108 protein-coding genes, 2 tRNA genes and 1 riboswitch (2 of these 111 only partly in view) are annotated in these 115,343 nt (G+C 53.2%); of the genes, 41 read left to right on the top strand and 69 right to left on the bottom strand.

Translation table 11 applies throughout. From position 1 onward, the window contains the following. The 8 genes from CKV68_RS10485 to CKV68_RS10450 all read right to left on the bottom strand — a co-directional run. A protein-coding gene (locus CKV68_RS10485) for a hypothetical protein (protein WP_052099791.1) crosses the window boundary here: on the bottom strand, positions 1-26 show its 5' end (the start). It extends 187 nt beyond the left edge of the window; only the first 26 of its 213 coding nucleotides appear in the window; its start codon is at positions 24-26; the stop codon falls past the left edge of the window. A gap of 249 nt (positions 27-275) precedes the next feature. Beyond that, positions 276-349, bottom strand: a tRNA-Leu gene (locus CKV68_RS10480). 53 nt (positions 350-402) lie between these two features. Next, positions 403-1,374, bottom strand: a complete 972-nt coding sequence (locus CKV68_RS10475; protein WP_013911144.1) for a Ppx/GppA phosphatase family protein — start codon at positions 1,372-1,374, stop codon at positions 403-405. Continuing rightward, positions 1,371-1,937: a DUF501 domain-containing protein gene (locus CKV68_RS10470; RefSeq protein ID WP_013911143.1), complete on the bottom strand. Its 567-nt coding sequence runs from the start codon at positions 1,935-1,937 to the stop codon at positions 1,371-1,373. The genes CKV68_RS10475 and CKV68_RS10470 overlap by 4 nt, the downstream gene beginning before the upstream one ends. Positions 1,938-1,999: 62 nt before the next feature. After that, positions 2,000-2,542 carry a septum formation initiator family protein gene (locus tag CKV68_RS10465; RefSeq protein ID WP_013911142.1) on the bottom strand — a complete coding sequence of 181 codons (543 nt, stop codon included), beginning with the start codon at positions 2,540-2,542 and terminating at the stop codon, positions 2,000-2,002. 170 nt (positions 2,543-2,712) lie between these two features. Further along, positions 2,713-3,990 carry a phosphopyruvate hydratase gene (gene eno, locus CKV68_RS10460; protein ID WP_023635418.1) on the bottom strand — a complete coding sequence of 426 codons (1,278 nt, stop codon included), beginning with the start codon at positions 3,988-3,990 and terminating at the stop codon, positions 2,713-2,715. A gap of 232 nt (positions 3,991-4,222) precedes the next feature. Next, on the bottom strand, positions 4,223-5,008 hold the full coding sequence (locus tag CKV68_RS10455) for a lytic transglycosylase domain-containing protein (RefSeq protein ID WP_023635417.1): 786 nt from the start codon (positions 5,006-5,008) through the stop codon (positions 4,223-4,225). Positions 5,009-5,104: 96 nt separating this feature from the next. Further along, positions 5,105-5,710 (bottom strand): MazG nucleotide pyrophosphohydrolase domain-containing protein, encoded by a 606-nt coding sequence (locus CKV68_RS10450; protein WP_095076160.1) that lies wholly within the window; start codon positions 5,708-5,710, stop codon positions 5,105-5,107. Positions 5,711-5,972: 262 nt separating this feature from the next. Between CKV68_RS10450 and CKV68_RS10445 the strand changes: the two genes are divergently transcribed. Then, positions 5,973-7,463, top strand: a complete 1,491-nt coding sequence (locus CKV68_RS10445; protein WP_095076159.1) for an amino acid permease — start codon at positions 5,973-5,975, stop codon at positions 7,461-7,463. 162 nt (positions 7,464-7,625) lie between these two features. Here the strand turns inward: CKV68_RS10445 and mfd are convergent, their stop codons facing one another. From mfd to CKV68_RS10420, 4 genes are all read right to left on the bottom strand, one after another. Beyond that, a complete protein-coding gene (mfd, locus tag CKV68_RS10440) occupies positions 7,626-11,375 on the bottom strand; it encodes a transcription-repair coupling factor (RefSeq protein ID WP_197697117.1) in 3,750 nt (1,249 codons plus the stop codon). A gap of 125 nt (positions 11,376-11,500) precedes the next feature. After that, positions 11,501-12,148, bottom strand: coding sequence for a TetR/AcrR family transcriptional regulator (locus CKV68_RS10435; protein ID WP_014525535.1), 648 nt, complete (start codon positions 12,146-12,148; stop codon positions 11,501-11,503). 287 nt (positions 12,149-12,435) lie between these two features. Beyond that, positions 12,436-13,590 (bottom strand): TDT family transporter, encoded by a 1,155-nt coding sequence (locus tag CKV68_RS10425; RefSeq protein ID WP_095076157.1) that lies wholly within the window; start codon positions 13,588-13,590, stop codon positions 12,436-12,438. Between the two features lie 94 nt (positions 13,591-13,684). After that, positions 13,685-15,253 carry a multicopper oxidase family protein gene (locus tag CKV68_RS10420; protein ID WP_095076156.1) on the bottom strand — a complete coding sequence of 523 codons (1,569 nt, stop codon included), beginning with the start codon at positions 15,251-15,253 and terminating at the stop codon, positions 13,685-13,687. A 339-nt stretch (positions 15,254-15,592) separates the two neighbouring features. Between CKV68_RS10420 and glmU the strand changes: the two genes are divergently transcribed. The 5 genes from glmU to pth (CKV68_RS10395) all read left to right on the top strand — a co-directional run bounded on the left by glmU (position 15,593) and on the right by pth (CKV68_RS10395) (position 21,484). Beyond that, on the top strand, positions 15,593-16,990 hold the full coding sequence (gene glmU / locus CKV68_RS10415; RefSeq protein ID WP_231910477.1) for a bifunctional UDP-N-acetylglucosamine diphosphorylase/glucosamine-1-phosphate N-acetyltransferase GlmU: 1,398 nt from the start codon (positions 15,593-15,595) through the stop codon (positions 16,988-16,990). Between the two features lie 11 nt (positions 16,991-17,001). Then, positions 17,002-17,982 (top strand): ribose-phosphate diphosphokinase, encoded by a 981-nt coding sequence (locus CKV68_RS10410; RefSeq protein ID WP_013911132.1) that lies wholly within the window; start codon positions 17,002-17,004, stop codon positions 17,980-17,982. Positions 17,983-18,079: 97 nt separating this feature from the next. Further along, complete coding sequence (gene pulA / locus CKV68_RS10405) at positions 18,080-19,954, top strand: type I pullulanase (protein WP_095076154.1); 1,875 nt, start codon at positions 18,080-18,082, stop codon at positions 19,952-19,954. A 269-nt stretch (positions 19,955-20,223) separates the two neighbouring features. Further along, complete coding sequence (locus tag CKV68_RS10400; protein WP_013911130.1) at positions 20,224-20,847, top strand: 50S ribosomal protein L25/general stress protein Ctc; 624 nt, start codon at positions 20,224-20,226, stop codon at positions 20,845-20,847. 76 nt (positions 20,848-20,923) lie between these two features. Further along, positions 20,924-21,484 carry an aminoacyl-tRNA hydrolase gene (gene pth, locus CKV68_RS10395; RefSeq protein ID WP_029975008.1) on the top strand — a complete coding sequence of 187 codons (561 nt, stop codon included), beginning with the start codon at positions 20,924-20,926 and terminating at the stop codon, positions 21,482-21,484. Here pth (CKV68_RS10395) and CKV68_RS11460 read toward each other — a convergent pair. Beyond that, a complete protein-coding gene (locus CKV68_RS11460) occupies positions 21,462-21,641 on the bottom strand; it encodes a hypothetical protein (protein WP_013911127.1) in 180 nt (59 codons plus the stop codon). The genes pth (CKV68_RS10395) and CKV68_RS11460 overlap by 23 nt on opposite strands. Before the next feature lie 58 nt (positions 21,642-21,699). Beyond that, entirely contained in the window at positions 21,700-22,722 is a 1,023-nt protein-coding gene (locus CKV68_RS10385) for an NAD(P)H-dependent flavin oxidoreductase (protein WP_095076153.1), read from the bottom strand. 29 nt (positions 22,723-22,751) lie between these two features. Between CKV68_RS10385 and pth (CKV68_RS10380) the strand changes: the two genes are divergently transcribed. The 3 genes from pth (CKV68_RS10380) (at position 22,752) to CKV68_RS10370 (ending at position 26,002) form a co-directional block, all read left to right on the top strand. After that, a complete protein-coding gene (pth, locus tag CKV68_RS10380) occupies positions 22,752-23,399 on the top strand; it encodes an aminoacyl-tRNA hydrolase (RefSeq protein WP_013911125.1) in 648 nt (215 codons plus the stop codon). 13 nt (positions 23,400-23,412) lie between these two features. Further along, positions 23,413-24,267, top strand: a complete 855-nt coding sequence (locus tag CKV68_RS10375) for an SDR family NAD(P)-dependent oxidoreductase (protein WP_095076152.1) — start codon at positions 23,413-23,415, stop codon at positions 24,265-24,267. A 100-nt stretch (positions 24,268-24,367) separates the two neighbouring features. Next, complete coding sequence (locus tag CKV68_RS10370; protein ID WP_013911123.1) at positions 24,368-26,002, top strand: peptide chain release factor 3; 1,635 nt, start codon at positions 24,368-24,370, stop codon at positions 26,000-26,002. Between the two features lie 71 nt (positions 26,003-26,073). Here CKV68_RS10370 and pip read toward each other — a convergent pair whose 3' ends face one another. The 3 genes from pip to CKV68_RS10355 all read right to left on the bottom strand — a co-directional run bounded on the left by pip (position 26,074) and on the right by CKV68_RS10355 (position 28,037). Further along, complete coding sequence (gene pip, locus CKV68_RS10365; RefSeq protein ID WP_029975013.1) at positions 26,074-27,093, bottom strand: prolyl aminopeptidase; 1,020 nt, start codon at positions 27,091-27,093, stop codon at positions 26,074-26,076. 79 nt (positions 27,094-27,172) lie between these two features. Beyond that, entirely contained in the window at positions 27,173-27,826 is a 654-nt protein-coding gene (locus CKV68_RS10360) for a membrane protein (protein WP_013911121.1), read from the bottom strand. A gap of 55 nt (positions 27,827-27,881) precedes the next feature. Continuing rightward, positions 27,882-28,037 carry a hypothetical protein gene (locus CKV68_RS10355; RefSeq protein WP_230588403.1) on the bottom strand — a complete coding sequence of 52 codons (156 nt, stop codon included), beginning with the start codon at positions 28,035-28,037 and terminating at the stop codon, positions 27,882-27,884. Between the two features lie 357 nt (positions 28,038-28,394). On the opposite strand from CKV68_RS10355, the gene CKV68_RS10350 reads away from it, so the two are divergent. From CKV68_RS10350 to CKV68_RS10340, 3 genes are all read left to right on the top strand, one after another. After that, a complete protein-coding gene (locus CKV68_RS10350) occupies positions 28,395-29,825 on the top strand; it encodes a glyceraldehyde-3-phosphate dehydrogenase (RefSeq protein WP_029975014.1) in 1,431 nt (476 codons plus the stop codon). 335 nt (positions 29,826-30,160) lie between these two features. Then, positions 30,161-30,382, top strand: coding sequence for a hypothetical protein (locus CKV68_RS10345; protein ID WP_029975015.1), 222 nt, complete (start codon positions 30,161-30,163; stop codon positions 30,380-30,382). Beyond that, positions 30,380-30,546, bottom strand: a riboswitch (cobalamin riboswitch). Its footprint overlaps the gene before it by 3 nt. 350 nt (positions 30,547-30,896) lie before the next feature. Further along, complete coding sequence (locus tag CKV68_RS10340; RefSeq protein WP_013911117.1) at positions 30,897-32,147, top strand: DUF6882 domain-containing protein; 1,251 nt, start codon at positions 30,897-30,899, stop codon at positions 32,145-32,147. Here the strand turns inward: CKV68_RS10340 and CKV68_RS10335 are convergent. Then, positions 32,144-33,214 (bottom strand): enoyl-CoA hydratase/isomerase family protein, encoded by a 1,071-nt coding sequence (locus CKV68_RS10335; protein ID WP_095076151.1) that lies wholly within the window; start codon positions 33,212-33,214, stop codon positions 32,144-32,146. The two genes, CKV68_RS10340 and CKV68_RS10335, sit on opposite strands and share 4 nt — an antisense overlap. 184 nt (positions 33,215-33,398) lie before the next feature. Here CKV68_RS10335 and CKV68_RS10330 point away from each other — a divergent pair, with 184 nt between their 5' ends. Both CKV68_RS10330 and CKV68_RS10325 read left to right on the top strand, forming a co-directional pair. Then, on the top strand, positions 33,399-34,217 hold the full coding sequence (locus CKV68_RS10330; RefSeq protein ID WP_014525523.1) for a Cof-type HAD-IIB family hydrolase: 819 nt from the start codon (positions 33,399-33,401) through the stop codon (positions 34,215-34,217). A gap of 27 nt (positions 34,218-34,244) precedes the next feature. Further along, the gene (locus CKV68_RS10325) at positions 34,245-34,955 is read left to right on the top strand and encodes a nicotinamide mononucleotide transporter family protein (RefSeq protein WP_014836169.1); all 711 of its coding nucleotides are present in this window, start codon (positions 34,245-34,247) and stop codon (positions 34,953-34,955) included. Between the two features lie 84 nt (positions 34,956-35,039). Here CKV68_RS10325 and ppk2 read toward each other — a convergent pair whose 3' ends face one another. The 14 genes from ppk2 to CKV68_RS10255 form a co-directional block, all read right to left on the bottom strand. After that, positions 35,040-35,903, bottom strand: a complete 864-nt coding sequence (gene ppk2, locus CKV68_RS10320; RefSeq protein ID WP_013911113.1) for a polyphosphate kinase 2 — start codon at positions 35,901-35,903, stop codon at positions 35,040-35,042. Positions 35,904-35,948: 45 nt separating this feature from the next. Next, positions 35,949-37,175 carry a hypothetical protein gene (locus CKV68_RS10315; protein ID WP_014836167.1) on the bottom strand — a complete coding sequence of 409 codons (1,227 nt, stop codon included), beginning with the start codon at positions 37,173-37,175 and terminating at the stop codon, positions 35,949-35,951. After that, a complete protein-coding gene (locus CKV68_RS10310) occupies positions 37,172-37,687 on the bottom strand; it encodes an RNA polymerase sigma factor (RefSeq protein ID WP_013911111.1) in 516 nt (171 codons plus the stop codon). The genes CKV68_RS10315 and CKV68_RS10310 overlap by 4 nt, the downstream gene beginning before the upstream one ends. A gap of 144 nt (positions 37,688-37,831) precedes the next feature. Then, positions 37,832-38,269: a hypothetical protein gene (locus CKV68_RS10305; RefSeq protein ID WP_013911110.1), complete on the bottom strand. Its 438-nt coding sequence runs from the start codon at positions 38,267-38,269 to the stop codon at positions 37,832-37,834. Positions 38,270-38,427: 158 nt separating this feature from the next. Beyond that, the gene (locus CKV68_RS10300; RefSeq protein WP_013911109.1) at positions 38,428-38,751 is read right to left on the bottom strand and encodes a putative quinol monooxygenase; all 324 of its coding nucleotides are present in this window, start codon (positions 38,749-38,751) and stop codon (positions 38,428-38,430) included. Between the two features lie 48 nt (positions 38,752-38,799). Next, positions 38,800-40,614, bottom strand: a complete 1,815-nt coding sequence (locus CKV68_RS10295) for an ABC-F family ATP-binding cassette domain-containing protein (protein WP_013911108.1) — start codon at positions 40,612-40,614, stop codon at positions 38,800-38,802. A gap of 13 nt (positions 40,615-40,627) precedes the next feature. Beyond that, positions 40,628-41,587: a 4-(cytidine 5'-diphospho)-2-C-methyl-D-erythritol kinase gene (locus tag CKV68_RS10290; RefSeq protein WP_095076150.1), complete on the bottom strand. Its 960-nt coding sequence runs from the start codon at positions 41,585-41,587 to the stop codon at positions 40,628-40,630. Between the two features lie 8 nt (positions 41,588-41,595). Next, the gene (gene rsmA, locus CKV68_RS10285; protein WP_014836164.1) at positions 41,596-42,468 is read right to left on the bottom strand and encodes a 16S rRNA (adenine(1518)-N(6)/adenine(1519)-N(6))-dimethyltransferase RsmA; all 873 of its coding nucleotides are present in this window, start codon (positions 42,466-42,468) and stop codon (positions 41,596-41,598) included. Between the two features lie 192 nt (positions 42,469-42,660). Continuing rightward, positions 42,661-43,812, bottom strand: a complete 1,152-nt coding sequence (locus tag CKV68_RS10280; protein ID WP_014525518.1) for a resuscitation-promoting factor — start codon at positions 43,810-43,812, stop codon at positions 42,661-42,663. A gap of 337 nt (positions 43,813-44,149) precedes the next feature. Further along, positions 44,150-44,992 carry a TatD family hydrolase gene (locus CKV68_RS10275; protein ID WP_013911104.1) on the bottom strand — a complete coding sequence of 281 codons (843 nt, stop codon included), beginning with the start codon at positions 44,990-44,992 and terminating at the stop codon, positions 44,150-44,152. Positions 44,993-45,059: 67 nt separating this feature from the next. Continuing rightward, positions 45,060-46,892, bottom strand: a complete 1,833-nt coding sequence (gene metG, locus CKV68_RS10270; RefSeq protein ID WP_038617979.1) for a methionine--tRNA ligase — start codon at positions 46,890-46,892, stop codon at positions 45,060-45,062. A 20-nt stretch (positions 46,893-46,912) separates the two neighbouring features. Further along, complete coding sequence (gene rsmI, locus CKV68_RS10265; protein ID WP_095076149.1) at positions 46,913-47,818, bottom strand: 16S rRNA (cytidine(1402)-2'-O)-methyltransferase; 906 nt, start codon at positions 47,816-47,818, stop codon at positions 46,913-46,915. A 136-nt stretch (positions 47,819-47,954) separates the two neighbouring features. Beyond that, complete coding sequence (locus CKV68_RS10260) at positions 47,955-49,484, bottom strand: YkvI family membrane protein (protein WP_095076148.1); 1,530 nt, start codon at positions 49,482-49,484, stop codon at positions 47,955-47,957. A gap of 153 nt (positions 49,485-49,637) precedes the next feature. Then, positions 49,638-51,629, bottom strand: coding sequence for a BCCT family transporter (locus tag CKV68_RS10255; protein ID WP_095076147.1), 1,992 nt, complete (start codon positions 51,627-51,629; stop codon positions 49,638-49,640). A gap of 395 nt (positions 51,630-52,024) precedes the next feature. Between CKV68_RS10255 and CKV68_RS10250 the strand changes: the two genes are divergently transcribed. Further along, entirely contained in the window at positions 52,025-53,752 is a 1,728-nt protein-coding gene (locus CKV68_RS10250; RefSeq protein ID WP_095076146.1) for a dolichyl-phosphate-mannose--protein mannosyltransferase, read from the top strand. 60 nt (positions 53,753-53,812) lie between these two features. Here CKV68_RS10250 and CKV68_RS10245 read toward each other — a convergent pair whose 3' ends face one another. From CKV68_RS10245 to CKV68_RS10220, 6 genes are all read right to left on the bottom strand, one after another. Beyond that, on the bottom strand, positions 53,813-54,496 hold the full coding sequence (locus tag CKV68_RS10245) for a zf-HC2 domain-containing protein (RefSeq protein ID WP_013911098.1): 684 nt from the start codon (positions 54,494-54,496) through the stop codon (positions 53,813-53,815). Further along, positions 54,483-54,896 carry a DoxX family protein gene (locus tag CKV68_RS10240; RefSeq protein ID WP_013911097.1) on the bottom strand — a complete coding sequence of 138 codons (414 nt, stop codon included), beginning with the start codon at positions 54,894-54,896 and terminating at the stop codon, positions 54,483-54,485. Before CKV68_RS10240 ends, CKV68_RS10245 begins: the two co-directional genes overlap by 14 nt. Before the next feature lie 24 nt (positions 54,897-54,920). Beyond that, positions 54,921-56,099 (bottom strand): divisome protein SepX/GlpR, encoded by a 1,179-nt coding sequence (gene sepX / locus CKV68_RS10235; protein ID WP_029975198.1) that lies wholly within the window; start codon positions 56,097-56,099, stop codon positions 54,921-54,923. Positions 56,100-56,260: 161 nt separating this feature from the next. Next, the gene (locus tag CKV68_RS10230) at positions 56,261-56,977 is read right to left on the bottom strand and encodes a GNAT family N-acetyltransferase (protein WP_095076145.1); all 717 of its coding nucleotides are present in this window, start codon (positions 56,975-56,977) and stop codon (positions 56,261-56,263) included. A 19-nt stretch (positions 56,978-56,996) separates the two neighbouring features. Then, the gene (gene glp, locus CKV68_RS10225; RefSeq protein WP_013911094.1) at positions 56,997-58,262 is read right to left on the bottom strand and encodes a molybdotransferase-like divisome protein Glp; all 1,266 of its coding nucleotides are present in this window, start codon (positions 58,260-58,262) and stop codon (positions 56,997-56,999) included. Positions 58,263-58,516: 254 nt separating this feature from the next. Beyond that, on the bottom strand, positions 58,517-59,446 hold the full coding sequence (locus tag CKV68_RS10220) for a UTP--glucose-1-phosphate uridylyltransferase (RefSeq protein WP_014836158.1): 930 nt from the start codon (positions 59,444-59,446) through the stop codon (positions 58,517-58,519). Positions 59,447-59,576: 130 nt separating this feature from the next. Between CKV68_RS10220 and CKV68_RS10215 the strand changes: the two genes are divergently transcribed. The 3 genes from CKV68_RS10215 (at position 59,577) to mscL (ending at position 61,451) form a co-directional block, all read left to right on the top strand. Beyond that, positions 59,577-60,185, top strand: a complete 609-nt coding sequence (locus CKV68_RS10215) for a 5-formyltetrahydrofolate cyclo-ligase (RefSeq protein ID WP_095076283.1) — start codon at positions 59,577-59,579, stop codon at positions 60,183-60,185. Positions 60,186-60,200: 15 nt separating this feature from the next. Continuing rightward, positions 60,201-60,953, top strand: a complete 753-nt coding sequence (locus CKV68_RS10210; protein WP_095076144.1) for a hypothetical protein — start codon at positions 60,201-60,203, stop codon at positions 60,951-60,953. An 84-nt stretch (positions 60,954-61,037) separates the two neighbouring features. Continuing rightward, positions 61,038-61,451: a large conductance mechanosensitive channel protein MscL gene (gene mscL, locus CKV68_RS10205; protein ID WP_013911090.1), complete on the top strand. Its 414-nt coding sequence runs from the start codon at positions 61,038-61,040 to the stop codon at positions 61,449-61,451. A gap of 71 nt (positions 61,452-61,522) precedes the next feature. Here mscL and CKV68_RS10200 read toward each other — a convergent pair whose 3' ends face one another. The 7 genes from CKV68_RS10200 to CKV68_RS10170 all read right to left on the bottom strand — a co-directional run bounded on the left by CKV68_RS10200 (position 61,523) and on the right by CKV68_RS10170 (position 66,945). After that, on the bottom strand, positions 61,523-61,729 hold the full coding sequence (locus CKV68_RS10200) for a hypothetical protein (RefSeq protein WP_095076143.1): 207 nt from the start codon (positions 61,727-61,729) through the stop codon (positions 61,523-61,525). A gap of 15 nt (positions 61,730-61,744) precedes the next feature. Further along, complete coding sequence (locus tag CKV68_RS10195) at positions 61,745-62,344, bottom strand: MogA/MoaB family molybdenum cofactor biosynthesis protein (RefSeq protein WP_014836156.1); 600 nt, start codon at positions 62,342-62,344, stop codon at positions 61,745-61,747. 97 nt (positions 62,345-62,441) lie between these two features. Next, positions 62,442-63,911 carry a S1C family serine protease gene (locus tag CKV68_RS10190; RefSeq protein ID WP_095076142.1) on the bottom strand — a complete coding sequence of 490 codons (1,470 nt, stop codon included), beginning with the start codon at positions 63,909-63,911 and terminating at the stop codon, positions 62,442-62,444. A gap of 198 nt (positions 63,912-64,109) precedes the next feature. Further along, positions 64,110-65,654 carry a HAMP domain-containing sensor histidine kinase gene (locus CKV68_RS10185; RefSeq protein WP_013911086.1) on the bottom strand — a complete coding sequence of 515 codons (1,545 nt, stop codon included), beginning with the start codon at positions 65,652-65,654 and terminating at the stop codon, positions 64,110-64,112. Continuing rightward, positions 65,651-66,343, bottom strand: a complete 693-nt coding sequence (locus CKV68_RS10180; protein ID WP_013241516.1) for a response regulator transcription factor — start codon at positions 66,341-66,343, stop codon at positions 65,651-65,653. Before CKV68_RS10180 ends, CKV68_RS10185 begins: the two co-directional genes overlap by 4 nt. 143 nt (positions 66,344-66,486) lie before the next feature. After that, positions 66,487-66,660 (bottom strand): 50S ribosomal protein L32, encoded by a 174-nt coding sequence (gene rpmF, locus CKV68_RS10175; RefSeq protein ID WP_013911085.1) that lies wholly within the window; start codon positions 66,658-66,660, stop codon positions 66,487-66,489. A gap of 18 nt (positions 66,661-66,678) precedes the next feature. Next, positions 66,679-66,945, bottom strand: coding sequence for a type B 50S ribosomal protein L31 (locus CKV68_RS10170; protein WP_013241514.1), 267 nt, complete (start codon positions 66,943-66,945; stop codon positions 66,679-66,681). A 580-nt stretch (positions 66,946-67,525) separates the two neighbouring features. Between CKV68_RS10170 and rpmB the strand changes: the two genes are divergently transcribed. The 6 genes from rpmB to CKV68_RS10140 all read left to right on the top strand — a co-directional run bounded on the left by rpmB (position 67,526) and on the right by CKV68_RS10140 (position 70,483). Continuing rightward, positions 67,526-67,762 carry a 50S ribosomal protein L28 gene (gene rpmB, locus CKV68_RS10165; RefSeq protein WP_013241513.1) on the top strand — a complete coding sequence of 79 codons (237 nt, stop codon included), beginning with the start codon at positions 67,526-67,528 and terminating at the stop codon, positions 67,760-67,762. 3 nt (positions 67,763-67,765) lie between these two features. After that, the gene (gene rpmG, locus CKV68_RS10160; protein WP_003858439.1) at positions 67,766-67,930 is read left to right on the top strand and encodes a 50S ribosomal protein L33; all 165 of its coding nucleotides are present in this window, start codon (positions 67,766-67,768) and stop codon (positions 67,928-67,930) included. A 3-nt stretch (positions 67,931-67,933) separates the two neighbouring features. Continuing rightward, positions 67,934-68,239, top strand: a complete 306-nt coding sequence (rpsN, locus tag CKV68_RS10155) for a 30S ribosomal protein S14 (RefSeq protein ID WP_013911084.1) — start codon at positions 67,934-67,936, stop codon at positions 68,237-68,239. Positions 68,240-68,253: 14 nt separating this feature from the next. Beyond that, on the top strand, positions 68,254-68,502 hold the full coding sequence (gene rpsR / locus CKV68_RS10150; protein ID WP_013911083.1) for a 30S ribosomal protein S18: 249 nt from the start codon (positions 68,254-68,256) through the stop codon (positions 68,500-68,502). Between the two features lie 226 nt (positions 68,503-68,728). Further along, positions 68,729-69,625, top strand: a complete 897-nt coding sequence (locus CKV68_RS10145; RefSeq protein ID WP_095076282.1) for a putative nucleotidyltransferase substrate binding domain-containing protein — start codon at positions 68,729-68,731, stop codon at positions 69,623-69,625. A gap of 174 nt (positions 69,626-69,799) precedes the next feature. Next, positions 69,800-70,483 carry a TetR/AcrR family transcriptional regulator gene (locus CKV68_RS10140; protein WP_013911081.1) on the top strand — a complete coding sequence of 228 codons (684 nt, stop codon included), beginning with the start codon at positions 69,800-69,802 and terminating at the stop codon, positions 70,481-70,483. Between the two features lie 57 nt (positions 70,484-70,540). Here CKV68_RS10140 and CKV68_RS10135 read toward each other — a convergent pair whose 3' ends face one another. The 8 genes from CKV68_RS10135 to CKV68_RS10100 form a co-directional block, all read right to left on the bottom strand. Further along, on the bottom strand, positions 70,541-71,380 hold the full coding sequence (locus CKV68_RS10135) for an HpcH/HpaI aldolase/citrate lyase family protein (protein ID WP_013911080.1): 840 nt from the start codon (positions 71,378-71,380) through the stop codon (positions 70,541-70,543). A gap of 87 nt (positions 71,381-71,467) precedes the next feature. After that, entirely contained in the window at positions 71,468-72,406 is a 939-nt protein-coding gene (locus tag CKV68_RS10130) for an amino acid ABC transporter permease (RefSeq protein WP_013911079.1), read from the bottom strand. Beyond that, complete coding sequence (locus CKV68_RS10125; protein ID WP_095076141.1) at positions 72,403-73,089, bottom strand: amino acid ABC transporter permease; 687 nt, start codon at positions 73,087-73,089, stop codon at positions 72,403-72,405. Before CKV68_RS10125 ends, CKV68_RS10130 begins: the two co-directional genes overlap by 4 nt. A gap of 35 nt (positions 73,090-73,124) precedes the next feature. Then, complete coding sequence (locus CKV68_RS10120; protein ID WP_014525503.1) at positions 73,125-74,009, bottom strand: glutamate ABC transporter substrate-binding protein; 885 nt, start codon at positions 74,007-74,009, stop codon at positions 73,125-73,127. Between the two features lie 46 nt (positions 74,010-74,055). Continuing rightward, positions 74,056-74,784, bottom strand: a complete 729-nt coding sequence (gene gluA, locus CKV68_RS10115) for a glutamate ABC transporter ATP-binding protein GluA (protein ID WP_095076281.1) — start codon at positions 74,782-74,784, stop codon at positions 74,056-74,058. A gap of 295 nt (positions 74,785-75,079) precedes the next feature. Continuing rightward, positions 75,080-76,657 carry a bifunctional phosphoribosylaminoimidazolecarboxamide formyltransferase/IMP cyclohydrolase gene (gene purH, locus CKV68_RS10110; RefSeq protein ID WP_014836149.1) on the bottom strand — a complete coding sequence of 526 codons (1,578 nt, stop codon included), beginning with the start codon at positions 76,655-76,657 and terminating at the stop codon, positions 75,080-75,082. Beyond that, entirely contained in the window at positions 76,650-77,276 is a 627-nt protein-coding gene (purN, locus tag CKV68_RS10105) for a phosphoribosylglycinamide formyltransferase (protein ID WP_013911074.1), read from the bottom strand. Before purN ends, purH begins: the two co-directional genes overlap by 8 nt. A 49-nt stretch (positions 77,277-77,325) precedes the next feature. After that, entirely contained in the window at positions 77,326-79,056 is a 1,731-nt protein-coding gene (locus CKV68_RS10100; protein ID WP_095076140.1) for a cell division protein PerM, read from the bottom strand. Positions 79,057-79,313: 257 nt separating this feature from the next. On the opposite strand from CKV68_RS10100, the gene CKV68_RS10095 reads away from it, so the two are divergent. Next, positions 79,314-80,027 (top strand): M23 family metallopeptidase, encoded by a 714-nt coding sequence (locus CKV68_RS10095; RefSeq protein ID WP_013911072.1) that lies wholly within the window; start codon positions 79,314-79,316, stop codon positions 80,025-80,027. A gap of 114 nt (positions 80,028-80,141) precedes the next feature. Here CKV68_RS10095 and pcrA read toward each other — a convergent pair whose 3' ends face one another. Beyond that, the gene (gene pcrA, locus CKV68_RS10090) at positions 80,142-82,709 is read right to left on the bottom strand and encodes a DNA helicase PcrA (protein WP_013911071.1); all 2,568 of its coding nucleotides are present in this window, start codon (positions 82,707-82,709) and stop codon (positions 80,142-80,144) included. A gap of 141 nt (positions 82,710-82,850) precedes the next feature. On the opposite strand from pcrA, the gene CKV68_RS10085 reads away from it, so the two are divergent. After that, on the top strand, positions 82,851-83,153 hold the full coding sequence (locus CKV68_RS10085) for a chorismate mutase (protein WP_013911070.1): 303 nt from the start codon (positions 82,851-82,853) through the stop codon (positions 83,151-83,153). Positions 83,154-83,191: 38 nt separating this feature from the next. On the opposite strand, the gene CKV68_RS10080 is transcribed toward CKV68_RS10085, so the two are convergent. Continuing rightward, a complete protein-coding gene (locus CKV68_RS10080) occupies positions 83,192-84,679 on the bottom strand; it encodes an NAD-dependent succinate-semialdehyde dehydrogenase (protein ID WP_095076139.1) in 1,488 nt (495 codons plus the stop codon). Between the two features lie 179 nt (positions 84,680-84,858). Here CKV68_RS10080 and pgi point away from each other — a divergent pair, with 179 nt between their 5' ends. Further along, positions 84,859-86,502 carry a glucose-6-phosphate isomerase gene (gene pgi, locus CKV68_RS10075; protein WP_095076138.1) on the top strand — a complete coding sequence of 548 codons (1,644 nt, stop codon included), beginning with the start codon at positions 84,859-84,861 and terminating at the stop codon, positions 86,500-86,502. Positions 86,503-86,565: 63 nt separating this feature from the next. On the opposite strand, the gene CKV68_RS10070 is transcribed toward pgi, so the two are convergent. Together CKV68_RS10070 and CKV68_RS10065 are read right to left on the bottom strand one after the other, a co-directional pair. Next, positions 86,566-86,979 carry a YccF domain-containing protein gene (locus tag CKV68_RS10070; protein WP_014525496.1) on the bottom strand — a complete coding sequence of 138 codons (414 nt, stop codon included), beginning with the start codon at positions 86,977-86,979 and terminating at the stop codon, positions 86,566-86,568. 42 nt (positions 86,980-87,021) lie between these two features. Beyond that, on the bottom strand, positions 87,022-87,843 hold the full coding sequence (locus CKV68_RS10065; RefSeq protein WP_095076137.1) for a DNA-formamidopyrimidine glycosylase family protein: 822 nt from the start codon (positions 87,841-87,843) through the stop codon (positions 87,022-87,024). A 73-nt stretch (positions 87,844-87,916) separates the two neighbouring features. On the opposite strand from CKV68_RS10065, the gene CKV68_RS10060 reads away from it, so the two are divergent. After that, complete coding sequence (locus CKV68_RS10060; protein ID WP_029975220.1) at positions 87,917-88,543, top strand: mismatch-specific DNA-glycosylase; 627 nt, start codon at positions 87,917-87,919, stop codon at positions 88,541-88,543. 4 nt (positions 88,544-88,547) lie between these two features. Here the strand turns inward: CKV68_RS10060 and CKV68_RS10055 are convergent, their stop codons facing one another. After that, positions 88,548-93,557 carry an ATP-dependent helicase gene (locus CKV68_RS10055; RefSeq protein WP_231910476.1) on the bottom strand — a complete coding sequence of 1,670 codons (5,010 nt, stop codon included), beginning with the start codon at positions 93,555-93,557 and terminating at the stop codon, positions 88,548-88,550. Between the two features lie 195 nt (positions 93,558-93,752). Here CKV68_RS10055 and CKV68_RS10050 point away from each other — a divergent pair, with 195 nt between their 5' ends. From CKV68_RS10050 to CKV68_RS10035, 4 genes are all read left to right on the top strand, one after another. Further along, positions 93,753-94,511 carry a 3'(2'),5'-bisphosphate nucleotidase CysQ gene (locus CKV68_RS10050; RefSeq protein ID WP_014836141.1) on the top strand — a complete coding sequence of 253 codons (759 nt, stop codon included), beginning with the start codon at positions 93,753-93,755 and terminating at the stop codon, positions 94,509-94,511. A 111-nt stretch (positions 94,512-94,622) separates the two neighbouring features. Then, the gene (locus tag CKV68_RS10045) at positions 94,623-95,423 is read left to right on the top strand and encodes a thymidylate synthase (protein ID WP_095076136.1); all 801 of its coding nucleotides are present in this window, start codon (positions 94,623-94,625) and stop codon (positions 95,421-95,423) included. After that, positions 95,423-95,950, top strand: coding sequence for a dihydrofolate reductase (locus CKV68_RS10040; protein ID WP_095076135.1), 528 nt, complete (start codon positions 95,423-95,425; stop codon positions 95,948-95,950). Before CKV68_RS10045 ends, CKV68_RS10040 begins: the two co-directional genes overlap by 1 nt. A gap of 18 nt (positions 95,951-95,968) precedes the next feature. Further along, on the top strand, positions 95,969-96,220 hold the full coding sequence (locus CKV68_RS10035; RefSeq protein WP_095076134.1) for a mycoredoxin: 252 nt from the start codon (positions 95,969-95,971) through the stop codon (positions 96,218-96,220). Here the strand turns inward: CKV68_RS10035 and cobF are convergent. After that, the gene (gene cobF, locus CKV68_RS10030; protein ID WP_095076133.1) at positions 96,217-96,972 is read right to left on the bottom strand and encodes a precorrin-6A synthase (deacetylating); all 756 of its coding nucleotides are present in this window, start codon (positions 96,970-96,972) and stop codon (positions 96,217-96,219) included. The two genes, CKV68_RS10035 and cobF, sit on opposite strands and share 4 nt — an antisense overlap. A gap of 6 nt (positions 96,973-96,978) precedes the next feature. Beyond that, positions 96,979-97,257, bottom strand: coding sequence for a cg0963 family protein (locus CKV68_RS10025; RefSeq protein ID WP_013911058.1), 279 nt, complete (start codon positions 97,255-97,257; stop codon positions 96,979-96,981). Positions 97,258-97,439: 182 nt separating this feature from the next. Here CKV68_RS10025 and CKV68_RS10020 point away from each other — a divergent pair. Next, positions 97,440-97,512, top strand: a tRNA-Arg gene (locus CKV68_RS10020). Between the two features lie 185 nt (positions 97,513-97,697). Here CKV68_RS10020 and CKV68_RS10015 read toward each other — a convergent pair. From CKV68_RS10015 to CKV68_RS10000, 4 genes are all read right to left on the bottom strand, one after another. After that, positions 97,698-98,495 carry a hypothetical protein gene (locus CKV68_RS10015; RefSeq protein WP_095076132.1) on the bottom strand — a complete coding sequence of 266 codons (798 nt, stop codon included), beginning with the start codon at positions 98,493-98,495 and terminating at the stop codon, positions 97,698-97,700. Between the two features lie 198 nt (positions 98,496-98,693). Further along, positions 98,694-98,888 (bottom strand): hypothetical protein, encoded by a 195-nt coding sequence (locus CKV68_RS10010; protein WP_013911056.1) that lies wholly within the window; start codon positions 98,886-98,888, stop codon positions 98,694-98,696. Positions 98,889-98,951: 63 nt separating this feature from the next. Then, positions 98,952-99,413 carry a hypothetical protein gene (locus tag CKV68_RS10005; protein ID WP_095076131.1) on the bottom strand — a complete coding sequence of 154 codons (462 nt, stop codon included), beginning with the start codon at positions 99,411-99,413 and terminating at the stop codon, positions 98,952-98,954. A 47-nt stretch (positions 99,414-99,460) separates the two neighbouring features. After that, complete coding sequence (locus tag CKV68_RS10000) at positions 99,461-99,952, bottom strand: hypothetical protein (RefSeq protein ID WP_095076130.1); 492 nt, start codon at positions 99,950-99,952, stop codon at positions 99,461-99,463. 1,016 nt (positions 99,953-100,968) lie between these two features. On the opposite strand from CKV68_RS10000, the gene CKV68_RS09990 reads away from it, so the two are divergent. Next, on the top strand, positions 100,969-101,169 hold the full coding sequence (locus CKV68_RS09990) for a hypothetical protein (RefSeq protein ID WP_014836138.1): 201 nt from the start codon (positions 100,969-100,971) through the stop codon (positions 101,167-101,169). Positions 101,170-101,397: 228 nt separating this feature from the next. On the opposite strand, the gene CKV68_RS09985 is transcribed toward CKV68_RS09990, so the two are convergent. From CKV68_RS09985 to CKV68_RS09965, 5 genes are all read right to left on the bottom strand, one after another. Further along, positions 101,398-102,057 (bottom strand): hypothetical protein, encoded by a 660-nt coding sequence (locus CKV68_RS09985; protein WP_095076128.1) that lies wholly within the window; start codon positions 102,055-102,057, stop codon positions 101,398-101,400. Positions 102,058-102,490: 433 nt separating this feature from the next. Continuing rightward, the gene (locus CKV68_RS09980; protein ID WP_095076127.1) at positions 102,491-103,942 is read right to left on the bottom strand and encodes an ABC transporter ATP-binding protein; all 1,452 of its coding nucleotides are present in this window, start codon (positions 103,940-103,942) and stop codon (positions 102,491-102,493) included. Further along, positions 103,939-104,715 carry an ABC transporter permease subunit gene (locus tag CKV68_RS09975; protein ID WP_095076126.1) on the bottom strand — a complete coding sequence of 259 codons (777 nt, stop codon included), beginning with the start codon at positions 104,713-104,715 and terminating at the stop codon, positions 103,939-103,941. The genes CKV68_RS09980 and CKV68_RS09975 overlap by 4 nt, the downstream gene beginning before the upstream one ends. Continuing rightward, positions 104,712-105,668, bottom strand: coding sequence for an ABC transporter permease (locus CKV68_RS09970; RefSeq protein WP_038617915.1), 957 nt, complete (start codon positions 105,666-105,668; stop codon positions 104,712-104,714). Before CKV68_RS09970 ends, CKV68_RS09975 begins: the two co-directional genes overlap by 4 nt. Before the next feature lie 3 nt (positions 105,669-105,671). Beyond that, entirely contained in the window at positions 105,672-107,204 is a 1,533-nt protein-coding gene (locus CKV68_RS09965) for an ABC transporter substrate-binding protein (RefSeq protein WP_014525485.1), read from the bottom strand. Positions 107,205-107,393: 189 nt separating this feature from the next. On the opposite strand from CKV68_RS09965, the gene CKV68_RS09960 reads away from it, so the two are divergent. From CKV68_RS09960 to CKV68_RS09930, 7 genes are all read left to right on the top strand, one after another. Continuing rightward, positions 107,394-108,362 (top strand): TauD/TfdA family dioxygenase, encoded by a 969-nt coding sequence (locus tag CKV68_RS09960; protein WP_095076125.1) that lies wholly within the window; start codon positions 107,394-107,396, stop codon positions 108,360-108,362. Continuing rightward, complete coding sequence (locus CKV68_RS09955) at positions 108,359-109,345, top strand: ornithine cyclodeaminase (RefSeq protein ID WP_038621765.1); 987 nt, start codon at positions 108,359-108,361, stop codon at positions 109,343-109,345. The genes CKV68_RS09960 and CKV68_RS09955 overlap by 4 nt, the downstream gene beginning before the upstream one ends. Further along, positions 109,339-110,697: an alanine racemase gene (locus CKV68_RS09950; protein WP_038621763.1), complete on the top strand. Its 1,359-nt coding sequence runs from the start codon at positions 109,339-109,341 to the stop codon at positions 110,695-110,697. Before CKV68_RS09955 ends, CKV68_RS09950 begins: the two co-directional genes overlap by 7 nt. Continuing rightward, the gene (locus CKV68_RS09945) at positions 110,694-111,764 is read left to right on the top strand and encodes a cysteine synthase family protein (RefSeq protein ID WP_095076124.1); all 1,071 of its coding nucleotides are present in this window, start codon (positions 110,694-110,696) and stop codon (positions 111,762-111,764) included. Before CKV68_RS09950 ends, CKV68_RS09945 begins: the two co-directional genes overlap by 4 nt. Then, complete coding sequence (locus tag CKV68_RS09940) at positions 111,755-113,161, top strand: MATE family efflux transporter (RefSeq protein WP_095076123.1); 1,407 nt, start codon at positions 111,755-111,757, stop codon at positions 113,159-113,161. Before CKV68_RS09945 ends, CKV68_RS09940 begins: the two co-directional genes overlap by 10 nt. 377 nt (positions 113,162-113,538) lie before the next feature. After that, positions 113,539-114,120: an Ltp family lipoprotein gene (locus CKV68_RS09935; RefSeq protein WP_095076122.1), complete on the top strand. Its 582-nt coding sequence runs from the start codon at positions 113,539-113,541 to the stop codon at positions 114,118-114,120. An 87-nt stretch (positions 114,121-114,207) separates the two neighbouring features. Then, positions 114,208-115,343: the 5' portion of a cation:proton antiporter gene (locus tag CKV68_RS09930; RefSeq protein ID WP_013911040.1), read on the top strand. Its footprint extends 139 nt past the window's final position; the window shows 1,136 of its 1,275 coding nt (coding positions 1-1,136); it begins with the start codon at positions 114,208-114,210; its stop codon lies off the right edge, out of view.

Here is a 115,343-nt window from a genome sequence, read left to right as displayed (position 1 = left end):
TGGAATCGAACGTTATCGTAAGTCATAGCTCTGCCTTTCAAGGATGGTAAAGGACCGATTTTTTTACGTAGAGCCACACTTGATGGCGCTACTCCTTTTTTCAATGACCTCATGCTAAAACCGGTCCCTTGCAAACCCCTCGGGCGTAGCTGCCAATCCGCTGTGTATTTCCTTCCAATCGGTTTCCCGCTGTATTGCATCAGCAATCCCCGCCCCATAAATGCAAAAAAAAGAGCATCCCAGCAAATTAGGTCGCAACTGGGATGCTCCTGCTGTGCCCCCACTGGGACTCGAACCCAGACTGAATCGATTTTAAGTCGACTGCCTCTGCCGATTGGGCTATGGGGGCAACGCGCCTGCTTAGTTTAGACCGAATGTGGCACGTACTCAAAACCTAGGTTCTCACACCGGGGGCGCCTGTTCATGCGCTTCTGCTAATCCAGCAATAATTCCGTCCAGAATATCTTTTTCAGAAATAACAATCCGGTCAACTACAGCCTTGCGACGAAGCATATCCAAAACGCCGTCCACTACCACGGAACCACCCGCAATAACATCTGCACGCCCAGGATGCATCACGGGATGGGCTGCTCGTTGCGCAGCTGTTTCCGCAATCAACTGCGCGGTTATCACCTGAAGCGCGTCCAAACGCAGTCGAGCATCATGTATGGCGCCAGGATCATAAGATTCTAGCCCCAACGCCATGGCAGCAAGCGTAGTGAACGTACCTGCACAGCCCACAAACGTAGAAGCTTTCTCAATAGGAACAATTTTCTCTACTTGCTCAATACGCTCGGTTACGTAATCACGAGCTATCTCAATCTCGGTGTCCGTGGGAGGGTCTGCCCGCATAATGCGCTCTGTGAGCCGCACACAGCCCATTTGAGCAGAATGCGAACCATAAATCTCGCCCCCAGACTCCCCTACGATAAATTCGGTAGAGCCTCCTCCCAGGTCAATGACACAAAACGGTCCAGATTCGCCCTCTAGATCCGAAACTGCACCACGGAAAGACAAGGAAGCTTCTTCCTCACCGCTAATTACTTCCGCCCGCGCTCCAGGAGTGATCTGGCCCAGGAGGCTACCAGTCATGGCAAAGAAATCATCTTTGTTCCGTGCATCCCGAGTTGCGGAAGTAGCTACCATACGCACGGCTTGTACACCGTGTTCTTTCATAAGTTCTACATAACGAGCAAGAGCTAAACGAGCACGCTCTATAGATTCTGGGGCTAATTCACCAGTACCATCCACACCCTTCCCTAGGCGTACTATTTCCATCAACCGGCATACATCGGTAGCAACACCATTATGTACTTCGCTGATCAGCAGCCTGATTGAGTTTGTACCGCAATCAACAGCGGCAAACTTGGTCACTGGGCCCCTCCAGGAACGTCTGCGTGACTGAAGTCAAAATCTGAAAGGTTGATTCCCAGATCCGAGCACGTGGGCCAATCTTCTGGGATAGCACTTCCACGCAAGCCAGCGTGCTCGGCAGCCATAGCTACGGCCTCCGTACCCAGTCTGAAGTGTTCCGGTCCCTCCGCTAATGCATAGGCGATAAGAACATGCAGGCATTTCACCCGATCGGGCATGCCCCCACCAGAGAAATCTGTCCCTAAATCCTCAATTGCATTTCTTTTAGCCAAGAAATGTTCATGAGCCTTGAGGTAATCAGCACGCAATTCTTCGTCATTTTCTAGACGATCGGTCATCCACTTCATTACATGAGCGACTTCTAAGCGAGATGCTTCTGCGGTAAGACGGGGCTCAGTGAGGTAGTAGAGAGTAGGAAAGGGGGTACCGTCGTCAAGCTTAGGAGTAGTCATCACGACTCCAGGAACCCCATCGGGCGTGCGATAAGAAATTTCTATCACTCCGCGCGGCATACGGCCCAGTTGTTCGGCAACTACAGAAAGATCGGCTTGGGAAACACTCATAAGGTGTATTGTCTCACGCCAAACGTGAAACTTCGATTTTGGATCACCTAATGCGCATAGGGTTAAGGTGTGACAGGCGGAGCCGGAGCTTCTGTGGGGATGAGGGGAAGGTGCATTTCTGGACCATCCGCTCCTCCGGTTTCTTCCTCAGATGCTTCCGGGATACTCACGGAATCCCACAGCTTTTCAAACCACGGGCGTGAGTCATCATGGTTGATGTTCTCCCCTCCCCCCATGGGCTCTTTAGCTTCGAGTTCTGGGGTCAGCACTCGGTACGCACGTTCCCCACGTGCAATGACGCCAAGTCGTGTACGCGCTTGTTCCCTGATGTAAGCATCGGACTTGTATTTGTCTAACTCCGAGAGCAGATCGTCCTTCTTTTGCTGCTTCTGTTCGATCGAAGAGGTGAGACGAGCAATGTCGGCCCGCTGCATCATGTATGTGTGAAGGGGCCGAAAAATCATCACAACAAGGATCACTAGGACTATCCCCACAATGATCAGACCTCTGGCGTGCAGGTGAATACGCTTCCGCGGTAGTTTGAACCCACGCGTTCGCTCAGGGCGGTTGACTACCGGAACCGCACGCTTTTTCTTAATCACCATAGGAGCAACAGTCTAGCGTTATCTGCGCCCCCGCCGCTTAACGCCACACAAAACATCTTTAACAATAGAATCAGCGCCGTAGGTTTTCCTATATTCTAAGAAAACCCACGGCGCCTATCTTGGGTATCAAAGTATTTGATACCCACGTGACCTTCTGACCTAACCTATGTTTAGTCGCGGAAACGCGGGAATGCAGAACGACCTGCATACACAGCAGCGTCTCCTAGCTCCTGCTCAATACGCAGCAGCTGATTATATTTTGCCACACGTTCGGAGCGAGCGGGTGCTCCGGTCTTAATTTGACCACATCCGAGGGCAACCGAAAGGTCTGCAATCGTAGTATCTTCCGTCTCTCCGGAACGGTGAGACATCATTGTGCGGTAACCATTGCGGTGAGCAAGATCAACAGCGTCGAAGGTTTCAGTCAGGGTGCCAATCTGGTTAACCTTCACCAAAAGCGCGTTAGCAGCCTTTTTATCAATACCTTCCTGCAGACGAGCAGGGTTAGTTACAAAGAAGTCGTCACCAACGATTTGTACCTTATCGCCGATAGCCGCGGTGAGGTTGGTGTAGCCCTCCCAATCGTCTTCTTGTAGGGGGTCCTCGATAGACACAATTGGGTACTGCTCAATGAGATCTGCATAAACTTTTGCCATCTCCTCGGCGGTATGCTCGCCGCCCTCAAAGTGGTACTTACCGTCTTTGAAGAATTCCGAGGAAGCAACATCCAGAGCCAGAGCGATATCGGTACCTGGCTTCATGCCAGCCTTTTCGATTGCTTCAACAATAAGGTCAAGAGCAGCCTTGGTGGACTCTACGGAAGGTGCGAAGCCGCCCTCGTCGCCAAGCCCCGTGGATAGACCTTTAGATTTGATCACAGATTTAAGTGAGTGATAGACCTCTGCACCCATCCGCAAGGCCTCGGAGAAGCTCTCAGCACCGATAGGCGCAATCATGAACTCCTGGACGTCCACGCCAGAGTCAGCATGTGCGCCACCATTGACAATGTTCATCATCGGAACAGGCAGAAGATGTGCGTTTGGGCCGCCGACGTAACGGTACAGCGGAAGACCTGCAGACTCTGCGGCAGCCTTGGCCACAGCCATGGAAACACCCAAGATGGCATTAGCACCCAGACGCGACTTGTTCTCAGTTCCGTCGAGAGCGATCATGGCTTGGTCGATAAGGCGCTGATCATCAGCCTCTGCACCTGCAATAGCGTCAGCGATTTCCTCGTTGATGTTATTGACGGCATTGAGAACGCCTTTACCCAAGTAACGATCGCCGCCATCGCGAAGCTCATGTGCCTCATGGATGCCTGTCGATGCACCCGAAGGGACACCAGCGATGCCATGAGCCCCATCATCAAGGAAAACCTCTGCCTCGACGGTGGGATTACCGCGGGAATCGAGGATCTCGCGTGCGAAAACGTGCATAATGTCAGCCACTGTTTAGCTCCTAATGCGTTGTGGATGCAAGTTGTTCTTGCTTTGCAAGTTAATCACGTGATGTTGGTCCCAGCACATCATAAGAATGATCTTTTCCTTCAAAGAAGTTCCATCATGGAAAAACGTTCTTTGCAAAAATGTTGACCAATCAAACATCAACTGTCCGAATCACGCGTACATATCCAATTATGCCAACAATTCGGAAATTTTGGCGGGCAGTAGACGTGAGTTATTACACAGCCGGCTGACGCAACGCGTAGGAAGCTGCAGCGTTCCGCACCTTAATTAAATAGTCATTAGACATATTGTATGCATGCAACGCCGACGTCCATCCTTCTTTAGTGGCTAAATCCCGACCGTCGCATAGCATATTCGCAGCACTCAGAGCCGCGTCGTCGATCTGATTGGGATCCGCTACACCATCACCATTAGCGTCGCGTCCGTACTTTTTCCATGTTTCAGGGATGAATTGCATAGGACCAACCGCTCGGTCATATACGGTGTCTCCATCAAGACGTCCGTTATCCGTATCAGGGACCTTTGCAAAACCGGGTGATCCATCAAGCGGAACTCCGATAATCGGAGGCAGAACAAAACCGTTGGAGTCTATTTCTCGACTTTCAAACAGATGACCTGAGTATGTCCCATGCCGAGTTTCCACATACCCCAGTCCTGCAAGCGTCCCCCAGCTTAAATGACATTCCGGCCAAGACTCTGCAGCGATAAGCTCCGCGTTAGCATACGCGCGTATAGCTGCAGAGCTTATCGACGTATCAGCCGCAATAGGATCGGCCCAAAAAGCAAGCTTGTCAGATGTTCGCCCCGGAGCATGTATATCTATCCGAGGAACCTCCGCCGCTCTAGCTGGTGGCACCGACGTTGGAACGTCTTGTAGCTGCCGTACAGGAGACTCTCCCTCTAAGAAAGAAAGAGCCCATCCCACAAGAGAAATAACGAGGATCACCGACAACACAACACCCATCCCGCATCCTGCTGCGCGGCGAAATCCTGAACCCATGGCGAGTTATTCTACAGAAAAAGGCCTTCGGAGGACTAAGGCAGTACTCTACCGGTTACTTCACACCCCACCTACGGTTGCGTCGATAAGTTAACGTTACTTCCCAGTTTTTCGCTTCCCAGCGGACCATAACCGCTCCTGCTCAGAGACAGGAACCACGCCCGTGGAACCGTCAAAAAGATAGGGCTGACGCTTTTTCATCTTTTGAACAAAACTGGCTGCCACATCCTCAAAATCAAAGGATCCCCTCCTAGCCGCTATCTCCGCGTGGAATAGCACCTGCAACAGCACATCGCCGAGCTCCTCCATCAGTTCTTCATCCAAAGCCCCCTCACGGATAGCGTGGATTACTTCCGCACTTTCTTCCTCAAGATAAGGGATGAGTGAATGATGGGTTTGCATCTGTTCCCATTCTCCGCGGCGTAGTGCGTGAGCCATCACAACGCGCGCCTGCCTCACGACTTCCTTCCGGGAAGCAACCTCGAGTATTTGCGCACCACGGTCGATTGTCTTAACAACAACAGGATCCGCTTCGTTGGTACTCGCAACGATCTCTTCTGTCCCCGCTTGCACACATTTCGCAAGAATTCTTTGAGCCTGTACCGGCACGTCATCTGTAAATGTGATTTTTCCTGAGAGTTTCTTTAATATTTCTACAGGAACCATTGTGGGCCAGCGCGGGTCTAGGAGGAGAACCATCATGTTCAATAATCCTAAGCCCTCACCCCTGCCTACAACTCGTTACTGAATAAGGACCAACAATCGATGAGCAACCAAAGCCTGGTTCAGTTGCTTCAATATTGAGTAGTTCACGCAGAGTGTAAGATTCGTAGGACTGAAAAGCCTTACTTTTCTACTGAGTGAATACATGTATTTTGTTTTCAGCCTTAGTCCTCTCGTTAATTGAGTGCAGTGTGTTCCCCCAAGTCCCTAGTTATTTTGTTTCATACGTAATGAGGTATCCATGAGCCTTGCAGCCTCCAGCGCTGACAAGAAATCACAGCACACGGTTCGCATCTGGACTCTCATCGGCCTAATCATCGGTTCGACTGTCGGCTCAGGAATCTTTTCTTTGCCGCAAAATATTGCATCAGTGGCGGCGCCGGGAGCGATGTTCATCGGCTGGGTCATCGCAGGCGTAGGCATGCTGGCAGTGGCCTTTGTGTTCCAGATACTCGCGCATCGCAAACCACACCTTGACTCCGGTGTCTACTCCTATGTGCGCGCAGGATTAGGCGACTTCATCGGGTTTACCTCGGGTTGGGGCTACTGGCTAGGCAGTGTCATCGCACAAGTTGGATATGCCACGTTGTTCTTCTCCACGCTAGGACACTACATTCCGCTTTTTAATACGGACCATCGCCTGGCCTCTGCCATTGCAGTGTCTCTGATGACATGGCTTATCTTTGCTGTTCTGTCTCTCGGAATTAAGCAGGCCGCTTTTATGAATGCGGTCACCACGGTAGCCAAGTTGCTTCCTATCCTGGCATTTATCATATTGGTCATGTTCTTGGGCTTCAGCTGGGATAAATTCACCTTTGATTTCTGGGGCAATTCCACCGGAGCCTCCGTTTTTGACCAGGTCCAAGGCATCATGCTTTTCACTGTATGGGTATTCATCGGTGTTGAAGGCGCCTCAGTGTATTCCAAGCAAGCCCGCACGCGTGCCGACGTCGGACGCGCTACCGTATTCGGTTTCTTTACAGTGCTACTTTTGCTCGTCACCGTAGCAACCCTGTCCTATGGTGTGCTCACACGTGAAGAGCTCGCAGCCCTTCCTAACAACTCGATGGCTTATGTGTTGGAGGCTGTCGTCGGCCCCTGGGGCGCAGGACTGGTCTCCATTGGCCTGTGTCTGAGTGTTCTCGGCGCGTATGTCTCCTGGCAGATGCTTTGCGCGGAACCAGTAGCCATGATGGCCTTCGACGGACTACTCCCCCGACAGCTTGGAAAAATCAATGCCTCCGGTGCACCTTGGGTAGCCCAGTTGATTTCTACAACAGTAATTCAACTCTGGGTGATCGTCTTCTTTATCAACCAGACCACATACGTGTCTATGGTTCAGCTCGCCACTGTTTTATACCTCGTCCCCTATGTTTTCTCAGCGTTCTATCTCATCTTGTTAGCGACTCGAGGCAAAGGGATTTCGCACCCTGCAGCAGGCACTCGCTTTGATGATTCTGGCCCAGAGGTCAGCCATAAAGAGAATCGTCGCCATCTCGCTGTGGCGCTCCTTGCCTTTGTGTACTCGCTGTGGCTGTTCTACGCCGCGGATCTGAAGTACGTGCTCTTCGGCGCCTTGGCGGTTCTTCCCGGCCTTATCCCCTATGTAGGGACCCGCCTCTATAAAAAGGAACCTGTTTTCAACGCATTCGAGTGGGTAGTGGTTTCGCTCATCGCAGTTGCAGGGTGCTACGGAATCTACGGCATTATCACTGGGACTATGTCTCTCTAAAAAGCCAATTCCAAAGGCCACACTGTTTTCTCAGTCCAACTAACGGGGGCTAGTTCATTCAACAGTGTGGCCTTTTCTTTTTAGCTCGTACAACTTAATGGGATAAGAACTACTCCCGTGTATATTCCGGAGCCTTACTGCGCTGGTGCTTTCACAGCGTTATCAACGCATCCGATACTTCCTCCTACGCGCTTCACGTTTGTCCTCATAGTCCTCGTCGTCATTACGCTCGCTCCGTCTAGTGACGGTACGTTGAGCAGTGCGCGCCCGCCCAGGGCTGGGTGATTCCCCCACGGAGATGATTTTTTCAGGCACGGCTTCCCCAGTAACTGAGATGCGTGGTATTTCAAACATTTCCGATAGGAAGTCTGCTACCCATTGGAGGAGGGCGACGTCGCGAAGCGGCTTATCGGTAACGTTGCGGCCCTCCTTAGGAAAGGACAGCTGGATAGCCTTAGCCGCAGCGCGGTATGTCGCGGAAGGCAGTAGCCGTTTAAGCCGGACTTGTTTGGAATCTGGGAGTTCCACCGGATGAATCTTGATCCGCGTTCCCTGCACACCAATGTCGCTGATGCCCGCGGATCTGGCGAGGTGCCGTAGCCGAGCCACAGCCAGGAGGCGTTTGACCTCTTCAGGCAATGGTCCGTAGCGATCCTCCATCTCTTCTACTGCGAGTATCAGATCGGCATTGCTTTGCGACGCCGCCAGCTTCCTATACACCTCAAGCCGGAGTCGTTCTGCGTTGATATACGACTCTGGGATGTGCGCATCCACCGGCAAATCGATGCGGATTTCTTTTGGCCCGTCATCGGTGGCATCGATGATTTTTCCGTCTGCAAGGGCTCGGTAGGCCTCCACGGCTTCACCGACAAGTCTCACATAAAGATCAAAGCCTACGCCTGCGATATGGCCAGATTGCTGCGCACCAAGTACGTTACCGGCGCCTCGCATTTCCAGGTCTTTCATGGCCACTGCCATACCAGCACCCAAATCGTTGTTCTGAGCGATGGTGGCCAGGCGGTCGTAGGAGTTTTCCGTCAGTGTTTGTCCCTTGGGATACAGGAAGTACGCGTAACCACGTTCCCGGGAACGCCCTACGCGTCCGCGCAGCTGATGAAGCTGCGAAAGTCCCATATGATGTGCGTTCTCCACGATGAGGGTGTTGGCATTGGCAATATCCAAACCAGTCTCCACGATGGTGGTGCACACCAGCACATCAAATTCACGATCCCAGAACCCCTGGACAGTTTGTTCCAGCAGTTCCTCACTCATCTGACCATGCGCAACAACAATACGAGCTTCCGGCACTAGGTCTCGCAGGTCTCTAGCTTTCTTTTCAATATCGGAGACCTTGTTATGCACAAAGAACACCTGGCCGTCACGCAATAACTCGCGCCGGATAGCTGCAGCGATTTGTTTATCTTCTTGTGCGCCAACATACGTCAAGATGGGGTGGCGATCCTCGGGAGGAGTCAAAATGGTCGACATCTCGCGTATCCCAGCCATAGACATTTCCAAAGTTCGTGGGATCGGTGTGGCAGACATTGTCAGCACATCGACATGAGTACGCAGTGCTTTGATGTGTTCTTTATGCTCCACACCAAAACGTTGTTCCTCATCGACGATGACCAGTCCGAGGTTCTTCCACTGAATTCCTGTTTGAAGCAGGCGATGCGTACCGATCACGATATCCACGGTTCCGTCGGCAAGCCCTTTTATGGTTTCTTTTGCTTCAATCGTGGAGGTAAAACGGCTTAAGCCACGCAGATTCACCGGGAATCCGGCCATACGTTCATCAAACGTGGACAGATGCTGCTGCGCTAGCAACGTGGTAGGAACGAGGACTACCACTTGTTTGCCATCCTGAACAGCCTTAAAAGCGGCTCTCACAGCAACTTCTGTCTTGCCGTACCCCACGTCTCCTACGATGACGCGATCCATAGGGACGGGTTTTTCCATATCCGCTTTGACCGCCTCGATGGCCATCATCTGGTCTTCAGTTTCAACGTATGGAAAGTTGTCTTCCATCTCATGTTGCCAGGGGGAATCAGGTGCAAAGGGGTGTCCCGGCGCGGATTGTCGCTTGGCATAAAGCTCAACGAGTTCACCGGCGATTTCCCGAACTGCAGCGCGGGCCTTTTTCTTAGTGTTCTTCCAATCGGAGCCCCCCATCTTGGATAACGAGGGTTTCTCGCCTCCCACGTATTTGCTCAGGAGATCAAGGGAGTCCATGGGAACAAAAAGCTGATCTGCGGGCTGCCCGCGTTTTGCCGGTGCGTATTCCAGAACGATGTATTCCCGTCGCGAGGTCTCGTCCCCTGACGTAATCGTGCGCTCGGTCATTTTGAGGAATCGACCGATGCCGTGGGTTTCATGCACCACAAAGTCGCCGGTCTTCAGCGCGAGCGGATCTACGCGGTTGCGTCGTTTAGCTGGACGACGCTTTGCTCCTGCGATATCGCCCACGCGGTTACCGGTGAGATCGGTCTCTGTGACGACGACAAGAGGCAATGCCTCGGTTCCAGCTTTTTTACGGACTTTGGGAAAGACGAGGCCCGCGTGGCTAAGCGCCTGGTAGAGAGTCACTTCTCCCGGCGTGGGCTCCCAGCCCGGTGTGGCTACCTTTGTGGGGATGCCTTTTTCCTTGAACCTATCCACCATGCGTTTGATCGCACCCTTAGCTGGGGCGATAAAGGCAGCCCTACCGCCTGCGGTGGTATGGGCTAGCAGCAGGGACATCATCTCTTCAATCTGAGAGAGATCACCGCGCGGGGTGGGACCTGCTTCAAAGTCGAGGGGAAGAGTTTCCGCATCGTCTGCTTCAAACATGCCGGAAGGCGCAAAGGTCCACCATGAGCACCCCGCCTGGCGCGCGGATATTTCTAAAGACTCATACGAGCGATAAGAGCTAGCTTCTAGGTCTAGTCCTTGGGCAGCAACCGGCCCAGCGGCACCCATTGCTGCGGCCTCCCATCCCGCTGCAAGGAACTCTGCGTCGGTGGCCTGCAAATCCGCCACCCTGGTGCGAATTTTTTCTGGGCCGACTGCTATCACGTGTGTGCCCTGTGGCATGAGCTCAGGAAGAGTAACCAAAGGGGTATCTACGAGCGCTGGGATAAGCGCTTCCATGCCGTCTGCCGGAGTGCCCTCCGCCAGCTTGGATAAGAGTTCTTGCAGCGTGGGGTTTCCCTGATACTTCAACGCTAAATCGCCGGCGCGCTCTGCCACGGCGGGTGTGACGAGGAGTTCGCGAGCAGGGAAAATTTCCACAGCTCCGTGGGAAGAATCCGGGATTGCCCGCTGGTCAGCCACTGAGAATTCCCGGATCTCCGTGATCTCGTCTCCCCAGAATTCTAAGCGAACAGGTCGATCCATCGTCGTGGGGAATATATCGAGGATTCCGCCTCGAGTAGCAAACTCCCCGCGCTTAGCCACAAGATCAACGTGCTGATAAGCCCTAAAAACGAGCTGTCGAGTGAGCTCTTCTAAGTCATAATCTTTTTCAGCCTCAAGAAGGAGGGCATTACGCCCCTCTGCGTTCTGAAGAATCGGTTGGCTAATGCCGCGTGCGGCTGTCACCACCACGCGCAGATCATTCAGATGTGACAAGATCCTAGCCCTCTGACCCGCAACATCGGCAGCTGGGCTAAGACGCTCGTGAGGAAGAGTCTCCCATGCGGGGAACCAGGCTACAGAGTCCCCCAGCATTGCCCGAAGTTCCGCAGTGAGATCCTCGGCTTCACGCCCGGTCGCCGTGATAACGAGTACTGGGGCTCGGTGAGATAACGCTCCGATAGCCCAGGGACGAGATTGATCTATGCCAGTAATATGCAGCGCTGGGTCACCAACGTGTTCCAGCAGTCCCTTGATTTTGGGGTCTGTCGCCGCAACTTTGAGTAGCCCCGCAAGCATAGCGGGATGGTGGCTGTTAGCGGCTGCGTTATCAGTTGACAACAAGAAACTCCTCAAAACTACGACAAAGACTTGGGTGATCTATCCCCGATTGCTCACAAGAGAGCCGGTGAAAATAAAGCTTTTTAGTGGGAACCTAAGGTCTCTGGCTTGTTTCCGATTTCAGACAAGGACGGTTCAGGCTCCATACCGGCCAGACCATTCCAACAAAGATTCACTATATGAGCCGCAACCTCTTCTTTTGTGGGCCCACCGAGCTCTTCTTTTTGATCCAACCACCATTGAGCGGTCATGGAGACCATTCCCACAAGCGCCTGGGCATACAGAACAGCGTTCTTGGGATCCAGCTCTGATCGTTCAAAAGCCTGTTCCAGAAGATACGAGACCTGCACGACGGCGTCGTTAAGCAATGTGGAATAGCTACGAGCCTGGCCCGCCTTCATATCTCGTACCAGAATCTGGAAGCCATCAGTATCTTCTTCCACATACGTAAGCAACCCCAGCACGGCTTGTTCGATGCGAGCCCGCGAACGACCAGTCTGCAAAGAGTCGGTAATCGCTTTTTCTAGCCGAAGCATCTCACGGTCAACGACTACAGCATAGAGCCCTTCTTTGCCCCCAAAGTGCTCGTACACCACTGGCTTGGACACACCCGCACGAGCAGCAATTTCTTCTACGCTCGTCCCCTCAAAACCGCGCTCAGAAAACACGCTGCGCCCGACCACAATGAGTTGTTCTCGACGTTCTTTTCCAGTCATTCGCTTTCGGACCATATCCACTACCTTATCGTGTCCTACGCAAACGCTGTTTATGCTGCTTGACAACCCACTAGAAACCGCCAAACAGTTCTTCCATATACAAAACCCCGGCTCCACGTGAGTGAAGACGGGGCAAAGATTGCTTCCCCACCAGGACTCGAACCTAGAATGACGGTACCAAAAACCGTAGTGTTGCCGATTACACCATGGGGAAAGATGAGGCCACCGATAATGCTTAAAGCATTAGGCGGAACCACCGAAGGAGATCATACAATATTTTCTCTCCTTTGGAAATTTTAGGATTACACCCCCGAGGATTTTGTTACAGGTCCTCCTCGCGACTGCATAATCACCGCGCGTGTCGACGTCACCAAGCACAGCGTCACCGTCCCCATCAAACAAACGGTGCCAAAAGCACCCAGCCACGTAAAAAAGCTTAACCCGGTACCTCGGGCAAACAGCGTGGCTCCCAGCGCCAAAGTGCCAAGGGGGAATGTCATCGCCCACCATCCCGGAGTAAAAGGCATTCGCAGGTAGAAACCTCGTATAGTCATCGCCACGGCAAATATCACGAGAGGAATCCCCACGATGAGCATGATCCAGCCGTAAAGATTGGCCAAATTATGCATGGCTGCTTGAGTCTCCGGGAGTACAAGGTGGTCAGTCTGAAAGGCCATCGCTTGTGCTGCGGCCGTCGATTGTCCTACCACGCCCAGGGGTATCCATGCCGATACGGACGCAACAACAGGGATCGGTTCTACCCGCCATTGATGGTTGTAGGAACAAGCGAAAATAATAGAGCCGACAAACAGCGAGAGGAAAAAGCAAGCGATGGAGACAACCTGCACGTAAGGATCAAGAGTCTCCGACACATGCGGCACCAAGTTGGCTCCCGTCGTGGAAGAAACCATGGGCCCCACTACGGCCAAGCCCCAAATGGTTGTAGGTGCGCCACGGTCTACGCCTATCAAACGGGCCGCAAACCCAAACGCTGAGCACACGCCCACAACAGTGCCAAACACCCACATCCCAGTATTAAGTCCCCACACAAAACCTAATAATCCTGGGGCGAAAGAAGGAACGACTACGGTACTTGCAGATCCCTCTGAGAGATACCCCATAGAGACCGTCGCCCAAAACGGCATTTGTGAGAAATCTGTTATCGAACGACTAAAAACACTGGGTTTACGCACAACGCGAAAGGCAAAGCCAAAGGTCAAACCAATCAACAGCACCCATGCAATCCCCAGCACAACAGCAGAAAGGATATGAGCGCCGAGCAGATGGGGCGCATGAGTATGAAGCAAGTTTGCCAAAAGCCCGGTTCCCATCACAGAGGGAAACCATGCAGGGCCCGCTGGCGGAAGAGGAATACTCGAACCATGACCAGACTTGTTGCCGTGCATAGGAGAATTCCGAGCATCGGTAGAAACAGAACGACGAGATTCCAAAGACACTACTGTTGTCCTTATTGCTGATAAAATATATTACTGCGTATAGCTTTCACTACTTAGCTATTTTTGGGTAACCAGATCGTCGCCATACCACGTATTAGTGGCTATGTCTGTGTTCTCCTGCTGAATGTGTCAGCGTGTAATCCGTACGTAGGTCGGGCTTTTCCCCTTTATTAAGCATCATGTACTGCCCCATCATCCCTTGATCCTCATGGAACAACATATGGCAGTGATACATATAGGGGTAATGATTATCCCTATACTGTCCAAAGACCACGGCAAGAGTCGCCGTAGCTCCTGGAGGCAGGGTGATGGTATCTTTCCAGCCTTGCGTTGTTACGACGGCATCTGTGCCGTTTAAACTCAGAACTTTGAACGCACAGTTGTGTATATGAAAGTTGTGTATCCAATCGGAATTTCCGTTGGTCACAACCCATTTTTCCGGATCTGAATGCGCAATAGCAATGTCCACTCGATGCATGTCCATCGACTGCTCATTTATCTGAAACGTGTTAAGAACAAAAGTGCGCTCGATCGAATGCTCTGTGTTAGGCAACTCACCGGCCGAGGTATCTAGTACCTGAGGCAATTGTTGCGGTTCAGGAGCGCTGCTTTCAGGCCCCTTGATCAACAAGACTTCATGTGCATCGTGGAGTCGAAATTTAGCCGTGTACTCGTCTTGCGGAACCCCAAGATGATCCGCAAAGCCGATGGACTGCAACGATACTTCTTCCCCCGGGGCAATATCTACAACTATTTCCACTCTTTCACCAGGGCCAAGCATGACACTCGTTGCTTCTTGGGGAGACTCTAAAAGCCCTGAGTCAGAGGCAATGATATGGAACGAGCGTGAATCGGAAAGCGCAAGGTTATGAAACCGCATCGTCGAACCACATAAAATTCGAAAGCGAACCCGGCGCGTTGTTGCCTGGAAGTGTGGATTAGTTATGCCGTTGACATAGGGAACGTCGCCTAAAAGCCCTACCGTGTCATCGATCGTCTCGTCGAGAACGCCGGCTTCCGTAAAATTCGCGTCCATGAGAATCAAGGGCACATCGTCTACCCCATACTCCTGAGGCAGATCAAGAGACTTTGAAACGTCGTCTTCAAGGATGATCATTCCAGCCAAGCCTCGATATGCCTGCAGCCCAGTTTCCCCATGAGGATGAGGGTGGTACCACAGTGTGGCGGCAGGCTGTTCTACTGTGTAGCTCGCAGTCCACTTCTTCCCTGGCGCAATGGGAGAATGCGGACCTCCATCAGCACGAGCGGGTAAAAGCATGCCGTGCCAGTGCACAGCGGTTTCTTCGGTGAGTTCATTGAGCACCGTAAGCGATACAGCGTCGCCTCGCGATGCGCGGATTGTTGGACCAAGGTGCGATCCATTAAACCCCCATGTCGGAGTCTTAATCCCCGGAAGAATCTCTGATTCTCCTCGTTGCGTGGTCAAAGTAAAGGTTCGTTGCATTCCAGATTCTTGGTCCGGTGCCAGCGGCGGAATAGGCAATGCACGAGTTTGCCCGTCCCAACCCCGTGGACTCGGTAACTTCTTCCTAGTCTTCTCACGCCCTCGTTCTTCTTTCCCGCACCCAGAAAGGCTCATGCCAGCAGCTGTTGCACTTGCCAGGCCGCCGAGCGCTAGGAAGGACCGTCGATTCAGCTGCATAAGCGCCTTTCTCCAATACCGTCAATAAAGTTGAGGAAGCTCAGCACCTCATCGTAGCTGCTAATACCGCTGCGTCGCAGAGCTGTCGTCTGTTCATGGCACAGAAACAGTGATAGGGACCCTTGTAGAACACAACCCATCTTTTCGTTTTCGTCCTCTGTCGCTTCTGCACCGTATATCCGCTAGCGGCAAAAAACGTTGTGCTGACAAGATGAGCAAGTAGACTCTTTACACGTAATACTCAATGTGATCGATCAAGGAGAACGTGCACCTGTGAGCACACCTACACCTGCCGAGGCGGTGGCGGTAGTCGTCTTAGCGGCTGGGGCCGGCACCCGAATGAAATCTGAGCTGCAGAAAACTCTGCATTCGATCGGCGGACGATCGTTGCTTTCCCACTCCTTGCATGCAGCAGCGGGGGTCTCCCCTGAACGCATAGTCGCTGTTGTTGGTCACGGGAGAGACCAAGTCGCCCCTGCGGTAGAACATGTTGCATCGGAACTAGGCCGAGAGATCAGCATCGCGGTTCAGGAAGAGCAAAAAGGCACTGGACACGCCGTGCAGTGTGCTATGGATCAGCTCAAAGATTTCTCGGGCACCATTCTGGTTACTAATGCCGATGTTCCCCTGCTGCGCCCGGAGACACTTTCTGAGCTAGCGGAGTTCCACCGCGAGGCACCTACCGCGGTCACGGTGCTCACGATGCGTTTGGATGATCCTACCGGTTATGGTCGTATTGTCCGCGACGAGTCGCACTCTGTTGCAGCTATCGTCGAGCAAAAAGATGCCGATAGCAAGACCCTCAGCATCCAGGAAGTCAACTCGGGTGTTTTTGCGTTCGACGCTCGCATCCTCGCGCATAGTTTGACACAGCTGGACACGGACAATGCGCAAGGCGAGCTGTATTTGACCGACGTCCTCGGCATCGCAAGAAGCGAGGGACACACTGTCCGGGCCTACCCGGTGGCAGACCCTCACGAACTCGGCGGAGTCAACGACCGCGTACAGCTTGCTGAGGCCGCTAAAAGGCTCAACACCCGCACCGTAGAGGCAGCCATGCGCGGTGGCGCTACCGTTATTGATCCTGCCACCACCTGGATCGACGTAGACGTGACCGTGGGCAAAGACGTCACCATTTACCCGGGCACCCAGCTACGCGGCAGCACCACAATCGCTGACAACGTGGAGGTCGGCCCGGATAGCACCCTCATCAACATGGTGGTGGGAGAAGGGGCTCACGTCATACGAACCCACGCTATGGATTCAGAGATTAAGGCGCGTGCTTCTGTTGGCCCATTCACCTATATCCGCCCAGGAACCATCGTCGGCGAAGAAGGTAAATTGGGTGGTTTCGTGGAAGCCAAGAATGCTCAGATTGGCCGCGGCTCCAGAGTGCCTCATTTGTCCTATATCGGTGACGCCACAGTAGGTGAATATTCCAATATTGGGGCCTCAAGTGTCTTTGTAAACTACGACGGCGTAGAAAAGCACCACACAACCATAGGCTCCCACGTCAGAACAGGTTCTGACACGATGTTTATCGCTCCAGTGACGGTCGGTGATGGTGCGTACTCTGGAGCAGGTACAGTAATCAGAGAAGACGTTCCTCCGGGAGCTCTTGCCGTCTCCGGAGGCAAGCAGCGCAATATTGAGGGATGGGTGGAGAAGAGACGCCCAGGAACTCCTGCAGCTGAAGCCGCCCGTAGGGCATCTGACCACCAATCCAAGGAAGGTTAAGCGAAAACCCCATGACTTCGCACAACTGGACCGCAAACCAGAAGAATTTGATGCTGTTCACTGGTCGCGCCCACCCTGCTCTTGCCGACGCCGTCGCTAATGAACTAGGTATCAGCACCACCCCGACAACCGCCCGCGACTTTGCTAACGGCGAGATCTTCGTCCGTTTTGAGGAATCCGTCCGCGGCTGCGACGCTTTTGTTTTGCAGTCCCACGCACAGCCGCTTAACAAGTGGCTCATGGAACAGCTCATCATGATTGATGCGCTCAAGCGCGGCTCCGCAAAGCGCATCACCGCGATTCTCCCCTTCTATCCTTATGCACGTCAGGATAAGAAGCACCGCGGCCGCGAGCCGATTTCCGCCCGCTTGGTCGCAGACTTGCTGCGCACTGCTGGCGCTGACCGCATCGTTGCAGTCGATCTCCACACCGATCAGATCCAGGGCTTCTTCGACGGCCCCGTCGATCACATGCACGCTATGCCGATCCTGACCGATTACATCAAGGGCAAGTACGACCTAGAAAACGTCGTGGTTGTTTCCCCTGATGCCGGCCGTGTGAAGGTCGCAGAAAAATGGGCTAATACGCTTGGCGACGCCCCCCTCGCCTTCGTTCACAAGACTCGTTCCGTGGACGTAGCCAACCAGGTTGTGGCTAACCGCGTGGTCGGCGATGTGAAGGGTAAGACTGCAATCTTGCTCGATGACATGATCGATACCGGTGGAACCATCGCCGGCGCCGTGGGAGTCCTCCGCGATGCCGGCGCTGAAGACGTCATCATCGCGTGTACCCATGGTGTGTTCTCCGGCCCTGCCCGCGAGCGTCTCTCCCAGTGCGGTGCAAAAGAAGTGATCACCACTGACACGCTGCCGCAGTCCGATGAGGGCTGGGACAACCTCACGGTATTGTCCATTGCTCCGCTCTTGGCAAAGACGATCCATGAGATCTTTGAAAACGGCTCCGTAACCACCCTGTTTGAGGGCGAAGCCTAAAACCACGTCAAGGCCTGGTACGCGGCCTCGTGTACCAGGCCTTAGCCATGCCCGTCGCCCTTTTGACTTTCTCCCCTGATTTTTCGTTGGATTTCTGATGCACGATTCCCTCCCCTCACCAGCCTCTGATACATACGACGGGCAGCTTGGTGCCCTCTACACCCCAACTGCCACGACTTTCCGAGTATGGGCTCCCTCAGCTCACAAGGTAGATCTGATTCTTAACCGGGAATCGGATAGTCAGCGCATCGCGATGGCGTCGATAAGCAAAGGCACATGGGAAACCGTCGTCTCGGGAGACTGCGAGAACGCGGTTTATATGTATCGCCTTGAGTTTGACCAGGGTAAGGTCGTCGAATCTGTTGATCCCTATGCGCGGGCAGTCACCGCAAACGGCGATCAAGGTGTTGTTCTCGCCCCCGGAACCCCGTTGCAACGAATGCCTGCTTTTAGTTCCCCGCTAGATGCAGTCATCTACGAGGCACACATTCGTGATCTCACTATCGGACCAGACAACGGAATCACGCACAAAGGAACTTTTCTAGGGCTTGTAGAACCCGGTACGCGCACAGCGTTAGGTAACCGCAGTGGTCTCGATTATCTCCGTTCCCTTGGAGTAACCCACGTACAGCTACTGCCAATTTTTGACTTCGAGTCGATCGATGAAACCGGCGACCTTAGTTTTGACGCCCAGTACAACTGGGGCTACGACCCATTAAATTACAACGTTCCCGAGGGCTCATACTCCACCGACCCCACAGCCCCTGCCTGCAGAATCACAGAGCTTAAGCGCACTATCGATGCCCTCCACACAGCTGGTTTACGCGTGATCATGGATGTGGTGTACAACCACGTCTACTCCACGTCATCGTCACCCTTAGAGCGCACAGCACCCGGCCGATATTTCCGGATGACTCCAGAGGGAACCTTCTACGACGGAACTTTCTGTGGCAATGAAACCGCCTCAGAAGAACCCATGATGCGAAAATTCCTCCTCGATTCGGTTGAATACTGGGCCAAGGAATTCGCACTCGATGGTTTCCGCTTTGATCTCATGGGAATCCACGATGTAGAAACCATGAATCTGGTGCGCGAACGCCTGGATAGTATCGACCCCTCTATCATCATCGTGGGAGAAGGCTGGCCCATGGGAAACCACCCCGAGGGGGTTCTTCCCGCACACCAGGGCAATGCAGAGCATATGCCAAGGATTGCACACTTTAATGAGTCCCTCCGAGACACTCTCAAGGGCAGCACTTTTGGAGAAGAACGCCCCGGTCTACTTACCGGATCCCACGATCCCCAGCTCATGTGGACACTCTTTAACAACATCAAAGGTGGCCAGCACCTACCAGGAATCTCTTTTACTGCGCCAGAGCAATCGGTTGCCTACGTTGAAGCACACGATAATCACACGTTGTTTGATCGCCTCCGCATCGCATTGCCTGAGGCAGAAGAAGCCGAGTTGATCCAGCGATGCCAGTTAGCCATGGAGGTCCAGTTCCTTGCTGCGGGCATTGTCTTCATCCACGCAGGACAAGAGTTTGCTCGCACCAAGTATGGCGACGAAAATTCCTACGCATCCCCAGACCACATCAACCACTTTGATTATGACCGCGCGGGGCGCCTGCATAGTTCTGTCGATCTGCTTCGCGAACTCATAGCCATGCGTAACGACCACGGTTTTATGCGACTCAACTCTTTCGAGGAGATCCGGCATACCACCGTGGCCACGGTTATTACCCCACGTCAGTTGGTGTACACGGTGGAAGCATCCGATACTGCCACACCCCCCTTCCTAGTCGCTATCAACTTTGCCAACACAGAATTTCACGCGCCAGTGGAACCCGGTAGCTACGAGGAGATCTTTGCGCGACATCATTACGTGGGAGAAAACCCTCCTGTTGCAATAAGCGAGGGAAAACTTAGTGTTGCACCTTTGAGCGTAAGTATCTGGCGAATCGTGGACTAGGGAACAATAAGCTCCTAGTCACCTACCGCAGTTATGCCTCAGCCACGCTGATCATGTACATTTTTCAGCTTGATTCCGCGGCGGCATTGGTGGTATCGTAGCCGAGTCTCGGCGAGGGCGCCTTGTAAGGAGCCGTTATCGACGCGATCGTTTTTAAAGCTTATTTAAGCCTGCGAAGACTCGACCAAGACATTCGAGTCGGCCGCAGGCCATTTTCTTTTGGTGCGGCCGAAGTTTTCACCTTCATAAAATATTTGAGGAGAATTTTCATGGCTAACTACCCAACCATCTCAGCTCAGCCACGTACCGAGTTTGGCAAGGGCTTTGCTCGCCGCCTGCGTGTTGCTGGCCAGGTTCCTGGTGTTATCTACGGCACCGATCTTGAAGCACCACTTCACTTCTCCGTAGACATCCTTGAGCTCCACGCACTGCTTCGTGCACACGGTTCCAACGCTGTTCTCGATCTTGATATCGAAGGCGAGAAGCACCTCGCTATGGTCAAGCACGTTGATCAGAACGTTTTGACCCTCAACGCTGATCACGTCGACCTCCTAGCCATCAAGCGTGGCGAGAAGGTTGAGGTTGAGGTTCCTGTTGCACTCCAGGGAGAGACCGCACCAGGCACCACCCTGATCCAGGATGCTGACACCGTTCTCGTTGAAGCAGACGTTCTCTCCATCCCTGAAGAGATCGCTTTTTCCGTTGAAGGCCTTGAGGTTGATTCCAAGGTCCTCGCCGGCGACCTTTCCCTCCCAGCAAACACCACCTTGGTTGCTGATCCTGAGTTCGTCATTGCTACCGTTTCCTTCGAAGAGGTTGCTGAAGAGCCTGAGGAGTCCGCTGAGGGCGAAGCTGCTGAGTCCGCAGAAGCTGAGGCTGAGGGCGAAGAGTAAACTTTTTTCGCTTACTTACGTAAAAAGCCAGCTCGCATTTTTGTGGGCTGGTTTTTTACTGCCACAATAAGAAACCGTGACTTCACCTTTTCTCGTCGTTGGCCTTGGCAATCCCGGCCCGCAATACGCAACAACTCGCCACAACATCGGTTATATGGCAATCGATGAGCTGCTCACCCGCACCTCCCCTATGCCAGCAAAGCTCAGTGCACATAAAAAAACCAATATGATGGCAGCAGAGACTAGGATCGGAACTACAAAAGTCATCCTTGCCACGCCGCGCAGCTTTATGAATCTCTCCGGTGGCCCAGTGCGGTCAATCGCGAATTTTTTCAACGTTCCCGCTTCCCAGGTGATAGTGCTTTTCGACGACCTCGAACTCGGGTTCAGCGAAGTCAAAGCAAAACGTGGGGGCGGTGATCATGGGCACAATGGCTTGCGTTCCATTACCCAGTCATTGGGCACGAAAGACTACATCCGAGTAGGAATAGGAATAGGACGCCCGCCCGGCCGCATGGAACCTAAAGCATTTGTTCTCAAACCTTTTAGCAAGAAGGAACTGGTGGAAATCCCTATCGCGTGTGCCGATGCCGCAGACGAAGTTGAGCGGATTATTACCAACGGCGGGCTTTCTTAAGCGCTTTAGCCAGGGCAGCGTCGTCTAGCTCAAATGCCCCCTGCTTATCTAACCTTTTGAGCACCACCGCACAGGTTTTACAGCGCGGATTGTCTCGGCAACACTTCTTCTTGTGCTTGCCTTTACGTGCAGCTTTTCTAATTTTATCCATGCCCATAATCGACCACTATATAAGAGCTAAACCTTTCCTAAGTACATGGCGCGAAGTGGAAGACTTATTCGCCCGTGAGATAGTCCAGTATTTCTTGCACTGTACCTGGGCAAATGAGCTCAGTGCGCTCACCAACAAGGCAATATTCATAACCTTTCCGATTCCTTAATCCAGACATCATGATGCCAAGCTCTGGATAGGAACATGGCAGGTCGGGATGGGAAAGGGAAAACTTCGTTGCGATCCCGCGCGCCACCCGTCCAGAAAAAGCTCGACTACTCAGGGTCGGCCCACCTGCACTGACCATCGTTCTATTTGCACTGCTGGTTCCCGCTTCTTGGGAAAGGAGAAAGACCGAACCACAACTCACCGCACTAGCCCCCGTAACCAAAGTGGCTTTCACATCTTTGGGTGTTCTGATTCCGCCTGCCGCGATCAGCACCGCATCGGGGTGCTGTGTATGAAGCACAGTACACAGTTCTGCGGTTGAGGAGACACTCGGTGTTTCGCGAGCATCCCACGTCAAGCGATGTCCTCCTGCCTCATGTCCTTGTACGACAAGGGCGTCAACGCCACGAGATAGAGCTACTTCTGCCTCCCGCACACTGGTTACTGATACCCATGCTTCCACGCCCACGCTATGGAACTGCCCTATCTCTTCCGTAGTAAAACACCCAAAGGAACTAGACACTACTGTGGGCCCGTAGCCTTCTGCGCACGCAGTAAAGACTGCCTCACGCTTTGCAAGAAAGTCATTCGAGTAGTCAACAGTGGGTATATCCGGTTGATCCACCCCCACCGCTTCACATTCTTTTTTCACGATCTGCTGAACACGATCGAGCGCATCAGGGTCAGTGTGATGAGGCTGCGGGTAGAAAAAATTAACCCCATAAGGTTTTCCCATTGTCAGCTGGGCGCAGTCTCGTAAATCTTGTACGAGTAGCGCGACATCTTTGTTTCCTGAGGCCAAAAATCCCAATCCGCCGCCGTTAGAAATAGCTGCAGCAAGCGCGGGAGTTGATGGGCCGCCTGCCATTGGAGCACCGATGATAGGACAGCTAAGCTTTTCCAGGATCCGCGACGTCATAGTCGCATGCTAGTGGAAAGACGAAATGTATGACGTTTAGAGAATTGTTGCAGCGTATCTTCACACCTAAGAAAGCGTTCAATCAGCCGCACACGGAGACAGCTGTTCATCGCCCGACCCCCGAGTGGATCGTCATCGGACTTGGTAACCCGGGAAACACTTATGCCAGAAATCGACACAACGTGGGATACATGGCTGTCGACGCTCTCCTAGAGGGCACCCCGCTCACCCAGCGGCGAGGCTTACCCGTGGAGGAAGCACGTCTTAAGATTGGTCAACACGAGATCGCTGTGCTGCGTTCCACCACCTACATGAACAACTCGGGGGAAGCGATCGCCCCTATCGCAGAAGAATACGGCATTGCAGCAGATCACATCATTATTCTGCATGATGAGTTGGACCTTCCCCACGGTACTGTTCGTATCAAAAAGGGAGGCAATGAAAACGGCCACAATGGCCTTAAATCAAGCAGCGCATTGTTAAATACCCGCGATTACCTGAGGATACGCATGGGAATTTCGCGTCCGCCGAAGGGGATGTCTGTGCCGGATTATGTCCTCGGCGATGTTGAGCATGATGAGGCTCTTGACACCATGATCGCACGGTCTGCAGAAGCGGTGCGGCTTGTTGTCAGTGCCGGAATCGCACAGGCACAACACACAATCCACTCCGCATAGCTAAGCTAAAAACATGCGAACAATCGTGATTACCGGTGCAAGTGACGGAATCGGGGCAGCTGCAGCACGGCTACTAGCTGCGCAGCACCCAGACGATAGATTGGTGTTAGTGGGAAGGAATCCACAGAAAACAGCAGCTATAGCGGAAGCTGTCGGGGCTGAATTTTTCTGCGCGGACTATTCCTCACTCACCGATGTACGTCGATTAGCCCACGATCTCTTAGCTGCTTGCGATCGTATCGATGTGCTTGCCAATAATGCTGGCGGTATCTTCGATGGCCCCATCATCACTGAAGACGGTTTTGAGCAAACGTTCCAGATCAACTACCTGGCACCTTTTCTGCTCACCCACGAGCTGTTCCCCCTCCTTGAGAAGTCAAACGCTCACGTTATTATGACCTCTAGTCTGGCCAATGTGCTCTTTGGTCGCCTGGATTTTGATGACCTCATGGGGGTCAAAGACTACAAAACAAACCGTGCCTATGGCACCAGCAAGCTCGCAGACTTGTTGTTTGCGAGGTCGCTACATCAAAAATTTCAGCATCGCGGAATCAGCGCGGTCTCATTCCACCCAGGCGTGGTACTCACCAACTTCGCCCAAGAATCACATGGCTTCCTTAGCCGCTTCTACAAGAACCCCTTGGCCAGCAAATTGAGTATTTCTGCAGAACAAGGTGGAAAAAACCTGGCGTATTTTATTGACGGCACCCCCACTATCACGTGGCAATCAGGCCTCTACTACAACGACAAGCTTCGTCCTGGTGTGGTCAATCCGCTGGCACGTTCACAACGGGCCGCAGACACTCTTTTCACGCGCACCGAGTCCATGCTCGGCATCCATTTTGGCCAGCCAGACGCCACTCATTGATCTTTCACCGAGCCCCCTCACCCCTCCATGCTCATGTCTGCGAGTAGGAGGGGTCAGGTGGATTCGGGACATTGCGCCAAGGCGATTATCCTTATCAACCATGAGTACTCTTTCCAGCGAAGCATCACGTCGCCGAACTTTTGCAGTCATCGCCCACCCAGACGCAGGTAAGTCCACGCTGACGGAGGCCCTCGCACTGCATGCGCACGTCATTGCAGAGGCTGGCGCCGTGCACGGCAAAGCCGGTAGGAAGGCGACTGTCTCCGACTGGATGGATATGGAGAAAGACCGCGGTATCTCCATTGCCTCCTCGGCACTGCAGTTTGAGTACGCTCCTGAGGGGCACAAAGGCGAGCCCTTTGTGATCAACTTGGTGGATACACCTGGTCACGCAGACTTTTCTGAGGACACATATCGAGTACTCACCGCCGTCGATGCCGCAGTCATGCTTATCGACGCCGCCAAAGGCCTTGAGCCACAAACCCTCAAGCTCTTCCGCGTCTGTAAAGCCCGCGGCCTCCCCATTGTCACCGTCATTAACAAGTGGGACCGCCCAGGTCGCACGCCACTAGAGCTTGTCGACGAGATCGTCAACGAAATCGGCCTCCAACCCACCCCGCTCTTCTGGCCAGTAGGAGATGCCGGAGACTTCCGTGGGCTTGCTCGCATCAACGCAGATGGTGAAGCCGCAGAATACATCCACTTCCTACGCACGGCCGGCGGCTCTACCATTGCGCCTGAAGAGCACTATGCTCCGGAAGAAGCCGAACAACGCGAAGAAAGCGCGTGGGAAACCGCGGTGGAAGAAGCCGAGCTTCTTGCAGCAGACGGAGCCATACACGACCAGGATCTCTTCCTCGATTGCACTACCTCTCCACTTATTTTTGCGTCTGCAATGCTGAACTTTGGTGTCCATCAGATTTTGGACACTCTCTGTAGCCTCGCCCCCTCTCCTAGCGGCCGAGCATCCGACGCTAAAGCGATCTCCGATGCGACGACAGCAATCGACGAGTCACGCGACGTCACCGATGACTTCTCCGGCGTAGTTTTCAAGGTCCAGGCTGGCATGGATAAAAACCACCGTGACTCCCTAGCGTTTATGCGCATCGTATCTGGGGAATTTGATCGTGGCATGCAGGTTACCCATGCGCAATCGGGGCGTAGTTTTTCCACAAAATACGCGCTCACGGTCTTCGGTCGAACCCGTTCCACTGTGGAGACCGCCTACCCAGGTGACATCGTCGGTCTCGTGAACGCTGGTGCCCTAGCACCCGGTGACACGATCTTTGAAGGGCGAAAAGTCCAATATCCGCCAATGCCGCAATTCGCCCCAGAACATTTCCGCATCCTCAGAGCCAAGTCTCTAGGAAAGTACAAGCAATTCCGCAAAGGATTGGACCAGCTTGCTGCCGAGGGCGTTGTTCAAATCCTTAAAAATGATGCCCGCGGCGATGCTGCCCCGGTCATGGCTGCGGTTGGCCCCATGCAGTTTGAGGTCATGATGGCCCGGATGGAAAACGAATACAACGTGGAGACCATCTCAGATCCCATCCCCTACTCCGTTGCTCGACGTACCACGCCCGAAACCGCAACAGAGCTTTCCAAACAGCGCGGTGTGGAAGTATTCCAGCGAACCGACGGTGAGCTCGTAGCCCTCTTTGGAGATAAGTGGAAACTCGCTTTCATAGAAAAAGAGCACCCAGAGTTCGAGCTTCTGCCCATGGTTGCAGACTAATCACGCACTCACGATAAGCAGAAAGGCCGCAGTCCCTGTGAGAATGAACTACGGCCTTTTCTTTTTTGTGCTTACCTCGATAGTTCTTCTGCAAAACGATCCGTTGCGGCTACCAGAGCAGCAACATTTTCTTTTTCGCTCGCAGCGTGTCCGGACGTCGGCGAGAAATGGAATTCGGCCTCTGGCCATGCCCGGTGCAGATTCCATGCGGTAACGGGCGGGCAGACAACGTCGTAACGCCCCTGGACGATCACCGCGGGGATATCCCGGATGCGTTCGATATTGGCAGGTTCTAGCAGTTCACCGTCGCGCATAAAGCCCTGATGAACAAAGTAATGGTTCTCAATGCGTGCAAACGCCAAGGCAAAGCGCTCATCCTCATGGTCTTGAGTGTCTCGAATCTCTAGGAAAGACGTCGATCCTTCCCAGACACTCCACGCACGAGCAGCCTCGAGCGCCACGGCGCGATCGCTCGAATGGAGAAGTTTGTGGTACTCCGCGATCAAGTCCACACCAGCAAGGTGGGTCGCTCCTGATAGATCATCTGCGGCAGGCTTTTTATCCTCTGGGATGACAGAGAGGTACCGTTCCCACTTGTCAGGGAATAAGTGTGCGGCGCCCCCGTTATAGAACCAATCCAACTCGGTTTTTCGCAGCATAAAGATTCCCCGAAGCACCACAGCAAGCACACGGTCTGGATGCGTTTGGATGTATTTCAGGGACAAAGTAGAACCCCACGAACCACCAAAGACCAGCCATTTATCTATTCCGAGTTGCTGGCGTATCGCCTCTATATCCTCGACTAGCTTGTGCGTGGTGTTCACCGCCAAGGCTGCTTCTAGATCAATGTCCGGATCTGCAATATGTGGAGTGGATTTTCCGCAGCCACGCTGATCGATCAAGATGACCCGGTACTTATCCTGATCAAAAAATCCTGCGTTTTCTTTTGTCGTTCCGCCACCAGGACCGCCGTGGATAAAGACTGCTGGGATGCCCTGCGGATTTCCATATTCTGTATAGGCAATACGCTGTCCGTCGCGTTCAATATGTGATTCGCCAATTGGGTCAGCTACCGGATAAAGAGTTGTCATTCTTCACAGCCTAGCTATGCAACCGCGCGTAGGAAGGGGTTAGGGAGTTTGTGTTACAGCGTGGGCGTCGAAAAGCCCGCTATAGATGCGAAACTCCCATGAGCACCAGGGCGATAGCCACCAGATAACCGGCCCACAGGGCTACGCGGTCACTATTGCACCGCGCCCACTCAAAAGCTCTACCCAAGGGGCTCTCTGGGAACGCACGCACAAATCCCACGCCTACTGCGCAGAAAAACGGAAGGCTCAGGGCAAGGGACGCATAAAGGAACAATGCGATGTAACTGAATGTTCTGCTGTAATCACCGGTGGCAAGATAGGCCAGCCCTGTGAAAAATGGAATCGACGTGATCGATTGCGCCACCCCTAAGACAAAACCCACCACCATCGTCTTCAGGCTTGGCGTACGCAATGGTTCAAGTAAGCGTTGCACTAATCCTGTTGAGTCGCCACCTCGCCATGTAAGAATTGCTCCGGCGATACCTGTCACTATCAAGATCACGCCAAACACAGGCGAATCTATGAAAGCGCGGACCTTATCTTCTATCGAATGAAACAGCGCCAGAGTGGGGATTGAAAGAAGAAAAACGCCTAGCCAATCCCCCAAGATCAAAAGCGATACTATTTTTCCGTAGCGCCCCCCGCGAGGCACTAGGAGAGCCACCGCAACAATGACTCCGATGAGCAAAACATTAACGGAGTCCATGAGAGCATAGCTCACAGCGTGCAACACGATGAAGACTCCCTCGTCTTAAAAATCACTGACAGTGTGATCATTGATCACAGCCTTAACGAGTGTACGGATTTCCGTCAAACTTACGCAACGCGTCGCCGCGAATTGCAAGCTGGTACCACGCCTGATATGGGTCTATGTTCAAATCCAAAGCACCAAGAAAACCCACATCAGCCCGGACTACTTTTATGTTCTTTGTCCAGGATTTCACTTCATGAGTTTTTCTTTTTACAACGCCCTCCGCACGTCTGTACCTCCGGAAGCTCGCTCATTGGTTCTTAAAGGTCTTTCAGATTCTCCGTTATCCGCACCCCTCATAGAACGACAAACATTAAGTGGCATGTATCACACACCACCCCGACCCACCTTTACATAACACTAATTTCCACAAGAATCTTTACAAAGTAGTAAGCTCTTCCCCCCCATTAGGGTGTACCTTAAGTGGAAAAGTTCACAAGAAATATCCGACCTATCCGCTTCTTTCACTAACATTGCGGGGGTGTGCGACTGATTTGGATGTCGCCGCTCGATTTCACACTTCGACACTACTTAAGGACCTCTACCTCCCATGGCACAGGACTGGAACGATAAGCTCGAATCCGCACAAAAGATGCTGCCCCTGATTGGACAGCTACACCGCAACAACAACGTGGTTGTCTCCGTCTTTGGCCGGTTGCTTATCGACGTCACCGACATCGACATCGTCAAGGCACACCGCTACTCACGCTTAGCTACAGAAACAGAACTTTCTCCCGCCGACACTCTCCCAATCCTGGAAGCGGTAGCACGCCTGAACCTGGGAACTGCATCAATCGATCTAGGTCGCCTCGCCGTGCTTTATCGCGAGCAGGGTGGTGAACTGGAGCAATTCCTCTCCTCTGAGCTTGCTTCTGTCATTGGTGCCAACTCCGAGCAGGAGCCTACCGACGTAGTTCTCTATGGCTTTGGTCGAATTGGCCGTCTCCTAGCCAGAATCCTTATCGCGCGTGAAGCCGCTCATGGTGGGGTTCGACTCCGTGCCATTGTGGTTCGTAAAAAGGGCGATGGCGATATCATCAAGCGCGCATCCCTTCTACGACGCGATTCCGTTCACGGCGCATTCAACGGCACCATCACGGTTGATGAGGACAATGAAGTCATCTGGGCTAACGGCACCGCAATCAAGATGATTTACGCCAATGATCCCGCCACCATCGACTACACCTCTTATGGCATCAACAACGCTATCGTGGTGGACAACACCGGAGTCTGGCGTGATCGCGCAGGGCTTAGCCAGCACCTTAGCGCTAAAGGCGTCCAACGCGTCATCCTCACGGCCCCGGGCAAGGGTGATCTCAAGAACATTGTTTATGGCATCAACCACAACGACATTTCCGATTCTGATCAGATTGTCACCGCGGCTTCTTGCACCACCAACGGGATCACACCTACCCTCAAGGTGATCAACGATCACTATGGCATCGAAAATGGTCACGTAGAAACCGTGCACTCCTTTACCAACGATCAAAACCTGATCGATAACTTCCATAAGGGGGCTCGCCGCGGGCGCGCCGCTGGCCTAAACATGGTGTTAACGGAAACAGGAGCGGCAAAGGCAGTATCAAAGGCTCTCCCTGAGCTCGAAGGCAAACTCACCGGCAACTCCATCCGAGTCCCCACCCCCGATGTGTCCATGGCGGTGCTCAACCTCACCTTGGAGAAGGAAGCTTCGCGCGATGAGGTCAATGAACTCATGGACAAAGTCGCGCTGCATTCGGATCTGCGTCAGCAAATTTCCTATATCAACTCCCCCGAAGTCGTGTCGTCCGACTTTGTGGGCAGCACCCATGCAGGTATCGTCGACGGCCTTGCCACCATTGCTAACGGGAAACACCTTGTGCTCTATGTCTGGTATGACAATGAATTCGGATATTCAAACCAGGTTATCCGCATTGTTGAGCATGTAGCTGGCGCACGCCCCAAGGTTCTCCCCGAGCGTATTCCTTCAGATCAGATCTAAGCTCTCATACAAGCACTCAAGGTGCGGACTCCTCGGAGTCCGCACCTTGAGTTTTTCAATTATGTGGTGCGCCACCCGCCCCATACAGGCAATACACGCGCGGACTGCCACGGCCACGCGAGAAGTGAGGACTGCTGCGAGACATGAACACATGTCCTCAACCCCATTGCCCTATGCATAGCCCTCTTTCCTTAAAGAATTAATGAAGATCGGTGCCCAAGATCCCTTAGCCGAGATTGTGCCACGTGTGAAAAGCTGACATCTTTTCACACCTCGACTCCGGGGAGACCTTCACCTTCTTTTAGGAAAAGAAAACTACAACAATGTAGGAGCGGGTGAACGCCGTCTTTATATCCCAGAACCTCATCTGGGATTACAACCAGCTACTCCTTGTCGCACTAGGGAAGCGCTATACGGAAGCGGACGACAAAGTCTTATATCCCCACGGCGGACTATATCGATGGGAGAACCGTATTCGGCTCAATCCCTTGGAAGCCACACTCAAGCGCATAATTGCATACTGCTTTCTCTCTGGGCTCGAATCCCCGCAAGCCTGATATACATGTGCTGAAGCCGGTCTCCTGGCTACTGCTGCCGTTGTTTCTGTTCCCTTCCCGCTTAGCGCAGTGAGAACACGAGGCTTTCTTGTGCAGTTACAGTGGCGGGGTCCGCTGCCGGATTTTCACCGGCATTCCCGATCACTTCAGCTAAGTCCTCACTCTAGCAAGGCTTCACTCAAAGGACACCCACTTTAAAAAAATCGTGGGAAACCACACCTAAAAGTGTTCATCGATGTTTATGTTCTTTGTGCTTGCACTTGTTCCCCTTAATGCCCCGCATGTGAACGTATTTCTCTACTGCGAGTGCACAAGAATCGGCAGTTTCACCACCTGACCGGACCTGTTTTTCTTAGGTTCGCTAGGATGAGCTGAAGATCATTCACCTTTCACGGGGAATTGAATCGCCGTAGCCCCTTTGTATCCCGTGAAGTATCCCTCTTAACAGTAAAACGCCCCGCTTCACCTTGGCGTACCCGTCACTATGTCTCCCTATCTTGAAAGGTTGTTGCGAATGTTTTTACCTGCCCCCATAGATTTCAACGATGTGATCATCGACGGCGTTATTTCCCAAGCTGAAATTTCTGAAGCATTCACTCAACTACTCGGGTACGTACACGAATATGAGTTCAATGCCACGCCTACCGGTTACCAAGTCCAATTCCATACTCGACGTGGACTACACACTTATGAAGGTGTCCTAGCTGCCCATATCGATTCTGAACGTGTGTGGACATGGGCCCAGGAATACACATTTGATATCCCTGAGCTTTCTTTAACACAACCGGCAAGCGATGAGCTTGTGGCGGCCGCACGAACTCTCAACGGCAATGGTCCTGCATATTTGGTGCCGCTCGACGACGGCACACTAGACGTAGTAGTCCTGACCGACGTGCTCCCTCGTTTATCCATATCTGCAGCATTAACCGTAGGTTTGGGCAGGCTACTTGCCGCTGATCCGGACACGCTCAAGAGAGCCGTCCTGGCATACGCTGCCCAGCGAGGACTCAGTTTTCACGAAGATTCCGATCATCTTGAGGTATCTTCCCCTAGCGGAGAGGCCGCGTGCATAGATATCGCCAGAGGCGCAGTAAGCTGCCCCGAATGGAACGGAAAGAATCTCTCACTCTCCAACGTCCAATCAGATGCGGCGCTGGTATCCGCCGAACATCAGCTTTTATTTGAAGGAACCTATCCCGACGCGCATGTGACCGTAGATCCACGTACAGCTACCGCAACCATCAAATCTGCTTATGGAGAATCAGCAACCGCAGAGGCCACGATTCTGGCCGTAGTAGATGACAACTGGACATGGGCGTGGAACGATGAACAACTCATGCACTCCCCCAGCGTAACGCGAGCACTAGGCCTCAAGGCTTTCGCAATGGATAACGGTATACCTGAGCTACTAGGACAACCCATTCCGCTGCACCGCGCCCAAGAACTCGCGCTTGAGTCCGTAGCAAAACCCATCCTCCGAGAGTGGGTCCACACAGTGGCTTCCTTACCGGACGGTCGCCGCGTCATGCTCTTATTACAGTCACCCCGGCTCCAATTGCCAGCAGCAACAAAAGCTTCTATCGCAGCCACCCTTAGCTGTCCTCTCCCCTCCATGGTGAATACTCAGAGATCTATCTCCACCTATGCACATTTCCGCGGCATCGCCCCATCGGCGTTTGATGGCTATACGATTCGCCTCAGTTGTTCGGATGGAAGCGTGCTCGTCTCTTTCGACGCCAATGGAGCTATCGTCGGGGTGAACTAGTCAAGAAAGCCAAGGATTCTTTCAAAAGGCTCCGGGTCAACAGCCTCTGTGACCTTGGGGTCAAAGTGAGGCTCTCTATCTTTATCTACCAGCACTGCGCGGACCCCTTCTGCGAAATTGGGGTTTGCGCGCATGTGCTCACCCAAAGCGACTTCGTGGTCGAGTTCTTCCCGCAACGTTGAACACAGCGCTGATGCTCGCATCAAAAGGGTGGATGCTACAAGCGACTCCGGGTTTGCCCCTTTGAGCAATTCAGCAACCTGAGCAGCAAATACCCGATCAGGATGTGCGCCTAGGGCATGCTCAATTTCAGGCCAGGTATCAAAGTTAAAGGTTTTCTCGATGTTGGGGTAGAGCTTTTCTAGCTCCGATTCTCCCGGCGCGTCTGTGGAAAAAGCTTCCAGAGCTTCATCCAAGGATTCGGCGATGATCATTTCGCGGAACTCAGCAAATGCAGCGCTTGGCACAAAGTCGGTCGCTACTCCTGCCCACATCATGTCTGCAGGGCTCATGCGCCAGCCGGTTAAGACGAGGAAATTGGCTAGGGGCAACGAGCTAAAGCCCTTGAGGCCTGTCATCCGCTGAAGCATAAAGGGAACCCCCACGTCGGGGTTGAATCCGATAGCCATCTCTGGCATCGCAGCAAAAGCTTTCTCGCTAATGACGCGGTGGGAGCCGTGCACGGAGACTCCGAGTCCCCCGCCCATAGCTACGCCGTCGATAAGCGAAATATAGGGCTTGGGGAACAACGCAATGTTGTTATTCATCTCGTATTCGTCGGCGAAGAACTGGTCGCTTGCGCAGCCGTTCCCCGCAAGGATCTGTTCCCTACTAGTGCGCACGTCACCGCCAGCGCAAAATGCCTTTTCTGAGGTGGAATACACAATAACTCTGTGGACGGCGTCATCGTCCCACCATGCATCTAAGGCCTGGTCGATCCGATCGATCATGTCTTGGTTCAAAGAATTCAGGGCTTTGGGTCGGTTCAGCTCGATAATTCCCGTGGTGTTTTCCACGTAGACGTTGACTACTCCCCGATCGCGGTATGTGTCGTCTATTGCATTCATAACCCCCAGTGTTGCACATCACTTGAATAATTGCAGTAGGTTTTCCAATCAGGTGATACAGACTGACGGCGAAAATGTGTCCGACGGTAGTCAGCGGTAGGCTAGTAACGCACATTCTGCGGGTTGCACGCCCGTAATCCCGCAAAGACGCAGTCGTGCGGTTTAACAACGCTAGAAGGAACAGATGACCCCTCGCATTATCGCCACGGACATGGACGGAACTCTGCTCAATCACAAGCATGAAATCCCCGAGTCTTTTTGGCCGCTCCTCGAACGGATGCATGAGCACGAGATCATTTTTGCTCCTGCAAGCGGGAGGCAACTGTATACGCTTCTGAATCAATTTGAACGCAGCACCAAGCAGCTCTCTGTGATCGCTGAAAATGGAACCGTTGTCTACCACGAGGGTTCCATTGTGTCCGTCACCACCATTGATCGGGATCTGGCTCACGCGGTCATTGCGATGATGGATACCACGGATCTTCCGTGGGGTCTCATCCTCTGCCGCGTCGACGGCGCTTTTATGCATAAAAAGCACAAACAGTTTTTGGCTGAAAGCATCCGATACTACGCGCGGTTAGAGCAGGTCGATGACCTACATTCTTATGTTGACGATACCGTGGTAAAACTAGCTATTTTTACTGAAGCTGATGCCGAGTCAATCGCAGCCCCGCTTATCCGCTCAGCCGCTCAAGAACTCAACGTGGTAGTTTCTGGCCGTCATTGGATTGACGTGATGAACCCCGAGGCCAACAAGGGAGTCGCTTTACAGGCCCTCGCGGAAGCCACTGGCACCCATATGAGCGATACCCTCGCATTTGGTGATTTCCTCAACGACCTTGAGTTATTGCAAGCAGCTGGCACCTCATACGCCATGGATAACGCGCATCCCACGATCAAAAGCATCTCCGATGCGGTGGCCCCCTCTCATGCAGATGAGGGCGTGATCCACGTTGTATCGGGCATTCTCGATGCTCTGGAAGCCCGCACCCCTAGCGCCTAGGCGAGACCAAGGAATCCTCCTTCTACTATGAACCCTCTATCACAGCTTCTCGACGCCACCCTCCTCATCGGCGGAGTCCCCATTCTCTGGCGCGAGATCATCGGTAACCTCTTTGGTTTAGCTTCCGCATATGGAGGCATGAAACGCGTCGTCTGGGCGTGGCCGATTGGAATAGTGGGCAACCTATTGCTGTTCACGGTTTTTTTGGGAGGGGTCTTTCATACTCCACAGAACCTAGACCTGTACGGACAAGCTGGCCGCCAAGTCATGTTCCTCGTGGTTAGCGCTTACGGATGGTGGCAGTGGTCTCAGGCCAAGAAACGCGGTATGCGTGAATCGACTGAAACAGACCCTTCGCGTTCCATTGTGAGCGAGCCTGCCGAGGAGTCTTCTGCTGTTCAGCCGCGTTGGGCGAGCAACACAGAGCGCTGGATGATGGTGGGGGTAGCCGTCGTCGGCACTGTTTTCTTTGCGTGGGTCTTTACGGCCCTCGGGTCATGGGGTCCCTGGGCCGATGCATGGATCTTCACCGGCTCAATGCTGGCCACGTATGGGATGGCCCGTGGTTGGACAGAATTCTGGCTTATCTGGATTGGGGTCGATGTTGTCGGCGTCCCTCTCCTACTCGCTGCAGGTTACTATCCTTCGGCTATCTTGTATCTGGTCTATGGGGCCTTTGTTCTGTGGGGGTTCTTTGTGTGGCTCAAGGTTCAGTCCCGCCCCGCTTCTCTCCGCTAGTTCTATAAAAGCACCGACAGCAAGCTTGAGCTTGCCATCGGTGCGATATAAGCACGAGTGTCTTAACAAAGAGACAAAGGCGGATTATTTCTTCTTTTTACGCTTTGTCTTTTTCTCTTCTAACTTCGCTGCTACGTCGGGAACATAACGGAAGTCAGAGCGTGGTGGCCGAATATAGTCTTTATCCTGAGGCGGACGTGTAGGAATCTCTGGCAGAGGTCGGTCAATTTTTTCATAAGGAATAGTGGAGAGAAGGTGGCTAATCACGTTGATGCGTGAGCGCTTTTTATCCTCTGACTCCACGGTGTACCACGGCGCTGAGGGAATGTCTGTATGAATGAACATCTCATCCTTAGCACGCGAGTATTCCTCCCACCGCATAATGGACTGGAGGTCCATCGGTGAAAGTTTCCATCGCCGCAGAGGATCGCTACGACGCGACTCGAATCTCTTAATCTGTTCCTCATCAGATACGGAGAACCAGTATTTCCGCAGCATAATACCGTCTTCTACCAGAAGACGCTCAAAGATAGGCGCTTGGTGCAAAAAGCGACGATACTCCTGCGAATCACAAAAGCCCATCACCCGTTCCACGCCAGCACGGTTGTACCATGAGCGATCAAAGATAACGATCTCTCCAGCGGTGGGGAGCTTTTCCACATACCGCTGGAAATACCATTGCCCTTGTTCTCGCGAGTTAGGCGCGGGAAGCGCCTCAATCCTGCAAGTGCGGGGATTCAAGTACTGTGTTATCCGCTTAATGGCAGATCCTTTACCCGCAGCGTCGCGTCCCTCCATAATCACGACAACGCGAGCACCTGTTTCTACTACCCATTGCTGCATATCTACAAGTTCAGCCTGCAGCTTTTTGAGTTCTTTCTCGTAGGCTTTCTTGGAAAGCTTTCTGGGTGCCTTGGTAGTTTTCTCTTCTGAGCGTTCTTTTGCCATGTGGCCCAGGATACTGATCTCTGTCTGGAATGTGTGCAATAAAAATCAGTGTTGTTCCTGGTTAAGGAAATCTGCGGCACAGGTGATAGGAATAGTCTCGTTGTCCGGGGCTGATTCTTGTCGCCCATAATCCAGGTCTAGTTTTGTATAAACATCCAAGTTGTAGCCACACCGCCGCTTATCGTGTGCGGTGAGAGTAACGGGGAAACTATGAAACTTTCCTTCAGCGCATGTCTCTTTGCAATCATTAATCCACGCAGTGCCGTGCCCTATCGCTTGATCTCCGCCCCATTTATTCCAGGAAATGTCATTAATCGTGTAGTTCCCGTCGGCGCAGCTCAACGACAGATTTTCTGGACCATCGAGACCGCTTACCCGCACACAATCGAGAATTCCGGCAGCGTCAACGGTGGTTTCCACACCAGCATATAAACCAGTGACGCGAACAAGTTGTCCGGTCGCCGGTAGGAGGTCAAAACTCAGCTGATCGCGTTCTCGGATAACCGACACGATTTCATCATCACCTCGCACCCTGGTCTGTGAAGACTTAACATGGGCGAGCTCATTACCGGGGATAGCCGCCAAATACTCATAAAGCTTTTGCTTAACGTGACTATGCACACCAGGAATGAGCAAAAGAGATAACGCACCACGAACTTTTTCTCCATCGCTGCTGCCAAAAGTCTCTCGGATCAACGGTTCAAGGGGCCGAGTATTAACGCTCTCCGGTGAGACCACCGGGGCCGGATTATCTGCAATGGCGGTGAGGGCGACGTCGATAGTGCCCTTGACCGTGACTGTGGGGGTGACGTCCCCCGACGGGGCCACTTCATACTGAGTGATAACTTCCCCCGAGTCATTCTTGTCTACTCGACGTAAATAATCGTTGCTTGTGATTGCCACAGCCGCAGCTTCTGGCTGTTGTCCTACGCTAACCGCGGCTGCTCGTAAAACTTCTGCAGCAGAAGCCTGCGCCGGGTGAGTATCAATAAGACTGGGCAAGGATAGACCGCCGACGGCGATCACAACAACCGCGGCTGCGACAGCAATAAACCTTCGTTGTCTGTTCCCCCATAATCCACGCACGTTGGCTCCGGCAGCACCTTCCGAGTTCATAATGCGAGCAAGATTGTGTTCTGCGGTGGCTTTTTCTGCCGCGGAAAGAGCATGATAGCCATGATCTGGCGCAGGATCTGCTTTCTTCAGAGCATCCGAGAGCTGCCAAGCCAGTTGTTCGTCGGGGACCCCCCGGGGATGAAAATCGCGAGTCATGAGCACTCTCCATGAGAAGTACCAGAAGTACTGTATAAAAGGTTCGCAAGTCTATGGCGAGCACGATGCAACCGGACTCGCGCTGAGTTAGCGGATATTCCCAACACTTGAGCTATCTCTGCAGGCTCCAGATTTTCCCACGCATGCAACGCCAGTATTTCTCGATCGGATAGGTTCAACCGCTCTAGAGCCGAGCAGATAGTAAAACGCTCATCAACTTCTTGCATTGGTGTAGCAGACCCCGAAGACGCTTCTTGCACGGCTCTTTCAATCGCCGCATTTTTGTCACGTACTCGGTAGTGCTCTAAGACCACATGGCGCGCTATGCCATAAATCCAAGGAAGCTCTGTCCCCTTCCTGCTATCCCATCGATTCCAGGCTCGCGTAAACACTTCTGCGGTCAGATCTTCTGCGTTATCGCCGTCTGTCCTCCGCCGTATGTAAGACAGCACTGCGGAATAATAGCTGCGATACGCTGCGCTAAAAGCGTCACGCTTGCGCTGTGTAGTCATGTCATTCCCATAGGCCATGGCGATAGTTCACTGCGCCCTTGAGGCCGAGCATGTACCATTCCAAGAGCACAAAAGAGCTCCTCGGATCATTCCACCGTCTAAACAAGCTTTCCAATGCATCTTCACAGCGCGCGGGTTTTTCTCCTAGAGAGCAGTTGGGGCCATCGAAGCACTGTTTCCGGCATCAGGAAAAGTAGTTGTACTACTTACACCAGATTCGCAGGTCACAGTGACTGTGTGATAGCCATCCGCAGGCCCCGGACCGATCACATTAGGCGCCGTAATATATCCGATGAGCTGGCCCATATCCGCCGCTGGGCTAAGTTGCGTCTCTGCTCCAAAAGAAGTTTTAGCTGTTGCTTTTGTGTCGCCAGGAAGGCATGGTGCTGCAATCATGATCTCGCTGTTAGGTTTTAACAGTCCATCGATGGTGATAGGAAAAGTTGCAGTCATAGCTGGAGCATCCCTGTGTACGGCAGCGTCAGCAGTCGAGTTTTGTGCGTTGTGATAAATAAGTGCACCTCCGGATAGTCCTGCTACGGCTACAGCACTAAGGGCGATGCCTAGGAAGGCTTTTGACATAGTAGAAACTCCATTCTTTGAATACAGCGGAAGGCTTTCCCGCATCTACTATGTTTGTGTCTCAAACCGGCTGTGCATTACACAACAATGCGGTTTTTTTTAAAAAAAGAAGAGCGATAGCCACAGCTACCGCTCAACAAAAAGGCCTCTACCTCAGGCTACTCCACCCGGAACTCCGCCATCTTGTCCCACTCGGTCTTGCCGTCAATATGAACATTGATAATGTCCGGGGTCTCGATGAGGTACTTAGGGGTCTCCTCACAAGCCTTCTTAAAAGCATCTGACTCCACGTGAGCAACGTCGGTGCCATCTTTGAATCCTTCTACCAGCAAGAATTCATTTTCCTTCTCGGGGTTTTTAAACCAATCGAAAAAGAGGTTTCCTTCTTCTGCTCGGCACGCATCCGTGTACCACTGCATCTCATCAAGAAAAGTATCCACGTATTCGGGGCGAACCTTAAATTTCACGTTAATCAAAATCATGGTGCCCCAGTGTAGCCATCAGATCACGTGTCTGCAGAAAGTTCCACGCTATGCTTCCAGCTGCTCGCCAAGCTCCATCCATTCCATTTCCAGCTCTTCTCGCTGCTCATTGAGCGCCCGCAGCTGGGAATCAAGTTCAGTCAGCTTGGCGGTGTCCACTGCTTCTGCGGCTACCGCCATAGCGTTTGTGATCTTCTCAATCTGAGGATCAAGCTTGGCCATCTTCCGCTCAACAGACGCCATCTTCTTATTGATCTCCCGCTCCTGCTGAGAGGTCAACGTGCGCGTAGGAGCGGCCTTATTTTCTTGAGAACCAGCAGATACGCTTCCCAGGTCCACAGCACCGCGAGTCTCCCGAGCCGCCATAGCGTGACGACGTTCCAAGTACTCCTCAATCCCACCCGGAAGATTAGTGAGTTTTCCGTCACCAAAAAGTGCCCACGTGGAATCTGCAATGCGCTCGATAAGGTATCGATCGTGCGAGATCACCACAAGGGTGCCCGCCCATGAGTCAAGAAGCGACTCAAGCTCCTGAAGCGTATCGATGTCCAAGTCATTGGTGGGCTCGTCGAGAAGCAGGAGATTCGGCTCAGACATGAGCACTCGAGTCAATTGCAACCGACGACGTTCACCACCAGAAAGATCACCAACCGGTGTTCGCTGCCGCTTAGCGGAAAACCCTAGGCGCTCGGCTAGCTGAGAAGCCGAAAGCTCCTTCTTTCCCAATTGAATATAAGAAGCTACTTCTTCCACTGCATCAAGAAGACGCAGGGTGGGATCCAGGTCATCCAGCTCCTGTTTCAACCAACCGAGCCGAACAGTGCGTCCCTCAATGCGTTTGCCTTCACTGAGCTCATAGGCTCCGGCTAGCGCCCTCAGCAACGTGGTCTTCCCTGATCCATTGACGCCCACAAGTCCAATGCGTTCTCCCGGCGCGAGTCGCCATGTGAGATCCTGCACCAATGTTGTGCCATCAGGCGTCGCAATAGTGGCATCCTCCAGCTCCACAACCACTTTTCCTTGGCGCTGCTTAGAAAACGCCATGAGCTCTACCTTGTTGCGTAACTCAGGAACATTAGCGATCAAAGCTTCGGCTGCTTCAATCCGGTATCGCGGCTTTGACGTGCGCGCCGGGGCTCCTCGACGCAGCCACGCAAGCTCCTTCCGAGCAAGGTTCTGCCGCCGCTGCTCCATGGCATCAGCCTGACGAGAACGCTCTGCGCGCGCAAAGGTCCAGTCGTTATAGCCGCCCTCGTAGGAATCGACAGTTCCGTCATGTACTTCCCATGTCTGAGTAGCAAGAGTGTCCAGGAACCAACGGTCGTGGGTGACCACGACGATGGCTATCTTTCGTGCAAGGAGATGTTCTGCCAACCATTGAACGCCCTCAACGTCTAGGTGGTTGGTTGGCTCGTCAAGCACCACAAGGTCAAGGTCACGCACGAGTGCGGCTGCGAGATTAACGCGACGGCGTTCGCCACCTGATAGTTGCCCTACTGGGGTATCAAGGCCTAAATCAATAACCCCAATCCCACCGAGTACTTCACGGACTTGAGCGTTCGAGGCCCATTCAAAGGTTTGGAGTCCCAACGGACCAAGGACCACATCGCCTACGGTCTTTTCAGGATCCAGCTCAGCCCGCTGTGTCACCACTGCCATTCGCAAAGTGGAATTGTGGCTCACACGCCCAGAATCTGGTGGTTCAATTCCGGTAATCACTTCCAGCAGCGTGGTTTTTCCTCCGCCGTTAAGGCCCACAACGCCGATGCGATCGCCGGTTTGAATACCCAGGCTCACGTCTTTGAGAAGAGTGGTAAGTCCAAACGATTTAGAGACATTTTCCAGGTTTATCAGGTTTGCCACTAGTCTTCTTTTCCTATGGGCTCGTTGTGGTGGACAGGGTAGCGCCTAGCGCTGGGCCAGTTGCGGTCGCGGATGCTCCCACAAGTCGCAGCTCTGCAGCTACGTCCTCGGCGCTTTGAGCGTCCGAACAAAGGAAGGCACAGGTGGGACCGGATCCGGAAACAATCCCTGCCAATGCACCTGAGGCTTTACCTATCTCCAAGGTCTTTCGTAAACCTGGCTGGAGAGAAAGAGCTGCCGGCTGCATATCATTGTGCAGATGTTCAGCTACCTGATAGGGATCTCCGCTGATCAACGCTGCAGTCAAGTCATCTACGGACAGATGCGGCGTGCGTTGCATCTGGTCTAGTTTGGCAAACACCGCAGGGGTACTAAGGCCTTGCGCGGAAAAAGCCAATGCCCAATGGTACTGACCTCGCGACATAACGTGGACCAGGTTTTCTCCACGCCCAGTTCCTAGTCGTGTGCCGCCTAAAAGAGTAAAAGGAACGTCTGATCCTAAAGCGCTGGCCATGGCGAGCAACTGCTTATCGGTTGGTTTTACCGTGACGTATTCCTGCATGAGCCGAAGCGCCGCGGCAGCGTCTGCAGACCCCCCTGCCATACCGCCGGCAGTAGGAATCCCCTTTTTTAAATGCATCCGTACTTTATTCAGAGGTGGGCCGCCTCCAGAACGATGGAAAGCATAGACCATATTGGCAGCTTTCCACGCAAGATTACTGGCGTCGGTGGGAACTCCTTCAGCTCCACCGGCATCAAGCTCAGCTACGATTCCAGGCGTTTGATCGGTGGCAGTTCCTCGGAGCTCTACACAGTCCAACTCATCTTTAAGGCTTAAGGATTGAAAAATGGTGACAAGCTCGTGATAACCATCGTGGCGCAGCGGCCCCACGCCAAGGTGCAGGTTCACTTTTGAGTGCGCTGTCGCTGTGAGGCGTCTGCCGTATGTGAGCTCAGAATTCTCTTCTACCATGAGTTTCCTTACCCTCGACGCTGCGCTAGGCGAACAAAGTCGGCTACATCGAGCTTCTCTCCTCGCAGGGTCGGGTCAATCCCGGCGCCTAGGAGAGCTTGTTCTGCTGCAACCCCGGATCCGTAGTATCCGCTGAGTGCAGCCCTCAAAGTCTTGCGGCGCTGAGCGAAGGCGGCGTCGATAAGCGGGAAAACCTGCGAGCGTAGTTCATCGCCAACCGGCCAAGGCTGCTCATCTTGAGCAAAAACGTCAATGCGCACGAGTCCGGATTCGATTTTGGGAGCCGGCCAAAAAACGTTTTTCCCGATTGACCCGGCACGCCGCACAGCACCATAGAACGATGCTTTCACGCTAGGAACGCCATACACTTTGGTGCCGGGCTGCGCTGCAAGGCGATCGGCGACTTCCGCTTGAACCATCACTAATACGCGCTGGATCGATGGAAAAATCTGCAAGAAATGTAGCAGCACCGGTACAGATACGTTATAAGGAAGGTTTGCCACCAACGCTGTAGGCTGATCGATCTCTTCTGGAGTTATCTGTAAAGCATCTTTGTGCACCAGGGTAAGACGATCTGCGAACATCGGGGCGCGTTCTGCCACGGTCGTGGGAAGTTGTTCCGCCAAGCGCGGATCTATCTCCACGGCGGTCACGGAACGTGCCGTATCAAGTAATGCCAAGGTCAACGAGCCTAGACCAGGGCCAATCTCTACAACGTGGTCATCGGCAGTAAGGTCGGCTGCAGAAACGATCATCCGAACAGTATTGGGATCATGCACAAAGTTCTGCCCCAATTTTTTTGTTGGTGTGACATCAAGCTTCTCTGCCAGATGCCTAATTTCGGCGGGGCCGAGAAGGCGCGCGTGATCGTTTTCTCCCATGGTCCTACAATTTACCTTCCAATGTCTGGTCACAGGAAAATACTCCCTGTATGCAAGGCATGCCCTTGCTACTAAAACGCGCCAGTGAAAACGCACCAACGCCGCCGGTTCGTGCTTCTTATAACCAGAAGACTAAACCGACGACGTTGAGTCGCACAGTGGCGTGCACGTTGTAAAATCTATTTTTCTACCTTAGCGCAGACCCATCTTGGAAGTGCAGGCAGGCCATGCGCCCCAACCTTGAGCAGCCTGTACTTTCTGCGCAACGGCAATCTGCTGTTCGCGGGTAGCAAGGTGTGCTCGCGGTGCATAAGCTGTGCCGCCAAAACCGGCCCACGTGGAGTCGGTGAACTGAAGCCCGCCAGAGAATCCGTTGCCGGTATTGATGGCCCAGTTACCGGTGGACTCGCACTGCGCAAGTTGGTCCCACACAGAACCGTTGGCTACTGCAGGAGCCGACGCTGCCTTCTTGGTTCCTCGCTTAATGGTAGCTGCAACAGCCGGGGTAATGACCTTTTCATCTATGACCTCGTTGGCGGTCTCCTCACCATTAACCTTGGTCACTTTGCGGGTTACAGTGCGCTCGCCTGGCGTTCCCGCAGAAACTTCGGCTTCTTCCCCCTCCGGAAGTTCCGCATCATCAACGTAGTTCGCAGGCTCACCAAAAGGCTCGTTGGCAACGACTTCTTGGATATCTACGCGGTCGATTTTGACGTCCATGTTCTTGGTCACGGGTGCGTCCAAAGCTGGAGTCACGATGTCATCGCTATCAACCTTGATGCCACGTTCCGCAAGAACGTCCTTGACAGTTGCCGCCGCGATCTGGGTAAAGACCGTCTTTCCCGCATCTGTCACGGAGATGATCTTTGGCGTCACCACGTCTAAAGACAATCCCTCGCGAGGGATCTTGGAGTCCTTGTCCATGTTCAGCGCGGCAGCGGAAAGCGTGGCGTTGACTCCGTCCAACTGCTCAAAGAGCTCTTCGACGGTCGTCGCGTTTGTGGTGAGGTCCTTTTCCACGCCGTCAATGGCTACCGAGACTTGTTTGGACGTCCGAACCGTAATCGTGTCTTGATTGCTGATCTTCTCAGTCAGCCCAGGATAAACGATGTCTTTATCACCAACGGTTACGCCGGCTTTACTTAGCGCTTCTTCTACCGTGTCAGACATGGTGGCAAGAGAAAGTTGTTCGCCATTGACGTCGACGGTGATGTCCTTTTTCACCTGAGTGACGGCGACACCCCCCACCGCTAGGGAGGCCAGAACACCACCCGTTGCTAGGCGCAGCGGAATGGATCTCGAAGAATTGACTCGATTAATTCTCGACTTTTGGCGGGTTCCCACGTGTTCACTTCTCTTTGCTTTTCGACGACATTTCGCACCAGCCACAGCCGGCTTTACTTAGCACTCCGCACATATTTTGTATGTATGGAAATTTTCCATCGGGGGCGAAGCGCATCGATCGGGCTACGTTTCAGTCAGCATCGATCCAACACACGAAAAATAACAATACGGTAACAAGCGCAGCTTGTCGAACTAAAGCGACAAAAAAGTGTGAACTAGTTGATTCAACTCACAAAAATCAAACCACATAGTTCACACCTCCCCCATCGATACCCCAATACCCGCCATATCAGAAGAGCTAGATCACTCACACGCCTTCGCTATGTTCTACAGCTCACTAGGAGGGAATTCCATAGACACGGTGAAAAGTCTCCCGCACTCCGGCAGCGAAATCTTCCACGCTCATGTTTTTAGACTGCGCAGCACACAGTGCCGTATGTCCAATAAACGCCGGCTCATTCCGAGCACCACGATAAGGCTCTGGCGTCATATAGGGCGCGTCCGTTTCAATGAGAATCTGCGATAACGGTGCGCGTCGCACAGCTTCTCGTAATTCATCGTTTCGTTTAAACGTCAGGTTCCCTGCAAAACTCAGAACGTAACCCCGGTCCAATGCTTCCTGCGCCACGGCAAGCGGCGAAGAAAAACAATGCAAGATGGTCTCTTGTGGGGTGGGCGCGTCCGCAAGGATGCGCAGCAATTCCTCATCCCCTTCTCGGTTATGAATCATCAACGCCTTGCCGCTGGAAACTGCAAGATCAATATGCCAACGCAACGCCTCTTCTTGCACTTCCAGACTTGCTGTGGTCTCAGGCGCATGGGTTATCCAATACGTATCAATCCCGGTTTCTCCAATAGCCACGCACCGGGGATCCTGAGCCATCTGAGTAAGCCGCTCGCGCGCCGCCTCATCCAACTCATTGGCGCGGGTCGGATGAATCGCACAGGCGGCAAACACTCGCTCATGCGACTGCGCAGCGCTCAGCGCCAATTCGGCCTCAGCGAGCCCATCCCCTACGGTACATAGCTTATCGACGCCGCCAGCCACCGCCCGAGCCACAATCGCATCGACATCCTCAGACGTGCGGGCTCCGCAAGAAGCAAGGTGCGTGTGGGCGTCGATAAGCCCCTCAAGGCCTTCCACCGGCACTGGTACTGGACGAGGTTTCTTTTTACCCATGCGCACCAGTTTACGACGAAGGCGCCCACCTTCCGCGGTTCTGCGAATGATGGGCGCCTTTACTGGTCTAGTGAGCGATCGGTGCCCATTCTGGGCCAGTCTCTCCTAGCTCTGGATCCAATTTAGCGATCAGCGGCTTAGGCTTAGACAAAGCTGTTCCTGGGACGGCGTCTACGCGCGCCCACCGTGCTTGTTGCGACGCATAGTCACCCATAATCACGGGATATGTTTGACCACTAGCAGGAATGCCCACGCCAACAGGTTCCACTGGCATGTCATCGGCGACCTCTACAATCTGCGGCTTTGCTGCCCACACGCCATCGCGGCCCAATGTCTCGTGCACTTGCTGGGAAATATGCGGAAGATAAGGGGTCAGGAGTACGTTGCAGTCTGAAACCACCTGCAACGCCGTCCACAAAACGGTGGCCAGGCGCTCGCGCTGAGTTTCGTCTTTAGCCAGTTTCCACGGTTCTTGTTCCGCAATGTAGGCATTCGCTTCGCCCACCACATGCATCGCATGAGTAATTCCCTGCTTGAAACGCGAGTGTGCGAGGGCTTCCCCGACGATATCGAAGGCTTCAGCAGAAAGGTTAAGGATCCGTTGGTCCGACTCGCTCAGCTCTCCCGGGGTTGGGACCTCCCCGAAGTTCTTGTGGGCCATGGAAACAGTGCGGTTAACAAGATTGCCCCAGCCGTTGGCTAGCTCATTGTTGACGCGACGAACAAACTCATCCCATGTGAAGTCAGTGTCGTTATTCTCTGGGCCTGCAACAGCGATGAAATATCGCAGTGGATCCGGACCGAACTCTTTAAGGAAGTCCTTGACATAGATGACGATGCCTTTAGATGAGGAGAACTTAGAGCCGGACATGGTGAGGAACTCAGACGACACCACTTCCGTAGGAAGGTTAAGCTCACCGAAAGCATGCACCTTACCGGCCCTCGCACCCTTTCCTTGATAGCCCAGAAGCTCAGCCGGCCAGATCTGAGAGTGGAAAGTGATGTTGTCTTTGCCCATGAAGTAATAGCTTGAGGCTGCGGGATCAGTCCACCATGACTTCCACGCATCTGGGTTTCCAGTGCGATAAGCCCATTCAATCGACGCAGAGAGATAACCAACAACCGCGTCGAACCACACGTAGAGCTTCTTAGCGCCGTTGTCTTCCCACCCTTCCACTGGGATAGGAATTCCCCAATCGATGTCACGACTCATGGCTCGTGGACGTAGATCTTCCAAGAGATTCAAAGAGAACTTGAGCACGTTCGGACGCCAATCTTGGCGCTCCTTAAGCCAATCAGCCAGGGCATCTGCCAAGGCAGGAAGATCAAGCAGGAAATGCTCAGTCTCAATAAATTGTGGAGTTTCGCCGTTGATTTTTGAGACTGGATTAATCAGATCTGCCGGGTCCAATTGATTGCCGCAGTTATCGCACTGATCGCCACGCGCCCCGTCTGCTCCACAGATGGGACATGTTCCCTCAATGTAGCGGTCAGGAAGCGTACGCCCGGTAGAAGGAGAAACCGCACCCATGGTGGTCTCTTTCATCATGTAGCCATTCTCATAGAGCCCTTTAAAGAGCTCCTGCACAACCGCATAATGATTTCGCGTGGTGGTGCGGGTAAAGAGGTCATAGGATAGCCCCAGACCTGCGAGGTCTTCAACGATCTGTCGGTTATACCGATCAGCGAGTTCTTTGACAGACACTCCCTCTTTATCCGCCTGCACCAAAAGTGGCGTACCGTGCTCATCCGTGCCTGAGACCATGAGGACGTCCGCTCCGGACATTCGCTGATAGCGAGCAAAAACGTCGGAGGGGACACCAAACCCTGCCACATGTCCAATGTGGCGAGGTCCATTGGCATAAGGCCAAGCAACAGAAACGAGCACACGGTTAGTCATGGTTACTTACCTTAATTTATCTATGCCCGTCCGCGTGATTCGAGGACCGCATCATAGAGTTCTTTCTTACTCACACCATGTTCCTGAGCCACAGTTGCGCTTGCTTCTTTTAGCCGTTTACCTGCGCTAACAAGATTTTCCACGAGATCTACAATCTCACGAACATCCGTTACCTCTTTCTGTCGCGCCCCCTCAATGACAACGCTGATTTCTCCTTTCACACCAGCGCTAGCCCACTGAGCAAGCTCCCTTAGCCCACCTCTTTTCACTTCCTCATATGTTTTAGTCAGTTCTCGTGTCACTGCTGCACGACGATCATCGCCAAGAATCTCTGCTGCAGCGGCGAGAGTGTCTGCAATACGGTGTGGAGACTCAAAGAAACACACCGATCGTTTTTCGTTTTTCAATGACTCTAACCAGGATTTTCTCTGCCCTTGCTTGCGTGGAGCAAAACCATCAAAGGCAAAGTGCCCCACGTGCAGTCCCGATAGCGCTAAGGCCGTAGGAACAGCCGAAGGCCCCGGGAAACATGTCACAGGAACCCCAGCCTCATGTGCTGCTTCCACGACGGGAAAGCCGGGGTCTGAAACGATAGGCATTCCCGCATCTGTGACCACTACTACTGATTGCGTCCGAGCTAGATCCACAAGGTACTGAGCACGATCCGACTCATTGTGATCAAAATTGCTCACGACCTTGCCGGTAATCTCCACCCCTAGTGCCGCTGCTAGAGCACGAGTCCGCCGAGTGTCTTCTGCCGCAATCACATCAGCTTGAGCCAATGCCTGAATAAGTCGATATGAGGCATCCCCGATGTTTCCCAGAGGAGTAGCCACCACAATAATCCCACGAGGTAACGGTGCTAGAGCATCCCATATAGCTGATGCACTCGACGCAATCTGAGAAGTCGGTTCCTCAATACTCATGCTTCTTAGTCTCGCACAAACCACAGATTTTTCCGCTTCTTCCTACTGAGACTCTCCCCGTACATACAGCAACGGCCTCATCTGATCCCGTATAGGAAGATCAGATGAGGCCAATGACTTTTAGTGTCCTGCGTTTTTATACCGTAGGCAACGTTGTTTTTGGCGCATCAGTTTCGGGCGTTTCTTGAGGTGAATCCTCAGCATCTGGTTCTGCCGGAACCTCCACAGACGATTCCGTTTGGGAATCTTCCTTGTCCGCTTCTTGCTCCGGTTCGTGGAAAGTACTCAGGTCTTCCAGCTCGCTCATGGGACGAGCATGCGATGGCAATCCCAAAGTGGTCTCTTCCACGCTGATAGTGGAATCTGTAAATTCCACTGGCTGATAAGAAAATTCGTTATTTTCCTCAAACAGCTTTTCTGCAGATGTCTCGGAATCTGGGGCGGATTCATCCACAAATTCATCCCGAAGACTCTCTGTGAGCTCTTCTCGCTCCAGGTTGGATTCGGTGGTGTAGCGATCTAACAAGCGAGCTTGCTTGGAACTAAATCGCTGAGTTGGGTCCAGCTTCCTACGGAACAGGTCATGAATTTTTTCACGACGCTCGCGTTCCTCACGGATCTTGGCAAACCCGCGTATCCATGCACCAGCAACAACAACCACAAGAAGAATTCCTAGGTATCCCAGCGTGGGGTATACCAAACCAACCAGCTTTTTAAAGCCTAGGAAGGACATACCGAAACCGACGAGACAAGATAGCACGTAGAACAGGTAGAACCGCTTCTGGTGCTTAGCCGTCAGGCGTTTGGCAAAGGCATAGAACAAGCCTAACGTGGTATTGAAAATCATTCCGATGATAATGAAGGACATGATCGTGCCCAGAATCGGATGAATCTCATTGACAATGGTGAGCATAGGGACGTCGTCGCCCGCGACCTTGTCTGCGGAACGGAACAGTGCCAGCGCAGCGAACGTCAGCATAACGCCAAAGACCAGGCCGCCAAGCAGACCACCAAGACCGGCTGCATGGGTGTCAAAACTATTGCCTCCAATGATGATGGCCATGGAGACACCCATCATGAGAGCTAGGCCAACGTAGTTCAAAGCAGACAACGTCCAGTGTGGCGTAGCACCGTTAATGGTGGAGGCGGCCGCATTGAGTGACTCCGTATCAGCGTCGCTAGTGGCCAGTGCATAGACAATTGCAATGCCCGCAATGATAATAATCAACGGGGTAATCGCACCGATAACGTTGGTGATCTTGTCTACGTCGAGAAGCCCAGCTAGCAGCACGAGTACCAGCATCAGTACAGTTCCTACCCAGATAGGCAGCCCAAACTGTTGGTTGAGGTTTGATCCCGAACCCGCAAACATCACCACACCTGTGGCAAACAGCGTAATAAGCACTGAGATATCCAGGATACGGGCAATAATGGGGTGCGAAATGCTGGTGAGCACTGAACCGTGGTCATTAGCAAGGAAGTAACTACCCAGCTGGATAGAGGCCATACCAGTCAGCGCCATGATCAGTCCAGCAAGTGCCGCACCTATGATTCCCATCGTTCCAAAGGCCACAAAGTACTGAAGCACTTCCTGCCCTGTGGCGAAACCCGCACCGATAACGATGCCGACAAAAGCCATAGCGATGGTGATTGATTTTTTGAGCATGGTGAAGTGCTCATTCCTTTCAGCAATGATAAAAATTTCCGCTCACATGCTGTATGTGCATCGGAAAAGCATTCTTAGTGCGGCACTATATGCGCGCGCAGGCGTGGGAGGCGGCGAACTCTATCGTTCATGCCGCCCCCTGCGCAATGGGTTTTACGAGGTTTTGGAGGCTTTGGCAGCAGGTGTGCGCTTTTTATCATGGCGCACCTTGCGTTTCACTTGTGCACGTCGTTTCTTCTCATGCTCAAGGTGAATTCGACGCTCGCGGGCAAGACGCGAAGCAAACCGCTGCTGTTCACGATAATCAAGGTAGATTTCATCGTTACGCAAATCTTTGAGGATCGCAAACATAAGCAACACTATGACGATCAGGAACGGGCTAGCAGCGATAATCGTAATGTTTTGCAGATTGCTCAACACATCGTCGCCACCGGTGATCAACATAGTCATTCCGATCAATGCGACCAAAATGCCCCAGGCAGCAGATACATACTTATTGGCATCGGTCTGTCCGCTCTGGCTCATGGACCCCATAACGGTAGACGCGGAATCTGCAGAAGTAATAAAGAAGGTTGCCAACAAGATCACTGCAATTATTCCGGCGATCTGACCGCCTGGCAGAGAATGCAGTAGGTCAAAAAGCTGATATTCCGCAGAGCCGTCGCCATAGATGGATTTACCCTGCTGCTCCATGTGAATAGCTGTGCCACCAAAAATGGCAAACCAGACGATGGACACCGCAGATGGGATGAGCGTAACGCCAAAAATGAACTCACGAATCGTGCGTCCGCGAGAAATACGAGCCAAGAACATTCCCACAAACGGGCTCCATGAAATCCACCAGGACCAGTAGAAGATGGTCCAAGATCCTAGCCATTCTCCTGCTGTACCGTCAGCGGATTCTGCAGTGCGCCCAATCATCTCAAAGAAATTAGATAGATAAGCACCGATCGATCCAGGAATAAGGTTAAGAATAGTAACCGTTGGCCCCAGCACGAATACAAAAAGCGCTACTAAGGCTGCCAACACCATATTTGTGTTGGAAATATATTGAATGCCCTTGCCTACGCCAGACATCGCAGAGAGCAAATACGCCAAGGTAAGCACGGAGACAATAGCGATAATGGTGCTCATACCGGGATTAGTGATCACGCCCGCGGCGTCTAGACCAGCGCTAATCTGTGTAGCGCCAATTCCTAGAGAGCAGGCCGTACCAAAGATCGTGGCGATAATCGCCAAAATATCTACGATTCTTCCAACCCAGCCCTTTGCTCCTTTTTCACCAATCAACGGGGTGAAGGCAGAGCTCAACAGCTGCCTACGGCCTAGTCGGAACGTGCTATAAGCAATCGCCAGACCAAAAATGCCGTAGATGGCCCAAGGGTGCAGAGTCCAGTGCAGCAACGTGGTGCTCATAGCGTGCCCCACGTGGCGCGGCTCATGGTTGGGAACACCGTTGAGGTAATTGCCCAAAGGCTCCGAAGCCCCATAGAACATCAGACCGATTCCCATACCCGCCGCAAACATCATGGCTATCCATGAAACGGTAGAGAATTCTGGGGCTTCATCGTTACGCCCTAGTTTGATCGTGCCAAAGTTGCTGACTGCAATCACTATGGCAAAAACAAGGAAAACCGTGGTGAAGAAAATAAAGGCCCAGCCAAAGTCGCTCACAACAAAGCTCAGCGCGTCACTGGCAAAGGTGGAAAAGCTTGAGGTGCCAAAGATGCCCCACAGCACCACGGCAAGGACGATGACAAAGGCCGGGATGGTGACCTTCCAGTCAATTCGGGCCTCTGAATCTTCTCCCTCAAATGTGATTTTTTCTTCGGGTAGGTTCGAGGCCGCGCTGATTTTGTCTTCACCCGAGATCATCGCTGCTAACTGTGCGGTCGCACTAGTCGCACCTGCGGAGTTCGACTCATTATCCTTTCCGCTACCACGCCCAACCGCTTCTGTTGTTGGATTCGTAGCGTTGTGGTTTTGGTCGGAAGAATCAGCAGTGATGGATGAATCTGAGTGATCCACCGAAGCACCTGATGTCTCCTCTGGATCAGGGCTCTGCGCCAAAGTACTCGCAGAACCCTGTGCGCTGCTGTGATCAACCGCGCTATCCTTTGGATCAAAATGTTCGGAATCGGTCATATATCCATCATGTCTGTTAAATTTTTCGAATCAAATGCATAGGGCCGTAATACCCGGACTTACGCGAACGATAGGCCTGAAAGGGCCTCTCTCCGCACCACTACAAAGCCCCAGTAAGACACCTAAAAAACAGCGGTTATGACATTTTCGCAAATTACAAAATGGTAACAATTCCTGCCGGCTCTAAGAAAAGCCCGTTTTCCGGACAAACCCGGTCGTTTTTTGGGGACCACCCAACAGTTCTTTTCTCATGGGCACAGCCATAATCCCAAGAAGTTCATACCAGTTCTCCTACTTTCTCACCCCTTAGTTATTGACATGAACGTGACACGATCCCAGACTGGGATGAACAGGCGACCTTTAGTTCTGTTACCTATGCGCAATAGAATGTCTCCGTGACCTCTCCTAGAAATCATGCAGATGATCGCGACTCCGCAGCACCGCATCCTCCGTCAGGAACACATCCACACGACGATACGGGCTGCCAACACGATGCGACTGCCACAGGAGTGCTCGATAACGATCCAGCGATAACAACTGGCTCGACGCCTCCGAAGCAACGTCGAAAAGCTCTTTTTCCCGGCAGGTTTACGCATTTTCCCGCTCCCTCTCCGCGGCGCAGATATCGTTGGAGAAGGATCGATACGATCTCCACGCTCATCATTGCTGTTTTAGCCTTGGTGACACGATTTTTGGGAATTACGACCGCTACGGCTTCCCATACCCCGGTGTTTGATGAGAAACACTACGTGCCCCAGGCCTGGGACATAGTGAAATCTTGGATTAACCCCATCACTGGTGGCATCGAGTCGAATCCTGGTTACGGGCTCGTAGTGCATCCCCCTTTGGCAAAGCAACTGATAGCTATCGGCGAATGGCTTTTTGGTTATTCTCCTATGGGTTGGCGCCTCATCCCTGCGCTCTGTGGCACCGCTGTAGTGCTTCTCACTATGGCGATCGCTCGGCAGTTGAGCGGCTCGCCTTTTGTAGCTTTTTGTGCAGGTCTCCTTGCAGTTGTGGACGGTGTGCTCGTTGTCACTTCACGTTTTGGGATGCTCGACATCATCCAGGTCCTCTTTATCGTTGCCGCTGCCTGGGCGCTGATTCGCGATCATCAGCAAATGGAAGATCGCATGTATCAAGCCTGGTCTGCAGGGTTGCTCGCTGATCCTGGGGTCCGGTCGGGGTTTCGCTGGTGGCGGTTCGCCGCAGGCGTCTTCCTAGGTTGCGCTTTGTCAGTAAAGTGGTCCGGCCTGTACTACATGGCTTTCTTTGGGGTCATGATAGTTATCCTTGATGCTTTTCGACGCCGCCGCTACGGGGTGCGTCACCCCTGGAGCGAAGCTACGCTTTTCGACGCCATCCCCTCTTTCCTATCGCTGGTCATAGTTCCCGTAGCGCTATACGTGTGGAGCTGGAGGGCCTGGTTTGCATCCGAAACCTCTGTGTACAGGCACGCTGCTACTGATGGCACCATCGAGACGTCGAGCTGGTTGCACCATCTTCCTGAAGCCATTGCAGGGTGGTTGTATTACCACCAGAGCGTCCTGGCGTTCCATGCCTCGCTCACCACATCCAACGGACACAGCCACCCTTGGGATTCCAAACCCTGGTCCTGGCTCGCAGCAACACGCCCGATTTTGTATTACTCCTCCACGAATATTCAGTGTGGAGAAAACACATGTCGCCGGATGATCTATCTTTTTGGCACGCCTGCAATTTGGTGGCTGACAGTACCGATTTTATGCTGGGCGCTCTGGCGCATGGTAATTCATAAAGATCTGCGCTTCCTCATTCCTTTTGTGGCGTTCCAAGCGGGGTTCCTCCCATGGGTAGCAAGCTATGACCGACAAATGTATTTCTTCTACGCCACAGCGCTCGTGCCTTTTACCATCGTTATCATTTCTCTTACTTTGGGTACGGCCTATGGTCGAGGCGCCGAACTTCAGTGGAGAAAGCTACAACGCATCGGCATCCCCCACCTCACGGTCGGGTCACTCACAGTAATTCTTTACTTAGCCCTCGCCGTAGCTATGTTCTGCTGTTTCTCCCCTATCATCTACGGAATCCGCATCTCTGACAGCTACTTTAACCAGATCATGTGGTTAAACAGCTGGCGATAAGACAATAAAAGACCATCCGTACTCCTACTGGTTAGTAGGAGTACGGATGATCTTCCTTTTTTAGGAATGCGGCGAAGCCGTGAGCGATCGTATCCCTTGTGAGACTATCGCCCAGCCTTTATGCGATAACCATGACCACAACAAACACAGCACGGACAAGAAAAGAAGCCCCAGCTGCAACGCAGAAGAACCAGAAAGCTCGCCAAGTATTAGCTCTTTAGCGCTCAATCCAAAGCTAAAAGTCCATAATGCACCGAATAATGGCAGCAGCCCTCCTGTGATACGCGGCTGCCATGCTGCAAAGAAAAGGCCAAAGGCTAAGGCACAGCGGGTAGCGGCAGCCTCCGACAAGAGCCTTTCATGCACGGCATCGATCTGCCCTAATGCATCGTTAGCATGCGCCCCCGATTGGACAAGCAACACTATTGCCCATGCAGCCCACCCCATGCCTACCAGCACCATGGCAACTCGCGCTAAAGCTAAGTTCCAGGCTCTCGTCGCGGCTTGTTGTCGCCACATAGGCTCTACACCGGCCAGGATGGCTTCAGATAAGTCAGGAACGCTCTCTCGTTCTGTCGCATCCCCGAAAGCAAGCGAACGGTTAAAACGAGCAGCATCCTCATAGAACGCACGGCATTCTAAGCACGTAGATAGATGTGCATCGATAACATCATCGTCGATCCCAGTGGGTTCGCCATCGAGCCTAGCGGACAGCGCCGCTTGCACGTGATCACAGGTCAGCACGGGTCAAAACCCCATCAAGACTTGCGCGTCCAGCGCCAAAGACGACAATCATAAACAACGCCACAACCATAACAAGCGGATACTCTATCCCGTTGTTTACAACGAAGAGCCCCTCAGTGAGATGAACAAAATAAAGAGCAGCACACACCAGCAAAGCCAGGGCACCCGCCACAAAAGTGGTCAAGATACCCACGACCAATAGTGAGCCACCCACCAACTCGCTGACCGCGGTGAGATAGGCAGATAGCTTAGGCTGTGGCACCCCGGCCGCGCTAAATTGCCCTGTTGTCTCTACAATCCCTGTGCGGAAAAACTTGTCAAAGCCATGGGCTACAAAAACGAGTCCTAGCACGAGTCTTAGCAGTAAAAGAGCTATATCTCTAACTATCGGTTGATCCATTACCAGAGTGCCTTTGGGGTCAAATTAGCTTACGCGGCGCGGTTGCTCATAATGATTGAGTCCTGAAGGATCGGAATCATTAAGGGGCGAGCGAATGCTCTCAAGGAATTCAAAATCTGGGCTGTCATCATCGATTTCTAGTACAACAGCTCCCGGGCGACGCAGACGGTGCGGTATACCCAGTTCCTCATCAGCCACGTTCCGAACACCTAGACGTGCCCTACGCAACTGTCGAATACGCCGTTGCCGCAAACGCTGCTCAGCTCTGACCTGCTGCCGCAACGCCCAGAGGTAGAAGGAAGCGAGCGCGACAACCACCGCGGTAGCTGCCCATGCCCACCCGCCTACTGAGACAGAAAGGACCAATGCTAGTACCAGGGCTACTCCCAAACCTCCTACGGTACGGCGTCGCCTCTGATAGAGGTCGGCACGTTTACGTGCATCAGCTTGTGGATCCCATCCGCCGCGGGCACTTCTATGAGCAGCAAACTGTATTTCTTCCTCAGTCAGCTCAGAATCGCCAGCTGCTATGTAGTCCTCGGAATCCGCGAAAGTCTCCGCAGTATTGTGCTCAACCAGAAGATATTCCTCATCCTCCACGCCCACGGGAGCAGCAGCAGACTGTGGCGTCTCCGTCGGGTACATGAGATCGTCAGGAGAATAATAGGAGTCATCGATCTCGTAGCGCTCATCCTCCTCGTCAAAGGCCTCAGAGGTTTCTGCGGCTTCACTGGCTAAGGCCGCTGCAGCATCAGCATCCTCTATGGCTTCTTCCACCTCATCTGCCGGCACTGCAACAGAATCATCTGCAGCTGGAATTTCTTTAACTAATTCGCCTTCCACGATCGCTGCATGAGTCTTGTCCTGCTTGGAAGAAAATTTTCCGGCAGCGTTAGTAAAAATAGAACCCAGCGTTTTATCGGAAGGTTCGTCGATCAAGGCATCCTCAACGTCATCCACTTGAACGAGCTCATACTTTTCTTCCTCCTCATGAGAGTCAAAATGATGCGCTCGCACGTCGCTAGACTTTACGCGGGGACGACGTCGCCCCTGCAGCTCTTCGCTTCCCCCCTCGTACACCACTCGGGTGTCGTCGAAGGCCTCGCCGGCCTTTCTAATGGGTTTTTGGCCGCGGAGCAGCCACGGTGCCAGCACAAACAACCACACCAAGACGATGAGGACGATGACCACGGTTCCGGACACGGGGTTTGCCTTTCGATGAGTTGGACGATGTGCAGCGATAGGCCTTGTTCTACTCTGCGCGTGATGCACAACGATAGAGGGAGCGACCACGAGGATGATCGCAGATCACAGTAAGCCCACGTTCAACTTGTAGTCCTTCAGAGTATCGCTTTATCTAGCCACTAGGAGGAGGCGCGCCGGTAACCACGCTTGTTCATCAGGCGAGTAACCGCATCCTGATGAAATTCATCATCAGTAAGTGCGACAAGAAAGTGATCGCGCCACTCCCCAAAAATATGCAAGTTGCGCTGCAGATACCCTTCCTCCCTGAAACCATTAGCCTCAAGAATTTTGCGAGAAGCCACATTTTCCGGCAAGAAAGTAGCCGTCACTCTATGCAGTCCTACTCGCTTAAAAGCATGATCCACTCCCAATCCGCATGCTGCAGTGGCAATTCCTTGCCCTGCGTAGGAGCTATGCACCCAGTAGCCTATCCAGCATTCAGAGATCGCTCCATGCTGAATCCCGCCTAGCGTAAGCTGCCCCACAAATTTTCCCTCAAGCTCGATCGCAAAAGGTACTGCGTTGCCCATGTCCGCAAGCTGTCTCATAGAAAAGAAAAAACTCCGCCACGTGCGCGAGGAGTGCGCAGTTTCCCACGAGTCCACAACTGTAGGCTCTACCGGCTCAAGGATCTCACGGTCAGAAAGCCGCATCATACGCCAGGCGGCACCGTCGCTAAGCTGCAACGGTCGAAGCCGCACCGATTTTTCTTGTGTCTCAGAACTACATGGGAGTACGAGAGTCTCTGTGTATTCACCCCAACCGGGATGCACTGGGTCAACGGGGCCGCGCGCCGGACGGGGCGGGCGTCCAAAGCGGTTAAGCAAAAAGGACATGGGTGGGTTCTGCTATTTCTTAGCGGTTCTGGGAAAGAAAGATGACTTCAACGATATCGCCAGGTCTCACGTCGGCTGCACCTTCTGGAATCTTGATCATGGCGTTAGCCTCAGACAATCCTGCAAGCAGATGCGCAGGAGTACCATCGGCGCCGCCGAGACCTTCTACCAGATAGTCTTGCGTTTCTGCGTCACGCATGAGGCGTGCCCTGATGAACCCTCTGCGCCCAAGCTTTGAGCCCACATAGTTCAACGCACGCGCCTTCACTGTCCGACGCTGAGCATTCCGCTTGCCTAGACTCAACCGCACCACCGGACGGATAAACATCTCAAAAATCACGAGTGCAGAGACGGTGTTACTGGGCAAAAGGAATACTGGAATCTGATGATCACCGAGCAGTCCAAACCCCTGAACAGACCCCGGATGCATAGCCACTCGCGTTGTATCAATATCACCTAAGTCGCTGAGAACCCGGCGTATTTCTTCTGCCCCGGAGCCGCCGACTGCACCCGAGATCACGATGATCTCGCTGCGCATCATGTGAGACTCCACGATATCGCGCAGTCGTCGAGGCTCCCCTGCTGCAATGCCCACGCGGTGTACATCGGCTCCTGCATCACGCCCTGCAGCGGCGAGTGCATACGAGTTGACATCAAAGACCTGGCCGAGGCTAGGCTCTCTATCAATATCTACGAGTTCATGGCCCACAGAAATAACCGACATACGGGGGCGCGGATAAACGAGCACCTTAGAGCGTCCCACGGCAGCCAGAAGACCGATATGGGCTGGCCCAAGGATGGCGCCAGAGCTTACAGCTACATCCCCGGGGCGGATATCGTCGCCTACTTTGCGTACAAATTCCCCCGAACGCACAGGTCGATTCGCAATCATCCGCTTTCGTCCGCGATCAGTCCATTCTAATGGGATCACGGCATCCGAAAGCGTAGGAAGTGGCGCGCCCGTATGTACTCGCACTGCTTGTTTGGGTTGCAGGCGCAACGGGCGCTGCGAGCCTGCAGCTACCTCCCCCACCACAGGAAGGGACGTTTCCGTGGGCACTGGCCTGGGCTCTGGGGCCCGGCCAAGGCCGCGCTCGCCACCGACATCCACGGCTCGCACCGCATAACCGTCGATAGCTGCTTGGTTGAAGTTGGGTAGCGCCCGAGTTGCTTGCACTTCCTCGGCGCACATGAGTCCCAAGGCCTCAGCGATAGCAATTCGCACCGGCTCAGGCGCAACTGCGGCCTCCGTGACGAGGGCTAGCTGCTGCTCAACTGTGCGCACATCTACTCCTTAGCACCGTGACTTGCAAATATTCCCCATACCATGTGGCCGTCAAACTACTTATGCGCATTCTTTACCGCAGACGTAGCGTTTCACCATATCTTAAGTGCGAAAGCTCAAAGCTAGCCGGAATATTCTTTTACATCCTTACAACTTTAGTTGACGCTGACTTAAGAAGTCGTACTGATTGCCTCAACGTGCTTCTTCGCTCAGGCAATCAGTTTCCCGTCAACAGCACGGTTTTACCCGATAGGTTAGGCGCCGTGTTCTTCCAGGATCTTTCGGAGAGCCTTTTTTAAGTGGGGGCCATACACTGGGTCGCTCAGCCCAAAGTCAACGACAGCCGGTATATATCCACCAGGATTACCAAGGTCATGTCGCTTTCCATCGTGCACGAGGATGTGTACGGGATGGCCTTCGTCGATAAGCAAATCGATAGCATCCGTGAGCTGCAATTCACCGCCAGCGCCCGGCGTAATCCTGCGTAGGGCGTCGAAAATAGCCCGGTCCAGCAGATAGCGACCAGTCGCTACAAAATTTGAGGGAGCTTCATCTACAGAAGGCTTCTCCACCATTCCTTTGACTTTTTTAACGTGATAAGGGCCCTCGTATGTGCTCTCATCAATCTCAAAAACACCGTAGTTATAGACTTCTTCCTCTGGAACTTCAAAGGCGCACAGCACAGATCCGCCTAGCTGTTCACGCACCTCAACCATCTTTTCCACAACGCCACGCGGGAGCACGAGGTCATCGGGAAGCATGACAGCTACGGCGTCTTCTTCCGGATCAAGAACTGTTTCCGCCAAACCGACTGCGTGCCCGAGGCCAAGCGGTTTTTCCTGTACTACAGATACCGGGGCAATAAGTTCAGAGGCGTGGACCACTTTCTCATATTGTTCCGTTTTCCCTCGACTTTGCAGGGTCTCTTCAAGCACTGGGAATCGCTTAAAGTGCTCCATAACTTCCTGTTTATTAGGAGCTGTAATCACTGCGAGTCGAGTCGCACCCAACTGAGCTGCTTCTTCTGCAATCAGTTCAATGCCTGGAGTATCCACCACTGGCAACAGCTCTTTAGGAACCGTTTTTGTGGCCGGAAGGAATCTCGTTCCCATGCCAGCAGCAGGAACGATGACAGTCTTTACCGCGGCGCGCGTACTGTCTTGAGCTTCTTGAGGCTGCTTCATGCAGACAAGAGTACATCCGGCGCTTAGTTCTCCCCAGTTCCGCCACCTGAGATAAAGAAGTTTCTTTGCATTCTCACTGTTTTGCCAAAAGCGTATAGCTTCTCGACGCCTCTGCGCTAGCATGTATCCCATGTCAGCTGGACAGTTCGATGCCTACAAAGCGCAAGAGCTTGCTTCCCTAAAACAACAGAAACGCCGGGAGCTCTCCCGCGCACGTCAACAACTCCAGCCTCTGCAACTGGCAAGCTTTAACCACGCAATCATGAAGCACCTGGCCGCTTTAATAAAGAAGCTCGATGCTACAAAGATTGCCGCCTACTGCGCAGATCATCAGGAACCAGGCGGTACTGGCCTAGTCTCGACCCTTTCTCATCTCGGAGTGTCCCTATGGCTACCAGTCTCTCGACCTAAAGGAATCTTGGAATGGGGCCTCTACACACATCCAGACTCACTTAAACCCGGAGCTTTTGGCATTCTCGAGCCTACGGGACCGTACCACCATAGCCACGATGTGCTGCCCACATTGGACCTCATCGTGGTTCCAGCTCTCGGAGCTACCTCTGAGGGAATACGGATCGGCAAAGGCGCTGGTTATTACGACCGAGCATTAGAAGGATCCCGCACTCCTACAGTTCTCCTTCTCTTCGATTCAGAGATAGACCCCACCATCCCTTATGAAGCCCACGACGCGCGCGCCGACTTCATCATCACCCCCTCAGGAACCAGCGCCCACCGATAAACAGTCAAATAGGACATGACATCCTTTTTGACGACATTACGCACCCCGAGTTTTCGACGGAGCATACTTTTGCGCCGGTTCTTTGCGGGTATCCTCTGCGTGCTCGCCGCTGTTATAACAGTGCGTCAGCATCATGAACCTCACACAACGGTGTTCCGCTACAACCGGGATATTCATCTGGGCGATCTTATTGAGCACAAAGATCTACAACCCATGTCCATTCCCACGCGCTTCCTCCCCGAGAATGCATTAACGCCAGCGGAGAACCCACAAGTTTCGCATCAATCCAATCCCATCCCATCGCACACCGCACCCACACCACCCCCGGATATTTTTCCCCTAGACACAGAGAAAAGCACCCGCAGAATCGCTATTTCCGCACGTCCACGCGGTGCAATTGCCGTACAGACCGACTTTTTGCCACCCTCCCACGACATCTCCAGTGTGATAAATAGCACAGTAGAAGATCAGGGAGAGACACTTAACTTGGTACCTGTTAGGCTCGCTCAGCCGAATCTCAGCCACTTATTGCACCCAGGAGACCGCGTAGACCTCATTACGTCCGAGTCCACACCCGACTCTGATTCCGTAGTAGCTGCAGGTGGATTAGTAATATTCGTCCCGGAATCAGGGCCAGATAAGCAAACGAATCGTGAACACAGCGCTCTTATCGCTTTTCCCAAACCTGAGGCCCAGCTAGTCGCAGCAGCAGCATTGCTAAAGCCCATGTCAGTTATTATCACCGGAACTCGAGCCCAAACCCGGTAAAAGCGTTTCCATCAATCATATGCGCTAGAACACTATCGGCATTTCCATTAGCCTGAGCAGAGTCAAGTTTTGAAAAGAGGAATTATGCTCAAAGGTTTTAAAGACTTCATTCTCCGCGGAAACGTAGTCGAACTGGCAGTCGCCGTCGTTATTGGTACCGCATTTACCGCAATCGTTACCGCGTTCACCAACCACCTCATCAACCCTCTGATTGCTTCCCTCGGTGGTGCAGATGTTTCCGGTCTCGGTTTCCACATCCGTTCCGGCAATGAAGCCACTTTCTTGGACTTCGGTGCTGTCATTACCGCAGCACTTAACTTCATCATCATTGCAGCCGTTGTGTACTTTATCCTGGTCGCTCCTATGAACAAGCTCAATGAGATGGCCGCTAAGCGCAAGGGCATCCAAGAAGAAGAGGACGCTCCTGCTTCCATCGAGGCAGAATTGCTGGAAGAAATCCGCGATCTCCTGAAGAACCAGAGAAACGGTACCCTCTAAAAGAGGTTAAATACCGCGCATAAAAGTGGAGCCAACCTTCAACAGGTTGGCTCCACTTTTATGCGTCATTATTACGCCCCATAATGCGGCGGCATTTGCTCTTTCCAAAAAGATACATCGGCATGACTAGGAGGAATGGGCTCTCCATCCAGTGCTACAAAACGCTCGTCGTCAGCACTACTGGCTACCCCAACGTTGTGGGGCGTCGAGTCTGCGGATCTATCGTAATCTTTCGCCGAAGATTCTTTAAAAACCCGCCGCCGTTTCCTGATCATCATTGTTAGTTCTTCCGCCTAGTCAACAGAATAGCTACGCAACTGATCGATAAGGTGATGCACAAGAGGCGCCAGGGTTGCCATGCCATCCCGAATCGCCGCGCGGGAAGGCGCAAGATTCACGATTACTGTAGAGCCCGATACTCCAGAAATGCCACGAGACACACAGGCATCCACTGCCCCACACGCCAAGCCAGAAGAACGTAAAGCTTGAGCAATACCTGGAACATTTTGATCCAACACGTCTCGTGTGGCTTCGGGCGTTCTATCGCGAGGACCTACCCCAGTACCGCCCACAGTAAGCACTAAATCGACGCCACCGACCACTCCAGTCTCAATAGCCTTGCGGATTTGTGATTCCTTTGATTTCACCTCCACTACTCCATCGACGCTAAACGTAGCTTCAGTCAGCAACTCCGTAAGGAGTCGATCAGTATCCTCACCCGAACTAATCGTGTGGTCGCTGACTAGAACTATTAGAGCGCGGCGGGGAGCGTCGAAAAGCACTGTCTCTTCAGCCTCATGAGCACGAAAAAACTCCTCATCAGGCTCGCCAATATCTAAAATATCGCGATCAATGAGCTCCGGCGTGGGAATTCCGTCAATAGATGTGCTCATCATGGCCTTTCTTGCAGCAAAAACACTCAACGCAGATAGCTAGCGTTTTAAGGGGAAAGAGGCGAGGCATTGTCCTCTCATAGCTCTTGTTTTAAAACTACTCACTAGTCAACGTGACGTCTACAGTTCGCGGATTCTCGCCGTTTTCATTAACAACAGTCAGTTTAACGGTGGAACCGAAATCGCTACTCCGCACTGCTGCGATAAGAGCGTCGGCGCTATCCACGACGCGGCCATTAATCTTAGTAATTATCTCGCCGGGCTTTAAACCTGCCTTGCTGCCTGGATCACCTTCCGTCACATCCGCGATCACTGCGCCTTTCACACGGGCGTTAGAAACCAATTGGATGCCAATCATGGGCTGTGTGGCTCTGCCTGTCTCAATCAACTGTGCCGCAACGCGTCGTGCAAAATTAGAAGGGATAGCAAAACCAAGCCCGATAGAACCTGCCCGCGGCGCACCCGCTTGTGGCTGGCGCTGGCTTAAAGAAGCAATAACAGAGTTCACACCGATCTGATTTCCATCTGAATCCACCAAAGGGCCACCGGAATTACCTGGGTTGATCGCAGCATCGGTTTGAACTGCGTCTATGAGTGAAGACTGCCCTGTCTCAGACCCGCCGGCACGGACAGGTCGGTTCAGGGCCGATACGATGCCCGACGTCACCGTCGCAGACAATCCAAGAGGAGAACCAATCGCAACAACCTGTTGGCCTACCTGCAGCTTGCTGGAATCACCAAAATTCATCACTGGCAGCCCCGAGGCGCCCTTAATTTTTATGACGGCCACATCTGTATTGGGGTCTCCAGCAACAAACTCAGCATCATGCGTCGAACCGTCATTCATAGCCACAGAAACCTTTGCCCGACCTGAGCTGGCTTCTGCAACTACGTGGTTATTTGTCATGACATAACCATCTTCTGAGATGATGGAGCCCGAGCCTTCGGAGGATCCGGTTTCCGTTGTAACGGTAATCGACACCACAGAAGGCAGCACCTTAGCAGCTACCGATTGCACTGAACCTGCCGGAGCAGTTTTATTTGTTGTATCTGCAACAGGCTGTTTCAGTGATTCAACAACCGTGGACTTAGTGTTATTGGTGCTTACCTTTGAGGCATACACGCCTGTAATAGAACCGGCGGCTACCGCTGAAACCAACGCAAGGGCTGTTGCAGCACCCAATCCGATTTTCTTTTTCTCCTTAACAGGTTGCTCCGCGACCAGTGCCTCACCATCCAGCATCTGCTGCTGGGGTGGCTGTGAAGTCCCCTGCGTGTAAGTGGGATTCGCTTCTTGAGGCCCAACGCCATGTGACGGAGTCCCCTGCATAACGGACTCTTCAGCCGTAGAAGAAGTATTCATCGCATAAGGATTCTGAACCTGATCAAACTGTCGGGTCTCAGACACTGAAGTCTCTGAGTTTTTCCCAACGTAAGGATTATGTTGGTAACTATTATTCTGCCCAGTATCCTGCCCAGGCTGAGGGCTCTGCTCACTGTTATTCGCTGCAGAGTTGAAATCTTTGCCAAAGCTATTGGTGTTATCGGTGCCAAATTGATTAGTCATGGTGATAACTATGCAACCATAAACTGCGCTGTCTCTGGTACCTATCTGGTGAAAGAATCTAGAAATCCTGCGAGTTGGCTGTGAGAAAATATCCCTCGAACATCGAAAAAAATCGTATCCAAAATACGACAGTAGAACTTGATGCTCTACACCAAGCCCTACTAAGCCACGTCATTTTTCTTTAGGTTTTACCGATTTTCAGCATTTTCCCCGACGTTCTGAATGTTTTGTGTGCCGTAGCCGACGCATTTCTTCCAGGGTCGACGGCACTTTACCCGAGTATTGGATCAGCTGTTTACGGCACTCAGAGAGTTCTTCATCATCTGGGAATCCGGGGAGAAGGACCGTCATCAACGCTCCGCCATCGTCCGATTCTCCAGCAACGATCGTTCCACCATGACGCTCAATCGTTGATTGGACGATAGCTAGACCAAGTCCCGATCCAGGAGTCGATCGTGCCTGCACTGAACGATAGAAGCGGTCAAATACTTTCTCGCGATCTTCAACAGGTATTCCAGGTCCAGAATCAGCAACCATGATGCACACCGTATGCGCGTCACGCTGTTCCATCTTCAGACGTACCGTGCCACCGTTCGGTGACCACTTAGCCGCGTTATCCAGAAGGTTAATAATGGCTCGTCCCAAAGCGAAGCTATCACCATCCAGATACCAAGGAATCGTGGACATCTCGAACTCAACGTCTGAACGTCGACGTCGAACACGCACCAGCGAGGCATCGATAACGTCAACCAGATCCACTTCTTCCAAAGCTTTTTCTGGTGTATCTTGACGTGCCAAGTCCACCAAGTCTCCGATGAGCGTAGAAAGCTCCTCCATTTGAGCAATCACGTCTTCTTGAAGCGCTCGCTTATCTTCCAAAGAGATCCGGTGGTTATCCGAATTCTGCATCATCATCAATAATTCGATGTTGGTGCGCATGGAAGTAAGTGGAGTCTTCAGTTCGTGCCCAGCATCTGCAACCAACTCCGTTTGCCGTTGCCTTGACCGCCGTAAGGCTTCTAGCATTTCGTTAAAATTGTTGGCCAACTGTGCAATCTCATCGTTACCTGAGACCTCAATCGGGCGTAGATCATCCGTTTCCGTGATATACCGAACAGCATTGCGCAACCGAGAAATCGGACGAAACACAGTCGAAGACACCACTACTCCCGTGCCAAAGGCAAGGAGTACTCCAAGACCTGCCACAACTAACAGGGCAATGCCCAACGTCGTGATCATTCGGTTAGTCTGCGTCATGTCTCGCGCTAGCATTACCGTTGCGCCTATATTAGAACGCTTGACCAGTACGCGTTCTCCGCTCACAGTGCTTACTCGATAACCTTCTGTCTGTGCTTTTTCAGAAAGAACAGGGAGATTATCGCCCACAGCATGGGTCCATCCTGGAGCAGAAATAGAAATGCGGGTATCAGGATTGTAATCCTTGAACCGTTCAACTTCAGCTTCTAAGGAATTAAAGAAAGCAGGATCCGTAGAGCGTTCAAGCATCGCAGATGCCTTGGCGTCCAACGAGTTATCTACTGATCCCCGCAGTGCCGCAGACACACTCCAATAGGCAGCGATCATCATCATTCCAACGGCGATCGCCACCATGGAGGCCGTGAGCAGAGTGATCCGCCACTTCAGCGGAGTATCACTTCCGGTGACAGTCTTAGGACGGTCATCTACGCCCAGAACGCCTGAGGAATCGGTCCCCAGGCTGTATTCGGGGCGCCGAAGGATCACGGTGCAGTATCCCTCAAAACATAGCCAACGCCGCGCACGGTGTGAATCAGACGAGGCTCGCCCTCAGATTCAGTCTTGCGACGCAGATAACCGATGTATACCTCAAGGGCATTTCCTGAAGTGGGGAAATCATAACCCCATACCTCTTCAAGGATTGTGGAGCGGCTAAGAACTCGACGTGCGTTAGCCATCAACAGCTGCAACAGAGCAAACTCGGTACGGGTTAGGCTGATGTGCCGCCCTCCGCGAGTTACGTCCCTGGTGTCAGGGTTCAGTTTGAGGTCATCAAAAGTGAGTTCCCCTTGGCTCGGGCCACCGACAGCGTCAGCAGCTGCGCGACGTAGTAGGGATCTAACACGCGCAAGCAATTCTTCCAAAGCAAAAGGCTTAGGAAGGTAATCGTCTGCTCCAGCGTCAAGGCCAGCCACGCGGTCAGAGACTCCGTCCCGGGCGGTGAGGACCAAGATAGGACGGTCGTCTCCTGCACTGCGTAGAGTGCGGCAAACTTCAAGCCCGTCCATCCGAGGCATCATGACATCAAGAATGACCAGTTCTGGTTGTTCTTTCTCGATTACTTCGAGAGCTTGAACACCATCTTCAGCGAGGAATACGTCGTACCCGTTGAAGGACAACGACCGACGCAGGGATTCACGAACCGCTTGTTCGTCATCCACCACAACAATTTTCATGTGTCCTATTGTGCCTTTCCGTCTTAGGGTGATGCTTAAGCCTCACCTAGAACCACCTGTGAATCTTTATATATGCAAAAAGAGCCGACTTCCGGAACTTGGAGTCGGCTCTAAGCGGTCAAAAGACTGACCCAACAGCTCTACTAGAACTGCTCAACCTCAACGAGACCAAGCTGAGCTGCCTTTACCAGACGACGTGGAATACGTACGGTCTGGCCGTCGATCTTCACTTCCTGAAGAGCAACGTTATCAGCTTTCCACTGGGAACGACGAGAGCGTGTGTTTGCGCGGGACATACGACGCTTTGGTACTGCCATTTTTCTCTAACCCTCCTCTTAAGCCTTCTTCTTACGGCGGGCCATGCCACCGAAACGACGCTGGAACTTCTCAACACGGCCAGCAGTGTCCATAACACGCTGTGCACCGGTCCAGAAGGGGTGAGACTCGCTGGTAACGTCTACAACGATCAGCGGGTACTCGTTACCATCTTCCCAAGCAACCGTACGGTCGCTCGAAGCGGTCGAACGAGTCAGGAACTGGTGACCAGTACCTGCATCTTGGAAAACTACCGGATGGTAGTCAGGGTGAATGTCTTTCTTCATAGCTCTCGATTCCCTCAGGATTGAAACTTCAGGTCGGTTCCCTACATCTTCACTGGCCAGAGGCATCATCATCGCCTGTTGCAATGACAGCCCGCCCGGCAGGGATCGTGCCTGAGTTGGGTTCGCGATATCGGCCATCTCTGCAAAGGAGTAGGACAACTTGAAACACTGTACCCGCTACCACCATGAAATAGGAAATTTTCCAACATGAGTTATGCCAGTACAGGTCAATCCCCTACAGATTTTTCACATAGGCAACACTGGTTAAAAAAAATACGACTCACAGCAATCCCCGGACCCCATCCCTGCCAGCCGGAACACTAACTATATATATAAGCCATTTATCGCGCAGCACACTCTAAACAAAAGAAGTCCACAAAACAGCACTCCACAAGTGCGAGATGTGATTCACGTTGCCCACTCTGTAGGAAATTAGGTAATTCAGCTCCAGACCGGTATGGTTGTCTCTTGCTGTTGTCGAAATTGTTCGTTTATCGCCCCGTCAGCACTGGCAGCGCCCCATTTCTCATGGAGCGGCGCAGCCGCAGGTTGAACGTGGGCGGCTAGGAGAAAGAAACCTATGTCGGCTATTTGCCAGGTTACGGGACGCAAGCCGGGTTACGGCAAGTCGGTCTCGCACTCGCACCGACGCACGTCTCGCCGTTGGAACCCCAACGTGCAGCGTCGTAAGTTCTACCTGCCCTCTGAGGGCCGTACCATCACCCTGAATGTTTCCACCAAGGGCCTGAAGGTCATCGACCGCGATGGCATTGAGTCCGTGGTTGCAAAGATTCGCGCACGTGGGGAGAAGATCTAAAAGATGGCACGTAACGATATCCGTCCGATCATCAAGCTGAAGTCTACGGCTGGCACCGGTTACACCTATGTCACTCGTAAGAACAAGCGAAACAACCCCGATCGCATCTCTTTGATGAAGTACGATCCGGTGGTCCGCAAGCACGTCGAATTCCGCGAGGAGCGATAATCTATGGCTAAGAAGTCCAAGATCGCCAAGAACGAGCAGCGCAAGGAAATCGTCGCCCGCTACGCGGAGCGCCGTAACGAGCTCAAGGCAATCATCAAGAACCCGAACACCTCTGATGAGGACCGTATGGATGCACAGTTCGAGCTGAATCGTCAGCCTCGCGATGCTTCTCCGTCACGTGTCCGCAACCGCGACTCACGCGATGGACGCCCTCGTGGCTTCCTCCGTAAGTTCGGTGTATCCCGTGTCCGTATGCGCGAGATGGCTCACCGCGGTGAGCTTCCGGGCGTCCGTAAGTCCAGCTGGTAATCAGGGAGTTTTCAATGAAGCGCAATAACATGAAGAAGGCGCGGATGGAGCAGTCCCGCCGCCCCAAGAAGAACCCTCTCAAGGCCGCAGGCATCGAGAAGGTGGACTACAAGGACGTCAACACCCTTCGTCAGTTCATCTCCGATCGCCACAAGATCCGTTCACGTCGCGTGACCGGTCTTACCCCGCAGCAGCAGCGTCAGGTTGCAACTGCGGTTAAGAACGCCCGCGAGATGGCTCTCCTGCCGTTCACCAGCCGCTAAATCGACTGGGAGAACAAACAAACACGCTCTGGGGTTTTCTCCCCTAGTGCGATGACAGCCTAAGCGCCCGTCCGTGTATTCGGATGGGCGCTTCGTCGTATAAACAATATCGGTCTCTAGCACGTTAAAAGCCGATTCTATTGCGAGGAAGCTCTGCCCAAGAACGTCGTAAAGCTTACAGCTGGTATTTTAGTTGTGTAGTTCTTACATGTTGGGAGGCCCCTTGTTGCACGAGTCATTAACCGAGCTTTCCGAGTTAGCACCGCAATGTGCTGACACCCCTACAGCACGAGGTGTGTTAACGGAAAGCCAAGATTTAGTGCGCAACGCAGTGGCGCACGGTGAACGTCCACAAGCTCTCGTCGAATGGTTCTCCAGACTTGTCTCCGATGTCCTCCACAGTGGGGGAATAGCAGAGATCACTGGAGGCGCCGAGATCATTCTTACCGGTGCTATCGGACGTGGTGATGCACTGCCCTCCTCCCCGATCAAGTGGTTGACTGTTGGCTCGGCTGAAGTCTCTACGACAGCACTCGACTCCTTACTCACCGATGTCGGCTTGGTCACCGAGCACACCCGTTTTGGAATTCAGCCCCGTGCTAAGAGCGAATGGCTGGGAATGATCTCCAAGGCAGACGGCCCGGAACTAGCAATTTTTGCAGACGCGGGCTCATGGTGTTTGCAAGAAGTTATCGCCCACGCAGACCACAGTCTTTTGCTTATCGACGCCATCAACCAGCGTCCACCAGCGCTACGCCTCCACGAGGGGCTCCCTGACAAAGATGCGCCTGTCGACGTACGGCAAGACCTCTTATATCCCATCATTGCCATTGCTCGTTGGGCAGGCGTTGCCGCAGGCTCTACAGATTTCTCCACCCGCCGTCGCATCAATGCTGGTGTAGAAGCTGGATTCTTGTCTCAAACCCAAGCAGATTTCCTCCGTCAAGCATGGGAAAGCGGCCTTGACCTTCAGTTCAGGCGGTGGACTGATCGCGTGCATTCTCATAAAGCAACGGTGGATAGTCTCCCGGCTATTCAGCGCAGCATTTTCGGAGCTTCTTCTCGAATGGTCGCAGATGTAGCTCGCGCGCTCGCCGCAGACCACAATGTGCAACTAGTCTAGTTTTTGCATGCTAGAAAGGTCTTAAGGCTCTGTGAGCATCCTCTACCAAAAATAAACTAGCCAGAATCAGTTATGCCACTAGGTTTATTTTCGGCTTAGTGTATAAACTAACCTGTTGGTTCTGTGCCGCAGAGACGCAGAGTCAAGGGAAAAGGAAGGAGAGTGGGTAATCACATGGCAGGAGCTGTTGGACGCCCTCGGAAAAATAGTCCGCGTCGCCGTGGCAGTACGGCACGCGAAGAGATTTTGGATGCCTCGTCGGAGCTTTTTACTGTCCAAGGATTTGCTACCACTTCCACTCATCAGATTGCAGACGCGGTCGGTATCCGTCAAGCCTCTTTGTATTACCACTTTCCTTCTAAAACTGAAATCTTTCTCACCCTGCTGAACTCCACAGTTGAGCCCTCCACTGCATTAGCGGCAGATCTAGGTGAGGCCGAGGTACCCGCACCGCTACGCTTATGGGCTCTGACTGCTGCCGAGTGCCGGCTGTTGCTGTCTACACGGTGGAACGTAGGCAGGCTTTATCAGCTCCCCGTTGCGGCATCACCTGAGTTCTCGGAGTACCACGCACAGCGCACCCAATTGCGACAAGTATTCCACGATATCGCCGCGGAAATCGCTGGCTCCGATGATCCTCGAGTTGATCTCCCCTTCCATATTGCGATGTCAGTCATTGAGATGCGACCAAACAACGGTGTTGTCCCCGAGCCGCTCAAAGACGATAGTTTGCCGCCTCTGGCGATTATGCTTGCCGACGCCGCCCTGGCAGTCGTAGGAGCCGAGCTTCCTGCGGATCGCATAGAACGTACCCTGGAGCTCTTAGCTGCAGTGGATAAAAAGCATTCTGAAGCTTAGAAATTCTCTTCTTCAAGGCGCCAGTGGGTCATCCCTCCGGCGCCTTTGCTCTTAGCATTATGTGGCATCGCCTTTGATGCGATTAAGCAGATTAAAAGCCAAGGTAATCAACGGTGTATCCACCATCTCCCCATCTAGTTTAAAAGCTCCAGAATGGCGGCTGGATTCCTCCACAATCCGCTGCGCCCATTCGATTTGTGCTTCTCCTGGGTAAAAGGCCCGTCGTACTACGTCCACCTGTCGAGGATGAATACAGGGATAGAGAGCAAACCCCATTCGTGCGGAGTCCAATGCTTCGAGGTAAAGCCCGTCATCGTCAGAAAAATCCTGATACACCGCATCCATTGCCCACTTTCCGGCAGCAGCAGCATGAATCAGTGTCTGCGAACGCGCATACGCCATGGTTTCTCTGTAACGCCCGGGAATGGGTTCGTCGCTACGCTGCCGCGAATATGCTCCCCCAAGTCCTATTGTTAAGTCGTCAGCCCCCCAATAAAGCCCCACGACAAGCGGATGCTCAGCAAAGTGCTGAATATTGACCAACGCCGCGGGAGTCTCAATGATAGGGACGACGTTAAAGCCGTCTAGGTTCTCCGGCAAACGCGTCCCAACCTTGGGCACGATTATATTGCGATATTCTGTCTCCCGAACAAAAGCGATGTCCTGACCATAGTGGTCATCGGAAGGCCCTACGACCCGGACAAACGTGGTCGTAGGGTCAAGGTGTGCATTTCTAATATTTTGGTATGCGGATTCCCTATTAACGTCCCCCGCGCCGTCTTCTAGATCAAGGATCACTAAATCCGCGCGTTGTGCAGCCTTAGGAATAATTTCTGCACGATCAGCCGGGGCAAAAAGAATAGCGGGGCCAGCAAGCTTGAGAGAATCAGTACGCATAAGTACTGAGGCTACCGCCTTGCTCAAGGTCTTGCTGGCCAAATGCTCATTGATATGAGGCACAGTTCTCCAAGCCTTCACTAGCTCTTATTCGGCTGGATTCTTGATCTCCTGATGATCTGGGTCGTGCCAATCCACATAGGCGTTGTCTTTGGTAGTGAGTCCCTGGTGCGGATGTTCCGGAACTTTGGCCAAGATATTACGACGTGCCCTGCCCGCACGGAGTTGCCGTTCAACGCGTTCTGCCAGCACCGTCAGGGAATAGTTGATAAGGATCATAAGAACCGCAACCACTATCAACGACGGCAAATAATTCCTATTAGTTGCCGATGACTGAATACCCTGACGAACAATCTCTACATAACCAATCTGATATCCCAATGCGGAGTCTTTAAGTGCAATCACGGCCTGAGCAATAAGTGCCGGAAGCATTGCAGCGACCGCCTGTGGCAAGAGAATCTTCCGCATCGTCTGTCGGTGGCTTAAGCCCAGTGCCTGAGCAGCCTCAGTTTGTCCCCTAGGAAGGGCGCGGATCCCGGCTCGCAGGATTTCTGCGATGACGGCTCCGTTGTACATAGTCAAGCTGAACACCACTGCGGTAAACGCCAACTCTCGCGGCGGAACCACTTTGTACACGGCAAGTGCTTGATAGCTAAAGATAATCAACAGCAGCACTGGCACCGCCCGGAAAAATTCCACTATCGCTGCGCATATCCATCGGAGCACTCGACTCCCTGAGAGCCGTCCCAGGCCAAGAAGGACGCCTAAAACTACCGCGAGAATCACAGAAGACAATGCTGATTTCAGCGTTCCCACGAGTCCGGGAATCAAATACGTATTCCAGGTCCTAGCATCCGTAAAAGGAGTCCACTTCACAGCATCGAGCTGCCCTTTAGAGTGCAAAGCAAACAACACCCAGCCGATAAGAACGATAGCTACTACAACCGTAAGAACCGTATATATCGCGTTTCTGCGTAAAGCGTTGGGCCCTGGGGCGTCGTAAAGCACTGTCGCACGAACACTCATCTTTTCACCGCCATACGGGTAGATAACGCACCCAGGAAGTATCCCATGGGCAGAGTAAGAGCCATGAAACCTAAAGCAAAGCACCCAAAGATTACAAAGAGCTGGCTTGCGTGGTTTTCAATGACCTCTTTCATAAGCAGCGAGGCCTCTCCTACCCCAATCACCGACGCAATCGTGGTGTTTTTGGTCAACGCAATCAAAGTATTTCCCAACGGCACAATCGCCGCCCGGATAGCTTGAGGGAAAACAATCTTGTTAAAGGTCTGAGAGAAACTCAGCCCTAGTGATCGCGCAGCTTCCGCTTGCCCAAAATCGACAGTGTTTATTCCCGAACGCAAACACTCAGAGACAAACGCCGAGGTATAAAGAATGAAGCCCAACGTAGCTAACCGGAAGTTGTTATCAGCCAAAAAGGTTGCGCTTCCTCTACTAGCCAGTGACAATCCAAGAGTTTGGTAGAGCCCGAAAGAACAGAAGAGAACGACCAAAGTCAGAGGTGTATTGCGCACTGTGTTTACATACAGTGTGGCCAGCGTGCGGAGAATACGCACGGGCGATACCCGCATAGCAGTAAGCAGAGTCCCACCCAACATCGCTCCAATGGCTGCGAGCACGGTGAGCTTAATGGTGACCCAAAATGCGGGAAAAATAGCTGGCCATAGCTGGGACCACATGGCGTCCATGAAGTTATGCCTTCCTAGTTAAGGAAAAAGGATCGTTACTTGATAAACGTGAGGTCGCCAGGCTTACCGGATGTCACGCCTGCGGCAGCATCCCCGAGGTTCTTCTTGACTAACTTTTCAAATTCGCCAGAAGAATTAAGCTGATCCAGGGCCTCGTTCACGGCCTTGGTAGCTTCCGTATCGTCTTTTTTCAGACCGATGCCGTAGTGCTCGTCCGTATACGGAGTGCGATCGTCCTTAAACATCTCTACGACCTTGAACGATCCCTCGTTTTGTTGGGAATAGCCGTTGAGGATTGTTGCGTCAGTGGTCAACGCATCCACGTTGCCCTGGCGCAAGGCTTCCACACAGGAAGAATAGGTATCGTATTCCTGAAGCTGCACGCCCGGCAGGGATTCCTTCACCTTTTGAGCGGGCGTGGAACCTGAAACCGAACAGAGGATCTTGCCGTGCTCTAGGTCTTTTACTTCTTTGATTCCGGAGTCGTCTTTTCGCACCAACAATGCCTGATGAGTAAGCAGGTATGGGCCGCCAAAGTTCACGGACTCTGCGCGACTCTTGTTAATCGAGTACGTGGCCGCAATAAGGTCTACTTCCCCGTTCTGGATGAGAGTCTCACGCTGTGCAGAGGGCGTCTCTCGCCATTCCACGTCTGGGTGCTTCCAGCCCTTGGCGTCAGCGATGTGATTGACCACGTACTGGGCGATATCTACATCGAGTCCAGACATCTCCCCATTTGATTCTTTGATGCCCAAACCGGGCTGATCAAACTTGGTTCCCAGAGTGACCTTCCCAGATTCAATATGGCTCAGAAGGCCAGCACCATCGCTTTCGCTACTACCGCCACATGCCGAGAGAGTAGTAAGCGCCAACGTGGCTGCAACTGTGGTTCCGATGATGCGAGTGTTCGTGCGTGTCATTGTTTCTTTCCTTAAAGCTAGAGGGATATATAAGGTCTCGAGAGGTTTAATGGGACAGGATTTTCCCAAGAAAATCCTTCGCTCGATCCGATTGCGGGGAGGCAAAGAAGGATTCCGGGTCTGAATCCTCCACGATGCGACCGTCTGCCATAAAAAGCACTCGATCTGCGGCTTTTCGGGCAAAACCCATCTCGTGGGTAACACAGATCATTGTCATTCCCTCACGCGCAAGATCAGCCATAACATCGAGAACCTCGTTAACCATCTCGGGGTCCAAGGCTGAGGTGGGTTCGTCGAAAAGCATGACTTTTGGCTTCATTGCAAGTGCTCTTGCGATAGCGACGCGTTGCTGTTGTCCGCCAGAAAGCTGAGCCGGAAATTTATCTGCTTGATTGGCAATCCCAACGCGTTCCAGTAGCTGCATCGCCAACGCGCTTGCGTCTTTTTTAGCCATCTTTTTCACGTTGATCGGCCCCAGCGTGACATTCTCGCGGATCGTCTTGTGGGGGAAAAGGTTGAATTGTTGGAACACCATTCCGACCTCGGAGCGCAACTTTGCGAGCTGTTTTCCTTCTTCCGGTAGTTTGTGTCCATCAATAAAAATTTCTCCGCCATCGATGGTTTCGAGCCGGTTGATGGTACGGCAAAGCGTTGATTTTCCTGATCCTGAGGGGCCTAGGACCACCACGACTTGCCCTCTGGGCACATCAAGATTGATGTCCTGCAGAGCGTGAAAATCATCGAAGTACTTATTCACTCCCCGCATGGATACCATCAAGCCATGCCCGGCTATGTTCTGAGTCATAGCGAGAAGAGTAAATGACCTAGGTCAACTTTCCTAGAGGGAATATCCTCAGGTTTTTACAGCCACATGAACAAAACCCCCACAGACTGCAACTACATGCAAAGAATCAAACTTTCCCCCACCCCAAAAAGGGTGATGGTAATCACATATACCCAAGGGGTGATTGCTTGGTGTTTCCCGCGTTTATCGGCAAAACAAAACCGGCCTTGCATTGACATCTATCCCCCCATGTAGATGTCTGCAAGGCCGGCGTTCACTTTATTTTTTAATGCGCAAAGTGGCGAGCACCTGTCACATACATTGTCACTCCAGCTTTTTCTGCAGCCTGAATAACCTCAGCATCACGGATAGAACCGCCAGGCTGTACTACAGCTTTTACACCGGCGCGAGCAAGGACTTCAAAACCATCCGCAAAGGGGAAGAATGCATCCGACGCAGCAACGGCTCCTTGAGCGCGCTGCGTTTCTCCGGCCAGACTATTAGCCCGCTCAACAGCTAGTTTAGCTGCATCAACACGGTTAACCTGCCCCATACCCACGCCAACGGTCGCCCCATCCTGCGCCAAGAGGATGGCATTAGACTTGACCGCGCGAACGGTGCGCCACGCAAATTCCAGGTCTGCAAGCAACTCAGGGCTAGCGGCTTCACCTGCAACAAGTGTCCATTTTTCCGGGGCATCCCCTTCAGCGTCCACGAGATCTCGACGCTGCACGAGCAATCCGCCGGAAATCTGACGCTGCTCTACCTTCTCCTGTGGTGGCTCTGGCGCAACAAGAATCCGGATGTTTTTCTTCTGCGAGAGAATCTCCACGGCCCCGTCTTCATACGCAGGGGCAATGATCACCTCGGTGAAGATTTCCGAAACCTGCTGTGCCATATCCACGGATACTTCACGGTTAGAAGCGATAACTCCACCGAAGGCCGACACGGGATCGCAGGCATGGGCCAAGCGGTGGGCCTCCGCGATAGAGGCGTCCGACACTGCGATACCGCAAGGATTAGCGTGCTTAATGATCGCAACGCAGGGACGCTCATGGTCCCAAGCAGCACGCCATGCAGCATCCGAATCGGTGTAATTGTTGTAGCTCATCTCCTTGCCATGCAGCTGCTCTGCCTGAGCCAGACCGGCAGGGGCGTTCGGATCCACATAAAGTGCTGCCGACTGATGCGGATTCTCGCCGTAACGCAAGACATTCGCCCGTTCGTAGGAGGCACCAATCCACGGTGCATACTCCTCCGAGTCATCCGCGATTTGTTCCCCCATCCACGTAGCAACCGCCACGTCGTAGGAAGCGGTGTGACGGAAAGCGTCGACAGCAAGCTCTGTACGTTCCGCCCGAGTAAAGCCACCGGCGCGGATAGCTTCAGCTACCGCTGCATAGCGCTCAGGAGAAACAACAACGGCGACGGACGGGTGGTTCTTGGCTGCCGCGCGCACCATTGAGGGCCCCCCGATGTCGATTTGCTCCACGCAAGCATCAAAATCGGCGCCAGAAGCTACTGTCTGGGTAAACGGATAGAGGTTCACTACCACCAATTGAAATAGAGAAACGCCCAGTTCATCGAGCTGGGCGAGGTGGTCTTCTTTACGGGTATCAGCCAAGATACCTGCATGAATTTTAGGGTGAAGCGTTTTCACACGCCCCTCAAGGCACTCAGGGAAGCCGGTGAGTTTTTCCACCGGAGTGACAGGAATTCCCTGCTTCGCGATTGTGGCCGCGGTCGATCCTGTAGACACAATCTCTACGCCAGCTTGGTTCAGCGCATGGGCGAGTTCTTCGAGTCCAGTCTTATCATAAACACTTATCAAAGCACGTTTGATCTGCTTGCGGTCATCACTCATATGTGAAGAAAACCTCTTCTGATTTTTTCTCCGTTGTGGCGGAGTTCAACACGGACACAATGAGTTTACGCTCCACATGTTTGATTCTTTCATGCAGGTGGGCTTCACTCTCCCCCGGCTCTACAGATACGGGGACCTGAGCAATAATCTTTCCAGTATCCACACCTTCATCAACAAAATGCACGGTAGAACCGGTTACTTTCACACCATATGCCAATGCATCGCGCACAGCATGGGCGCCAGGGAAAGCCGGCAATAACGCTGGATGGGTGTTGATAATCCGCCCCGGAAACTTCTCCAAAAAGGTTTTCCCTAGAATCCGCATGAAGCCGGCAGAAACGACGAGAACCGGAGCATGCTTCTCGACGGCCGCCGCAAGCAACGCATTCCATGCTTCACGATCGTCTCCGGAGGCATACGAGACCACTTCTGCAGGGATTCCTGCGGATTCCGCACGAGTGATTGCGGGACACGGCACATCTGCGACCACTCCCACAACCTCGTAAGCCCCCTGATGATCGATGATTGATTGTAAGAGCGTCCCCGAGCCGGAGGCCATGACGACTATCGGTAAAGCGGCTGACTTATAGTCAGTTTTTAAACGCATTTCATTGGTCACCGAAACAATGTTAGCCGGAAACAGCTCATATAGACGTCACCCCCGTTTTTTAGGCTTCGTCCTTTTCTTTTTCCGATCGAGCCTCAGTTTCAACGCTTTCCTCATCCTCTACGACCTCGAGATCCTCAGGATCGTAGATATCATGAGCATCGGCGCTTTCTGCTGATTCTTCTTTCCCTTCGGCCACTGATTCTTTAGCCTCCGGCTCCTGTTCTCCATTCGCTTCCATAGCCGCCGCGCGCATCTCGGCTTCCTCTAAAATTTCAGCGGAATCGAACCCCTCTGCGCTGAGCTCATAAGGCTCATCTGCAGCCTCCTCAGGAGAGCTTTCTACCTGGTCTTGTTCCTCCGTTGTGGATTCTTCATCAGATTGTTCCCTGTGCCCCGACTCCGCTTCTTCATCTGCGACATCCTCAGTCTCACCTTCATGTGCCTGTCCTAGCGCACTAGCGGCCGCCACAGGAGCCTCAAAGGCTGGATCTGCAACAGAGTGTGTACTACCAAGGATTTTTGCGCTGTTACGGCTTTCCTTATAGCGCTCAAAAGTCACTACCGTCAGAGACACCACGCCAACGACCACCATGACCATAAGCGGAGTGAGCCACATCAGTGGCCCCACATAGCCGTAAACACCCAAGCATCCGCCTGCAAAAAAGGAAAGAACTAAGGTTCCAATTCCTGCGGCAACCGTGATTGTCACTGCATTCAAGAAATCGCTGACTCGGTTCCACAATGCTAGAGAGACTGCGATGAGAGGAACAAGTACTACTGCCATAACAGCCGGCGCCATCGATGCTGGCAATGCAGCAAACACTGGCACAGGCGGAGTAGGAACAAGAGTTGCAGCGAAAAGAGAGACAGAGCCTCGTCCTAACTCCATCGAGGAACCAACGATAATCGCCAAAGAAGAAACAATCGCATTAGGAAGATATGCAAGTGAAACGACCATCACCCCGACTATGCCGGCAGTCGAATACCCCTGAAGCGATTCCAAGAACGCTCGATAATGCACGGCCAGTGAAACGAGAAAAACAATAAAAGCCGCCAAAAGCAGATAGCCTACGGCTCGCACCGCCAACAGCACTGAATCGACAACCCACGAGGGCACCCCATAACGGCGCGCCAGCGCTCTCCAGAGACGCGTTCCCATTCCGATCATGAAGGCACAAGCATGCAACAGAATAACTGTTCCTACCGCCGCAAAAACGTTGGGCGAAGCCACATCAAAAACCGAAGAGGCATCCCACAACATGGCACACGCCGTAAGAGTGATAAGGACAGGTATGACCAAAGCCCCACAAAGAAGGATCAGTAGATCATGCAGACTGATCCGATCTTTAACTGCTTTATAGACGCGTCGGGCGACCAGCATCACTACCCCGATCGCCGGGAGTATAGGAAGCAACGATAAAGAGATTCCTCGACCAGACACTGGGGCTAAATTAAGTGCCAGCCATGTCTCAGCTACTGTAGCGGGCATCGCCGCCATGGGCGTAGAGGTTGCGATGAGCACGATCAAAGAAAAGATAATGATCGCAATAAGCACTATCACGTTGGGAATGAGCACGGTTGGCAGTAGCGAACGGAGGCTCGCAGCAAACGTTGTTTTCTCCGGCGCAGACGCAGTGTCAGACGCTTTACGCTGACCGCCACGGGATAGCTGCCCGCTTCGTTCATCTCCTCTGCCACCTATAGAGACAGGGCGCGAACGAGGTCGCCGCGATGGTCTCGCGTTAGGACTCGTCTTCTTACTCATTCCATTAACTGTGCCACGTAACATCCAAGTTTTGGTCTCGGCACGACGCGATATCCCTCATCATCTCCTGTTAATTAGTGTTACTTAAGTCAATTGACGAGGCGTTCGAGTAACTTCTTTTCATGATTTATCCCTAATATTGGCCAAACAGCTTGCTCGTACTGTTATAAACCGCTATCGTTACCCCTCGGAACATAACAAGTTGATCACAAAAGCGTTACCGAAGTAACGATTCGGCGGCGAGATGAACTTCAGAAACATAGTCAAAGGGAGTAAGCCTCATGCAGCAGACACAGCACGTTGTCAGTGGCAAGCATCGCAAGCAAACTTCTCAGGCAAAAGGTCGAGTTGCTTTCGTTGCCCTGGCCACCGGAGCTGTCTCCACTGCCGGCGCTACGGGTGCTGCACTAGCTCACACCACTTCCCACACTGACACCGCTGATTTCAAGCTCACTGCAGATACTTCCGCTAAAGTTGGTGACTCTGCTCCCCAGATTCTGGCGATCCAAGAGTTCAAACCAAACACCAATCTCTCCGATCAGCTAACAAAAGCTATCAATTACAACGAAGAACGTGCGCTTGCAGATGAAGAAGCACGCAAGCCCAAAATTGTTGTGCACTCCCCTGCTTCTGGAACACTTACTTCCCCCTACGGCATGCGCTGGGGAACTCTCCACGCAGGTATTGATATTGCTAATGCAATGCACACCCCGATTTACTCCATCATGGATGGTGTAGTCATTGATGCAGGCCCAGCGTCGGGCTACGGACAGTGGGTTCGAGTACGTCATAACGACGGCACAGTCACTGTCTACGGCCACGTAGAGACCATCAACGTCTCAACTGGCCAGGCCGTTGCAGCCGGTGATCAGATCGCTGGAATGGGTAACCGTGGCTTCTCCACAGGCGTGCACCTCCACTTTGAGGTTCACCCCGGCGGTGGCGCTGCCGTAGACCCAGTACCCTGGCTCAATGAAAAAGGCATAAGCGTATAAAGACCCCCGGATAGGAGTTTTCCTATCCGGTTTTGTTTTATCTTGTGCAGACTCTCCTAAGCGCTAATAAAACACCAGCCTCGGAAAGGACCAAAGGCTGGTGTTTCTCATCATTTAAAGCTTTTCCATCGGAACTGAGCCGATCAGCATAAGCCGTACTGTTCCAGAAGAACCAAAATCAATAGTTACGGAATCCGCCGGACTACCTTTATCAACCTTGGTTACGGTACCCAGACCATATTTATCGTGGTTCACTCGGTCTCCGACAACCAATGAAAGATCGCTGTTCTTTGTGTAGCTTGGCATTGTCTTCTTAGGCTTCGGGGTAGCACCATACCGTGGCGATCCCCACGAGTCGCCGCGTGAAGAACCAAAACCTGTGTTCCTCCCCCAGGAAGGCTGCCCCCATGAGTCGAAAGAGTTTTCTGGTTCTTCGCGCCGCCAGTCCAGAAGGTCTTCGGGGATTTCCGTCAGGAACCTCGATGCCGGGTTAGTTACGGGATTTCCCCAAGAAGAACGCAGCATAGCTCGGGTGATGTAGAGGGTCTTGCGTGCCCGTGTTATTCCTACATAAGCAAGCCGACGTTCCTCCGCTAGTTCCTTGGGGTCCCCAAGTGCGCGCAAGTGCGGGAATTGGCCATCTTCCCATCCCATAAGGAAGACCACCGGAAACTCCAGCCCCTTGGCCGTGTGCAGAGTCATAAGGGTGACCAGTCCTTGCTCATTATCGGGGATTTGGTCGGCATCAGCTACAAGGGAGACTCGCTCTAGGAAGGCCTGCAAACTACCCGGTTCTGGTTCGCCTTGGCCTCCTAAGTCTTCGAGTTCACCGCCGTCCATCTTGGCATAGGCCACCTGATTGGCTGCTTCCGAGGAAAATTCTCGTGCAACAGAGACAAGCTCGTTAAGGTTGTCCAACCGTGCGCCGTCTTGTGGGTCGTTGCTCTTTTCCAGCTCCGCTTTATACCCCGTGATATCAAGTATTTGAGAAATCACATCACCAATATCCGGCATCCCGGTGATCTCATTGACGGATTCGGCTGCAGAACTCCGCAACCCAGCCATCATGTCAACGAACCCGGAAATCGCATTGCGCCCGCGTGCCCCTAAAAGGCTTATCTGCCCTGCGGCAGCGTCGATAAGCGCTTGTTGGAAGCTCACACCTTGGTTCTCTGAATGCAGAGTGAGGAACGCTACCGCTTTGTCGCCGATGCCTCGGCGTGGAGTGTTGATAATCCTGCGGAGAGAGACTGTGTCCTCTGGGTTATCCAATAACCGTAGGTAGGCGATGACATCCCGAATCTCTTTGCGCTCGTAGAAGCGGGTTCCCCCCACAACTTTATAAGGGATACCAGAACGCATAAATACGTCTTCCACTGCACGAGACGAGTTATTTGTGCGATACATGATGGCTATGTCGCTGTAATCCACGCCTTTATCCGCGAGCGCGTCTATTTCTTGAGCAATAAAACGGGCCTCATCATGCTCGTTATCCGCAACATATCCGGCGATGGGTTCTCCGCTGCCTAGGGCTGTCCACAGTTTCTTTTTTCTTCGGTTCTCGTTTTGGGAGATCACCGAGTTAGCTGCGTTGAGAATCGTCTGCGTTGACCGGTAATTCTGTTCCAAGAGCACAGTCGTGGCATCGGGATAATCCCGCTCAAATTCCTCAATATTGCGGATAGTCGCGCCACGGAAGGCGTAAATGGACTGATCTGAGTCTCCGACAACGCATAGTTCGCTGGCCGTTGGGCCTTTGCCTACCAACTCATGAATGAGCACGTATTGTGCGTGGTTAGTGTCCTGGTATTCGTCGATAAGCACATGACGGAATCTGCGCCTGTAATACTCGGTCACTTGTGGGTGCTCTTGGAAAATACGGACTGTCTCTCCGATGAGGTCATCAAAATCGACGGCATTTGCTTGCCTTAAACGTCGCTGATACTCGACGTATACGGCAGCCACCGTTGTCTCATACGGGTTCTTTGTGCTTTCGGCTTCTGAGACTGCGGTCTCGGGAGAAATCAGCTCATTTTTGAGGTTGGAGATTCCCGCCCCCAATAACCGCGGTGTGAACTTCTTGATGTCTAAGTTCATGTCCTTGGAGATCATCGCAAGCAAGCGCTTCGAATCATCCGAGTCATAGATAGTGAAGTTGGTATTTAATCCAGCGACCAACTGGGCTTGTTCCCGCAAGATGCGTACGCAGGTGGAGTGGAAGGTAGACACCCACATTCTGTTGGCGATTGGCCCCACAAGGTGAGCCACGCGCTCTCGCATCTCAGCCGCAGCTTTATTGGTAAACGTAATAGCTAGGATCTGTCCTGGCTGCACACCCCGTATGCGCATGAGATAAGCGATACGACGTGTGAGCACTGCTGTCTTGCCAGAACCTGCACCAGCCACGATAAGAAGCGGTGATCCGCTGTGCTCTACTGCCTGCTGTTGCTGTGGATTAAGTCCCTGCACGAGATCATCAGCCATCACAGGCACGCTGGTCTCAGACAAGCTGGCGGCAGGCTTGTCCGTTGTTTGAGCCGGAGACTGATTTGCTGCAGGGCTCTGGGCTTGAGTGCTAAACGGAGACGACTCAGCTGGTGTCTTTGTGGCGGTGGCCCACTCACCGGCCCAATCGCCGAAGTCAAAACCTTCTTGGGTAGGAAAATTGTCCGTGTTATTCATCGCTATCAAACCTACAACGTTGCCATGACATCGCCACTGCGGTGACTGTTTTCAGGGCTACTAGCAGGGAAAATCATCCTTTTGTAGTTTTTCTCTGGTTTTCCTATCCCCCAGTACGCGCATCCGTGGCACAATATCTCCATGAATTCTGAGAAAAACTTTAAGGTACGAACCCCCACAGGCACCGACGATCCCCTTTCTGATGCGGAAATCCAGCAATACCGCACGGAGATCGATCGCTTAGACAAAGAGATTCTTGCAGCGGTTAGACGCCGAACAGAAATTTCCCGAGCTATCGGAAAGACCCGCATGGGTTCTGGAGGCACCCGGCTTGTGCATACCAGGGAGGTAGCCATCATTAACCAATTCCGTGAGGAGATCGGCGAGGAAGGACCTGCTCTCGCCTCTATCCTGCTCAGGCTCGGCCGAGGCAGACTCGGCTAAGTCCGAGCAGGGTGCGTCGGAATCATTACTATACGAGGTTAAAGCGGCAGAGCAATTAACTTTGGCTCAAGAAATTCGTGGATTCCCTCGAAACCGCCCTCTCTTCCTACACCGGATTCTTTGACTCCTCCAAAGGGCGCTGATGGGTCTGAGATCCCGCCTTTGTTAACGCCCACCATGCCGGCTTCAATACGCTCAGCGATACTCAACGCATGCGTTATCTGTTCACTGAACACATATGCGGCTAGCCCGAAGGGCGTGTCATTGGCCATTGCTATGGCTTCTTCATCATCCTTGAACGTGGAGACGGCGACCACGGGGCCGAATATTTCTTCGTGGGCGATACGGGCATCCGGAGAAATATTCTCCAGCACTGTCGCTGGGTAGTAGAAGCCGCCCTCCGGAAGCCCTGCCGGCAGCGACTCCCCTAGAACCCGAGTAGCGCCGTGGGCGAGGGCGTCGTCGACAAGCATAGTGACCTTTTCTAGCTGATCTTCGCCGGAAAGCGTACCAAAATCCACGCCTTCTTGTGTCGCGGGACCTTGGGTAAAGGACTTCATGATCTCAACGACTCGGTGCAGGAACTCGTCTTTAATCGACTCATGCACCAGGAACCTGTTGGCGGCGATGCAGACTTGCCCAGCACCGCGCATCTTAGCCGTCGCTACCGCGTGGGCAGCAACGGATACATCAGCATCTGCCAACACCACATATGGCGCGTTTCCGCCAAGCTCCAGGGATACTTTCATGGAGTGTCGAGCAGCACGTGCCGCGAGCTTTTGTCCCACCTCAGTCGACCCTGTGAATGTGAGCTTGCGTACCCGAGGATCGTCCAGCATATCTGAGATCACCGAAGAATCTGCTGTGGGTAGGACAGAGACCACGCCCTCCGGAAGCCCTGCTTCTTTAAGGAGGTGTGCCAGATAAAGCATGGTCAAAGGAGTCTTAGACGCAGGCTTGAGGATCATTGTGCACCCGGCAGCCAAAGCAGGTCCCAGCTTGCGCGTTCCCATTGCCAAGGGGAAATTCCACGGCGTGATCGCCAAAGACACACCCACCGGCTGTTGATGAACAATCAATCGGGCATTTCCTGTGGGATTATGCCGATAATCTCCGCGGATCCGCACCGCTTCCTCTGCAAACCATCGGAAAAACTCCGCAGCGTACGTGACCTCCGCGCGAGAATCGGGCAATGCACGCCCTAATTCCAGTGATTGGATCACAGCTAGTTTTTCCGAATTGTCCAGGAGCGCTTCATAAGCCTTCCACAAGATGTCTGAGCGTTCGCGCGCCGAGGTTGCGGCCCACAGTGGTTGCGCCGCTGCTGCTTTATCCAGGGCTGTCTCCGCATCGTGTTTGCTTGCCGACGCCACCCGCGCCAAGACGCTCCCATCGGACGGATTGAGGACCTCAAAGGTTTCTCCTTCATGTCCATCGGTGAACTCGCCGCCGAGAAAGATCTGCGTGGGTACGCCCTCTGGCAGCCTCATCTGCATAGTCTTTTTCTCTTTTGAACCATCACTCATGCCTCCACTATGCGCTTATTCGGATGTTCTCGCCATGATGTGACCAACGCTGCCCTAAGACAGAAGACATGTTCGGGGTAGTTTAGATACCGTTGAGAGTGTGTAACTTTCCGAGCGGACACAGATTATTGCCCGCTCGGTCACGGTCTCGTATAAAGCCAAAAAGAACGGAGCAAACCATGTCCTTCGATATCACCGCTACCCCAGAGTGGACCGAGCTTTCCCAATGCCATAAAACAGCGGCTGCCACGTCGCTGCGAGAGCTTTTTGCTGCCGACGCAGACCGTGCACGGAAATTTAGCTTTGACGCCGCCGGTTTGCATGTTGACCTTTCCAAAAACTTCCTAGATGACAACACCGTCGAGGCGTTTGTAAAAACCGCCAAGGCTGCGCATCTGCACGAGCGCATTAAAGCCATGTTCTCAGGAGAGCATATAAACAACACGGAAGACCGTGCGGTCCTCCATACTGCACTGAGGATTCCTGTCGAGGCTGATTTAGTGGTCGACGATCAAGACGTGGCAGCCGACGTCCACGAGGTGCTGGGCCGCATGCGCGATCTTGCAACAGCACTGCGCAGTGGCGCATGGCGCGGCTATAGCAACCACACGATCAAGACGGTGGTGAATATCGGCATCGGCGGATCGGACTTGGGTCCAGCCATGGCAACCAAAGCCCTGCGTACTTACGCAACCGCAGGAATTTCCGCCAAGTTTGTCTCCAACGTAGACCCTGCAGATATGCATTCAGTTCTTGATGAATGTGACCCAGAGTCCACCCTGTTCATCGTCGCCTCAAAGACCTTCACCACCCAAGAGACCCTAGCTAACGCCCATGCTGCAAAACGTTGGCTGCTTGAAGCTGCCGGCGGTGACCAATCGGCAGTAGCAAAGCACTTTGTTGCTGTGTCTACGAATGCGGAAAAGGTTGCCGAGTTTGGCATTGACACCAAGAACATGTTCGGCTTCTGGAACTGGGTGGGAGGTCGTTACTCCGTCGACTCCGCCATTGGGTTGTCCCTGATGGCTGTTATCGGCCCCATGGACTTCATGCGCTTCCTCGAAGGCTTCCACGCTATGGACGAACATTTCCGCACTGCGGACTTCCACGAGAACATCCCGGTGCTCATGGGTCTGCTCGGAATTTTCTACAACGATTTCTTTGGCGCAGAAACCCACGCTGTGCTCCCCTATTCTCAGGATCTCGGCCGTTTCCCGGTCTACCTACAGCAGCTCACGATGGAGTCCAACGGCAAGTCTGTCCGCCGCGATGGTTCTCCAGTTTCTACCGAGACCGGAGAGATCTACTGGGGAGAGCCAGGCACTAACGGCCAGCATGCGTTCTTCCAGCTTATTCACCAAGGAACCAAGCTCGTTCCCGCCGACTTCATCGGTTTTGCCCGCCCCAAGCAGGACCTTCCAACGGCAACCGGCGAAGGCTCCATGCATGACTTGCTGATGAGCAACTTCTTTGCTCAAACCAAGGTCCTGGCCTTTGGCAAGACTGCCGAGGAAATTGCAGCCGAGGGCGTTCCAGCAGAACTCGTCGCCCACAAAGTCATGCCAGGTAATCGCCCCACAACAACGATCCTGGCAGAAGAGCTCACCCCGGCAGTTCTCGGTGCGCTTATCGCTTTGTACGAGCACATCGTCTTTGTCCAAGGCGTGATCTGGGATATCAACTCTTTTGATCAGTGGGGCGTAGAGCTGGGCAAGCAACAGGCCAACGACCTTGCTCCAGCAGTAGCTGGAGCAAGCGACATACAGTCGGGAGATTCCTCTACCGACGAGCTCATCGGCTGGTACCGCGCTCACCGCAATTAACACGGCATAGCTAAGCCCTGCACAGTGTTTACTAACACACAGTGTGCAGGGCTTGAGGCTTATTTACATCTTCACCATGGGCTCGTAGCCAAAGGGAATCGCGTCGCTATCAACGATCTTCTTGCCAAAGGGGAAACAGGTAACAGGAATCATCTTGATATTCGCGATAGCAAGCGGAATACCAATGATGGTCAGCGCTTGCCCCACTGCAGTGGTCAAATGTCCCAGTGCGAGCCAGAGCCCCGCGACGAGGAACCAAATCACGTTACTCACGCCGGCGAGGGGGTTGGAACTGCTCGTAGACTTCACCACAGTCCTACCAAATGGCCACAACGCGTACTCAGCCATCCGGAAGCTAGCGATGCCCGCGGGGATCGTCACGATGAAAATACACGCGATGGCGCCAAAGAGTATGTATCCGAGAGCCAACCAGATACCACCAGTAATAAGCCAGAGAAGATTAAGTATAAGCCGCATAGTCCCCACCTTAATCAATTCTGAATTAAGACGCTTGGCCTTTTAGGGTTCAGGATAAAATGGCTGGCAGTGCGGACACCACCATATAATGCGCTCTAATTCTACAGAGGGGTCGTCGACAAGCATGCTCTGGAGAATCCGGGTACCGCATCGTCGACACGGCCTGTGATTACGCCCAAACACATAGGTCGTCTCCCCTGGGCGTTTGATACCTGTTGTGACTCGAACTGGAGAAAGTCGATTCGCCCACATAAGACGACGTGCCACAGTCAGTATGCGATCCACGTCGGTGTCGCGTACCGAGGTAGCGGGGTGCACTCCGCAGAGAAAACAGATTTCCGCCCGATACTCGTTGCCTATTCCTGCCAGGTTTCTTTGGTCGAGTAAGGCTAACCCAATGGCACGGTCAGGAGCCGAGAGTATCCGTCGCCGAGCTTCGTTGTATCCTGTGGATTCCCAATCAGCTCCCAGTACATCAGGGCCCAGATGCGCGATGACATCGGGATAATGGGATGTGGGAAAAATGCGGACAAATCCCAGAGAAAAGCCCACCACCTCAATCGGGTCTTCATGCGGTGTTCCGTCCAACAGCAGTTGCACGCGAGCTGTATGAGCGGGTTTGGTCCACCGATCACCTTTCAGGTGCACCGCCCACGTTCCCTCCATTTTCAGATGGGTGTGGAGGATCTCTTCCCCTATCTGTATAAACAGGTGTTTCCCATAGGGCCATACGCGTTCCACTGTGCTCCCAGTAAAGGTGGCAAGAGCATACTGCGGCACTCGTATGCTGGTTCCTAGAACCTTTCGGCTTTCCATAAAACTCAGCCGACGGGCTAGCTGGTAGACGGAATCTCCTTCGGGCATAGCAGCATTGTAGCCATGATGCGTCTACCGTTGCGGCATCCGTATGAATCCGTTATCAGGTACAACGGACACCATGAGTACTGCGCATCCTTCTCCCCTTGGTGGTCGCCGACCTAAGCGCTCGGAGCTTGCCGACTTTAAAGACAAACCAGTATCGGACAGGTTCCCACCTCCCGGTACCGATCTTCGGTTGCTGATCGTCGGGGTCAATCCAGGTCTGTGGACTGCTGCAGTCGATGCCCCTTTTGCTTATCCCGGCAATAGATTCTGGCCTTCTTTAGACAAAGCCGGAATCGTGTCTCCAGCTTTCGAAGTATCCGAGGGCATGAGTGATGCCCAAGAACAGACCCTTTATGAGCTCGGCATCGCTATGACCAATCTGGTCCCACGCGCTACTGCTCGCGCGGATGAACTAGAAAAAGACGAGCTGATAGCTGGCGCGCATCGCGTCATCGAGTTGGCGTGTGAGCTGCGACCCCAAGCCGTAGCAGTGGCCGGTATTACGGCTTTTCGTACAGCCTTTGGAATGAAGAAAGCCGTGCTAGGTCTACAAGACACAGAGACGATTAAGGGATGGCCCAAGGACGTATCTTTGTGGGTTGTCCCCCAACCCAGCGGACTTAACGCCCATGAGACGATTAACTCGCTTGCAGCTCAATGGCGGGCGGTATGGGATTCCACCACTCCACCACACAGCTAAGCTGCTAGCGGTATCCACCAGATCTAAAGCCACGATGAGGAGGCTTTGTATGGTGTTCTCTCCCAGACCATGGGTCTCCTGAGCCTGCTATGTCTGCAGAGTCCGAGGAGTCTAACTCGTCCAATGCAGATGCAAGGCTGCGCCCTCTACGTGTGTGACTCTGGTTATTTAAGCCACCTGCTATCCGCAACCCACGGGGTGTCACGCTAGCGCCTAGTGCTCTTAGCAGCTCTAGTTCGGGTGATCGCAAGACCGCCACTCCATTTATTTTTTCTACAACTAGCGGCTGAATCCTGCCTGCCCGTACCGACTCTGCAAGCGCGTCGAGAACGATACTTAAGAACTCTTGCTGTTCGATTCCTGTGGGCGGTGCACACAACGTGAGGCTTCGTCCACCTCGCGTAAGGTGCGCGGCGAGGAGGCCGTCGATAAGCACAACGATGGCACCAGCCGCACGTGTCGGCCCCTGCTCCGGCCACGGTAACGCCGCCCCATAAGGGTTGGCGGGATCTGCCGCGGCAAGCACATATGTGTTCGGCGAGTGGGTGCCAGAAGGCCAGCCTGCAACATCAGGGGTATCGGATAGCCCACGAAGCCGGTCAATCACCGCCGGCGTGGAAAACTGAGCAGCCCCCAGTCCCTCCACAAGGTAACCGCGCATCGCCTTCCCGGATTCCTCGAAACCAGAGAGCACTTTGTATGCGAGAGCAAAACCGCCAACAACGTCCTCTGATACAACGGCACCGCGGGTAACCACGCCATATCGATCCAACCACGCCTCACCGTGTGCAACAGACCTGGCTGTGGCGTTGTCCTCCGCTGCCATGGTTGCGGACCAGCGTCCCACCACATCCGGCGGTTGGGCTGGTCTATGGGCATGCGCAAAGCCTGTGCGCCCCATCCGTAGTCGACTGCGATTGGGTCGTCTTTGGGCTCTATGCGCGGTCTTTGTTCCCGAATTCGCCGCAAGTCGTGCACGAATCGGCGCAAATCCATCCGGGCTGACTAGCCCAGCCTCAAAAAGCTCCCATAAAGCGGCACCAAGCTCCGCAGCAGACGATTGATCCGAGGAGAGTCCAAGATCTGCCGCAGTTTCCCGGTGGATATCGGCAAAAAGGAACCCGCCACCGCGAGACAACAGCGTCATGACCTTGCGTTGGGTTTCAGATAGCGTCGCAACCTCCGCGTGGGGAATCAACTCTGCCGCGTAATCGCTAGGAAGAAGCATCACCCACGGATCATGTGCACCGGCGCGTCCGGCGCCGACAACGATAATCTCACCGTTATTCGTGAGCTCGTCAAGGTCTAGTGGCGAATAATTCCGGACCCGTTGCGGCAACACCAATGTCTCCCACGCAGAAGCGGGTAGTCGCACGCCCGCGAGTTGTTCTACAACGTTAAATACTCCGTCTGCTCCAGCAAGCTCAGGAGTTTCTCCTACTGGCGCAACGTGCTGCCATTCGGGGAGGAAACGCCCAAACGTGGCATGGCTCACCGGTTGGGTCTGTTCCCTCACTGCAGCAAGCGAACGGGCCCTGATGATTTTTAAAACCTCCGTGGCAACATATTCCGGAGCATCGCTGCCTTGCCTAAAACGACCTGCTACGAGCTTGGATTGCGTACATAGCTTTTCGACGACCCCATGCGCGATCCCAGCGGCCAACCCAAGGCAGTGCTGCACATCCATGAGAGTAAAAGGCCCTCGCACCCGTGCCCATCGCGAGACTATTTGTTCCAATGCATCGGTGATTGTCTCCACCTGCGCGGCAACACCCGGTGGGATGGGTATGCCCAATGCGTCTCGTAGCAGGGGTGCATCCAGAGTCTGAGCCAGGTGCGCGACTCCGGCTATTCGTACTTCCATCACTCGCCCACGCAGCTGCTCCATGACGTATTCCAGAGTCATCGGAGGATCAGTAATCTCTGGAAGATCGGTCACGGGCACGGGGCCTACAACGCGAAGAGTATCAATGAGTTCTTCTGCGGTCCTAGCCCTACGGTGTGGGGCTTTACGCTGCATGATGTCATGTACTTCCGCGATGATCTCTGGGTCTAAGAGGTCACGTAATTCCACGGTGCCTAGGAGGCTGGCAAGCAACGCGGGGTCTAAGGCCAAGGCAGCAGCACGCTTTTCTGCAAGTGGACTGTCTCCCTCATACATAAAGGCGCCCGTGTAGTTAAAGAGTATGGAGGAAGCGAATGGGCTGGGCTGAGACGTAGTCACTTCTGCGATGCGTATCCGCCGTTGCTGGATTTCTTGCAAGAGCTCGACCAAGGCTGGCAGATCATATACATCCTGGAGGCACTCTCGGACGGTCTCCAAAATAATGGGGAAGGATGGGTATTTGCGGGCGACGTCGAGAAGCTGCGCGGCGCGCTGGCGTTGCTGCCATAAAGGTGCACGCTTACCGGGGTTACGTCGAGGTAGCAATAATGCGCGAGCAGCACACTCTCGGAATCTGGAGGCAAACAGCGCGGAGTTGCCCACTTGTTCGGCCACTATTGCTTCAACATCATCCGCGTCGATCACAAAGAGATCGGCCCCAGGTTCCGCGTCGGCTTCCGGGAGGCGTAATACTATGCCGTCATCGGAGGCCACCGCCTGCGCATCCATGCCTGTGTGCTCAGATATTCTCGCGCCTACAGCAAGCGCCCACGCAGCATTGACTCCCCTGCCATAAGGAGTGTGCAAGACGATTCTCCAGTCGCCGAGCTCGTCACGAAAGCGCTCCAGCACCAGTGTCTTTTCATCGGGCACAATCCCCGTGGCTTCCTCTTGCTCGCGTAAAAACTGTAGAAGATTCTGGCAGGCATATGCGTCGAGTCCGAGTTCTTCCAGTTCTACAAGATCGTCACTACGATCTTGTTCGCTGCCTGCTAAAGCGTGACGACGCCCCACAATCCTACGGCGAAACTCCCCCAGCGCTTTACCTAATTCCGCAGGACGTCCAGCTTGGTCTCCTGTCCAAAAAGGCAGCCTCCCGGTGTGGCCCGGCGCGGGAATCACCAGCACTTGGTCGCGCGTGATCTCTTCGATCCTCCAACTGGAAGCGCCCAGTGTAAACACGTCGCCCACCCGCGACTCGTACACCATCTCCTCGTCGAGTTCTCCTACTCGCCTGGGGGCAGAGTCGGCCCTCGTCGAGCCGGCGAGGAAGACGCCAAACATGCCGCGATCTGGGATAGTTCCGCCACTTGTGACCGCTACCCGCTGGGCTCCGGGACGCGCAGTCAACGTGCCTGTGATGCGATCAAAGACAATGCGTGGTTTCAGCTCCGCGAAGTCTGTCGACGGATACACGCCGCTTGCTAAATCGATGACTGCGTCGAACACCGCTCGTGATAAATCCCGATAGGGATACGCACGTACAACAGTGGCATACCATTCTTCTACGTCAAGGTCTTCCACGGATACCGCTGCTACGGTCTGCTGTAACAGCACATCAAGTGCATTCCTAGGGACCTTCAATTCCTCGATCGCGCCTTCACCCATGCGTCCCACAACCACCGCCGTTTGGATGAGGTCGGCACGGTGTTTCGGATAAAAAGCACCTTCAGAAATAGCGCCCACCATGTGACCAGCGCGCCCCACTCGTTGCAGCCCTGATGCAACTGAGGGCGGGGACTCCACCTGGACAACAAGTTCCACGGCGCCCATGTCGATGCCGAGTTCAAGAGAGCTAGTGGCTACCACGGCTTTGAGGCTGCCCTCTTTGAGCATTCTTTCGGTCAAGGCTCGCTCATCTTTGGAGACTGACCCGTGGTGTGCTCGCGCAATAATCATGGGTGCTAAGACCGCCACGTCACTGGCCTTCATGAGTTGCGCGGGTGTTCTGCGAAGTTGCGGGGAAAGCGATTCTGGGTCGTGTTCTTGCGCGTAAATCTCATTGAGCCGGCTGGTGAGCCGTTCCGCAGTCCTCCTGGAATTCACAAAGATTAGCGTGGAGCGATGCGTCATCACGTCGTGATAAACGCGTTCCTCAATAAACGGCCATATCGATCCCTGCGTAGGAAGGGCGGATTCTGACAAAAGTTCCGTCTCCGATAGCGCGGATCCGAGACTGCGGGGGTCGTCGTATACGGCTTCCCCGATGGCGGAACCGGACTGTGCCGTGGACACATCACTCATGTCTGGAATAGGTACTCTGACGGTAAGATCCCACTGCTTGTCGGCGGGTGGATCCACGATGTCTACGGGGCGGTCTCCCGCTAAAAAGTACGCTACTGCGTTGATCGGACGCACTGTTGCAGATAGGCCCACGCGCTGGATGGGTCGACCTGCCAGGCGTTCCAGTCGTTCTAACGTGAGAGAAAGGTGTGCTCCACGTTTTGTTCCGGCCACCGCATGGATCTCGTCCACGATGACAGTCTCAACGTTTTTCAAGATTGCCCCTGCTTTGGACGTCAGCATCAAATACGCAGACTCAGGGGTAGTAATCAGGATGTCTGGAGGTCTTCTCACCTGCCTGGCGCGTTCTGCCGCCGGGGTATCCCCAGAACGAACTGCCACACTAATGTCGGAATAGTCCAGCCCTAACCGGGCAGCTACATGGTTGATGCCGGTAAGTGGTGCACGAAGGTTGTTTTCTACGTCTACCCCCAATGCCTTCAGTGGCGATATATAGAGCACTTTGACGCCTTGGCCCGTGCCTTTGTCCGCTGAAGAGCCCTCATGGGGTGCGGGGAAAGCCACGGTTTGACCTCCTGCCGTGGTCAAACCGTTGATCGCCCACAAGAACGCAGCGAGTGTTTTGCCAGAACCAGTTGGAGCAACAATGAGGGTGTTTCCGCCGGCTGAAATCTTTTCCCACGCAGCTTTTTGTACAGGTGTCGGAGCCGCAAAGACCTCTGCAAACCACGTTGCTACCTGGGGGTTAAAACGTGACAGCACCGGAGCTTGTTCCTCAGAGTGCTCGCAGGAAGAGTCCTCATGGGCAGCAGCGCGAGGCGTCTGCGGTTGATGGGGCTGGGTTTGCTCGGGCTGCGGTTGCTCGTGGTGTTCATCCGACGACATGCCCTTATTTAACACCGTATGAACCATATGAGGAGACGACGGCGTCATTATGGTGCGGTTGTTCCTATTGTCCTTGTTGTTCCGCGGATGATTTTTCTTGAGCCCGTAGGCAAGAAGCAATGAAAAAACTCACAAAACCAATACGCTGGTGTTCTAGTAGTGCGAAACGCCCGCGCTCCACTAAACTTTAGAGTCATGACTGCTCACTTTGACGACGCGACCCTAACCAAGCGACTTGCCCAGGGAACGGGCGAAATACTCAAAGGGGTAAGAAACGTAGGTCTTTTGCGCGGACGTGAACTAGGCGACGCAGGAGACGATCTGGCACAAAACTGGATTGCGCGTGTGCTGGAACAGCACCGTCCCGATGATGGATTCCTTTCCGAAGAAGCTGCAGATAACCCAGAGCGCCTAGGCAAAGATCGCGTGTGGATCATCGATCCGCTCGATGGAACCAAAGAATTTGCTACGGGGCGTCAGGACTGGGCTGTGCACATCGCTTTGGTGGAAAACGGCATACCAACCCACGCTGCAGTTAACCTCCCCGACTTGGGAGTGGTGTTCCACACGTCTGAGGTTCGCGCGGTGCGCGGCCCCTACGCAAAGAAGATCGCAGTCTCGCACAACCGTCCTCCTGCTGTAGCCACCCACGTCGCTGAAAAACTAGGTTTCACCGCCGAGCCGCTCGGCTCTGCAGGTGCAAAAGCCATGCACGTGCTTCTTGGCGACTACGACGCCTACATTCATGCCGGTGGCCAGTACGAATGGGACTCTGCGGCCCCCGTTGGAGTCAGCCTTGCTGCAGGACTGCACTGCTCGCGTCTCGACGGCTCCCCCTTGACCTACAACAACAAGGACACCTACCTGCCGGATGTTCTCGTCTGCCGCCCCGAGCTTGCCGACGACATCCTCTCCATGGCAGCCGCCTTCCGCGAGGAAAACGGCTCGTACTAGTTTCTTTCGACTCCCACTCGGATTACTTTCGAGTGGGTTTTCTTGTGTCGTTTCCCAACTACCCCAGAGAAATAGTTAGGAAGCCACCACGAAAGTGGACTAGGATCAGGCATCATGATCTCCACACCTTACGAGGACCTCCTGCGCACAATTCTTTCTGAAGGATCTCACAAGGATGACCGCACTGGCACCGGAACCACGAGCCTTTTTGCACAGCAGATGCGCTTTGATCTGAGCGATTCTTTTCCGCTGATCACTACAAAAAAGGTTTATTGGAAAGGCGTTGTGGGCGAGCTCTTGTGGTTCCTGCAAGGCTCATCAAACGTCAAGTGGTTGCAAGACAATAACATCCACATTTGGGACGAATGGGCCTCCGAAGAAGGCGAGCTAGGCCCCGTGTATGGCGTGCAGTGGCGCAGCTGGCCTACGCCTCATGGCACCCATGTTGACCAGATCAGCGGCGCTTTAGACATGCTCAAACGCAATCCGGATTCCCGACGCAATATTGTCTCAGCGTGGAACGTCGCGGAGCTAGAGAATATGGCACTGCCTCCTTGCCATTTGTTGTTCCAGCTCTACGTCGCAGATGGGAAGCTCAGCTGCCAGCTATACCAGCGCAGTGCGGACATGTTCCTAGGCGTGCCCTTCAACATCGCCTCCTACTCAGCGCTCACGCATATGTTTGCGCAGCAAGCGGGCTTAGAGGTCGGTGAGTTCATCTGGACCGGAGGTGATTGCCATATCTACGACAATCACCGCGAACAAGTGGAGACCCAGCTCGCCCGTGAGCCTCGCCCCTACCCGCAGTTGGAGCTAGCAAAGGCCAAGGACCTCTTCTCCTACGACTTTGCGGACTTCCAGGTCATCGGCTATGACCCACATCCAGCAATTCGCGCTGAGGTTGCGGTCTAATGTTGCGGGCAATTTGGGCGCAGTCCTGCGACGGGGTCATCGGCAATGGAGTGGATATGCCCTGGCACCTGCCCGAGGATCTCGCTCATTTTAAAAAAACCACGCTTGGCTGCCCAGTCATCATGGGACGCAAAACATGGGAGTCGCTGCCGCCGGCCTTTCGCCCGCTGCCTGGGCGCAACAACTACGTACTTTCCCGCTCCGCAGCTGGTCAGTGGAGCACCGGTGCCTGCGTGGTGAACGAGCTACCCGACGTCACAGACGCGTGGGTCATGGGAGGCGGACAAATTTATGCGGCAACCCTACCAAAAGTGGATGAAGTAGTACGCACCATCGTGCGCATTGAGCTTCTCGACGTCCTCGGCGACTCCGCGGTTTCCGCCCCTGCGCTTGGCCCCGAGTTTGAGATCGTATCGGAAACTGAGTGGATGGCGTCGATAAGCGGAAAAGTGCACGAAGACTACCAAGCAGCAACTTCCCCGCAGCCGCTGCACTACAGATTCCAAAGGTTGCGACGCACTCCCTGAACCAGTCATGATGGTGGGATGAAAGAACACGTAACTATTTACGCGGCCGACTGGTGCCCCTTCTGCCAGCGGCTCATCGGTGCACTCAAGCGCACCAACACTCCGTTTACGCTTGTCGACGTGGAGACCGATGTCCAGGCCTCCGAATGGGTCAAATCCGTTAATAACGGCAACCGCATCGTCCCCACTGTCAAGTACTCGGACGGCACCACCGCGACCAATCCTCCAGCCTCCGATGTTCGCCGCAAGCTGGAAGAACTCACCGCTTAATCCGTCAGCTCACGGAGCAAGTAGGTATCCATAATCCACCCGTGCTCGGCGCGCAGCGTTCGCTTCAGATCAGCGACCTGCGCGCCGATCTCTTTGACGTATCCCTCCCGGATAATCTGCTGTGGCGTGCCTAGGAAAGCGCCCCACCACATGTAAGTGTGCTCGGTGGCAACGTCCATCCATGCCGACTTGCCGTCAAGCATGACCACACAATTCCGGCGATCTTTTTCCGACGTAGACGCAAGGTTGCGTCCTGTGGTGATATGAATAGCCTCGCCGATGCGGTTGAGCAGAATCCCATGCGCCGCAGTAAGAACCTGAACAGCGGTAATCCCGGGGATTACCTCAACAGAGCACTCAAGGTCCTCTAGCTTCTGCATATGCTCGATGATCCGCAACGTGGAGTCATAAAGTGAGGGATCTCCCCACACAAGAAACGCTACGGTCCCGTCCTCCGAAGATGCACCCCGGATCGCCTCTGCAAGGAGGTTCGCGCGCTCTTTATGCCAGCGAAGTACCTCTGCATCGTAATCCTTGGGGTCACGATCCCGCTCCGGATCAGTCACCGCCACAATCGGCGTTCCTGGCGCATGCGCATCCACAATCCCCTGGCGTAAAGCCAGCAGATCCGATTTGGTCTTCCCCTTATCAAGCGCGACCACCGCTTGAGCGCGACGAAGCCCCGAGATTGCCTGCAAGGTCAAAAACTCGGGGCTACCTGCGCCAATTCCTATAACAAGTATTGTGCGCACAGTTGTTTATTCGTCGTCTTCATCATCGTACAAAGCAGCGCGATCAACCTCGGTGAGAAGAGCGTTCACGTTGGCGTAATCGATGGAATGCTGCTGATGAAGGTAGCGATCGCACACTGCAGACAGCTGCTTTGCATCAAACTTATTAAGCGTTAAAATCCGACGGCTGGTTCCGTCCTCTGTGGTCTCATCGAGAGCAAGAACGGCAGTTCCTTTTTCCTCAACCACAGTCGCGGTAATGGCACGACGCTCAACATCGTGAAAAATAGGGTGCTTGTCAGTCATGACATTTTCCTCCACACTTTGAATCTCTCAACGAGCAACTGCTTCCAGCATAGAGGCCAAAGCACACTTGCGGGAAGCTTTTCACTTCCCAATACCAGCCAATTCTTAACTTCCTAGCAGTGTGCGGTATTCTTTTTGCCGAAGGCTCTTAGATCTCCACGATCTTCCCTCGATGCCTTTGCGCCCTAGTAGCTCAGTGGATAGAGCACGGCTCTCCTAAAGCCGGTGTCGGAGGTTCGATTCCTCTCTGGGGCACTTTGTCCTGAGTCGGAGCATAGTTGACACTATGGTTTGTTTTTAGGTGTACAGCCAGTATTCATGGTTTAGAAGGGTTCTAAACGGTGAGCGCTGGCTGTTTTCCATGTGTGTGGTGTTCTAGGGCTGCCGGCGCTGGGTAAATAGGTTTGGTTGGTACCGTCGGCTGGCGTCGATGATGGGCTCTACTTGGATGCCAGCCCATCCACGCACTCATCGATTCGTTCTTGATGCTTAGCTTCCAACTCCTCTGACTCGGTACACATTTCGTTGTAGTACCTCAGCGAAGCCACAATGAATAGGATCAACATGATTTCGAGATTCCCAAATGCAATAAGAGCTGCAAGTTGTGTCGCTACGTACTCGGCTGTTGAGATCAATAGTATGTAAACCTCCCGCCGCGTCAATTGCCTAATCGCCGGCTCTACGAGAACCTCTGCTGCCCGTATACGCAAAGCTTCGTCAGACTCGAACTTCTCTACAAGGTCCTCGATGAATTCTTCGTGCTCCTCAACAAAATCCTCGAGGTCCTCACCCGTCTTGAGTTCGTCAAGCTCAATGTCTGCAACATCAACAACCCAATCAATATCCTTGAATACGCCTAACTGCGATAATGCTTCTTCTTCACTGAGCAGCTTAGAGAACTTCATTTCCATGTATTCCGCAGCAAGACGTAGTGGCTCTGGCCATTGCGACTTGTTCGTTCGACCGAGAATGTCCTGAGCTGTGGTCTGCAATTCAAGGAAAGATTGAACATTGAATCCCGCCATCCCGATCCTTGCCATATCCAAGGCTGGTGACTTGTACGATTCCAGAACCTTTGTTACCAGCGGCTGGAAAGCGGCTGCGTCCCTTAGTGGAGAAGCGATCTTGCTCATCACGCTAGCCATAGATGGATTGTGCAGTGCCGCGTTATCAATGAGCTTTGCAGTTTTGGCCTGCAGTGCAGTCGATTCTCCCCATGGTGAGTCAATAGTGTTCATAACACCTGTGAGGCCAGGATAGTATGCTCCCGAGACTGTAGACAAAGCTCGTTCACACATGACTTCAGCAAACTTGACATGTGGTACATCTATGCCGGCCAAGAACCCCTTTGTGCATATTGACAAGCGAATTCATAGACGCAGGAGCTCCACGCCACAAATCAGGTTCCTTGAAAGCGGGGATAGAGACTGTGGTCTCTACTCCAGCCACGGAGTGCTACGCATTGTGTTCCACGGATGAATTGCCTGAGCGCACGCCCCAAACTTGTCGGCCAAGTCAGTGTTCACGGTTACTGCTAAATTCTTTACGCTTGGAGTCTCGGCAATACGCAATGCATAATCTTGAGAAATTGCATCAACCGTAGAAAATCGGATTGTTGGATTATCAGACAATTAATCTCCTTGTGTAGAGGGATAAAGTTGGCGTTTGTGCCACAATTGGTGATGCTTGTCCTGTTAAGCGAAACCTTTCAGTAATACCCGATCAAGTTTCCAATCAGGATATTTCTTGGGGTGGATCACCACTTCAGAAACATCTATGGTATTGCTCTCTTCCAACCAAATACGCTTCGTAGGGTCTTTCTCGTGGTTTACATACTTGTATGCAATGTCCGCTGTTTGCCCAGGTTTAAAATGGGTAGTTCCAACAATAAACTCGCCGAATCTAGGAATATAGAACCCGCCATCTCCGCCGCGAAACCCATCGGGCCGGTAAAAGACATTGCCGTTTCCCATTTCCCAAGCACCTCCGACCACTACAGGTCTTAATCGGTTGTTCTTTAAGACCGCACGATTCTCCGCCACGTGGATAAGTTCTAGAGGCGGTTTTCGTTTGTAGCTGACAAACCAGAAACAGGCCGCAACAATAAAACCTGATATCACGCCTGACACAACACCAATTAGTAGATTCTCAATCATCGCTTACTCCGTACCTCGATCTGCTGAAACCTGACAGACGTGACACCCTAACCCTCGTCTTCTGTATAGTTCGGGACACCATGGAACCTAAACGTGCTCGCCAAGTTCTTATCGAAACGAACCTGCTCAGAGACGAAGTCACCACCAGTTTCGTCTTGCCATGCAAAGTACACCACGTAATCGCCACTACCCATCGCAGCCACGTAGTTAAACACCATCGAGTTTCCACTTAAGAGTTTGGCCGTAGTAAACACGTCCTGAAACTTGGGTGAATCGGACTTGAGTTGAATATTGAACGCAGGACGATTTGATCTGTTGGTCAGGTAATACTCGTGACCGTCGCGATGTCGAATCTCCCACACAAAGCTGTTTGCTTCATCAACTTGCAGCTGGGGGATTTGCATCACTGCTTCATTGAGTTTCGAGTGAGTTTGAGCCAATTCTTCCTGCAAGCTGGCGATCTTGGGCTGCTGTTCTCCAAGGAGCTTCGTGGAGGCGTTGTGCTCTTTACGCAGCTCGACCAACTCTTGATGAGCCAACCAACGAATCTCCTCCAACCAGGGTGAGGACAATGTACATCAGACCTAAGTCCATAAATGTAGACTTTTCGATAGGAACAATTGAACTTGCGTGTCAGTGTAGCCCTTCACATTGACACAGAACTACAACAAATAAGAACACCTGTCCGAGAGATGTTTCTGGCTACGATTCCACTACTGAAGACGTGAAAGTACCAACAACAAGAATGTGCAACACGTAGGCATGCACTCTCATAGACTCGGGGTGTACCGACTGAGATTGTGAGAGCCGCCCTCAGACCGAATGATACGTAGGGTACTCGTTACCTGAAATTGAAGTCATGGGAGACTTTTCAGTTCCAACCGCGCGGTCGAGATGAGCTGGGAAACCGAGACTACGACCAGTATAAACATACAGGTAGGAGCTACTTTTCAATACTGGAAGGGAAATCGGGAGAAAACTTAAGGAAAACCCCTTCACCATTCGGGGGCTAGTTCAAGCGTTTTGTAGTTAGGAAGAAGCTGCTTTTGAGCGCTTTTGTCGTGGGATGTATATTCTCCCATGCGCCAACATCCCCATCTATGGATCTCCCAGCACAGACAGTTTCCCGGGGTACGGCCCTTCCGCTAACACACGAATTCCTAATGCTCAGGACGGAGCATGCTAAAACTTTTGACATGAAGAGTGACAGTATCTACAACCACGGAGGCGAACAACCGCCATCCATGCACCTCTACATTCCTAAGCAGAAAGCCTCCGTTTTCAAAGACCCAAGCTAATAAGCAAGGTAGCCAATGGCGGGATGGGGAAAAAATTTAATTCTGACGTCCTCGATGAGTTCTTAGCATATAACGCAGAATTGATCGAGCAGATCAGGGTTATCCAAGATATCCTTGAATACAGCCTTCGCCTTTATACGAGAAATTCGTGGTCACTTCAATAGAACCAGATTCAGACACTTACAACTTTATGGACCATCTCCACAACGAAATAAAGCAAATCCGTACAAAGTAAGCTAGAGCAAGAGGTAAGTTCGATGTCTTCATTTCTGATTAAATATCAGCGCCGTAGCGGCGTCCTTGACATCCAAGCCTTCGATTCTTTTGTTGAAGCTACAAAAATGCGTCTCAAACTCGATAAAGAGAACCACGATCCAGATCTTGAAATTGTGGCAGTACTCGGAGAGAGCGAAGAGCATGTGCGGAAATCTCATTCGCGCTACTTTTCCGCAGCCTAAATCGTTGTATTTATACGCCGCGTAAGCCTGGACTGAACTCCTCCTAGCCCAAAATCAGCCTCTACTAGTGGGATCCCCGTGAGCTGGTAAAGCTAGATTCGTAGCAATTGAAATCTTCTTGCTTAACAGGGGTGTCCCTAATAGCAGGACACAAGGCTATAAAATATGGAACGCTTCCGCGATGGAATACGACCAACGCAGAAGCGTTCCGCTCATCTACCCCAAACTTTAACGTCTAAAGAACAAAAAAATCGACCTAAAGAAATCAACCAGGCCAGGAAGAGCATTAGCAAGAGAAGACCAGCCATATACACCCTCCGGAGACACAACACATGCAGGTGTCCCACTCGGCGAACTGCTTACAGGATAGCCCGGCCCCTCCGGTACACTCCGATTGGACAAGTCATCTTCTGTAACAATGTGCCTATACGTAAACGTTACCGAATCTCCATGGCCAAGAATGAAATTCTTTTTCTTATCAGGGTTCGACCATTCCAACACAGGTCTAGGTGTAATAGTGAGCCCCTGGCCATTTTTTATCACTAGAGGATCTTCTACAAGGTAAGCCTCTTCTCTCTCCGGCATAAAAATACCAGAGCCGTTGTCGTAGTTATTGTTAGTGAACTTGACACGAGTCTCAACTAGATCATTCAAAGCTGGCTTTGCCCGCAAAAACGCGGGAACATTACGCTGTTCTTGCCCTTTAACTTGAATGGATTGGATTTCTGCAGAGAACCCTTCACACTTTTTATCCAACCACAGAGCCGAGAATGGTCTGGCAAGCATGTCCCCTGCACGTGGCATCTCCTCTTCGGCTAGTGCCGGCGTTGAAGTGGTAAATAAAGACACAGCCAGCGCCACACTAAGAAACTTTTTCCAACTTTTCACGCATACCCCTTAACTCATAGTAATTTCTTCCAAAAATACCATAAAACTTAACCTTAGCTTATGTAAAATTAAGATTGATTGTGTGTTTCTTTTTACGCATCCCAGCAGACAAAAATCCCACACCAGTTTGAGCAGGATTTTCGCGCTAAAAACCGAGGCAGATTCCTAGTGATGAAAAATAGCTTTAATCCTTCGCACTCCATTTGAAGAGTATCCGGCCGCTTCCCCTCTCCCTAAGCCTGCATTTCCATAGACAAACTCCTTATATCACGCCGCAAAGTCCCCTTTTGTCTATGGAAATGCAGGCTACGGCACCCCGCCTCCCCAAAAATTGTCGTTTTTTGAGAACGCTAGAAATCCCCACCTGGCGTTTTCACGCACAAACTCCCGCTAGCGTTCTCAAAAACGACGAATACAGACGCATACAACAGCCTCAGAGGAAAACTCTGCTGTTTTCCCCGCAATGTTCCGCTACGAGTTGTTCATCGTGGGTAACAAAAACAACACCTATCCCACTGCGGCACAAATCATGCAGCACCGCCATCACGCGTGCTGCGGATTCTGGGTCAAGCGCAGAGGTTATCTCGTCACATAGGAGCACTGCTGGCTGCGTGGCTAGGGCTCGGGCAATGGCAACTCGTTGTCGTTGCCCACCAGAAAGGCCCGAAGGCAAGCGATAAGCGAGTTCCCGCGATACGCCTACGCGTTCGAGCAGCTCTATCGCCTTTTGGGTGGCCTCTTGGCGGCCAATCATCCGTCGTTTTCCGATTCTCCCTAGCCACCGCTTCTCGGTTGTGGCATCGCGTACGGCACGAACAACCGCGTCGACAACTCGCATCTTTGGGTTAAGGGTGGATGCCGGATCTTGAGGGATTATTTGCAATTTTTTCGCATGCGATCGCGGCCACGGTGTGGAAGCCTCACGGTGTATGCCGCTGCATTCCACTGTCCCTCGTCCTTGAAGATTGCTTCCTACTAAGCACCTCAACAGCGTTGATTTTCCGCTGCCAGATGCCCCCATAATGGCAAGTATTCGGCCAGGAACAACGGTAAAAGATAGGTCTGAGAAAAGGGTCGTCCCTTCATCGGTTGCATAGCTCAAGTCCGAGGCCCGCAAACATGAGACTTCGTCTCCTAGCAACGCCATGTCTGTCGCCGATTCCCCGCGCAGAGTCTGCACCGGTTCACCAGCAGCACCCGCCGCTAGCACCACATCCCCAACAGCACCAACCCCCTTATCCCCAACATAAACATGCGCATCCAGCAGATCGTGGAAAACCCCAAGCCTATGCCCCGTGATAATGATGGCAACCCCAGAGTCGGCCACGCTGCGCAGGAGGGACGCGATGGTCTTGGCTGTCACGGGATCAAGGCCAGCAAAAGGCTCATCTAGTGCGATAACGCGGGGTTTCCTAGAAAGTGCTCGGGCTAAGGCCACTCGGCGTTGTTGTCCACCGGAAAGTTGGTGGAGGCGCTTTGCTGCAGTTTCAGCGGGTAGGCCCACGCTGCGCAGAAGCTCTGGGACATCCGCTGTAGGAGCTAGCTCAGTGAGCATCGCGTGGATCGTCATGAGAGGTGGGAGTTCGGCGCCTGGGTCTTGTCCTACAAAGGCGACTTCTTCGCGACGAAAGCGCGCACGTTCCGCAGCACTGAGTCCAGTGGGATCGACTCCACATACGGAAAGAGTCCCGGTTACCACAGATCCCGCTGGTGTCTCTCCAATCAGGGCAAGCAAGAGGGTGGTCTTCCCGCATCCACTAGGCCCAACGAGTGCCGTAATGCTGCCAGCCTGGGCGCATACTGAGGTGGCGGGAACAAGCTCGCTGGCCCCCAGAGTCACTGCTATATCTGCCCGAATAAGAGGGCCGTTTGATGGCGTTGTCATCGGGCCTCCTTCTGCCCTATCAAAGCCATGACCGCGATGGATACCACCGCCAGCATGACTGCCGGAGCAAGGACAGCAAAGGGATTGAGCGTGATTCCCCCGGCATTGTCGCGCACCATGGCTGACCAGGCGAACTCCCCCAAACGGGCTCCCACGCCAAGGAAGCTTGCCACAGCTAGTAGGTGCAATGCCTCCACCACTCTTAAGCCCCATACTGAACGCACTACTGCAGACATGTTGGGCAAAATGTCGCGCATAATCACGGAGATGTCAGAAGCCCCCGCATTCCGAGCAGCTTGAACATACCCCGAGTGTGCTACCGGGTATGCCGCAGCAGCGATGACCCGTGCAGCGTAGGGCGAACCAACAACCACCGCTACTACGACCAAAAGCCATAGGCCAGAATCCGGATACAGTACGGAGACAAGCAGAAGCACGATAACCGCTGGCACCAAGATCGTGGCGTCGGCGCTTGTCTCTACGATGAAGCCTAACTTTGGCCTTAAAACACCAAAGCAACCGACGATGGCCCCTACCACTGTGGTCAACGTTCCCGCGACCACAGCAGTGAGGATAAGCGCTTGTCCTCCATGCAGGACAGCACTGACTACGCTGCGCCCCAAATGGTCAGTTCCCAATAATGCGCTGTTTCCTGCTGTATCAAAGGGCAGTCCTGCCGCCGCAGTCGGCGCGGGCAGATGAAAAAGCTGGGCGACGAGCGGCCCGCATATGGCTGTAGCTAATACGAGCAATGCAAGTATTTTCCGTGTCATACATTCACTTTCGGGGTGCACACGACTTTGAGAATGTCCGCCATCGTCAGTAGGAGGAGGATCAGTGCGCCAGTCGTCGCCAGGACCGCCAGCAGCACGGAAACATCGCGCTGAGAAACGGCCGTGGCCACGAGTAACCCCACGCCAGGGTGGTTAAAGAGCGCTTCTACTGAGACTGTGCCGGCGATGAGAACACCGGCCGATGTTGCCATTGAGGTGGCAAAGCTAGGAAGCGCCAGCGGCAGCACATGTCGTCGTAACAGGCTCGTACCCGTGATTCCCGCGAGGACGGCGCTTTGGACAGGTCGTGTGGAGGTGGCGTCGATAAGCGCTGCGCGCAGCACTCTGGAATTCCACGCAACCTGAGGTATCACAAGCGCGAGCACGGGCAACACGTACATAGCCATTGAGCTGGGTAGGCCGCCGTCGATAATCGTGACGGCTGGCAGCACCCCTAGCCCCAGGGCGAACACCGCCACGAGAAAGACACCGATCACGAATTCCGGGAGCGCAATAATGCTTGTCGACGCCCACTCTAATCCCCGGGACAGCCCCGACCGAGGTGGCCGCTGAACCCACCAGATAGAGGTTACGATCGATAGGACCGCGGTAAGTACAAAGGCGATTCCCGTGGTGGTGATTGTTACTGGCAAGGCCGTGGCCAAGAGCTCGGAGATGGGCCTTCCGTGAACGGATACCCCAAAGTCACCGGTCAACGCTTTCCCTAGCCAGTGGAGAAATCGCGTCGCGGGAGGTCGATCTAACCCCAGGCTTTGTTCAAGACTAGCGATCGCCTCGGGGGTTCGGTTTGCGCCCAAGAGCGCGGCTGCTGCATTTCCTGGAAGTCGATCGATAGCCAAAAAGACAAGCCCTAAAACCACGAGCAGTGCACCCGCGCGAATAGCGAGCCGTGGGAAAAGCCAGATACAAGCACGGGAAACTGCTTTTGGCACGTTTTAGGCTTTCTTTACGGTCTCTAGGAGAACACGTCCATAGCCGGGAGCTTTGGGCAAGCCGGACAGGCCTTTGGCAGCAATGTCCACTCCATCTGATGCGCCCCAGACCAAGTAGCCGCCACGCTCGAACTCAATTTTTTGGAGTTTTTTGCTGAGCTGATCAATCTTTGCTTGGTCAGTAGACGCGAGCAGTTCAGCATAAGCAGCATCGAACTCGGCATCGTGGAAGTTGGACTCGTTTGATTTAGCTGCCCCGTTAAGTACTTTTCCGGCAAAGAAGAGCACAGAATCATTGGTTCCCCAGTAGCCGCAATACAGGTCCGCTTTGGTCCAGGTGCTGTCATAAAACTGGCCGGATTCCTGCTCCACCACTTTAATGCGCACTCCGATCTCCCCCAGCTGCTCGGCGATAACCTTCATCGCTTCGACCTGGCCGGGAGCTTCTGGGGTGACAAAAAGATCGTAGGTCTTGGAGGTATCAAAACCGGCTTGAGTCAGCAATGTCTTTGCTTTTTCCACATCACGGTGGCGCACCAATGATGAATCGATATTGGGGTCACCGGTGCCCAGGATGTCATGAGCAACGCTGCCGTATCCTGACAACGCCCGCTGCACTACCTGCTCACGATCAACGCCTAGGCGCAGGGCCTCGCGGACTTTCGGATCGGCAAAAGGCCCATCGGAAGTGCGCATGATCAAAGGAATCACGGAGTCGTGAGAACGCTTAACGATCTGAACGTTGTCATTGTTTTCTGCAGACCGCGCTGCAATGGGGCCTACGGCCTGTGCAAGATCAATCTGTCCGGCGAGCAGTGCGTTTGTCATGGCCGTGGTGTCTTCAAAGGGAACAACGTGGATCTCTTCAAAGCCTGCTACCGTGCCGTGATAGTCATCGAATCGCTTCAGCTTTGCTGATCCATTATCCCAGCTCATCAGCTGGAAGGGGCCTGATCCCACTGGCTTCTCCGGCGAAGATCCTTCCTTCATTACAAAAGTCATCAGGCGTGCGAGCATCGGCAGCTGGCTGTTGGGGGTCGCCGTCTTCATGCGCACGGCGCGTTCGCCAGAAGCGACGATGGACTCGGGTTCTACGGGGAGTCTAAAACCATTGGCTTCATCGGAAAGCATCTTGGTCAGCGACCACACTACGTCTTTGGGCGTGACTGCTGAACCATCGTGGAACTTTGCGCCAGCGGCGATGGTGAACTCCCATTCCATGGGATTAAGCTGCTTCCACTGTTCCATGAGGCGTGGGGCAACAATCTTGTCTGCGCCGGGAACCGTCAGAGCCTCCCAGATGAGAGAGCAGATAAGCATGTCGGAATCATTGGGCAGCAGCTTATAGGGGTCGCGCTGGGCACTTGCGGCCTTGCCCAGTGCACCAACTTTAAGAACCTTTCCCGAGGTCTCCGAGGTTTTTCCAGACGAACCACTGCTTGAAGTGTTGCCCGAGGTGCAGCTCGCCACGGTAAAGGCTCCGAGGCCGAGCGCCGCGATGCTGGTTAAAAACTGGCGACGAGAAAGGTTGCTCATTTTCCACCCTGATTGTTTCGGAATTACAACAAGTATTTTTGATTTGACTTAAAGAACCGCAGGCCATCTTCCCACGCTCTGAATAATCTGGCAAGGCTGTCCTAAATGTAACCCACTCCACCAGCGAAATTGGAAATAAATATCATTTAAGTCTTTACGCATGACTCCAAAAAGGTTAGCCTCACCTCCATGCAAAAAATCTTTATAGATCATGCGCTCTCACACCGATTAATTAAATCTGCCGACGAGCTCGCCGCGCTCTCGTCCATTAACGATCCTGAATCTGCCGCAGCTATCGATACGCTTCTCGACCATGAACTCGCCGATCTGCGCGACGTCATCTGCCTCGATCCACGTCAGCACGCCGCTCTTATCTCAGGACTCCCCTTCCCCGCAGTCAACGGACCTACCCCAGCTTCATGGAAAGAATGCCGCGGCGAAGTTCGAACGTGGCGGTTCATGCTTGCCATAGTGGCATCCGCGGTGGGACGTCCCTTCGGTTGGCTAGGCCAGCAAGAGGGCCGGCTCATTACAGATCTCGTGCCTACCAGAGGCCAAGAAGCACAACAGGTGGGTGCCAGCAGCAGCACCCCGCTCACCTTGCATACCGAGGATGCTTTTCATCCTCGGCGTTCCACTCACTTTGCACTGTTTGGACTCCGCAACCCCAAAAAAGTAGGGACGACTCTAGCTCCTTGTGATCAAGCCTGGAAACGCTTAGATTCGGATTCCCGCAAAATCCTTATGACTCCCGGCGCGGTCATCCTGCCCGATGACTCCTACTCTGACTTTGACAACTCCGCCCCAGACTCCATGACTGCTGTATGGGAACGCGACCATGGTCTCGGTTTGCGCTTTGATCCCGCTTACACTGATCGTTCAACCGGGTCACGGCGCTGGTGGCAAGCCTATGAAAAACTCGCCGCAGCACTCGATTCCGTGACATATTCAGTACCTATTGCACCAGGGCAGCTAGTAATCATCAACAATGACACCTGCGTACACGGCAGAGTCCCTTTCACGGCAGACTATAACGGGACCGACCGTTGGATGCTCCGCATTAATATGATGGAGCACAATACCCAGCGTTTAACCACTGAATCAGCGGAACCCGGTTACGGACAGCGCATCCGTTGCATCGATGGGCAGGTCCTATGACCAGCACACTCCGTATACTCCGCAGTACAGATCTCTCCCACGTTGTAGTCAAGCCCCAATCAGTTCTCAACGCCGTACGTACTGCACTTACAGAACTGGGGCGCGGGAGTGCCGAATGTCCCGAGAAAATCACAGTCAAGGTTCTCACTAGCGTGAGCTACTCGATGCTGGGCCGCAGCTCGGCGCTATCTACCGTGGGCTTTAAGACTTCTTTCACACATTGGAAACCACGCAACGCCGACGGGCCCCGCGAAAAATCCTACGCAACCACGCTCACGCTTTACGACGACACCACCGGCACCCCCATTGCCATGATGGATGGTGCCCCCATCGGTGCGTTAAGAACCCCCGCCGTATCTGCACTTTTGGCACGAGCCGCCGGATGCAACCCTACATCGGCACTGATAATTGGTTCAGGGGTCCAAGGACAACAGGCCTCCCCCTTCCTACTCACAGAATTTCCCACTTTGTCCCGGCTCATAATCTCAGGACATCACCCGGATAGTGTGGAAAGAGCAAAGGACCTTGCGCTTACAGCAGCAGCGTCACTAGGAAGGGAGATCACCGTTGATCTGGTCGATGACCCTGCGCCAGTAGCACGCAAATGTGATCTTGTTATTGGGGCAGCCGGGCCCGATACTCCCGCGGTGGTTACCGCCCAGGACCTCCAAGAAGATGCCACCGTCGTGGTGGTGGGTTATGGCATCGATGCCAGCGTCTGCCATCAAGCGGAGCGGATTATCACCACAAGCGAGCAGCAGATGCATCTCACCGGAACAGACTTTGTAGATGAGCAAGGTGTCATGCCTGAAATAACTGCCGAGCTTCCCACGCTTTTAGCTGACCAGAGCCCATTGGGGGCGTCGTCAGGCATTACTTTCTGCTACAACAGCGGCCTTGTCCTTACAGACATCGCAGTGGGTTCTGTTTTTGCAGCCGCAGCCATAGAACAAAACCTTGGGGTGGAGGTGGACCTGTGGTAGCCGCTCCCATTTGCCGCATGCCGATCCCCGCATGGCAGGAAGAATTAGCGCATTCACCGACCTTGGAAAGCATCGCGCATGTCGCCCGTGGGCCTTTCCATGTTCTGTACCCGCGCACTTTCACAGACACAGTAAAACGTTGGTTCGACACCGCTGCAGATACCGGAATCGCTTTTGGTCTGCGCTTTGGCAAAAAATCCAACAAATCTGGATGCTTTGCACGGCGCCTCGCCGATATGTGTGCTCAGGGATACGACGCCGGAATCGATGTTGCCAGCACCGACGAACTCCACGCTGCTCTCTGCGCAGGAGTGCCCGGGGAGCAACTCGTGGTTACCGGCCCAACGCCAACCGCTGACCTTATCCGGCTTGCTACCTACCACGGTTCTCTTCTCACGGTCTCTAGGCCCGAGGACCTTGACGCGATAGCCAGGGTCATGCACGATACACAGCCAATAAAAAAGCTCAGGATCATGCTCCGTCTTAGTTCTCGCGGACCACGCACGCGCTTTGGCATGAGCACCGAAGAAAGTTACGCCCTAGCGCAGTCGTTAGAGTCTGGTCGTTACCGAGGTCTTCCTGTGAGCATCATGGGCGTGAGTTTTCATTGCAATGGATACGACGTAGACGAACGTATTCAGATGTCTCATACGGCAATAGACACCGTGCTTAAACTGAGAGAATGGTCTCCGGCTTCCGTGGTATCTATCGGCGGTGGATTCCCAACATCGAGTGTCTCCCCGCAACTGTGGGATGCCGTGACCACGCAGCTTATGCCTTCCATGTTTGTCACCGGAAAAATTCCTGGTGACCAATATCCATTTGCCTCCAACTGCGCAGGCACAGAGGCGCTACAACATATCCTCACGCGAGGAAAGACAAGCGTTAAAGACAGGATTATTGCCCACGGAATCACGCTACTGGCCGAGCCAGGAAGAAGCGTGTGCCAGACAGCAGGAGCAAGCTACTTTCCAGTGCTCTCCTGCCATAGGCTTCCCAACACAGAGGGCAACGTAACCGTTGTAGAGGGCACCAGCCTTAGCCTGTCTGAGCAGTGGTTTGACTCCGAGTACTACCCAGATCCCTATCTCATCCGTGCAGGAACAATCCTTGTCCAAGGTGAACCCACGAACTCCGCTGTGGCGGGATCTACATGTTTGGACGGCGATTACCTAAGCCGAAGATTTATCCGCTTCCCTGATCGTCCCCGCCCCGGCGACATTCTGGTCTACCCCGATACGGCGGGCTATCAAATGGATTCCAACGAATCCGCGTTTCACGGCAAAGAGCCTCCCAAAAAATTTGTCTTTTCCGCTACCCCACGCCATCACTTCACGGAGGATTTTTCATGACCAACACCGTTGTTACCCGCGTCTCCCAGCTCATTGGCAACACCCCGCTATTCGAGCTCGTCGCTACGCCTTCTGGAAGCCGAGTCTTGCTCAAACTCGAACAATTTAATCCCTCCGGAAGCGCAAAAATTCGCATGGCAGAATCCATGATCAACGCCGCAGAAGCAGAGGGCAGGCTCCAGGCTGGCGGCACGATTGTCGAGTCCACCTCAGGAAACACAGGGCAAGGCCTGGCGATTCTTGCGGTTGAGCGCGGCTATAAATTTGTGGCTGTGGTGGATAATCACTCCTGTAAAGACAAACTCAATGCCATGAGTGCAATGGACACTCACCTCGAATATGTTGCGGCAGAAGGCGATGATGCCCTTGCGACCTCGGCACGCGAAGACTACGCCGAAGAGCTTGGCCAACAACCCGGATGGGTTTTTATGAAGCAACACGACAACGAGGCCAACTCCAAGGGCTACTACCCCGCCGCAGATGAGATCATAGAAACGCTCGGGCACTGTCCGTCTCATCTGATCAGCGCGGTGGGCACAGGAGGGAGCCTGTTCGGGGTGACAGAACGACTTAATGAGCTGGGCTATCGGCCACACACTATCGGGGTAGAACCTGAAGGGTCTATCGCTTTTGGCGGGCCGGCGCATGATTATCGGCAATCGGGTACTGGCACTCCTGAGGGAGCCGTTATCGGCACCGCGGTGCGCTACGATCTCCTCGATATGGGAGCAAAGGTTTCTGATATCGCTGCTTTCGCAGCTTGTCGGACGATAGCAAGGCACACCGGCCTGCTCCTCGGGGGTTCCGCCGGCGGAGCCGTTGTTGCCGCATTAGAGTTGCTTCCTACGCTACCGGCTGGGTCCACGTCAGTAACCATGGTCTGCGATGGCGGCGAAAAATACTTGGATACTGTCTTTAACGACTCGTGGATGCGCTCTCATAACCTGCTTGATTCCGACCTTGAGGAACAAATCTGGAAGCATATAACGGCATTGCGTGAGGGAGAATCCCCTGCCCCGCTAAAACTCACCCGAGTCTCTTGGTCAAAGGAAAAAACGTGCGTCTAGCTAGCTCTGGTTCACAGGATCCCGGCTCTTTACAGAGGCAACTTCTACGGCTTTCCCTCCCCCTAGCTGGGACCCAGCTAGCCAACATTGCGTTATCCACCACGGACACCATCGTGATGGGATATCTCAGCGTTGCGGCACTGGCAGGCGGCGGTCTGGCTGTGATCTGGTTTAACCAAATTCGCACGATGGCGGTCGGCCTTCTCACTCCCCTGGGCAACCGTATTGCGCAAGTCCATGCGCGCTACGAGCATAATCCCAGCACTGAGCGGCAACAAGAGATTCGCAATCTCACGCGCACTGGCCTGTTCTTAGCAACAGCGAGCGGGATTATTGGTGCAATCCTTCTCGTCCTGATTAGTTACGCACTGCCATTCTTCGGCCAGCCGTCAGCGGTTACTGACGCCGCTATCCCCATGATGTGGGCGCTAGCCCCTGGTCTTATTCCGTGCCTCTGGTTTCAAGTGTCACGGCAGTTTTGCGTAGGACTAGGCAAACCGCAATCTCTCTTGGGGATCACCCTCGCCATGGTCGTTGTCAACGCTTTGCTGAACTTTGCTTTCGCCTTTGGCTACGGTCCGTTTCCCGAGCTTGGATTGGTAGGAATCGGCCTATCCACCACGCTCGTTCACTGCACATCTGCAGCCGCTTATTTCGTCTTAATCAACAGAAATCCCGAAATTAACTCGTTCCATGCCATCGACTTTTGGCGTCGCGACGCAACCTCATTCCGCTCCCAGCTCCTACCGCAGCTACGCACTCAGCTGCGTTTAGGGGCTCCGGTCTCAGCCACCTACGGCGCAGAAGCCGGCATGTTTTCGGTCTTAGCCCTCATCATGGGGTCTTTCGGCGCGGATGCTCTTGCGGCCCACAATGTGGTGTACCAAGTTACGTTCATCGTTTTCCAAATCGGAATCGGTTTTTCCCACGGCAGCTCAATATTGGTCAGCCGTGCATTCGGGCTTCACGACGTCCACCTCTCCCGACGTATCGGCCTGCAAGCGCTAGCCACCATGATGGGGGTCGTATCCATATCCGCGATTTTTTTCCTTTTCACACCCGAATTTGTACTTCGCCCTTTCATGCGCGATGCCACCCCCGAAGCGCTGGCTCTCGCGGTGTCTTTGCTCATGATCGGCACGCTTATGGAATTTGTAGACACTGGCCAAAACGTAGCAATCGGGGCGTTACGCGGCATCAATGACACCTCAACAGGCCTTAAAGCTTCCCTCGTAGGCTATTGGGTTGTAGGGCTTCCCGCTGCCCTAGCGTTTGCCTACGGTTTTCATCTCGGCCCCCATGGAATCTGGTGGGGCTTAGTCGCCGGACTAGCAACGTCGGCATTCCTTTTATGGACTACCTTCCTACGAAAAACCCAGGCTTTAGAAGAAACGTAGACCCGCTACCTGTGGGTACGCATACAGCAAAGATTGGTAGCTGTCCTGTGATTCAGGAACAGCTACCAATCTTCTTTTCTCTACGTATATGCCTCAAAAATTCATTTAAGACGCCAACACACTTCAGCTAAAAAATTTTAAAAATTTAGCATTTCCGCTGGTATAGACCCTATATTTCTTCTCTCTTCGAACAATCCATCGCATGCTACACATCCAATGTCATAGGGGCTTCATATTTTCTATATCAGACAAGCACCGCGGTCCAGACTCTCGTGGAAACCGCGACCTATATTTTCTGCGGATGCTGCACTCGCGGTGTTTGTCGCCCATAACAATCACTGACTATTCCCTCATAGTCCATGTTCAAAGGAGCATCGATGTCTGCACCTATCCCTCAGCCAACCGATAACTCATACGCTCAACAACCTCCTGCCAAAAAGAAAGGTGGGTGCCTTAAGTGGGGCGCCATCGTTGGCGGCGGTCTCCTCGTCCTTGGGATTGTGTCTCCCCTGGGCAGTGGCGGTGACACCAACACGTCTGCGGAATCCCCAACCACCCAACAGCAAGCTATAAATAGCACTGTTGCAACACCACAGCACAACGACGTTGCTACTACGCCTCAGAAAACCACTGCTGATGCTACCCCCGATGTTCCGCGTGAGTTCAAAAATGCATTGCGCAGCGCCGAACAGTATTCAAAGGTCATGCACATGTCTAAGGCTGGTATTTACAACCAGCTAACATCCGAGTACGGGGAGAAGTTCAGTCCCGAAGCTGCACAATATGCGATTGATACGATCAAAGCCGACTGGAACAAAAACGCATTGGAAACAGCAAAGAAATACCAAGACACTATGGCAATGTCTTCTGATGCAATTTATGACCAGTTAATCTCTGAATACGGAGAAAAATTCACCCCTGAGCAGGCACGTTATGCTGTAGATAACCTTCCGCAGTAACATTGTTACTTGAGATAGTAGCCCGGTATCGAGCCACCTTGCCCTGCCAATAAGGTTTTTGAGCAAGGTGGCTCTACCATTTATTCCATGTTGTATGCTTCTTCCGCTTTTTCTGCGGAGATTACTCTGGCGGCCGAGGCAAGCCAGACCGATGCCCTTGTGTCCTTTGCGTGGATCATGACGGCCGCGCTCGTAGCCCCTCTACTTTCTTACGCCACGGGAAAACGTATCCCCGCTGTCGTATTGCTCATTGCTTTCGGATGTCTCATCGGCCCCCACGTGCTGGGCCTGGCGTCGGAAGCCGGAGGCGTTGGATTAATCAAAGAAATCGGCCTAGGCATGCTTTTTCTTCTTGCTGGCTATGAGATTGATCCGGAAACTCTCCGCGGAAAAGAAGGACGTTCCGGCCTTTCCACATGGATCATATGTGCGGTGTTGAGCTTCCTCGGAGCTTTTGCCATCTTGGGCTTTGATAACTCCTCCACAGCGATCGTGCTTGCTATCGCTGTTACATCCACGGCAATTGGAACGTTGCTGCCGATTATGAAGCAACAAAACCTACTCAATACCTCCGTGGGATCATCTCTCATGATTCATGGCGCAATCGGAGAGATCGCCCCTATTTTGGCCATGGCTTTATTGCTGTCGGCTCGCTCAACATGGACGACAGCTGCTGTCCTGTTCGCGTTCTTCCTCATCGCTATTGTGGTGGCCATTGTCCCCAAGACCGTGAAATTGTTCCTCCCCTGGATGGGACGTGCGATGGTCGATGGAGCTGGGTCAACAAACCAGACAGTCCTGCGACTCATCTTGTTAATGCTCGCCATTTTGATGGCTGTCGCAGCAGTCTTTGAATTAGATGTGGTCCTTGGAGCTTTCGCTGCAGGTTTTATCCTGCGACAAATGGTTCCGCAAAAGTACCGGGTAGCGCTGGAACAACGTCTAGATATTGTCGGTTATAGCCTGCTCATACCAGTATTCTTCATTTGCTCGGGCATGGCCATTGACCCCGCAGCGGTAGCAGAAAAACCCTGGTTCCTCATCATTCTTATCCCGCTGATTTACATCACGCGTGGCCTCCCAGTCTTCTTACGAGAGATGTTCTTTAATACCGGTTCGGGGCTTAAAGATTGGAAAGAAAAATTACAGCTGAGCCTGTTTGCAGCAACTGCCCTACCGATCATCGTGGCAGTTACAGAAGTCGCCACAGCTTCCCACATATT

The organism is Corynebacterium ulcerans, assembly GCF_900187135.1.
Classification (GTDB): Bacteria; Actinomycetota; Actinomycetes; order Mycobacteriales; family Mycobacteriaceae; genus Corynebacterium; species Corynebacterium ulcerans.
The sequence above is the reverse complement of the archived record's forward strand: the minus strand, read 5'-3'. Positions and strand labels throughout refer to the sequence as shown.

Excerpts from the sequence above, each read along its gene's own strand:
- CKV68_RS10470 (WP_013911143.1), bottom strand. The coding sequence starts at position 1,937 with ATGAGTGTTTCCCAAGCCGATCTTTCTGTAGTTGCCGAACAACTGGGC.
- CKV68_RS10465 (WP_013911142.1), bottom strand. The coding sequence starts at position 2,542 with ATGGTGATTAAGAAAAAGCGTGCGGTTCCGGTAGTCAACCGCCCTGAG.
- CKV68_RS10455 (WP_023635417.1), bottom strand. The coding sequence starts at position 5,008 with ATGGGTTCAGGATTTCGCCGCGCAGCAGGATGCGGGATGGGTGTTGTG.
- CKV68_RS10450 (WP_095076160.1), bottom strand. The coding sequence starts at position 5,710 with ATGATGGTTCTCCTCCTAGACCCGCGCTGGCCCACAATGGTTCCTGTA.
- CKV68_RS10445 (WP_095076159.1), top strand. The coding sequence starts at position 5,973 with ATGAGCCTTGCAGCCTCCAGCGCTGACAAGAAATCACAGCACACGGTT.
- mfd (WP_197697117.1), bottom strand. The coding sequence starts at position 11,375 with ATGCTTGCGGGGCTACTCAAAGTTGCGGCGACAGACCCCAAAATCAAG.
- CKV68_RS10435 (WP_014525535.1), bottom strand. The coding sequence starts at position 12,148 with ATGGTCCGAAAGCGAATGACTGGAAAAGAACGTCGAGAACAACTCATT.
- CKV68_RS10420 (WP_095076156.1), bottom strand. The coding sequence starts at position 15,253 with ATGCAGCTGAATCGACGGTCCTTCCTAGCGCTCGGCGGCCTGGCAAGT.
- glmU (WP_231910477.1), top strand. The coding sequence starts at position 15,593 with ATGAAATCTGAGCTGCAGAAAACTCTGCATTCGATCGGCGGACGATCG.
- CKV68_RS10410 (WP_013911132.1), top strand. The coding sequence starts at position 17,002 with ATGACTTCGCACAACTGGACCGCAAACCAGAAGAATTTGATGCTGTTC.
- pulA (WP_095076154.1), top strand. The coding sequence starts at position 18,080 with ATGCACGATTCCCTCCCCTCACCAGCCTCTGATACATACGACGGGCAG.
- CKV68_RS10400 (WP_013911130.1), top strand. The coding sequence starts at position 20,224 with ATGGCTAACTACCCAACCATCTCAGCTCAGCCACGTACCGAGTTTGGC.
- CKV68_RS11460 (WP_013911127.1), bottom strand. The coding sequence starts at position 21,641 with ATGGGCATGGATAAAATTAGAAAAGCTGCACGTAAAGGCAAGCACAAG.
- CKV68_RS10385 (WP_095076153.1), bottom strand. The coding sequence starts at position 22,722 with ATGACGTCGCGGATCCTGGAAAAGCTTAGCTGTCCTATCATCGGTGCT.
- pth (WP_013911125.1), top strand. The coding sequence starts at position 22,752 with ATGACGTTTAGAGAATTGTTGCAGCGTATCTTCACACCTAAGAAAGCG.
- CKV68_RS10375 (WP_095076152.1), top strand. The coding sequence starts at position 23,413 with ATGCGAACAATCGTGATTACCGGTGCAAGTGACGGAATCGGGGCAGCT.
- CKV68_RS10370 (WP_013911123.1), top strand. The coding sequence starts at position 24,368 with ATGAGTACTCTTTCCAGCGAAGCATCACGTCGCCGAACTTTTGCAGTC.
- pip (WP_029975013.1), bottom strand. The coding sequence starts at position 27,093 with ATGACAACTCTTTATCCGGTAGCTGACCCAATTGGCGAATCACATATT.
- CKV68_RS10350 (WP_029975014.1), top strand. The coding sequence starts at position 28,395 with ATGGCACAGGACTGGAACGATAAGCTCGAATCCGCACAAAAGATGCTG.
- CKV68_RS10340 (WP_013911117.1), top strand. The coding sequence starts at position 30,897 with ATGTTTTTACCTGCCCCCATAGATTTCAACGATGTGATCATCGACGGC.
- CKV68_RS10335 (WP_095076151.1), bottom strand. The coding sequence starts at position 33,214 with ATGAATGCAATAGACGACACATACCGCGATCGGGGAGTAGTCAACGTC.
- CKV68_RS10330 (WP_014525523.1), top strand. The coding sequence starts at position 33,399 with ATGACCCCTCGCATTATCGCCACGGACATGGACGGAACTCTGCTCAAT.
- CKV68_RS10325 (WP_014836169.1), top strand. The coding sequence starts at position 34,245 with ATGAACCCTCTATCACAGCTTCTCGACGCCACCCTCCTCATCGGCGGA.
- ppk2 (WP_013911113.1), bottom strand. The coding sequence starts at position 35,903 with ATGGCAAAAGAACGCTCAGAAGAGAAAACTACCAAGGCACCCAGAAAG.
- CKV68_RS10315 (WP_014836167.1), bottom strand. The coding sequence starts at position 37,175 with ATGACTCGCGATTTTCATCCCCGGGGGGTCCCCGACGAACAACTGGCT.
- CKV68_RS10310 (WP_013911111.1), bottom strand. The coding sequence starts at position 37,687 with ATGACTACACAGCGCAAGCGTGACGCTTTTAGCGCAGCGTATCGCAGC.
- CKV68_RS10305 (WP_013911110.1), bottom strand. The coding sequence starts at position 38,269 with ATGTCAAAAGCCTTCCTAGGCATCGCCCTTAGTGCTGTAGCCGTAGCA.
- CKV68_RS10300 (WP_013911109.1), bottom strand. The coding sequence starts at position 38,751 with ATGATTTTGATTAACGTGAAATTTAAGGTTCGCCCCGAATACGTGGAT.
- CKV68_RS10290 (WP_095076150.1), bottom strand. The coding sequence starts at position 41,587 with ATGGTAGAAGAGAATTCTGAGCTCACATACGGCAGACGCCTCACAGCG.
- rsmA (WP_014836164.1), bottom strand. The coding sequence starts at position 42,468 with ATGGGAGAAAACGATCACGCGCGCCTTCTCGGCCCCGCCGAAATTAGG.
- CKV68_RS10275 (WP_013911104.1), bottom strand. The coding sequence starts at position 44,992 with ATGGGTAAAAAGAAACCTCGTCCAGTACCAGTGCCGGTGGAAGGCCTT.
- metG (WP_038617979.1), bottom strand. The coding sequence starts at position 46,892 with ATGACTAACCGTGTGCTCGTTTCTGTTGCTTGGCCTTATGCCAATGGA.
- rsmI (WP_095076149.1), bottom strand. The coding sequence starts at position 47,818 with ATGAGTATTGAGGAACCGACTTCTCAGATTGCGTCGAGTGCATCAGCT.
- CKV68_RS10260 (WP_095076148.1), bottom strand. The coding sequence starts at position 49,484 with ATGCTCAAAAAATCAATCACCATCGCTATGGCTTTTGTCGGCATCGTT.
- CKV68_RS10255 (WP_095076147.1), bottom strand. The coding sequence starts at position 51,629 with ATGACCGATTCCGAACATTTTGATCCAAAGGATAGCGCGGTTGATCAC.
- CKV68_RS10240 (WP_013911097.1), bottom strand. The coding sequence starts at position 54,896 with ATGGATCAACCGATAGTTAGAGATATAGCTCTTTTACTGCTAAGACTC.
- CKV68_RS10230 (WP_095076145.1), bottom strand. The coding sequence starts at position 56,977 with ATGTCCTTTTTGCTTAACCGCTTTGGACGCCCGCCCCGTCCGGCGCGC.
- CKV68_RS10220 (WP_014836158.1), bottom strand. The coding sequence starts at position 59,446 with ATGAAGCAGCCTCAAGAAGCTCAAGACAGTACGCGCGCCGCGGTAAAG.
- CKV68_RS10215 (WP_095076283.1), top strand. The coding sequence starts at position 59,577 with ATGTCAGCTGGACAGTTCGATGCCTACAAAGCGCAAGAGCTTGCTTCC.
- CKV68_RS10210 (WP_095076144.1), top strand. The coding sequence starts at position 60,201 with ATGACATCCTTTTTGACGACATTACGCACCCCGAGTTTTCGACGGAGC.
- mscL (WP_013911090.1), top strand. The coding sequence starts at position 61,038 with ATGCTCAAAGGTTTTAAAGACTTCATTCTCCGCGGAAACGTAGTCGAA.
- CKV68_RS10200 (WP_095076143.1), bottom strand. The coding sequence starts at position 61,729 with ATGATGATCAGGAAACGGCGGCGGGTTTTTAAAGAATCTTCGGCGAAA.
- CKV68_RS10195 (WP_014836156.1), bottom strand. The coding sequence starts at position 62,344 with ATGAGCACATCTATTGACGGAATTCCCACGCCGGAGCTCATTGATCGC.
- CKV68_RS10190 (WP_095076142.1), bottom strand. The coding sequence starts at position 63,911 with ATGACTAATCAATTTGGCACCGATAACACCAATAGCTTTGGCAAAGAT.
- CKV68_RS10180 (WP_013241516.1), bottom strand. The coding sequence starts at position 66,343 with ATGAAAATTGTTGTGGTGGATGACGAACAAGCGGTTCGTGAATCCCTG.
- rpmF (WP_013911085.1), bottom strand. The coding sequence starts at position 66,660 with ATGGCAGTACCAAAGCGTCGTATGTCCCGCGCAAACACACGCTCTCGT.
- CKV68_RS10170 (WP_013241514.1), bottom strand. The coding sequence starts at position 66,945 with ATGAAGAAAGACATTCACCCTGACTACCATCCGGTAGTTTTCCAAGAT.
- rpmB (WP_013241513.1), top strand. The coding sequence starts at position 67,526 with ATGTCGGCTATTTGCCAGGTTACGGGACGCAAGCCGGGTTACGGCAAG.
- rpmG (WP_003858439.1), top strand. The coding sequence starts at position 67,766 with ATGGCACGTAACGATATCCGTCCGATCATCAAGCTGAAGTCTACGGCT.
- rpsN (WP_013911084.1), top strand. The coding sequence starts at position 67,934 with ATGGCTAAGAAGTCCAAGATCGCCAAGAACGAGCAGCGCAAGGAAATC.
- rpsR (WP_013911083.1), top strand. The coding sequence starts at position 68,254 with ATGAAGCGCAATAACATGAAGAAGGCGCGGATGGAGCAGTCCCGCCGC.
- CKV68_RS10140 (WP_013911081.1), top strand. The coding sequence starts at position 69,800 with ATGGCAGGAGCTGTTGGACGCCCTCGGAAAAATAGTCCGCGTCGCCGT.
- CKV68_RS10135 (WP_013911080.1), bottom strand. The coding sequence starts at position 71,380 with ATGCGTACTGATTCTCTCAAGCTTGCTGGCCCCGCTATTCTTTTTGCC.
- CKV68_RS10130 (WP_013911079.1), bottom strand. The coding sequence starts at position 72,406 with ATGAGTGTTCGTGCGACAGTGCTTTACGACGCCCCAGGGCCCAACGCT.
- CKV68_RS10125 (WP_095076141.1), bottom strand. The coding sequence starts at position 73,089 with ATGGACGCCATGTGGTCCCAGCTATGGCCAGCTATTTTTCCCGCATTT.
- CKV68_RS10120 (WP_014525503.1), bottom strand. The coding sequence starts at position 74,009 with ATGACACGCACGAACACTCGCATCATCGGAACCACAGTTGCAGCCACG.
- gluA (WP_095076281.1), bottom strand. The coding sequence starts at position 74,784 with ATGGTATCCATGCGGGGAGTGAATAAGTACTTCGATGATTTTCACGCT.
- purH (WP_014836149.1), bottom strand. The coding sequence starts at position 76,657 with ATGAGTGATGACCGCAAGCAGATCAAACGTGCTTTGATAAGTGTTTAT.
- CKV68_RS10100 (WP_095076140.1), bottom strand. The coding sequence starts at position 79,056 with ATGTTACGTGGCACAGTTAATGGAATGAGTAAGAAGACGAGTCCTAAC.
- CKV68_RS10095 (WP_013911072.1), top strand. The coding sequence starts at position 79,314 with ATGCAGCAGACACAGCACGTTGTCAGTGGCAAGCATCGCAAGCAAACT.
- pcrA (WP_013911071.1), bottom strand. The coding sequence starts at position 82,709 with ATGAATAACACGGACAATTTTCCTACCCAAGAAGGTTTTGACTTCGGC.
- CKV68_RS10085 (WP_013911070.1), top strand. The coding sequence starts at position 82,851 with ATGAATTCTGAGAAAAACTTTAAGGTACGAACCCCCACAGGCACCGAC.
- CKV68_RS10080 (WP_095076139.1), bottom strand. The coding sequence starts at position 84,679 with ATGAGTGATGGTTCAAAAGAGAAAAAGACTATGCAGATGAGGCTGCCA.
- pgi (WP_095076138.1), top strand. The coding sequence starts at position 84,859 with ATGTCCTTCGATATCACCGCTACCCCAGAGTGGACCGAGCTTTCCCAA.
- CKV68_RS10070 (WP_014525496.1), bottom strand. The coding sequence starts at position 86,979 with ATGCGGCTTATACTTAATCTTCTCTGGCTTATTACTGGTGGTATCTGG.
- CKV68_RS10065 (WP_095076137.1), bottom strand. The coding sequence starts at position 87,843 with ATGCCCGAAGGAGATTCCGTCTACCAGCTAGCCCGTCGGCTGAGTTTT.
- CKV68_RS10060 (WP_029975220.1), top strand. The coding sequence starts at position 87,917 with ATGAGTACTGCGCATCCTTCTCCCCTTGGTGGTCGCCGACCTAAGCGC.
- CKV68_RS10055 (WP_231910476.1), bottom strand. The coding sequence starts at position 93,557 with ATGTCGTCGGATGAACACCACGAGCAACCGCAGCCCGAGCAAACCCAG.
- CKV68_RS10050 (WP_014836141.1), top strand. The coding sequence starts at position 93,753 with ATGACTGCTCACTTTGACGACGCGACCCTAACCAAGCGACTTGCCCAG.
- CKV68_RS10040 (WP_095076135.1), top strand. The coding sequence starts at position 95,423 with ATGTTGCGGGCAATTTGGGCGCAGTCCTGCGACGGGGTCATCGGCAAT.
- CKV68_RS10035 (WP_095076134.1), top strand. The coding sequence starts at position 95,969 with ATGAAAGAACACGTAACTATTTACGCGGCCGACTGGTGCCCCTTCTGC.
- CKV68_RS10025 (WP_013911058.1), bottom strand. The coding sequence starts at position 97,257 with ATGACTGACAAGCACCCTATTTTTCACGATGTTGAGCGTCGTGCCATT.
- CKV68_RS10015 (WP_095076132.1), bottom strand. The coding sequence starts at position 98,495 with ATGAACACTATTGACTCACCATGGGGAGAATCGACTGCACTGCAGGCC.
- CKV68_RS10005 (WP_095076131.1), bottom strand. The coding sequence starts at position 99,413 with ATGATTGAGAATCTACTAATTGGTGTTGTGTCAGGCGTGATATCAGGT.
- CKV68_RS09990 (WP_014836138.1), top strand. The coding sequence starts at position 100,969 with ATGTCTTCATTTCTGATTAAATATCAGCGCCGTAGCGGCGTCCTTGAC.
- CKV68_RS09980 (WP_095076127.1), bottom strand. The coding sequence starts at position 103,942 with ATGACAACGCCATCAAACGGCCCTCTTATTCGGGCAGATATAGCAGTG.
- CKV68_RS09975 (WP_095076126.1), bottom strand. The coding sequence starts at position 104,715 with ATGACACGGAAAATACTTGCATTGCTCGTATTAGCTACAGCCATATGC.
- CKV68_RS09965 (WP_014525485.1), bottom strand. The coding sequence starts at position 107,204 with ATGAGCAACCTTTCTCGTCGCCAGTTTTTAACCAGCATCGCGGCGCTC.
- CKV68_RS09960 (WP_095076125.1), top strand. The coding sequence starts at position 107,394 with ATGCAAAAAATCTTTATAGATCATGCGCTCTCACACCGATTAATTAAA.
- CKV68_RS09955 (WP_038621765.1), top strand. The coding sequence starts at position 108,359 with ATGACCAGCACACTCCGTATACTCCGCAGTACAGATCTCTCCCACGTT.
- CKV68_RS09945 (WP_095076124.1), top strand. The coding sequence starts at position 110,694 with ATGACCAACACCGTTGTTACCCGCGTCTCCCAGCTCATTGGCAACACC.
- CKV68_RS09935 (WP_095076122.1), top strand. The coding sequence starts at position 113,539 with ATGTCTGCACCTATCCCTCAGCCAACCGATAACTCATACGCTCAACAA.